This is a genomic window from Pseudorhodoferax sp. Leaf274 (assembly GCF_001422445.1).
Lineage (GTDB): Bacteria > Pseudomonadota > Gammaproteobacteria > Burkholderiales > Burkholderiaceae_C > Pseudorhodoferax.
On record NZ_LMNA01000001.1, the window covers coordinates 220,762 to 333,609 of the forward strand.

General features: G+C 70.2%; 100 protein-coding genes and 5 tRNA genes (2 of these 105 cut by a window edge). 46 read left to right on the forward strand and 59 right to left on the reverse strand.

What is annotated here, in order from left to right:
• The 9 genes from ASF44_RS01000 to ASF44_RS31440 form a co-directional block, all read right to left on the reverse strand.
• Positions 1–188, reverse strand: partial view of a DUF2164 domain-containing protein gene (locus tag ASF44_RS01000; protein WP_056897316.1) — the 5' portion only. It extends 88 nt beyond the left edge of the window; the window shows 188 of its 276 coding nt (coding positions 1–188); it begins with the start codon at positions 186–188; its stop codon lies off the left edge, out of view.
• A gap of 17 nt (positions 189–205) precedes the next feature.
• Positions 206–598 (reverse strand): VOC family protein, encoded by a 393-nt coding sequence (locus tag ASF44_RS01005; protein WP_056897317.1) that lies wholly within the window; start codon positions 596–598, stop codon positions 206–208.
• 72 nt (positions 599–670) lie between these two features.
• Complete coding sequence (locus ASF44_RS01010) at positions 671–1,333, reverse strand: hypothetical protein (RefSeq protein ID WP_056897318.1); 663 nt, start codon at positions 1,331–1,333, stop codon at positions 671–673.
• Positions 1,334–1,374: 41 nt separating this feature from the next.
• Positions 1,375–1,881, reverse strand: coding sequence for a GNAT family N-acetyltransferase (locus ASF44_RS01015; RefSeq protein ID WP_056897319.1), 507 nt, complete (start codon positions 1,879–1,881; stop codon positions 1,375–1,377).
• A 168-nt stretch (positions 1,882–2,049) separates the two neighbouring features.
• Positions 2,050–2,361 carry a YrhB domain-containing protein gene (locus tag ASF44_RS30765; RefSeq protein ID WP_082524442.1) on the reverse strand — a complete coding sequence of 104 codons (312 nt, stop codon included), beginning with the start codon at positions 2,359–2,361 and terminating at the stop codon, positions 2,050–2,052.
• 71 nt (positions 2,362–2,432) lie between these two features.
• Entirely contained in the window at positions 2,433–2,888 is a 456-nt protein-coding gene (locus tag ASF44_RS30770; protein ID WP_082524443.1) for a DUF4262 domain-containing protein, read from the reverse strand.
• Between the two features lie 71 nt (positions 2,889–2,959).
• A complete protein-coding gene (locus ASF44_RS32300) occupies positions 2,960–3,331 on the reverse strand; it encodes a hypothetical protein (RefSeq protein WP_162243769.1) in 372 nt (123 codons plus the stop codon).
• A gap of 112 nt (positions 3,332–3,443) precedes the next feature.
• On the reverse strand, positions 3,444–4,064 hold the full coding sequence (locus ASF44_RS31435) for a GIY-YIG nuclease family protein (RefSeq protein WP_156374307.1): 621 nt from the start codon (positions 4,062–4,064) through the stop codon (positions 3,444–3,446).
• Positions 4,065–4,202: 138 nt separating this feature from the next.
• On the reverse strand, positions 4,203–4,832 hold the full coding sequence (locus tag ASF44_RS31440) for a hypothetical protein (protein WP_156374308.1): 630 nt from the start codon (positions 4,830–4,832) through the stop codon (positions 4,203–4,205).
• A gap of 173 nt (positions 4,833–5,005) precedes the next feature.
• Here ASF44_RS31440 and ASF44_RS01025 point away from each other — a divergent pair, with 173 nt between their 5' ends.
• Entirely contained in the window at positions 5,006–5,965 is a 960-nt protein-coding gene (locus tag ASF44_RS01025; RefSeq protein ID WP_056897321.1) for an IS5 family transposase, read from the forward strand.
• A 278-nt stretch (positions 5,966–6,243) separates the two neighbouring features.
• On the opposite strand, the gene ASF44_RS31445 is transcribed toward ASF44_RS01025, so the two are convergent.
• The 4 genes from ASF44_RS31445 to ASF44_RS31455 form a co-directional block, all read right to left on the reverse strand.
• Positions 6,244–6,714, reverse strand: a complete 471-nt coding sequence (locus ASF44_RS31445) for a hypothetical protein (RefSeq protein ID WP_156374309.1) — start codon at positions 6,712–6,714, stop codon at positions 6,244–6,246.
• A 482-nt stretch (positions 6,715–7,196) separates the two neighbouring features.
• On the reverse strand, positions 7,197–7,610 hold the full coding sequence (locus tag ASF44_RS31450) for a hypothetical protein (protein ID WP_156374310.1): 414 nt from the start codon (positions 7,608–7,610) through the stop codon (positions 7,197–7,199).
• 61 nt (positions 7,611–7,671) lie between these two features.
• Complete coding sequence (locus ASF44_RS01030) at positions 7,672–7,911, reverse strand: hypothetical protein (protein ID WP_056897322.1); 240 nt, start codon at positions 7,909–7,911, stop codon at positions 7,672–7,674.
• A 771-nt stretch (positions 7,912–8,682) separates the two neighbouring features.
• On the reverse strand, positions 8,683–8,949 hold the full coding sequence (locus ASF44_RS31455) for a hypothetical protein (RefSeq protein ID WP_156374311.1): 267 nt from the start codon (positions 8,947–8,949) through the stop codon (positions 8,683–8,685).
• Positions 8,950–9,189: 240 nt separating this feature from the next.
• Between ASF44_RS31455 and ASF44_RS01035 the strand changes: the two genes are divergently transcribed.
• Positions 9,190–10,200 carry an integron integrase gene (locus ASF44_RS01035; protein ID WP_056897323.1) on the forward strand — a complete coding sequence of 337 codons (1,011 nt, stop codon included), beginning with the start codon at positions 9,190–9,192 and terminating at the stop codon, positions 10,198–10,200.
• Here the strand turns inward: ASF44_RS01035 and ASF44_RS01040 are convergent.
• The gene (locus ASF44_RS01040) at positions 10,191–11,159 is read right to left on the reverse strand and encodes a LysR family transcriptional regulator (RefSeq protein WP_056897324.1); all 969 of its coding nucleotides are present in this window, start codon (positions 11,157–11,159) and stop codon (positions 10,191–10,193) included. The genes ASF44_RS01035 and ASF44_RS01040 overlap by 10 nt on opposite strands.
• A gap of 104 nt (positions 11,160–11,263) precedes the next feature.
• On the opposite strand from ASF44_RS01040, the gene ASF44_RS01045 reads away from it, so the two are divergent.
• Positions 11,264–12,454, forward strand: a complete 1,191-nt coding sequence (locus ASF44_RS01045) for an MFS transporter (protein WP_369820897.1) — start codon at positions 11,264–11,266, stop codon at positions 12,452–12,454.
• Positions 12,455–12,458: 4 nt separating this feature from the next.
• Here ASF44_RS01045 and ASF44_RS01050 read toward each other — a convergent pair whose 3' ends face one another.
• Together ASF44_RS01050 and ASF44_RS01055 are read right to left on the reverse strand one after the other, a co-directional pair.
• Positions 12,459–14,150, reverse strand: coding sequence for an FAD-dependent oxidoreductase (locus tag ASF44_RS01050; protein ID WP_056897326.1), 1,692 nt, complete (start codon positions 14,148–14,150; stop codon positions 12,459–12,461).
• Entirely contained in the window at positions 14,147–14,962 is an 816-nt protein-coding gene (locus tag ASF44_RS01055; protein WP_056897327.1) for a sugar phosphate isomerase/epimerase, read from the reverse strand. The genes ASF44_RS01050 and ASF44_RS01055 overlap by 4 nt, the downstream gene beginning before the upstream one ends.
• Before the next feature lie 90 nt (positions 14,963–15,052).
• Between ASF44_RS01055 and ASF44_RS01060 the strand changes: the two genes are divergently transcribed.
• Together ASF44_RS01060 and ASF44_RS01065 are read left to right on the forward strand one after the other, a co-directional pair.
• Positions 15,053–15,994, forward strand: coding sequence for a LysR family transcriptional regulator (locus ASF44_RS01060; protein ID WP_369820885.1), 942 nt, complete (start codon positions 15,053–15,055; stop codon positions 15,992–15,994).
• Positions 15,995–16,048: 54 nt separating this feature from the next.
• The gene (locus ASF44_RS01065) at positions 16,049–16,828 is read left to right on the forward strand and encodes an SDR family NAD(P)-dependent oxidoreductase (RefSeq protein WP_056897329.1); all 780 of its coding nucleotides are present in this window, start codon (positions 16,049–16,051) and stop codon (positions 16,826–16,828) included.
• Positions 16,829–16,940: 112 nt separating this feature from the next.
• On the opposite strand, the gene ASF44_RS01070 is transcribed toward ASF44_RS01065, so the two are convergent.
• Positions 16,941–17,873, reverse strand: coding sequence for a LysR family transcriptional regulator (locus ASF44_RS01070; RefSeq protein ID WP_056897330.1), 933 nt, complete (start codon positions 17,871–17,873; stop codon positions 16,941–16,943).
• Between the two features lie 105 nt (positions 17,874–17,978).
• On the opposite strand from ASF44_RS01070, the gene hpaH reads away from it, so the two are divergent.
• From hpaH to ASF44_RS01090, 4 genes are read left to right on the forward strand one after another with little or no spacing between them, the layout of a single operon-like run.
• The gene (hpaH, locus tag ASF44_RS01075) at positions 17,979–18,794 is read left to right on the forward strand and encodes a 2-oxo-hept-4-ene-1,7-dioate hydratase (RefSeq protein ID WP_056897331.1); all 816 of its coding nucleotides are present in this window, start codon (positions 17,979–17,981) and stop codon (positions 18,792–18,794) included.
• A gap of 7 nt (positions 18,795–18,801) precedes the next feature.
• Positions 18,802–20,271, forward strand: coding sequence for an aldehyde dehydrogenase family protein (locus tag ASF44_RS01080; protein WP_056897332.1), 1,470 nt, complete (start codon positions 18,802–18,804; stop codon positions 20,269–20,271).
• A gap of 11 nt (positions 20,272–20,282) precedes the next feature.
• Entirely contained in the window at positions 20,283–21,164 is an 882-nt protein-coding gene (locus ASF44_RS01085; RefSeq protein WP_056897333.1) for an extradiol ring-cleavage dioxygenase, read from the forward strand.
• Positions 21,161–22,099: a fumarylacetoacetate hydrolase family protein gene (locus ASF44_RS01090; RefSeq protein WP_056897334.1), complete on the forward strand. Its 939-nt coding sequence runs from the start codon at positions 21,161–21,163 to the stop codon at positions 22,097–22,099. Before ASF44_RS01085 ends, ASF44_RS01090 begins: the two co-directional genes overlap by 4 nt.
• Before the next feature lie 94 nt (positions 22,100–22,193).
• Here the strand turns inward: ASF44_RS01090 and ASF44_RS01095 are convergent, their stop codons facing one another.
• The 3 genes from ASF44_RS01095 to ASF44_RS01105 all read right to left on the reverse strand — a co-directional run bounded on the left by ASF44_RS01095 (position 22,194) and on the right by ASF44_RS01105 (position 26,001).
• Complete coding sequence (locus ASF44_RS01095) at positions 22,194–22,538, reverse strand: hypothetical protein (protein WP_056897335.1); 345 nt, start codon at positions 22,536–22,538, stop codon at positions 22,194–22,196.
• A gap of 138 nt (positions 22,539–22,676) precedes the next feature.
• Positions 22,677–23,333 (reverse strand): glycine zipper 2TM domain-containing protein, encoded by a 657-nt coding sequence (locus tag ASF44_RS01100; protein WP_056897336.1) that lies wholly within the window; start codon positions 23,331–23,333, stop codon positions 22,677–22,679.
• A gap of 115 nt (positions 23,334–23,448) precedes the next feature.
• Positions 23,449–26,001 carry an ATP-binding protein gene (locus tag ASF44_RS01105; RefSeq protein ID WP_235579090.1) on the reverse strand — a complete coding sequence of 851 codons (2,553 nt, stop codon included), beginning with the start codon at positions 25,999–26,001 and terminating at the stop codon, positions 23,449–23,451.
• A gap of 2 nt (positions 26,002–26,003) precedes the next feature.
• Between ASF44_RS01105 and ASF44_RS01110 the strand changes: the two genes are divergently transcribed.
• Positions 26,004–26,750 carry a response regulator gene (locus tag ASF44_RS01110; protein WP_056897338.1) on the forward strand — a complete coding sequence of 249 codons (747 nt, stop codon included), beginning with the start codon at positions 26,004–26,006 and terminating at the stop codon, positions 26,748–26,750.
• A gap of 15 nt (positions 26,751–26,765) precedes the next feature.
• Here ASF44_RS01110 and ASF44_RS01115 read toward each other — a convergent pair whose 3' ends face one another.
• Complete coding sequence (locus tag ASF44_RS01115; protein WP_156374312.1) at positions 26,766–27,743, reverse strand: hypothetical protein; 978 nt, start codon at positions 27,741–27,743, stop codon at positions 26,766–26,768.
• A 249-nt stretch (positions 27,744–27,992) separates the two neighbouring features.
• On the opposite strand from ASF44_RS01115, the gene ASF44_RS01120 reads away from it, so the two are divergent.
• The 4 genes from ASF44_RS01120 to ASF44_RS01135 are packed head-to-tail and all read left to right on the forward strand — an operon-like array spanning position 27,993 to position 32,849.
• On the forward strand, positions 27,993–29,561 hold the full coding sequence (locus tag ASF44_RS01120; protein WP_200930536.1) for an AMP-binding protein: 1,569 nt from the start codon (positions 27,993–27,995) through the stop codon (positions 29,559–29,561).
• Positions 29,562–29,564: 3 nt separating this feature from the next.
• Complete coding sequence (locus ASF44_RS01125) at positions 29,565–30,764, forward strand: acyl-CoA dehydrogenase family protein (RefSeq protein WP_056897341.1); 1,200 nt, start codon at positions 29,565–29,567, stop codon at positions 30,762–30,764.
• 34 nt (positions 30,765–30,798) lie between these two features.
• Entirely contained in the window at positions 30,799–31,791 is a 993-nt protein-coding gene (locus ASF44_RS01130; RefSeq protein WP_056897342.1) for a tripartite tricarboxylate transporter substrate binding protein, read from the forward strand.
• A 41-nt stretch (positions 31,792–31,832) separates the two neighbouring features.
• Entirely contained in the window at positions 31,833–32,849 is a 1,017-nt protein-coding gene (locus ASF44_RS01135) for a LysR family transcriptional regulator (protein ID WP_056897343.1), read from the forward strand.
• On the opposite strand, the gene ASF44_RS01140 is transcribed toward ASF44_RS01135, so the two are convergent.
• The 4 genes from ASF44_RS01140 to ASF44_RS01155 all read right to left on the reverse strand — a co-directional run bounded on the left by ASF44_RS01140 (position 32,846) and on the right by ASF44_RS01155 (position 37,433).
• Positions 32,846–34,009 (reverse strand): ribosomal protein L7/L12, encoded by a 1,164-nt coding sequence (locus ASF44_RS01140; protein ID WP_056897344.1) that lies wholly within the window; start codon positions 34,007–34,009, stop codon positions 32,846–32,848. The two genes, ASF44_RS01135 and ASF44_RS01140, sit on opposite strands and share 4 nt — an antisense overlap.
• 413 nt (positions 34,010–34,422) lie before the next feature.
• A complete protein-coding gene (locus ASF44_RS01145) occupies positions 34,423–35,250 on the reverse strand; it encodes an SDR family oxidoreductase (RefSeq protein WP_056897345.1) in 828 nt (275 codons plus the stop codon).
• 92 nt (positions 35,251–35,342) lie between these two features.
• The gene (locus ASF44_RS01150; protein WP_235579091.1) at positions 35,343–36,191 is read right to left on the reverse strand and encodes an AraC family transcriptional regulator; all 849 of its coding nucleotides are present in this window, start codon (positions 36,189–36,191) and stop codon (positions 35,343–35,345) included.
• Positions 36,192–36,230: 39 nt separating this feature from the next.
• Positions 36,231–37,433, reverse strand: a complete 1,203-nt coding sequence (locus ASF44_RS01155; protein WP_082524448.1) for an acyl-CoA dehydrogenase family protein — start codon at positions 37,431–37,433, stop codon at positions 36,231–36,233.
• Positions 37,434–37,721: 288 nt separating this feature from the next.
• Between ASF44_RS01155 and ASF44_RS01160 the strand changes: the two genes are divergently transcribed.
• Both ASF44_RS01160 and ASF44_RS01165 read left to right on the forward strand, forming a co-directional pair.
• On the forward strand, positions 37,722–38,183 hold the full coding sequence (locus tag ASF44_RS01160; RefSeq protein ID WP_200930537.1) for a septal ring lytic transglycosylase RlpA family protein: 462 nt from the start codon (positions 37,722–37,724) through the stop codon (positions 38,181–38,183).
• A gap of 92 nt (positions 38,184–38,275) precedes the next feature.
• On the forward strand, positions 38,276–38,989 hold the full coding sequence (locus ASF44_RS01165; RefSeq protein WP_056897346.1) for a GntR family transcriptional regulator: 714 nt from the start codon (positions 38,276–38,278) through the stop codon (positions 38,987–38,989).
• A gap of 13 nt (positions 38,990–39,002) precedes the next feature.
• On the opposite strand, the gene ASF44_RS01170 is transcribed toward ASF44_RS01165, so the two are convergent.
• The 11 genes from ASF44_RS01170 to ASF44_RS01220 form a co-directional block, all read right to left on the reverse strand.
• Positions 39,003–40,073 carry a branched-chain amino acid ABC transporter permease gene (locus ASF44_RS01170; RefSeq protein WP_056897347.1) on the reverse strand — a complete coding sequence of 357 codons (1,071 nt, stop codon included), beginning with the start codon at positions 40,071–40,073 and terminating at the stop codon, positions 39,003–39,005.
• Positions 40,074–40,256: 183 nt separating this feature from the next.
• Complete coding sequence (locus ASF44_RS01175) at positions 40,257–41,288, reverse strand: branched-chain amino acid ABC transporter permease (RefSeq protein WP_056897348.1); 1,032 nt, start codon at positions 41,286–41,288, stop codon at positions 40,257–40,259.
• A gap of 35 nt (positions 41,289–41,323) precedes the next feature.
• Complete coding sequence (locus tag ASF44_RS01180; protein WP_056897349.1) at positions 41,324–42,061, reverse strand: ABC transporter ATP-binding protein; 738 nt, start codon at positions 42,059–42,061, stop codon at positions 41,324–41,326.
• Positions 42,054–42,836: an ABC transporter ATP-binding protein gene (locus ASF44_RS01185; RefSeq protein WP_056897350.1), complete on the reverse strand. Its 783-nt coding sequence runs from the start codon at positions 42,834–42,836 to the stop codon at positions 42,054–42,056. Before ASF44_RS01185 ends, ASF44_RS01180 begins: the two co-directional genes overlap by 8 nt.
• Before the next feature lie 4 nt (positions 42,837–42,840).
• Positions 42,841–44,040: a substrate-binding domain-containing protein gene (locus ASF44_RS01190; protein ID WP_156374314.1), complete on the reverse strand. Its 1,200-nt coding sequence runs from the start codon at positions 44,038–44,040 to the stop codon at positions 42,841–42,843.
• Positions 44,041–44,070: 30 nt separating this feature from the next.
• Positions 44,071–45,654, reverse strand: coding sequence for a long-chain-fatty-acid--CoA ligase (locus ASF44_RS01195; RefSeq protein WP_162243771.1), 1,584 nt, complete (start codon positions 45,652–45,654; stop codon positions 44,071–44,073).
• Between the two features lie 239 nt (positions 45,655–45,893).
• A complete protein-coding gene (locus ASF44_RS01200; RefSeq protein WP_056897352.1) occupies positions 45,894–46,706 on the reverse strand; it encodes an amidohydrolase family protein in 813 nt (270 codons plus the stop codon).
• A gap of 238 nt (positions 46,707–46,944) precedes the next feature.
• A complete protein-coding gene (locus ASF44_RS01205) occupies positions 46,945–47,955 on the reverse strand; it encodes an NAD(P)-dependent oxidoreductase (RefSeq protein ID WP_056897353.1) in 1,011 nt (336 codons plus the stop codon).
• Positions 47,956–47,968: 13 nt separating this feature from the next.
• Positions 47,969–49,000: a LacI family DNA-binding transcriptional regulator gene (locus ASF44_RS01210; protein WP_056897354.1), complete on the reverse strand. Its 1,032-nt coding sequence runs from the start codon at positions 48,998–49,000 to the stop codon at positions 47,969–47,971.
• A gap of 192 nt (positions 49,001–49,192) precedes the next feature.
• Positions 49,193–51,070: a TRAP transporter large permease subunit gene (locus tag ASF44_RS01215; protein ID WP_082524449.1), complete on the reverse strand. Its 1,878-nt coding sequence runs from the start codon at positions 51,068–51,070 to the stop codon at positions 49,193–49,195.
• Entirely contained in the window at positions 51,067–52,095 is a 1,029-nt protein-coding gene (locus ASF44_RS01220) for a TRAP transporter substrate-binding protein (RefSeq protein ID WP_056897355.1), read from the reverse strand. Before ASF44_RS01220 ends, ASF44_RS01215 begins: the two co-directional genes overlap by 4 nt.
• Before the next feature lie 208 nt (positions 52,096–52,303).
• On the opposite strand from ASF44_RS01220, the gene ASF44_RS33140 reads away from it, so the two are divergent.
• The 4 genes from ASF44_RS33140 to ASF44_RS01240 all read left to right on the forward strand — a co-directional run bounded on the left by ASF44_RS33140 (position 52,304) and on the right by ASF44_RS01240 (position 57,004).
• Entirely contained in the window at positions 52,304–53,959 is a 1,656-nt protein-coding gene (locus ASF44_RS33140) for a methyl-accepting chemotaxis protein (protein WP_304437988.1), read from the forward strand.
• Between the two features lie 67 nt (positions 53,960–54,026).
• Positions 54,027–55,013, forward strand: coding sequence for an alpha/beta fold hydrolase (locus ASF44_RS01230; RefSeq protein ID WP_056897356.1), 987 nt, complete (start codon positions 54,027–54,029; stop codon positions 55,011–55,013).
• 115 nt (positions 55,014–55,128) lie between these two features.
• Positions 55,129–56,148: a phosphotransferase enzyme family protein gene (locus tag ASF44_RS01235; RefSeq protein WP_056897357.1), complete on the forward strand. Its 1,020-nt coding sequence runs from the start codon at positions 55,129–55,131 to the stop codon at positions 56,146–56,148.
• A 181-nt stretch (positions 56,149–56,329) separates the two neighbouring features.
• A complete protein-coding gene (locus ASF44_RS01240; protein ID WP_082524450.1) occupies positions 56,330–57,004 on the forward strand; it encodes a DapH/DapD/GlmU-related protein in 675 nt (224 codons plus the stop codon).
• 150 nt (positions 57,005–57,154) lie between these two features.
• Here the strand turns inward: ASF44_RS01240 and ASF44_RS01245 are convergent, their stop codons facing one another.
• From ASF44_RS01245 to ASF44_RS01265, 5 genes are all read right to left on the reverse strand, one after another.
• A complete protein-coding gene (locus tag ASF44_RS01245; RefSeq protein WP_056897359.1) occupies positions 57,155–57,940 on the reverse strand; it encodes an enoyl-CoA hydratase/isomerase family protein in 786 nt (261 codons plus the stop codon).
• A gap of 19 nt (positions 57,941–57,959) precedes the next feature.
• Complete coding sequence (locus tag ASF44_RS01250) at positions 57,960–59,942, reverse strand: acetyl-CoA carboxylase biotin carboxylase subunit (RefSeq protein ID WP_056897360.1); 1,983 nt, start codon at positions 59,940–59,942, stop codon at positions 57,960–57,962.
• A gap of 354 nt (positions 59,943–60,296) precedes the next feature.
• On the reverse strand, positions 60,297–61,451 hold the full coding sequence (locus tag ASF44_RS01255; RefSeq protein WP_056897361.1) for an acyl-CoA dehydrogenase family protein: 1,155 nt from the start codon (positions 61,449–61,451) through the stop codon (positions 60,297–60,299).
• Positions 61,452–61,461: 10 nt separating this feature from the next.
• Positions 61,462–63,084, reverse strand: coding sequence for an acyl-CoA carboxylase subunit beta (locus ASF44_RS01260; RefSeq protein WP_056897362.1), 1,623 nt, complete (start codon positions 63,082–63,084; stop codon positions 61,462–61,464).
• A gap of 98 nt (positions 63,085–63,182) precedes the next feature.
• Positions 63,183–64,358: an acyl-CoA dehydrogenase family protein gene (locus ASF44_RS01265; RefSeq protein ID WP_056897363.1), complete on the reverse strand. Its 1,176-nt coding sequence runs from the start codon at positions 64,356–64,358 to the stop codon at positions 63,183–63,185.
• A 225-nt stretch (positions 64,359–64,583) separates the two neighbouring features.
• On the opposite strand from ASF44_RS01265, the gene ASF44_RS01270 reads away from it, so the two are divergent.
• On the forward strand, positions 64,584–66,395 hold the full coding sequence (locus tag ASF44_RS01270; RefSeq protein ID WP_056897364.1) for an acyclic terpene utilization AtuA family protein: 1,812 nt from the start codon (positions 64,584–64,586) through the stop codon (positions 66,393–66,395).
• 73 nt (positions 66,396–66,468) lie between these two features.
• Here the strand turns inward: ASF44_RS01270 and ASF44_RS01275 are convergent.
• From ASF44_RS01275 to ASF44_RS01320, 10 genes are all read right to left on the reverse strand, one after another.
• Positions 66,469–66,544, reverse strand: a tRNA-Gly gene (locus tag ASF44_RS01275).
• Positions 66,545–66,604: 60 nt separating this feature from the next.
• Positions 66,605–66,680: transfer RNA gene (locus ASF44_RS01280), tRNA-Gly, on the reverse strand.
• A gap of 60 nt (positions 66,681–66,740) precedes the next feature.
• Positions 66,741–66,816: transfer RNA gene (locus tag ASF44_RS01285), tRNA-Gly, on the reverse strand.
• Positions 66,817–66,878: 62 nt separating this feature from the next.
• Positions 66,879–69,302, reverse strand: a complete 2,424-nt coding sequence (gene lon / locus ASF44_RS01290) for an endopeptidase La (RefSeq protein ID WP_056897365.1) — start codon at positions 69,300–69,302, stop codon at positions 66,879–66,881.
• A gap of 122 nt (positions 69,303–69,424) precedes the next feature.
• Positions 69,425–70,690, reverse strand: a complete 1,266-nt coding sequence (gene clpX / locus ASF44_RS01295; protein ID WP_056897366.1) for an ATP-dependent Clp protease ATP-binding subunit ClpX — start codon at positions 70,688–70,690, stop codon at positions 69,425–69,427.
• Positions 70,691–70,803: 113 nt separating this feature from the next.
• Positions 70,804–71,424: an ATP-dependent Clp endopeptidase proteolytic subunit ClpP gene (gene clpP / locus ASF44_RS01300; protein ID WP_056897367.1), complete on the reverse strand. Its 621-nt coding sequence runs from the start codon at positions 71,422–71,424 to the stop codon at positions 70,804–70,806.
• A gap of 78 nt (positions 71,425–71,502) precedes the next feature.
• Positions 71,503–72,816 (reverse strand): trigger factor, encoded by a 1,314-nt coding sequence (tig, locus tag ASF44_RS01305; RefSeq protein WP_056897368.1) that lies wholly within the window; start codon positions 72,814–72,816, stop codon positions 71,503–71,505.
• Between the two features lie 27 nt (positions 72,817–72,843).
• Positions 72,844–72,930: transfer RNA gene (locus tag ASF44_RS01310), tRNA-Leu, on the reverse strand.
• Between the two features lie 65 nt (positions 72,931–72,995).
• Entirely contained in the window at positions 72,996–76,193 is a 3,198-nt protein-coding gene (locus ASF44_RS01315) for an efflux RND transporter permease subunit (protein WP_056897369.1), read from the reverse strand.
• Between the two features lie 7 nt (positions 76,194–76,200).
• Positions 76,201–77,364 carry an efflux RND transporter periplasmic adaptor subunit gene (locus ASF44_RS01320; protein ID WP_082524451.1) on the reverse strand — a complete coding sequence of 388 codons (1,164 nt, stop codon included), beginning with the start codon at positions 77,362–77,364 and terminating at the stop codon, positions 76,201–76,203.
• 157 nt (positions 77,365–77,521) lie between these two features.
• Between ASF44_RS01320 and hpnC the strand changes: the two genes are divergently transcribed.
• From hpnC to hpnE, 3 genes are all read left to right on the forward strand, one after another.
• Entirely contained in the window at positions 77,522–78,370 is an 849-nt protein-coding gene (hpnC, locus tag ASF44_RS01325) for a squalene synthase HpnC (RefSeq protein WP_056897370.1), read from the forward strand.
• A 114-nt stretch (positions 78,371–78,484) separates the two neighbouring features.
• Positions 78,485–79,330, forward strand: coding sequence for a presqualene diphosphate synthase HpnD (hpnD, locus tag ASF44_RS01330; protein ID WP_056897371.1), 846 nt, complete (start codon positions 78,485–78,487; stop codon positions 79,328–79,330).
• Between the two features lie 88 nt (positions 79,331–79,418).
• Positions 79,419–80,678, forward strand: a complete 1,260-nt coding sequence (hpnE, locus tag ASF44_RS01335; protein WP_056897372.1) for a hydroxysqualene dehydroxylase HpnE — start codon at positions 79,419–79,421, stop codon at positions 80,676–80,678.
• A 1-nt stretch (position 80,679) separates the two neighbouring features.
• On the opposite strand, the gene ASF44_RS01340 is transcribed toward hpnE, so the two are convergent.
• Positions 80,680–81,372 carry an HAD family hydrolase gene (locus tag ASF44_RS01340; protein WP_056897373.1) on the reverse strand — a complete coding sequence of 231 codons (693 nt, stop codon included), beginning with the start codon at positions 81,370–81,372 and terminating at the stop codon, positions 80,680–80,682.
• A 20-nt stretch (positions 81,373–81,392) separates the two neighbouring features.
• On the opposite strand from ASF44_RS01340, the gene hemH reads away from it, so the two are divergent.
• From hemH to ASF44_RS01370, 6 genes are all read left to right on the forward strand, one after another.
• Positions 81,393–82,445 carry a ferrochelatase gene (gene hemH / locus ASF44_RS01345; RefSeq protein WP_056897374.1) on the forward strand — a complete coding sequence of 351 codons (1,053 nt, stop codon included), beginning with the start codon at positions 81,393–81,395 and terminating at the stop codon, positions 82,443–82,445.
• 104 nt (positions 82,446–82,549) lie between these two features.
• Positions 82,550–82,996, forward strand: a complete 447-nt coding sequence (locus ASF44_RS01350) for a tripartite tricarboxylate transporter TctB family protein (RefSeq protein ID WP_056897375.1) — start codon at positions 82,550–82,552, stop codon at positions 82,994–82,996.
• A gap of 4 nt (positions 82,997–83,000) precedes the next feature.
• Complete coding sequence (locus ASF44_RS01355; protein ID WP_056897376.1) at positions 83,001–84,527, forward strand: tripartite tricarboxylate transporter permease; 1,527 nt, start codon at positions 83,001–83,003, stop codon at positions 84,525–84,527.
• Between the two features lie 25 nt (positions 84,528–84,552).
• Positions 84,553–85,242 (forward strand): response regulator transcription factor, encoded by a 690-nt coding sequence (locus ASF44_RS01360; RefSeq protein ID WP_056897377.1) that lies wholly within the window; start codon positions 84,553–84,555, stop codon positions 85,240–85,242.
• A gap of 2 nt (positions 85,243–85,244) precedes the next feature.
• Positions 85,245–86,660: a sensor histidine kinase gene (locus tag ASF44_RS01365; RefSeq protein ID WP_056897378.1), complete on the forward strand. Its 1,416-nt coding sequence runs from the start codon at positions 85,245–85,247 to the stop codon at positions 86,658–86,660.
• Positions 86,661–86,823: 163 nt separating this feature from the next.
• Positions 86,824–88,443 (forward strand): methyl-accepting chemotaxis protein, encoded by a 1,620-nt coding sequence (locus tag ASF44_RS01370; protein WP_056897379.1) that lies wholly within the window; start codon positions 86,824–86,826, stop codon positions 88,441–88,443.
• A gap of 6 nt (positions 88,444–88,449) precedes the next feature.
• Here the strand turns inward: ASF44_RS01370 and xerD are convergent, their stop codons facing one another.
• Together xerD and ASF44_RS01380 are read right to left on the reverse strand one after the other, a co-directional pair.
• Positions 88,450–89,376 (reverse strand): site-specific tyrosine recombinase XerD, encoded by a 927-nt coding sequence (xerD, locus tag ASF44_RS01375; RefSeq protein WP_369820886.1) that lies wholly within the window; start codon positions 89,374–89,376, stop codon positions 88,450–88,452.
• On the reverse strand, positions 89,373–90,335 hold the full coding sequence (locus ASF44_RS01380; RefSeq protein WP_056897381.1) for a tripartite tricarboxylate transporter substrate binding protein BugE: 963 nt from the start codon (positions 90,333–90,335) through the stop codon (positions 89,373–89,375). The genes xerD and ASF44_RS01380 overlap by 4 nt, the downstream gene beginning before the upstream one ends.
• Before the next feature lie 183 nt (positions 90,336–90,518).
• Between ASF44_RS01380 and ASF44_RS01385 the strand changes: the two genes are divergently transcribed.
• Positions 90,519–91,436, forward strand: a complete 918-nt coding sequence (locus ASF44_RS01385) for an AEC family transporter (RefSeq protein WP_056897382.1) — start codon at positions 90,519–90,521, stop codon at positions 91,434–91,436.
• A gap of 7 nt (positions 91,437–91,443) precedes the next feature.
• Here the strand turns inward: ASF44_RS01385 and ASF44_RS01390 are convergent, their stop codons facing one another.
• A complete protein-coding gene (locus ASF44_RS01390) occupies positions 91,444–92,625 on the reverse strand; it encodes an isovaleryl-CoA dehydrogenase (RefSeq protein ID WP_056897383.1) in 1,182 nt (393 codons plus the stop codon).
• Positions 92,626–92,737: 112 nt separating this feature from the next.
• On the opposite strand from ASF44_RS01390, the gene ASF44_RS01395 reads away from it, so the two are divergent.
• A complete protein-coding gene (locus ASF44_RS01395) occupies positions 92,738–93,775 on the forward strand; it encodes an AraC family transcriptional regulator (protein ID WP_056897384.1) in 1,038 nt (345 codons plus the stop codon).
• Here the strand turns inward: ASF44_RS01395 and queG are convergent.
• Positions 93,763–94,770 (reverse strand): tRNA epoxyqueuosine(34) reductase QueG, encoded by a 1,008-nt coding sequence (queG, locus tag ASF44_RS01400; protein WP_369820898.1) that lies wholly within the window; start codon positions 94,768–94,770, stop codon positions 93,763–93,765. The two genes, ASF44_RS01395 and queG, sit on opposite strands and share 13 nt — an antisense overlap.
• Before the next feature lie 69 nt (positions 94,771–94,839).
• Here queG and tsaE point away from each other — a divergent pair, with 69 nt between their 5' ends.
• The 3 genes from tsaE (at position 94,840) to ASF44_RS01415 (ending at position 97,232) form a co-directional block, all read left to right on the forward strand.
• Entirely contained in the window at positions 94,840–95,394 is a 555-nt protein-coding gene (gene tsaE / locus ASF44_RS31460) for a tRNA (adenosine(37)-N6)-threonylcarbamoyltransferase complex ATPase subunit type 1 TsaE (RefSeq protein ID WP_369820899.1), read from the forward strand.
• A gap of 70 nt (positions 95,395–95,464) precedes the next feature.
• On the forward strand, positions 95,465–96,892 hold the full coding sequence (locus ASF44_RS01410) for an N-acetylmuramoyl-L-alanine amidase (protein ID WP_056897385.1): 1,428 nt from the start codon (positions 95,465–95,467) through the stop codon (positions 96,890–96,892).
• 118 nt (positions 96,893–97,010) lie between these two features.
• Complete coding sequence (locus ASF44_RS01415) at positions 97,011–97,232, forward strand: glycine zipper 2TM domain-containing protein (protein WP_056897386.1); 222 nt, start codon at positions 97,011–97,013, stop codon at positions 97,230–97,232.
• A gap of 89 nt (positions 97,233–97,321) precedes the next feature.
• Here the strand turns inward: ASF44_RS01415 and ASF44_RS01420 are convergent, their stop codons facing one another.
• Together ASF44_RS01420 and ASF44_RS01425 are read right to left on the reverse strand one after the other, a co-directional pair.
• A complete protein-coding gene (locus tag ASF44_RS01420; protein WP_056897387.1) occupies positions 97,322–97,573 on the reverse strand; it encodes a hypothetical protein in 252 nt (83 codons plus the stop codon).
• 91 nt (positions 97,574–97,664) lie between these two features.
• The gene (locus tag ASF44_RS01425) at positions 97,665–98,333 is read right to left on the reverse strand and encodes a DedA family protein (RefSeq protein ID WP_056897388.1); all 669 of its coding nucleotides are present in this window, start codon (positions 98,331–98,333) and stop codon (positions 97,665–97,667) included.
• A gap of 164 nt (positions 98,334–98,497) precedes the next feature.
• On the opposite strand from ASF44_RS01425, the gene ASF44_RS01430 reads away from it, so the two are divergent.
• The 9 genes from ASF44_RS01430 to ASF44_RS01470 all read left to right on the forward strand — a co-directional run bounded on the left by ASF44_RS01430 (position 98,498) and on the right by ASF44_RS01470 (position 110,475).
• A complete protein-coding gene (locus tag ASF44_RS01430; protein WP_162243772.1) occupies positions 98,498–99,484 on the forward strand; it encodes a zinc ribbon domain-containing protein in 987 nt (328 codons plus the stop codon).
• A gap of 38 nt (positions 99,485–99,522) precedes the next feature.
• A complete protein-coding gene (locus tag ASF44_RS01435; RefSeq protein ID WP_056897390.1) occupies positions 99,523–100,608 on the forward strand; it encodes a zinc ribbon domain-containing protein in 1,086 nt (361 codons plus the stop codon).
• Between the two features lie 82 nt (positions 100,609–100,690).
• On the forward strand, positions 100,691–102,604 hold the full coding sequence (gene mutL / locus ASF44_RS01440) for a DNA mismatch repair endonuclease MutL (RefSeq protein ID WP_056897391.1): 1,914 nt from the start codon (positions 100,691–100,693) through the stop codon (positions 102,602–102,604).
• A gap of 80 nt (positions 102,605–102,684) precedes the next feature.
• Positions 102,685–103,575 (forward strand): alpha/beta hydrolase, encoded by an 891-nt coding sequence (locus ASF44_RS01445; protein ID WP_056897392.1) that lies wholly within the window; start codon positions 102,685–102,687, stop codon positions 103,573–103,575.
• A 198-nt stretch (positions 103,576–103,773) separates the two neighbouring features.
• Positions 103,774–105,555: a methyl-accepting chemotaxis protein gene (locus ASF44_RS01450; protein WP_056897393.1), complete on the forward strand. Its 1,782-nt coding sequence runs from the start codon at positions 103,774–103,776 to the stop codon at positions 105,553–105,555.
• A gap of 182 nt (positions 105,556–105,737) precedes the next feature.
• Positions 105,738–106,679: a tRNA (adenosine(37)-N6)-dimethylallyltransferase MiaA gene (gene miaA / locus ASF44_RS01455; protein ID WP_082524539.1), complete on the forward strand. Its 942-nt coding sequence runs from the start codon at positions 105,738–105,740 to the stop codon at positions 106,677–106,679.
• Between the two features lie 61 nt (positions 106,680–106,740).
• Positions 106,741–107,415, forward strand: a complete 675-nt coding sequence (locus ASF44_RS01460) for an ABC transporter ATP-binding protein (protein WP_056898143.1) — start codon at positions 106,741–106,743, stop codon at positions 107,413–107,415.
• Positions 107,402–109,972, forward strand: a complete 2,571-nt coding sequence (locus tag ASF44_RS01465; RefSeq protein WP_056897395.1) for an ABC transporter permease — start codon at positions 107,402–107,404, stop codon at positions 109,970–109,972. Before ASF44_RS01460 ends, ASF44_RS01465 begins: the two co-directional genes overlap by 14 nt.
• Positions 109,969–110,475, forward strand: a complete 507-nt coding sequence (locus tag ASF44_RS01470) for a TIGR02281 family clan AA aspartic protease (RefSeq protein ID WP_235579094.1) — start codon at positions 109,969–109,971, stop codon at positions 110,473–110,475. The genes ASF44_RS01465 and ASF44_RS01470 overlap by 4 nt, the downstream gene beginning before the upstream one ends.
• A gap of 109 nt (positions 110,476–110,584) precedes the next feature.
• On the opposite strand, the gene ASF44_RS01475 is transcribed toward ASF44_RS01470, so the two are convergent.
• Positions 110,585–110,659 (reverse strand) — tRNA-Glu (locus ASF44_RS01475).
• 234 nt (positions 110,660–110,893) lie between these two features.
• On the opposite strand from ASF44_RS01475, the gene ASF44_RS01480 reads away from it, so the two are divergent.
• On the forward strand, positions 110,894–111,406 hold the full coding sequence (locus tag ASF44_RS01480; protein WP_056897396.1) for a molybdopterin-dependent oxidoreductase: 513 nt from the start codon (positions 110,894–110,896) through the stop codon (positions 111,404–111,406).
• Between the two features lie 55 nt (positions 111,407–111,461).
• A protein-coding gene (locus tag ASF44_RS01485; protein WP_056897397.1) for a response regulator crosses the window boundary here: on the forward strand, positions 111,462–112,848 show its 5' end (the start). The gene runs 1,673 nt beyond the window's last position; only the first 1,387 of its 3,060 coding nucleotides appear in the window; its start codon is at positions 111,462–111,464; its stop codon lies beyond the right edge, outside the window.

Genomic DNA, 112,848 nt, shown 5'->3' on the forward strand with positions numbered 1-112,848 from the left:
GCCTGCAGCCGCTCTTGCACATCGGCCACCGCCTGGTTGTAGATGGCCGGGCCGATCTCTTCGAGGAAGAAGCCGAGCAGGCCGCCCGCGGCGATGTTGCCGATGGGCTCGTCCGTGTTCTCGCGGAAGTAACGCTCGATGGAGGCGATGGCCTCCGTGCGGACATCCTTGGGCAGCTCGATGGCCATGGCAGGCGGCGCGGCGGCTACTTGACCCGGTGGATGGCGCAGAGCTTGTGGCCGTCCGGATCGCGCACGTAGGCCAGGTGCATGGCGCCCATGCCGCCGGAGCGCAGGCCCGGCGGATCTTCGATGGAACGGCCGCCGTGCGCCACCGCCACGTCGTGGAACTGCTTCACCTGTTCGGGCGAAGCGCACTTGAAGCCGATGGTGCCGCCGTTGGAACAGGTGGCCTGCTCGCCGTCGATGGGCTGGCTCAGGCAGAAGGTGCTGCCGTCGTGGCGGTAGAACAGCCGGACATGGCCCGAGGCGGCGACGTTGCGGACGGGTTCACCGGCACCGAGCACGCCGAGGACGGCGTCGTAGAAGCGCTTGGAGCGCTCGATGTCATTGGATCCGAGCATCACGTGGTTCAGCATGGTGGGGTGCGGTAGTCGTGGGAGCCGGCGATGGTAAGGCGGCCAGCGCCAACAACGCGCTCGACCCCGGTCTCAGCGCGCACGCCGCAGGCAGGCCAGGGCGCTCTGCACGCCGAGCGCCGGACTCGAAAGAACCTCCATGCCCAGGTCGCCCAGCCATTGCACCGCCGGTGCCATGGACGCCTGGGCCAGGACCACCACGTCCGCTCCTGGAGCGGCCGCACGGACGGCTGCGGCCACCGTCTCGGCATACGCCGTGCGGTCGCCCTGCAGGAAGTGCGGCCAGGCCCCGTCAACGAGCAGCGTCTCGAGTGCGACCTGCACCCCCAAGGCAGTGGCCGACTCGCGAATGAGCGCCGCGGTGGGCGCCAAGGTGCTTTCGAGGGCAGCGACCAGCAAGACCCGTGGCCCGCGCGCGACGGCACGGTCTGCCATGGCCCGGTCGATCCGGGCCACCGCAAAGCCGGCGCCCGTGGGCGTTCGCTCGGCAGCGCCGCCGATGGTCGAGCACGTGCACACGACGAGCGCCGCCCCGCTGGACGCCGCGTGGGCCATCGCAAGCTGGACGCGCGCGACGAGCGCCGGATCGTCTGCTCCAACGCGCTGCGCCTGGGCCAGCAGGTCCTCGGCGACGACATGTTCGACGCGCAGCGTGGCGTCGGCCGCCTTGACGAGTTGCCCGAAGGTCTCGACGTGGACCGCAGACGTGTGCAGGAAGGCGATGTGCGGACGCATGGCGTGGGGCTGGTTTGGGGTGTGTCGGCGAGAGTTGCGGCTCAACGGGCGTCGCCAACGGTATCCGGGGGCGAAACGTCGGCCACCAAGCTCTTGCGCATGGGCTGGCATTCCAGGCCTGCCCAACGCTGGAGTGGACCGCAGGCCGAGAAACCGTTGCGGCTGTAAAACGGCAATGCCGTTCGCGTGCTGTCCAGCTGCAAGACCTCGACGCCGCGCGCGGACGCCCCGGCTTGCGCCGCCCGCAACAGCGCCTTGCCCACGCCCTGGTGCAGCGCGCGCGGGACCACATAGCACAGTGCCAGCGTATTGCCGGAGACCAAGGCCACGCCAAGCACGTCGTGCGCGCGCGATGCCACGACCGCTACCGAGTCGGAGGCCGCGATCCACTTCTCCACCTGGGCCACCGTCTTGTTGGCCAGCCAACGCGCCACGGTCTCGGGATCGTCGCGGTGGTCGGCCGTGCAGCAGAACGTGATCGACGCTCGCAGCACATCGCAGATGGCGGATGCATGCTGCAGGGTTGCGGGTTGGATTTCAAAGTGCATGCAGCGCGTTGGGGCGGGTGGGGGCAACAACGTGGAGCGGCTGCGATCTCAGGCCTTTTGCGGGTGGAAGCGACTAAGTTGCACAAGACTGTCTCGCATCGCCCAAACCCGCGTCATTCGAGTTGATGTCCGTCTGAACTGGAAACTGAACCGCCCCCCCGTGGCGGTTCACCATCTTGGAAGCTCCGGCTTCATCTGAAGGCTAGCCGGAGGAAGCTCCCGCTCCAACTCCTTGAGACGGTCGGTATATCGCAGCCCCAGGACGCGAAGCTCGCCATTGATTCGATCAACCAAAATTGGCACATTGCCCACCAGGGAAGCCTCAAGCTTGCGGGGATCGGCCAAGAATTCCTTCGAGTTGTAGAAAAACACCCAGCCGTACGGAAGCGCGATAGTCTTCTCACGATAGATCGCAGCCGTTCCATCGGTGGCCAGACTGACCCAGGATGCTGCGAGTTCCCGCGCGGTGCCGAAGTTCATTTAAGGCCTAACGTGAAGGCCAGCGGCCGCCGCAGGCGGTCCGATGGGCCGTAGTGTTAAAGGGAATAGCGCTAGCCCTTCTTGGCCAGTACAGGCTGCCACTGCAAGAATGACTCCGGCGCGTCGTTAGTCCAAGGCCACACCCCTTCGGTAGTGGGATAAATGACTTGCACGGCTTGAAAATCTCGACCGCCATAGAAATCAATGTCCTGACCCAAGTAGTCGTCATAGACCGACAAGGGTACTGCACCGATACAAATATCAAATCCTTCGAGAAAACCGCTGTAGTACTTCCCGACTTCGAATATTTCGCCGTCACGAACTCGGCTGTTGTACTCATTGATGACAGAGTGCGCCATCGGTCGTTTGAGGCCAACTACAACAACCTCAGGCGCTCCAGTCTCTCGCTGAATCCCAATGGAGTACGCAAATGGCGGAAGGTCACCTTCAGGGTCAAACACGTGCATGACACTGCAGCCGTACTTCGCAATGTCATCTTTCGTCCGTTGATCACCGTCGCGCTGCATTGGTGCCCTTTAACGTTGAAATTCAGCGAACGCCGAAGGCGTCCGCTGCAATGACCAGTTGGATGGAAATTTCACAACATAAGCGCCAATGCGAAAATGGCAATGGAAACTGTTAGTCCGCCGATGAATATTCCACGCGTTGGGCGACCCAATTGCTGAACGAATGAGGGGTAGTTGAGCTTTGCGAGCGCACGAGCCGAACTTGACTGCGCTTGAAAGCACGCGTCTGTAGTCGAATCGCCGACCTGAAGATCATTTAGAGAGCCCATTCCACCAAAATGACTCAGGAAACTTGCGCATCCCATGCGATCCCCAGCCCGGAGTTTCGCTAGATCGGCGTCAAGCTGCTCAGCCCATGCCAAGTTGCCTGATCGTAAGAGCATTTCCCGAAGTTGCTCAACTTGCAATGCGAGATCTTGAAGTGGCGTCGCGGGCGTGTTCATGGCAATCTAACGTTTGACATGAGAGGCGACCGAAAGCATGGCCCGGCAAGGCGGAAAATAGACGCGAGAGCCTTGCCGGGTCATGCTTTTGGGCGTCCTCTCGATGGAAGGGTTAGGCCACAACGCGCGCGCTCTGTATGGATGCGTGAATCGCTGCAACGGCGGTGACGTGCAGAAGAACTTCTTCGGTGAAGAACTCGCGTGCGCGGTTGATCCTAAACGGAGCAAAAAGGCGGTGCATCGCCTGTTCTAGTTCCGTGTAGTTTCGAGTTCGCCATGTATGGAGTTCCTCGAACTGGAAAGGCGTTCCTGTTGTGTACAGCTGGGCGATGCGTGATAACAGCGGTTGTGTAGTGTGCCCAATCTTGACAATCTTCATGCCTGAGCTAGTGAAGAGCCCGGTGCCAAGGACGTAAACCAAGCCTTGTTCGGATTCGTAGTTTTCCTCAGGAGCTTCGTCGGCCGCCTCCTCACTTGCAAGTGAGATGAGCATGGGCTTGACGGTTCGATCGACTAGAAAATCGGAGCTTCGGGTGACGAGTGCGTAGATGGGGTTCAGGAGCGCGTGGTCAAAGCTCTGGTAATTTCCCTTCTCGATACCAACTCGGTGCGCTTCGGTTTGGTAGAGATGGGGAAACAGGGTTTTGATTTGGTCTCGAATCTGCCCCGGCGAAAGGGGCTGCGTAGATCCGCTTAGTACGGTTCGAATGGCTTCGCTCAATGAGACGGGCAAGTGGTTCTCCTTGTGGCCTAACGATCTAGCTCAGCGGGCGGCGGAGCCGTCTGCTGGAGCAACCAGTTAGACGGCATTCTCCCCACCGGCACCTTGAAGCGCGACATCGTCTGTTCTCTCGCTTCAACTCGCCGCCGCCTACGGGACGACGTTCACCCGACTCAGAATTTGCGTGCCGAACTTGCTCCAGTTCGCATCCCATGTGTCAGCCGGACTTTCGAACGTGAAGATGTGCACGGTATCGGCCTTGTCATGCGCAAGGATGAACTTGTGCACGATGATGGGCTTGAGCCCAGGCGGCGCGTCGCGGTAACGGAAGAAGGTCTGCTCGAAGTCGCCACCAGGCTTCTGCTCCAGGAGCAAGATCTCGTCCTTACGGTGCGAGTCGAGGAACGGCTTGACGTACGCGAGCGCCATCCTGCGCGCCTCGAAGTTCAGCGTGCGCTTGGACCCCGTGATGATCTGCACCGTGAATCCTGTTTCGAACGGCTTGGCCTGGCTGAACACTTCGGGGCTAGTCGCATAAGTCGACATTGTGACCCGCGACGGCGGCGCGGCCAATTCGCGCTCTGTCCATCCTGCCGGCTTCGGGAACACTGCGTTTTTGTAAATCTGCCAGGCGAAGCCCTCCGGTGACGGCGGCAGTTGCGTCTTCATCGCCTCCAGAAGCTGTTCGGGCGTGAGTGACGGCTGCGAAACCTCATGTGCCCAGACCCCCGCGGACGCCAGCGTCGCAAGCGCTGCCAAGACCTGTCTTCGATTGTTCATGCTCATCCTCCTTATCTATCTCTCTTTAGCGGGCGGGTACTAGGCCATGCCGTCTAACGATATAGCTCCGCAGACGCTGCAGGCGGTCCGCTGAAGCGGATTGTTAGGGAAGGTCTGCACAAATCCGCTGCCGGCGTGTTTGGTGAGCCCGGTGCGCTAAGAAAATCTGAGCCATGAAACAAGCCGACCTGGGCCTGAACCTGACGACCAAGCGCACGCGCAAGCGTGAGTTCCTGGCGGAGATGGAGCGTGTGGTGCCGTGGGCAGCGCTCGTTGCCTTGATCACCCCGTACGCGCCGGAAGGCAGACGCGGTCGCCCGCCCTTTGCCGTGGAGACGATGGTGCGCATCCACTTCATGCAACAGTGGTTCATGTTGAGCGATCCGGCGATTGAAGAGGCATTGCACGACGTGCCGCTGTTCCGCGAATTCGCTGGCTTGAACTGGAACACGCCGCTGCCCGACGAGACGACGATCCTGCGCTTTCGTCGGCTGCTGGAAGAACACAAGCTGGCCCCGCAGATCCTGACGCTGGTCAATGAACTGCTGGGTGCCAAAGGTCTGCTGCTGCGAGCCGGCACTGTGGTGGACGCCACACTGATCGCCGCGCCCAGTTCGACCAAGAACGCCACGGGCGAGCGCGACCCTGAGATGAAGCAGAGCCAAAAGGGTCAGCAATGGTTCTTTGGCATGAAGGCCCACATTGGCGTGGACGCCGACTCGGGCCTGGTGCACACGGTGCGGGGAACCGCCGGCAGCGTGGGCGACGTGGTCGAGGCCAACACGCTGCTGCATGGCGAGGAAACCCAAGCCTGGGGCGACGCCGGCTACCAGGGAGCTGGCAAGCGACCGGATGCCAAGGAAGGCGTGCGCTGGAACATCGCCATGCGCCCGGGCAAGCGCAAGCTGCTGGACAAGACCGACTTGGTCGACGAGTTGACCGACCAGCTCGAACGCATCAAGGCCAGCATCCGGGCCAAGGTCGAGCACCCGTTCCGGGTGATCAAGCGCCAGTTCGGCCACGTCAAGGTGCGCTACCGCGGGCTGGCGAAGAACACCGCGCAGCTGCACACGCTGTTCGCGCTGTCCAACCTGTGGATGGTTCGGCGCACTTTGATGGGTGCGCAGGCATGAGTGCGCCTGCAAAGGGCCAAACTGCCGGAAAGCAGGCCCGAAGGAGCCGAAAAGCCGCCGTGCAAGGGGCCGAAGCGGCGAATTGGCTGGGTGGGGCTGCATCAGCACATCTCAAAGCGTATTGCGCAGAGCTTCCTTAGACCCGGTCCAGGGCGGCCTGGCGTGCGTGCTCCCTGGCCTGCGGCGTCGGCGCCGCGCGTTCGGNCGAAGGAGCCGAAAAGCCGCCGTGCAAGGGGCCGAAGCGGCGAATTGGCTGGGTGGGGCTGCATCAGCACATCTCAAAGCGTATTGCGCAGAGCTTCCTTAGACCGACGACCAAAACTTCCACCTTGGCTTGTCCTTCCAATTCGTGTAGCGCAGATCGACAACGTCCGCCATTTTCCTGAAGTTCTCCCAAGTGTCTGCAACCAAGTATTCGGACTGAAGACCAGCGGCAAGTGTCTTTTGGTAGTCCTTGAAATATGCCCGGGGATAATATTTCTGAGCGAAGATTCCCCCCCGGTCTTGAGCATTTCTGACAGAAACTTACCACCGTATTCTTGGAGAATAAAATTTCTGCCACTGGTAACTTCGTTGCGCACTTGTTGCACGGCATCTGACCAGTCAGTGCCTGGCAACCTTCCCCACAGACCATTCTTTATTGCCCAAGCGACAAAGAATCCAATGTGAGTCGCTGCGCTTTCCTCAGGCAAGTCCTCGGGAAAATTATCAGCCCCCGAATGCCATGATGCGTCGTCCAACTTCGGCATGGCGGTATAACGTTTGAGCTCAGCGGACGCCGAAGGTGGTCCGATGGAGCGAGTTGTTAAGCATCTTTTGCCGCAACATGCTTAGGTGCCTTTCGCGAAAACCGCACAGAACAGGAACAGAATTTGAAGATAGCCGCAAATTGCAGCAACCTTATACAGAACTCCACGTGAACCGCCTAGTGAAAACATACTGGACGGAGTCACAAGCGGCCAAAGCCTATCAGCGGAGGCGACGCTTCCAGCTAAGTATGCGCACCAAGCAATGCCAAATAGGATCCACAAAATAACAGCCGCTACGCTCTTTCCCGCCACAAAAACGTACACCGCAATTGCCAGTAGAGGAATCACCACAACCGCCAGAATGCCAATTAAGGCACCTCGGACCACGCTAGAAGAGATCATGGCGCTTGATGCTTAACGATTTAGCTCAGCGGGCGGCGAAGCCGTCCGCTGCAGCGAATTGTTAGCAGGTAGACTGCGCTTCATTTAGTGTTAGCTCCAGCTTGCTCTTTAGCCTTCATGCGCCCAAATGCTTCAGTGATTTTCTGCGCATGGGCGCGCGGTAGTTCCACGCACTCGGGCTGAGCATCATTGAGTAACGCGACAGCATCTGCGGCGGAGCGGTTTCCTATATCTTTCCCGATAATTTCGAGTTCGGAAGATACGAATTCCGAATTCGTGAGCGCCAACGCCATTCCACGGTAAGTCATGCCCTGAGACAGGAATGGCATGGAATCTCTTCCTTTCTTATTTTGCTCACCTCGGATATCTGAGATGGCAAGATAGAGAACGGAGCAGCGAAGCAGCTTGGCCGCGATCTCTGGCTCTGGAACAAGCTGAGCTTGTGCAGTCGCAATCCATCCCAACAAGATAAGTATGATGATAACCCGCTTCATTGGGTGTCCTGCTAACGCCGAATTTCAGCGGACGCCGAAGGCGGTCCGATGGAAAGACCTGTTAACCATTGAAGAATGGACCGAGGTCCGCCCGAGCGTGCTGGACAGCGTACTCGACCACTGCCAGTGGAACGGCCTCAACGTGTTGAAGAAATGACCACTCCTTCCTCCCATCAAACCGAACAATCTCGAAGACCAGCTTTTCATCGTTGCCGTCAACAAGGTAGCACTCCCACTGCATCGCGTCCCGACCTGCATCCGTCGCAATCACCACTCTGTACTCGCGTCCTTCGATGAGCATGATGGTTAACGTCTGATTTCAGCGGACGCCGAAGGCGGTCCGATGGAAAGAAAGGTTAAGGCTCTGCCACCCAATAGATTGCAACTGACACGACAAGCACAGCATAGAAAATTATCCCTACGAACAACAACCCATTAGAAGTCACCACGACGCGGCCTTCTCGTCGAAACCACAACGAACCAGCGCCACTGTAAATACGCCCCTCGTTGCTAATTATCTTTTCTCCGCGCCACCGGCCGAAACTGGCGACTGCGACGACGACCTTGCCCGTCCCCACAACCAGCAATTCAAGAAGGCCTGCGAGTAGCCAGCCGATGCTCTCTTCCACGCCAAGCCTTAACGTCGAAGCTCAGCGGGCGGCGAAGCCGTCCGCTGGAGCGAAATGTTATGCGGCGCCCAACTCACCGCGTGCATTCTCATCACTCAAGGTCTCCCAAAACGGTAGGCGCCTGCGCCTTGATCAAGCGCCCCCTGAATCGGACATGCCAATCGGGATCGAACTCACGACAAGCGTGAATTTGCAAACCGCCCTCAACCTCTTCGATAGTCAGTGGAAGCAGGTCAACAGTGGGTCTCGCAACTAGCTCGACCGAATGCCCTGGCGAAAGAACTACCTCCTCCGGGATCATCTCAAGGTAAAGACTCATCTGGCGCGATGTGTCGTTCGTGAAGACGCCGACAACAGGATATTCCGCGGGACTCATGCAGTAGCCGTATAACGCCAAGGTGAACGGACGCCGCAGGCGGTCCGCTCGACTGACCTGTTAAGCATCATGCGCCGTCTGCCAGCATGCGCATTGCACTAAAAGCAATGTACTCATCGGAAAATGTTGGGCCATATGAATCCGCTCCAGCCAGCCAGATATCCAACTCATCGTCAAACTTCCGAATTGCCGTGCAAAGCTGATCAATTTCGGCTTCTTGAGCCTGTTGACGAGCCAGCCTGCGTCCATCGAAATCGGCGATCCCGAATCGCTCCGCTAGCGGCACCAGCGAATGAAGAGTCGCCGGAATGTTCGAGAGGTCCAGAGGCTTCATTTGTGATGCTTAACTTGTTGTATCACGCACAAAAACGCGAGGTATCACAACTCTTGCCGTGCGATCCGGTCGCGGGATGCATTGATTTTCATCACTTTTCACCCAGTTTACTGGATCTTCATCCAGTGATAAATTGGCCGCCAAACCTCGCGGCTGTTACAAACTTGCTTGACGGTCGCTGGATGTTGACACGAGGAGCCGCGCATGTCGCCTTCTGCCATTGCATTCCGTCAGCGTGATATGCATACAAACAACGCTGCCGCTTTGCCGCCGCTGCATGCACCACGGCTGCTCCACCGCCTTCGCGAACGCATCCGCCTCATGCACTACAGCTTGCAGACCGAGCGGGCCTATGTCCATTGGTGCCGCGCATTCATCCGGTTCCATGGCTTGCGGCACCCGTCCGACATGGGCAAGGAAGAGGTCGAGGCATTCCTCACGCATCTGGCTGCCGAGCGGGATGTGGCGCCCTCCACGCACCGGCAGGCGCTCTCGGCCTTGCTGTTCCTTTACGGCAAGGTGCTGCAGGTGCAACTGCCATGGATGGCAGAGATCGGCCGGCCGGTGCCCAAGCGGCGGCTGCCAGTGGTGCTTTCGGCAGACGAGGTGTCGGCAGTGCTGGGCCGCATGACCGGCGAGCACGCGCTGATGGCGAGGCTGCTGTACGGCACCGGCCTGCGCATCCACGACGGCCTGCGCCTGCGCGTGAAGGATCTCGATTTTTCGCAGCGCGCGGTGTTCGTGCGCGAAGGCAAGGGCGGCAAGGACCGCATCGTCATGCTGCCCGACAGCCTGGTGGCCGACCTGCGCGCGCAGTTGGCCCGCAGCCGCCTGGTCTGGAGCGCCGACGTGGCGGCCGGCCAGGCCGGTGTCGAACTACCCCATGCGCTGGAGCGCAAGTACCCGCGTGCCGGCAGCAGTTGGACGTGGTTCTGGGTGTTTCCACAAGACAAGCTGTCGACCGACCCGCGCAGCGGCGCCATCCGGCGCCACCATCTCTACGCAGAGACCTTCCAGCGCGCCTTCAAGCGCGCCGTGCAGCAAGCCGCCATCGCCAAACCGGCCACGCCGCACACGTTGCGCCACTGCTTTGCCACCCACCTGCTGCAGGCCGGCAGCGACATCCGCACCGTGCAGGAGCTGCTGGGCCACGCCGACGTGGCCACCACGATGGTCTACACGCACGTGATGCGCATGGGCGGCATGGCGGTGCGCAGCCCGCTCGACCGGCTGGCCGCGGCTCACGCCTGACTGCCCCCGCCGTCCGCGCCCGGGCCCTCCTGCGCCCCCGTCAACCCCGGCACCGCCTTGCGCATTGCCGCCACGAAGCGCAGCAGCCGCGACGGGTAGTAGCGCGCCTGCGGATAGACGATGTACACGGGCAACGGCGCGGCCTCCCACTGCGGCGCCAGGTGCAGCAGCCGGCCCTGGGCGATGTCCTCCTCCAGCAGCCAGGCCGAGCCGGCGCACACGCCCAGGCCTTGCAGTGCGGCGCTGCGCAGCGCGTAGAGGCTGTCGGTGCTCACGCGCGGCTGCAGCGCGATGCGTGCCAGCCGGCCGCTGCCGCGGTGGCGCAGCGCGATCTCGTGGCGGTAGAAGGTCTGCAGCGCCAGCCAGGGCAGTGTGGCCAGGTCCTGTGCGTCCTGCGGTGGCGCTGTGCCGTCCAGCAGCTGCGGCGCGCCGACCACGATGCGCGGCACCTCCGACAGGCGCACGGCCACCACCGAGGGGTCGGCCGGCTCGCCGACCTGCACGGCGCAGTCGATGCCGGCGGCGATGAAGTCGCGCACGTCGTCGCGCAGCAGCCATTCCACCGACACGCGCGGATGCGCGCGCAGGAAACCGGCCAGCGGGGCGACGAAGCGCTCCTGGCCGAACGCATGCGGCATGGCCACGCGCAACGTGCCCTCTGGCTCCTGCTGCGCGCCGCGCAGGTCGGCCTCGAACGCGGCCCAGTTGGCGAGCAGCTCCTTGGCGCGGGCGAAGCAGCGCTCGCCATCCACCGTGAGCCGCATCGCATGCGTGGAGCGCTGCAGCAGCCGCACGCCCAGCGAGCGTTCGAGCAGTTGCAGCCGCCGGCTCACCGTGGGCTGGGTGGCCTGGAGCTGCGCCGCCGCGGCCGACAGGCTGCCCGCCTCGACGATGCGCACGAAGGTCTCCATGAGCAGCAGCCGGTCGCCCGCCGCGGGGGGTGTGGTCGCGTCATTCATGCGCCAAGCGTATAGCAATTGTGCAGGTGGCGGCCCTTCCAAGAGTGGGACGACGCCACGACACTCTCCGGCATCGAGTCTGGAAAGAATGCATCATGCAAGCGATGAATATGAACGCCAACGCACCCGCTGCCCAGCCGGCCGCCCTCCCGCCGCACCTGCTGGGCCTGCTGGCCACCGGCGCCGGCATGGGCGTGGCCGCGCTGTACTACAGCCAGCCCATGCTGGGCCGCATGGCGGCCGACCTGCACGCCACGCCGGGTGCGGCCGGCGCGGTGCCCACGCTCACGCAGCTGGGCTATGCGGCGGGCATCGCGCTGCTGGCGCCGCTGGGCGACCGGTTCGACCGGCGCGCCATCATCCTCGTCAAGGCCGCGGTGCTGGCGGCCATGCTGCTGGCCACGGCCGCCGCGCCCTCGCTGCACCTGCTGCTGGCCACCAGCCTGGCGATCGGCCTGGCCGCCACGCTGGCACAGGACATCGTGCCGGCCGCTGCCACGCTGGCGCCGGCGGCCGAGCGCGGCAAGGCCGTGGGCACGGTCATGACGGGGCTGCTGCTGGGCATCCTGCTCTCGCGCGTGGTCAGCGGCTTCGTGGCCGAGCACTGGAACTGGCGCGTGGTCTACGCGGGCGCCGCCGTCGGCGTGGCGGCCGTGGGACTGGCCGCCTGGCGCATGCTGCCGCGCTTTGCCGCCACCACGCAGCTGGGCTATGGCGCGCTGCTGGCCTCGCTGGCGCAGCTGTGGCGAGAGCACCCCGGGCTGCGCCGCGCCACGGCCGCGCAGGCGCTGCTGTCGGTGGGCTTCAGCGCGTTCTGGTCGACGCTGGCCGTCATGCTGCAGGCCGCGCCCTTCCACATCGGCGCCAGCGTGGCGGGCGCCTTCGGCCTGGCCGGCGCCGCGGGCGCACTGGCCGCGCCGCTGGCAGGCAAGCTGGCCGACCGCAGCGGCCCGGGCCGCGTGGCGCGGCTGGGCGCGGGCCTGGCGGCCTTGAGTTTCGTGGCCATGGGCCTGGGCTCCGCCCTGCCGGTGCCCGTGCAGCTGGTGCTGCTGGCCCTGGGCGCCGTGGCGTTCGACCTGGGCGTGCAGGCCACGCTGGTGGCGCACCAGAGCATCGTCTACGGCATCGATGCCAACGCACGCAGCCGGCTCAACGCGGTGTTGCTCACGGGCATGTTCGTCGGCATGGCCGCGGGATCGGCCCTGGCCGCCATCCTGCTGGCGCAGGCCGGCTGGGCCGCCGTGATGGCATTGGCAGCCGCCGCGTCAGGGCTGGCCTGGTGGCTGCGGCGGTAGGCCGCTACGCACCGGCCGCGTGGCGCCCCGCGATGTAGCCGAAGGTCATCGCCGGGCCCAGGTTGATGCCGCCGGAGGGGTAGCAGCCGCCCAGCACGCTGGCCATGTCGGTGCCCACCGCATACAGGCCGCCGATGGGCGCGCCACCGACCCCCAGCACGCGCGCCTGCGCGTCGGTGCGCAGGCCGGCGAAGGTGCCGAAGCTGCCCGGCAACACCTTCACGGCGTAGAACGGGCCTTGCGCAATGGGCGCCACGCAAGGGTTGGGGCCGGTGTGCAGCGCATCGCCCATCTTGCGGTTGTAGGGCGTGGAGCCGCGGCCGAACTCGGGGTCTTCGCCAAGGCGCGCATGCCGGTTGAAGTTCTGCACCGTCTCGGCCAGCGCGGCCGGCGCGATGCCGCAGGCCCGGGCCAGCGCCTCGATGGTGGCGCCGCGCTGCAGGTAGCCGCTGCGCACGGCCGGGCCCACGGGCAGCGGAAAGGGCCGCGCATGGCCCAGCCCATACAGGCGCTGGAAGCGGTGGTCGCAGACGAGCCAGGAGCACACCTCTTCGCCCGCAGGCGCCTGCGCCACCATGGCCGCGGTGTAGTCGTGGTAGCCACCGGCCTCGTTGACGAAGCGCCGGCCGTTGGACAGCACGCCGATCACCCCCGGCTTGCCGCGGTCGATGATGTGCGGAAAGTGGCCGACCGAACCGTCCGCATGCGGCACGCGCGAGACCGGCGCCCAGGCCACGGGCGATGCCAGGCCGGTGGCCAGCATGCCGCCGGCCGCCTCGCCCAGGCGGATGCCGTCGCCCGAACAGCTCTCTGGCGGCAGCGCCAGGTGCTCGTGGCCCGTGGGCGTGCGCGGAAACAGCGCCTGCCGGCGTGCGATGTCGTTCGGAAAGCCGCCGGCCGCCAGCACCACGCCGCGGCTGGCGCGGATCTCGGTCTCGCCACCGGCCGTGGCGACGACGGCGCCGCGCACCACGCCCCCTTCCACCAGCAGCCGCTGCGCCGGGGCCGAGGCGATCAGCTGCACGTTCAGGTCCTGCGCCGACTTGGCCAGCCGGCCGACCAGCGCCACGCCGTTGACGAGGTGCATGGCGCGGCCGTGCAGCGCCAGGTCGCGCAGGTGCCGCACGAAGCGGCCCGCCACGTGCAGGAAGGACTTGGCCGAGCGTGTCATGCCGAGGAAAGCGCCCAGGTCGGCGCCGGCCATGATGGGCATGCCCAGGAAAGAGGTCTCGCGCATGGTCGGGCGCAGCTGCTTGTTCAGCGCGCCGATCTCGCGTGCGTCGTAAGGCGCGGCGATGAGCTGGTGGCCGCCCGTAGCCGCGCCGGGCACCTGGCCGTGGATGTCGGGGATGCCGTTGCCGTCCACGAACTGCAGGGCCGTGTGCTGCTCGAAGAACGTCACCATGGCCGGCGCGTTGTCGAGGAACGCATCCACGCGCGCGGCGTCGTAGTGCGGGCCGAGTTCGTTCTGGAGGTAGGTGCGCGGCTGCTGCGGGTCTTCGTGGATGCCAGCGCGCTTCGCCAATGGATTGCCCGGCGCCCACATCCAGCCGCCCGACCAGGCCGTGGCGCCGCCGAACACCGGGGCCTTCTCGACCACCACGACCTTCAGGCCGTGCCAAGCCGCGGTGACGGCAGCAGACAACCCGGAAGCCCCTGAGCCGACGACCAGCAGGTCGCAGTCGATGCGCTTCATTCGCCCACCTGCGCCAGCACGCGCCGCGTGGCGGCCAGCGCCCGGCGCGCGCGCTCCGTGGCGTCCACGGTGCGCGCCAGCGCCTGCGTCGGCACCTCGATGCTGAGCGGGATGCCGGCCGGCACGGCGCGCAGCAGCGCCACGAGGTCCAGCGCGCCCTCGCCCGGGAACAGCCGCTCGGCCCGCGCCTGGGCCAGGATCGCATCCATGCTCGGCGGAATGGCGGCCGGCACGTCGCAGAACTGCAGGTAGCGCAGCTGTGTGTGCGGCACGCGCGCGATGTCCTCCAGCCGGCTCCGCGAGCGGCTGAAGTGGAAGGGGTCGATCAGCACGCCCGCGTTGGCGCAGCCACTGCGCGCCACGATGCGCGCGGCGGCGGCCAGGTCCTTCGCATCCGTCCAGGGCATGAACTCCAGCACGGCGCCCAGGCCGTAGCTGTCGGCCAGCTCGCAGAACGCGGCGAAGGCGGCGATCTGGCGCGCGTCGTCGGGGTCGTTGCCGGCCACCAGCAACTCGCTCGCGCCCAGCCGCGCCGCGGTGGCGATGGCCGCCTCATAGTCGGCCGCGCGCTTGCCGGGCTGGATGCGGAAGATCTCGGCGTCGAGCACCTTCACGCCGGTGTCGGCCAGGGCGGCCTCGACCTCGCGCAGGAGCGGCGTGTCGCCCACGATGTCGTACTGTGGCTCGGTGGCGGTCGCAGGGATCAGGCGCATGCCGATGTGGCTGTAGCCGGCGTCTGCAGCGCAGCGCACCATGGCGGGCGGGGCCAGCTCCAGCACCGTGAGGGCGGCCAGCGAAATCGGGCGGTTCATGCGTGTGGTGTCTCCGGTGGGAATGCGGCACTCTACTGACGACACTTCGCGCGAACAAGCAGCCACATGTGGTTCTATGATTCACGAACCGTGAACCTCAACTTCCAGCTCGACGACCTGCGTGTGTTCTGCCTCGCAGCGCGCAAGGCCAGCTTCGCCGCCACCGCGACCGAGCTGGGCACCTCGCCCGCTTATGTCAGCAAGCGCATCGCCCTGCTGGAGAAGGCGCTGGGCGTCACGCTGTTCCACCGCGCCGCACGGCGCGTGACGGTGACAGAGGACGGCGAGCGCGTCTACGCCTCGGCCCAGCAGATCTTCCAGGGCGTGGACCACCTGGGCGAGACCGTGGCCGGCGGGCGGCTCGACCCGCGCGGCACGCTGCGCGTGACCACCAGCTTCCGCCTGGGCAGGCGCCACATCGGCCCCCTGCTCTCGCAGCTCGCGCAGCGCCACCCGGCGCTGGACATCACGCTGGACGCGGTGGACCGCCGTGTCGACCTGATCGCCGAGAACGTGGACCTGGACGTGCGCGTGGGCGCCGTCGACGAGCCGCACCTCGTGGCGCACCAGCTCGCGGCCGGCGCGCGCCTGCTCTGCGCCGCGCCCAGCTACCTCGCACGGCGCGGCGCACCGGCCAGCGTGGCCGAGCTGAGCCGGCACGACTGCCTGGTGCTGCGCGACCGCAACCAGGCCTTCGGCGTCTGGCGCCTGGCCGGCCCCAGCGGCGAGGAGAAGGTCAAGGTCACGGGCCGGCTCGCGTCCAACAACGCCGAGATCGTGCGCGGCTGGGGGCTGGACGGCCACGGCATCGTGCTGCAGGCCGACTGGGACCTGCACGACGACCTGGCCGCCGGCCGGCTCGTGCCCGTGCTGCCGGGCACCACGCAGCCGGCCGACATCTGGGCTGCCAGCACGGTGCGGCTGAGCCACTCGGCCAAGGTGCGCGCCTGCGTGCAGTTCCTGCGCGAGGAACTGGCCGGCGACGGGCCCTTCGCGCTGCGGCGCTCGCATGCCATCCACGGCCGTGGGTGACACGCCGGCCCACGATCGCCCCCGATACTGGCCGGCCACCGAACAAGGACCACCATGGGCACTCCACCAACCGCACGCAAGGTGTGCGTCGTCACCGGCTCTTCCTCCGGCATCGGCGCGGCCACCGCCCGCCTGTACGCCTCCCACGGCTGGGACGTGGCCGTCAACTACTCGCGCGATCCGGCGCCGGCCGACGAGGTGGCCGGGCAGTGCCGCGCCCTGGGCGCCGAAGTGCTGGTCGTCAAGGCCGATGTCTCCAGCGATGCCGACTGCAGGCGGCTGGCCGCCGAGGTGCAGGCGCGCTGGGGCCGGGCCGACGTGCTGGTCAACAACGCTGGCACCACGCGCTTCGTGCCGCTGAAGAACCTCGACGCCCTGGAGGCCGACGACTTCCAGCGCATCTACGCCGTCAACGTGGTCGGCGCCTACCAGATGACGCGCGCCTTCGTGCCGCTGCTGGAGCGGCACCCCGTCACCGCGGTCGTCAACGTCTCGTCCATCGCCTCGTTCATGGGCACGGGCTCGTCCATCGCGTACATGGCGTCCAAGGGCGCGCTCAACGCGATGACCATCGGCCTGGCGCGCGCGCTGGGGCCGAAGATCCGCGTCAACGCCATCGCGCCGGGCCTGGTCGACTCGCCCTGGCTCAAGAACGGGCTGGGCGAGGTGGCCTACGCCGCGGCCGTGGAGAGCTACAAGCAGCGCGCCGCACTGGAAGAAGTCATCCAGCCCGAAGACGTGGCACAGGCCGCCTGGTGGCTCGGCGTCGGCGCGGCGAAGACCACGGGCGAGGTCTTGCTGATCGACGGCGGCCTGCGCTTGACGCGCGCCTGACATGCCGGGCGCGCTGCAGCGCGCCTTTCAAGCCTTCTTTAACGCACCCTTTCCGCGCCCCTTCCGCGCGGCGTGCGTGCACCCCGGCCAGCTTGCCTGCGCAATCCCCTGCTCACCGATCCGAGGCCGCCTCCAGCCCCGCATGCCATTGCGGCAGCCACGCCTGCAGGTGCTCGGCAAAGCCCAGCGCCGCGGGCGAGGCCTGGCGTCCCAGCGCCTGGTACAGCCCGACCGAGCGCACCGTCTCCGGCCCGAGCACACGACGCATCACCAGGCCGAAGTGCCGTGCCAGCACCTGCACGTAGGCCGGCGCCAGCGTCGCGGCCTGGCCCTGCGCCGCGATGCCCAGCGCGGTGCTGATGTGCTCGACCACCTGCACGGGGACGATGCGTGCGTCCTCGGGCGCGCCCAGCCGCATCATCGCCACGCTGCGCTCGTGGTCGCGGCCGGCGGCCACGAGCGCAGCGTCGCGCAGGTCGTGCCAATGCAGGCGCGCGCGCCGGGCCAGCGGATGGTCGCCCGCGCACCACAGCACCCACGGGCTGTCGAACAGCGGCAGCCGCTGCACCTGGTCGCCGACGGGGCGGTCCGGGCCCACGGCCAGGTCCACGTCGCCGCTGGCCACGGCCTCGACCAGGCCCTCCACGGGCAGGTCGTGGATGCGCACCACCACCTTGGGCCGCCCGGCCACGTAGGCGCGCACGGCCTCGGGCAAGGCACTGGCGGCCAGCACCATGGGCGCACCCACACGCACCACGCCGGCCGCACGGTGGCGCACGTCGGCCGCCGTGCTCTCGGCCGCGCGCACGTGGCGCAGCACGGTCTCGGCCGAGGCCAGGTAGTCGCGCCCGGCGCTGGACAGCGCCACGCGCCGCGTCGTGCGGTCGAACAGCCGAAAGCCGAGCACGGCCTCCAGCTCTGCCACCAGCTGGCTCACGGCCTGCGCCGTCAGGCCCAGGCGCTCGGCCGCGGCGTGGAAGTTCAGCAGCTCGGCCACGGCGGCATAGGCCTCCAGCTGGCGCAGCGTGATGCGGGTCAAGGGCATGCGGCCATTATCAAGACATGCTTGATGACTGGGCGTATTCCATTGCTTGTGCGGATGATCGCGGCGCCGCACACTGCGCCGCATCCACCAAAGGAGACACACCGAATGAGCACCCCCGCCCTGCCCGCGGCGCTGCATGCCGAGCTGGCGCGCGAGCTGCACGCGGCCGAACGCGAGCGCCGGCCCGCCACGCAGTTCTCGCGCCGCCATCCGCAGATGACCATGGCCGACAGCTACGCCATCCAGCGCGCGTGGATGGACATCAAGCGCGCCGAGGGCCGCCACGCCATCGGCCACAAGATCGGCCTGACCTCGCGCGCCATGCAGCAGGCCTCGCAGATCACCGAGCCCGACTACGGCCTGCTGCTGGACGACATGGTGGTGGCCTGCGGCAGCGAGCTGCCCGCCGACCGCTTCCTGGTGCCCCGGCTGGAGGTGGAGTTCGCCTTCGTGCTGGCGCGCCCGCTCAAGGGCCCGCGCGTGACGCTCGTCGACGTGCTCAATGCCACCGACTATGTGGTGCCGGCGCTGGAACTCATCGACGCGCGCATCGAGCAGTTCGACCGCGACACCAAGGCCCCACGCAAGGTGCTGGACACCATCGCCGACAACGCGGCCAACGCCGCCATCGTGCTGGGCGGCCGGCCGATGCGGGTGGACGCGGTGGACTGGCGCTGGGCCGGCGCGCTGCTGTTCAAGAACGGCGTGGTCGAGGAATCGGGCCTGGGCGCGGCCGTGCTCAACCACCCCGGCAACGGCGTGGCCTGGCTGGCCAACAAGCTGGCGGCCTTCGACGAGGGCCTGGCGGCCGGCGAAACCGTGCTCGGCGGCTCGTTCACGCGGCCCGTGGCCTGCGCGGCAGGCGACGTGTTCCATGCGGACTACGGCCCGCTGGGCGCCATCAGCCTGCGCTTCGTCTGAAAGGCCCATGACCATGCTCGACATCGACGGCATCGCCGTTTCCCCCGACCACTACATCGATGGCCGCCGCGTGCCGTCCACCGAGAGCTTCGAACTCTTCAGCCCCATCGACCAGCGCCCGCTGGGCCGCATCGCCGAAGGGCTGGCCGTGCACACCGACGCCGCCATCGCCGCCGCGGAGCAGGCCTTCCCGGCCTGGAGCGCGCTGGGCGCGGCCGAGCGCAAGCCCCTGCTCGACCGCTTCGCCGAAGAGATCGGCCGCCGTGCCGACGCCTTCTGCCGGCTCGAGAGCGTGGACGCCGGCGTGCTGCTCTCGCGCATGCGCCATGGCGTGGTGCCGCGCGCCATGCTCAACATCGGCTGGTTCGCGCAGCATGCGCTCAGCCTGCAGGAGCGCCCCATCGAAACCGAGCAGGCGCACCACATCGTCCGGCACGACCCGGCCGGCGTGGTGGTCATCATCACGCCCTGGAACGCGCCGCTGATGCTGTCGACCTGGAAGCTCGGCCCGGCCCTGGCGGCCGGCAACTGCTGCATCCTGAAGCCGCCGGAATGGGCGCCGCTGACCTGCTCGCTGCTGGCCGACGCGGCGCACGCCGCGGGCCTGCCGCCCGGCGTGTTCAACGTGGTGCAGGGCACGGGCGCCCGCACCGGCGCGCGGCTGGTGGCCGACCCGCGCGTGGCGCGCATCTCGTTCACGGGCAGCGTGCCCACGGCCAAGCTGATTGCCCAGGCGGCGGGCGCCAACCTCGTGCCCTGCAGCCTGGAGCTGGGCGGCAAGAGCCCGTTCATCGTGCTGGAGGATGCCGACCTCGACGGTGCGGCCGCCACCGGCGCGCTGATGTACCGCAACGCGGGCCAGGTCTGCCTGGCCGGCACGCGCTTTCTCGTGCACGAGAAGGTGGCCGACGCCTTCACCGCCGCGATGCGCGGCTACGTGGAGAAGCTGACCGTCGGCGACCCGCGCGAGGAATCCACCGAGGTCGGACCCATCATCCACCCGCGCCAGGTCGAGCGCGTACAGGGCTTCGTGCAGCGCGCCGTGGCGGGCGGCGCCCAGCTGCTGTGGGGCGGCGCGCCGCACGACTTCGGCGCACAGTACTTCCAGCCCACCATGCTCACGCGCCTGCAGCAGACGGACGAGATCGTGCAGAACGAGGTGTTCGGCCCGGTGCTGACGCTGCAGACCTTCAGCGACGATGACGAAGCCATCGCGCTGGCCAACGGCACCGACTACGGCCTGGGCGGCGTGTGCTACGGCGCCACCGCGCACGCCACGGCCGTGGCCGAGCGTGTGCGCACGGGCTTCATCTGGGTCAACAGCTTCGGCATCCGCGACCTGGCCGCGCCGTTCGGCGGCATCAAGCGCAGCGGCATCGGCCGCGAGGGCGGCGACTGGAGCTTCGAGTTCTTCTGCGACATCAAGGACGTGGTGGTGCCGAAGAAGCCGTTCAAGGCCAGCTTTTCCCACCGCTGAGGAGACACGACATGGGACAGATCGTCGGCGCGGCCCTGGTATCGCACCATCCCGGCCTCATGCAATGCGAGGAGTTCCGCCGCCTGCAGGGCGCCGGCGAGGACTCCGACCTCATCGCGGGCTACGCACGGCTGCGGCAGAAGATCGCGCAGGTGCAGCCCGATGTGGTGATGGTGTTCGACACGCACTGGTTCACCACCGGCTACCACCTCGTCGATGCGGGCGCGCACTACCGCGGCCTGTACACCTCGGACGAGATGCCGTGGTACCTGCACGGCGTGCCCTACGACTACACCGGCCTGCCCGCGCTGGCCTACGCCATCGAGGAACTCTCGCGCGAGATGCGCGGCTACCACCGCGCCATCGGCCACCCCGACCTGGGCCGCCAGTACCCGACCATCAACCTCGTCAAGCAGTTGCGCCTGGAACTGGCGGGCTTGCCCGTGGTCAGCGTGAGCAGTTGCCAGAACTGCGAGTGGCGCCAGTTCCTCGATTCCGGTGAGGTCATCGGCGAGGCCATCCGCCGCAGCCCCTACCGCGTGCTGCTGCTGGCCTCGGGCGCGCTCTCGCACAAGTTCAACGGCATCGACTGGAAGCCGAACCACCCACGCATCTTCCACGAGAGCAACGTGGCGCGGCCCGAGAACATCGCCAGCGACAAGCAGGCCATCGCGCTGATGGCCGAGGGCCGGCACGACCTCGTCCTGGAGCGCTGGGACGGCGACTACCGCAGCAAGCCCTGGGAGGCCTTCGGCGCGCACTACCTGCAGATGCTGGGTGCGCTGGGCGGTGCGGCCTGCCGCGCCAAGGGAGAGCAGTTGTCCGCCTACGAGAACGCGCGCGGCACGGGCAACGTCCACATCTGGTTCGGCATGCAGGAAGCGACCCCATGAACTTCGAATTTCCCTTCGCCGAGCTGCCCGCCGTGCTGCGCGGCCCGCGCACCGAGCGCCGCCGCGTGCTGGTCCAAGGCTCCGCCTTTTGGGGCACGCTGCAGGACGATGGCCAGCTGCGGCTGGACGACGGCCGGCTGCTGGATGCCGAGGCGCAGAGCTACCTGCCGCCCGTCGATCCCAGCAAGATCATCGCCGTGCACATCAGCTACCGCTCGCGCAGCCTGGAGACGCGCAACAAGGACAAGCCGACCGACACGCCCACCTACTTCACCAAGCCGCCCACTGCGCTGAACGGCCACAGGGGCCAGATCCTGAAGCCGGCGGACTGCACCTACCTGAACTACGAGGGCGAGTACGCCGTGGTGATCGGCCGCACCTGCCGCAACGTCACGCCCGACGAGGCCTGGGACCACATCGAGGGCTTCTGCCCCGCGCTGGACATGGGCCTGCAGGACTTCCGCGACACCGACCAGGGCAGCATGCTGCGCGTGAAGGGGGCCGACACGCTGCTGCCCATCGGGCCCGGCATCGTGCGCGGCGTGGACATCTTCGCGCAGACGCTGCGCACGTTCGTCAATGGCCTGCTGGTGCAGGAGGCGCACATCGGCGAGGAGACCATCTGGGGCCCGCACTACGTGGTGGCCGACATCGCGCGGCACATCACGCTGCTGCCCGGCGACGTCATCCTGATGGGCACGCCCTGCCACTCGCGCAGCGTGGATGCGGGGCAGACGGTGGCCTGCGAGATCACGGGCATCGGCCGCATCGAAGGCACGGTGGTGGCCGTGGCCGCGCCGCGCGCATCCGCGCTGGGCGTGGGCCATGCGCCAACCGACAGCCCCGAGGTGCGCCGCGTGGCGCTGGGCTTCGACGAGCGGGTGCCGCAACTGCTCAAGGACAACCTGCGCAAGGCCCGGGGCGAGACCGCCTGACGCTCTGCCGCGCGACGCGGTGCGCGGGCCGCCCGCGCCGCGCAGCGCCGCGCCGCGCCGCGCCAGTCTCGGTCAGCTGTGCATCAACTGTGCATCAACTGTGCAGTTGGACCTTGGCCTCGTCGAGCAGGTCCACGGCCACGAGGCTCTCGTTGTGGCGCACATGCCAGGCGGCCTCGCTCAGCTTGGCCAGCTGGGGCTCCAGCGCCTTGTCGTCGCAGCTTTCGAGCAGCTGCATGGCGTGCCGGATGGCGACCAGGGCCTGGGCCCGGTGGTCGCAATACAGCTCGACCTGGGCCATCTGAACATCGTGCCGTGCCGCGCGCTCGGCGGCCTCGTGCGAGACGTGCTGCGCAGCGGATTCGAGGTGCGCGTCGTAGCCGCCGGCGCCGACGATGGCGCCCAGCAGGGCCGAATGGGAAGCGGTGTCGTTGTACATGGTGCTGTCCTTTCAGGTGGGTTGCCTTGCAATGTCTTCATGGTGCGCCGCGCGCATGTCCTGGCGGCTACGCCGCTGGCCGCCGAGGTTGCATCTGCAACCGGGCTGGCGTGCGGCAGGCGATGGCCGCTACGGCCCTCAGCGCCAGTGGCGGCCGCCCCAGCCGGTGTCGAACTCCAGGCCGACGGGCGGCGGGCCCCAGGGGCGCTGCACGATGAGCGGCGCGGGCGCCACCGCCACGGCCGGCAGCACCGTCGTGGTGCTGTAGGCCACCGGGGCCGGCTGCACCACCGTGTTGGCCGGCGTCACGCTGACGTTGAGCGGCACGTGGTCGCCCGGGTCGCTGGCCAGCCGCGTGCTGTAGCGCTGGCCGTTGTAGTCGTACACCACGTCGAAGCCGACCAGGCGGTTCTCCACGCGCTGCTCCTGGTGGCAGGTCTGCACGGGCGTCACCACGTTCGGCGCGCCGTTGGCCTCGACGTTGTTGCCGGTGATGGCACCGGCCAGCACGCCCACGCCGGTGGCGAGCGCCCGGCCGCCGCCGTGGCCGATCAGGTTGCCGGCGCCGCCGCCGACGAGGGCGCCGATCAGCGCGCCGGCACCGCTGGGCTGGGCCCGGCTGACCTGGTCCTGCTGCACGCACTGCTGCACCGGCACGGCCACCTGGCTGTACACGGCGGTCTTGGAGACCACGGTGCCGTATTCGGTGGCCATGGCGTTGCCGGCCAGCAGCGCGGCGGCTGCGGCGATGGCCTGGATGGCCTGGATGGCCCGGCGTTGCGAGATCCTGTTCATGGCGGATTCCCTTTCGTTTCCGTGACGGGCCGGGTGCGCCATGCGCCAGCGGCTCCGTTGGGATCGACTGTGCGCGCGCCCGGTTACGCCGCCATGCGGCCAGGCGCCGGGCCGGTTACGTTTGCAACCCGGCCTGCAAAGCCTGCGCCATGGCCCGCGCCAGTTCGGCCCGCGCCAGCGGCTTGGCCACCAGCACGCGCACACCGGCGGCGGCGGCGCGCTGCGCGAGCTCGGGCCCGCCGTAGCCGCTGGCCAGCACCACGGGCAGGTCGGGGCGCACGCAGCGCAGCGCCGCCACGAGCTCGGTGCCGGCCATCCCGGGCATGCGCTCGTCGGTCAGCACCAGGTCGAAACGGTCGGGCGCGGCCGTGAAGCGCGCCAGCGCCTCGGTGCTGGACACCAGCCCGAACGGCTCGTAGCCCAGGCCGGCCAGCATCTCCTCGGCCAGCGCCACGAGCGCGGGCTCGTCGTCCACCACCAGCACGGCCTCGCCCTGGCCGAGCGGCACGGCGCCGCCGCCCGCCGGGGCCGCGGCGTCCGCCGGCACATCCAGGCACGGGAAGTACAGCGTGAAGCAGGCCCCCTCCCCTGGCCGACTCTGCACGTCGATGGCGCCGCCGAGTTCGGCCACCACGCCGTGCACCACGGCCAAGCCCAGGCCCGTGCCCTTGCGCGGGCCCTTGGTGGTGTAGAAGGGTTCGAACAGGCGGTCCAGCGCCTGCGGCGCGATGCCGGTGCCGTTGTCCTGCACGCGCAGCCGCGCGTAGCGGCCGGGCTGCAGCTGTGCTTCGAACAGCGTGCGCGTGGTGTCCACCTGCTCCACGTCGAGCAGCACGTGGAGCGCGCCGCCGTCGGGCATGGCCTGCACGCCGTTCGTGCACAGGTTGAGCACGGCCTCGTAGACCAGCGTGGGGTCGCCCGCCAGCACGGTGCCGGGCGCATGGAGCTCGGGCGCCAGCGTCACGCCGGCCGGCAGCGAGGCCGCCATGAGTTGCAGCACCTCCTCGACCACGGGCTGCAGCACGAAGCGCTGCGCCACGTGGGGCGCGCCGCGGCTGAACGACAGCACGCGCTCGACCAGCGCCTTGCCGCGCTGGCCGGCCTGCAGCACCTGGTCGATCTGGCGCGCCTGGTCCGAGCCGTCGCCCGCGGCCGTGCGCGCCAGCTCGCCATAGCCGATCACGGAGGCCAGGATGTTGTTGAAGTCGTGCGCCACGCCGCCGGCCAGCGTGCCGATGGCCTCGAGCCGGCGCGCGCGCTGCAGCTGCTCCTCGAGCTGGCGCTCGCGCGCGCGGCCTTCGACCTCGTCGCTGACGTCGGTGGCCATGCCCGAGAACAGTTGCGCCGCGCCGGCCGCGCCGCGCCATGCGTTGCCGCGCAGGCGCACATGGCGCCAGCCGCCCTCCAGCCGGCGCATGCGCACGGTGGCGTCGAACAGCGGCACGCGCCCGCGCGCATGGGCCGCCAGCGCATGGCGCAGCACGCGCAGGTCGCGCGGGTGCGCCTGCGTGCGCAGCAGGGCCTGGGCCGCGCCTTCCACGGCCGCGTCGCGCGGCAGGCCCAGCAGCTCCTTCATGCGTGGCGACAGGTGCAGCCGGTCGCTGCGCGGGCTCCACTCCCAATTGCCTTCCTGGGCGGCCTGGAAGGCGCGCACGGCGCGCTGCTGCTCGGCCGCCAGGCTGGCCTGGGCGGCCAGCCGCAGCCGTTGCTCGCGCACGTTGCGCACCAGCAGGAACAGCGTGACGGTGAGCGCCGACGCCGCAAAGGCGACCACCAGCCAGGCCTGCTCGGTCCAGTCGGCCAGGGCCGGCTGCAGGTCGCGCGCGACCACCACCATGAGCGGATGGCCGCGCAGCTGCTGGGCCGCCACCAGGCGCTCGCGACCGTCGGGCAGGCGCACGCGGTGCGGCGCGGGCATGTCCCACAACGCGTCGGTCACGGCGGTGGGCAGCAGCTGGGCGCTGCCGTCGCCCGGGCCGTCGGACACCAGCACGCGGTCGCTGCGGTAGATCGCCAGGCTGGTGTCGACGGCCGGCGCGATGCGGCGGAAATCGCCGTCCAGGAACTCCGGGTTGGCCAGCAGCGCCACCGTGCCCTGGAAGCTGCCGTCGGCAGCGTGCCAGCCCATGGACACGCCGATCAGCAGCCGGCCATCGCGCCGGCTGCGGAACGGGCTGCCCACGAACAGGCTGGGCGCCGTGCTGCTTTGCGCCGCGTGGAAGAAGTCGCGGTCGGCGAGCAGGCCGGTGGGCAGCGGCCCGGGCGCCGAGCTGGCCACCACCCGGCCGGCCGCGTCGGCCACCGTCAGCGCGCGGAACTGGGGCAGCGCCGCCATGCGCGTGCGCAGCAGGGCCTGGGCGGCCGGCGTGCCGGTCTGCAGCAGGCCTTCCACGACCTCGGTGCCGGTGGCGCGCAGCGTGGCCTCGGCCACATCGAGCCCGGCATCGGCCTGCGTGGCCATGGCCGCCGCCAGCGAGCCGAGGCGGCGCAGCTCGCCGTCCAGCGACTGCTGGCGCAGCACCCACAGGCCGTAGGCCACGGCCGCGAGGATCAGCGCTTCGACCAGCAACACGGCCGCCACGCCGCGCAAATGGGCACGGCCGGAACGGGGCGGCAGGGCCGCTATAGTGGAATCGTCCATCGCATCGAGCACATCGGAAGTTCCCAAGTATGTCCGCCACGCCCCCGCCGGCCACGCCCGCAGGCCACATCCTCGTCGTCGACGACGATCCTGCCGTGCGCGAGCTGCTGCTGGAGTACCTGGCGGCCAACGAACTGCGCGTCTCGGCCGTGGCCAGCGGCGCGGCCATGCTGGAGCTGCTGGACCGCGAGGCCATCGACCTCGTGCTGCTGGACCTCAAGATGCCGGGCGAGGACGGCATGCAGCTGGCCCGCGCGCTGCGCGAACGCGCCGGCATCCCCATCGTGCTGCTGACCGGCAAGGCCGAGGAAGCCGACCGCGTGATGGGCCTGGAGCTGGGCGCCGACGACTACGTGACCAAGCCCTTCAGCCCGCGCGAGCTGCTGGCGCGCATCCGCGCCGTGCTGCGCCGCTACCACGTGCAGACCGAGCTGGCCGGCCGCGACGACAAGCGCCGCGCCTACCGCTTCGCGGGCTGGGAGTTCAACCTGCGCACGCGCAAGCTGGCCAGCGCCGACGGCCGCAAGCTGGACCTCAGCAACAACGAGTTCAGCCTGCTGGCCGCCTTCTGCAGCGCACCGCAGCGCGTGCTGAGCCGCGACCAGCTGCTGCAGCTTTCTCGCCTGCACAACGCCGAGGTCTACGACCGCACGGTGGACGTGCAGGTGCTGCGCCTGCGCCGCAAGATCGAGGCCGACCCGTTCGCGCCGCAGCTGATCCTGACCGAGCGCGGCGCGGGCTACCTGTTCAACGCGAGCGTCGAGACGCTCTACTGAAAGCCCGTCGGGCGCCTAGACGTCCCAGTTGCCGCCCAGGCCGCCGGCATCGGCTTCCGGGCCATCGTCCCAGCCACCGCCCGCATCGCGGATGCCGAAGTCCGGTTCGGGATCGGACCAGGCGTCCGCGGCCGGTGCGCCCATGGCCCCTGTCGCGCCCGTCGAGCCCTGCACCGGCGCGGCCGTGAACGGCACCGCCGCCGGCGCCGCAGCCGTCTCGTGGCCGAACAGGCGCCGGCCCAGTTCCTGGCCTGCCACCGCGGCTGCACCGGCCGCCAGGCCGCCGGCCACGCCGGCCGCCACCTGGGAACCCCATCCGGGCCTGGCCGGCGCCGGGGCTGCGGGCGCGCCGCCCCAGGGCACCACGCCATCGGGTTGTGCCGTGCTGCGCGGCCATGCCATGGCCGGGCCGGCGGCGCTGGCCATCGGCGTCATCGGAGTCATGGGTGCCATCGGCGCCATGGCCGGCCCCTGCGGCGCAGGCCGCGGGCGGTTGGCACGGGTCAGCAGCCAGCCCAGCAGCGCGCCGCAGGCCACCGCCAGCGCCAGTCCCCAGGCCAGGGGCCGGCCGCGTGTGCCGTCGGCGGCCTCGGCCGCGGGCATGGTCAAGGGCATGCGGTTCGTTGCCGCAGCGGCCGGCTGGCCGTCCAGCACGCGGCGCAGGTGCTGCAGCGACTGCTCCTGCACGAAGGGCAGGCCGGGCGCCAGCCGCTCTGCGGTGGCCAGTTCGGTGCGCGCCGGCCCCAGGCGTCCCTGCTGGGCCAGCAACTCGGCCTCCACATAGTGGGCCTTGCCGCTGTTGGGGTGGTCGCGCAGCACCGGGTCCATCATCTGCAGGGCCTGGTCGACATGGCCGCCATGGGCCGCCTGGTAGACCTGGTCCAGGCTGGCGTCGGCGGCCAGCGCGGGGCCTGCGAGGGTGGCGGCGCAGGCCAGTGCCAGCAGCAGGCGGGCGGCACCGTGGCGGCGTGGGGGGGTGGTGGGTTCGGGCATGCGCGTCTCCTGCAGCAGGGCCAAAGGCAGGGCGGGCCGCCCTGCCATGGCCGCACTGTGGCGCGCGCGCACTGCGGCGCCGTTGCAGCGGCCGCCGCTTCGATGACATTTGCAACGCAGCGTCCGGGCAGGCCATCAGCCGAATCGATGGCTCCGCATCAGCAATCCGTATTTCCGTGATGGCCGGCGTTCTGCAACAGTGCCTGCACCGCAGCGCAAAGCGCCGTGGCAACAGCAGGAGACCAGCCCTTGAACGCCCCAGCCCCCCGCCCCGTGACCAACGTGGGTGCCCTCGTCGCCCGCAGCGCGCAGCGCCATGCCGCACGCCCGGCCATCGTGACCCCGCAACGCAGCCTGAGCTACGCCGAGCTCGATGCGCGGTCCAACCGCCTAGCCCATGCGCTGCTGGGCCTGGGCCTGGCGCGCGGCGACCGCGTCGGCATCTACCTGCCCAACTGCGCCGAGATCGTCGAGACCGAGCTGGCCTGCTACAAGGCCGCCTTGGTCAAGGCCCCGTTCAACGCGCGGCTGTCGCCGGCCGAGGTCGGCGCCACGGTGGACAACAGCGAGGCCACCCTGGTCATCACCACGGCCGCGCGCGCCGAGGCCTTCCGCCCGCATGTGCGCGGCGCCATGCCGCGCCTGCTGCTGCTCGACGGCCCGGCCGCGACCGGCTACGAGGCCCTGCTCGCGCGCGCCAGCGACGTCTTCGAGGCCGTGCCCGTGCACGCCGACGAACTGGCCGTGCTGCACTACACCTCGGGCTCCTCGGGCGTGCTCAAGGCCGCGATGCAGACCTTCGGCAACCGGCTCGCGCAGCTGCGCAAGTTCCTAATGCGCACCGACACCACGCGGCCCGACCACATCCTGGGCCTGGTCGGCCCGATCACGCACGCATCGGGCATGCAGCTGGTGCCCGCGCTGTGCAGCGGCACCACCATCCGGCTGTTCAGCGGCTTCGAGCCGGGCCGCTTCCTGGCCGAGATGCGGGCCGAGCGCGTGACCCACACCTTCCTCGTGCCCACCATGGTCAACATGCTGCTGGGCGAGCTCGAAGGCCAGTACCGCCCGCTGCCCGACCTGCAGCGCCTGGGCTACGGCGCCGCGCCCATGGCACCGGCGCGCATCCTGCGCGCGATGGACGTGTTCGGCCCCGTGCTGTCGCAGGGCTACGGCGCGGGCGAGACCACCTCGGGCGTGTGCGGCCTCACGGTGGAAGACCATCTGCACGCCCGCGCCGCGCGGCCCGAGCGCCTGGCCTCCTGCGGCCGTCCGCTGCTCGAATGCGATGTGCAGGTCCTGGGCGACGACGGCAGGCCCGTGGCGCTAGGCGAGATCGGCGAGATCGTGGTCGGTGGCGAGGACGTGTTCGCCGGCTACTGGCGCGCGCCCGAACTCACGGCCGAGGTGCTCAAGGACGGCCGCTACCACACGGGCGACCTCGCGCGCGTGGACGAGGAAGGCTTCGTCTACATCGTCGACCGCAAGAAGGACATGGTCATCAGCGGCGGCTTCAATGTCTACCCGTCCGAGGTCGAGGCCGTGCTGTACCAGCATGCCGCCGTGGCCGAGGCCTGCGTGTTCGCCGTGCCCGACGACAAATGGGGCGAGTCCGTCGCCGCGCACGTGGTGCTGCGGCCCGGCCAGGCGGCCGACGCAGGCATGCTCGACGCGTTCTGCGCCGAACGGCTGGCCGGCTTCAAGCGGCCGCGCCACCTGGAGTTCGTCGCCGCGCTGGAGAAGAACAGCAACGGCAAGGTGGCCCGCAAGGCCATCCAGGCGCCGTACTGGGCCAACCACGCACGCAAGGTGAACTGAACCATGACGACCGCATCCAAACCCCTGTTCGACGGCCCCTTCGAAGGCAGCCCGCGCGCCGCCGAGATCATCGCGCGCGTGCAGGACTTCCTGCACGGCGAGCTGGCCGAACTGGCCCGCGCGCACGGCGTCGACCACGAGCACGGCGCCGACCGCGCGCTGCTGCAGCAGGTCTGGCGCCGCTCGCATGCGATGGGCTTCTACGGCATGACGCTGCCCGAGCAGATGGGCGGGCTCGGCCTGCCGGTGCTGGACCATGTGCTGGTCAAGGAGGCCATCTACGCCAGCGGCTCGCCGTTCGCGCCGCACGTGTTCGGCGAACTGAGCGGCCCGCCGCGCGTGGGTGCGCTGGCGCGCCAGGCCACGCCGCAGCAGATGGCGCAATTCATCGTGCCCGTGGCCCAGGCCGAGATGGCGATCTGCTTCGCGCTGACCGAGGCCGAGGCCGGCTCCGATGCCGGTGCCGTGCAGACCCGCGCCGTGCTGGACGGCGAGCACTACGTCGTCAACGGGCGCAAGCGCTTCATCTCGGGTTCGCCCTTCGCCGACGCGGCCGTGCTGCTGGCCTCCACCGCCGCCGAAGACGCGGACGAGCGCGAGGTGACAGCCTTCTTCGTCGACCTGCACGCCCCCGGCGTGCGCGTGGAAACGGGCTACAAGACCATGGCCGGCCAGAGCAGCACGGGCGACATCGTGCTCGAGGACTGCCGCGTGCCGCTGGCCAACCGCATCGGCGCGCCGGGCCGCGGCCTGGCGCTGGCACTGGGCCGCATCAGCGTGAACCGGCTGCTGCACTGCCCGGCCATGCTGGGCCTGGCGCAGCTGGCGCTGCGCGATGCGCGCGACTACGCGCTGCAGCGCCGCCAGTTCGGCCGCAGCATCGCGCAGTTCCAGGCGATCCAGCACATGCTGGCCGACATGGCGACCGAACTCGCCGCGGCGCGCGCGCTGATGCTGGGCACCGCCCGCGCGCTGGATGCCGGCGGCGCCGCGCGGGCCGAGACTTCGATGGCCAAGCTCTTCTGTTCGGAGACCGCCTTCCGCGTGGCCGACCGGGCCGTGCAGATCCACGGCGGCGAGGGCATCGTGCAGGGCCGGCGCGTGGAGTTCCTGTTTCGCATGCTGCGCATGTACCGCGTGCTGACGGGCACCAGCGAGATCCAGAAGAACACCATCGCCAAGGAACTGCTCGCGTCCGCCTGAGCAGCGCCTGCCGAGAAACACCGGAGACAGACAGATGACAACGCCATTCAACCCGCAACGCCGCGCCCTGCTGGGCGCCGGCCTGGCCGCGGCCCTCGCCCCCGCCGCGAAACGGGCCCATGCCACCGAGCCCTACCCCAGCCGCCCCGTCAAATGGCTGCTGCCCTACCTGGCCGGCACCGCGCCCGACAACACCGCCCGCATCCTGGCCGAGGCCGTGGGCCCGCTGCTGGGCCAGGCCGTGGTGATCGAGAACCGGGGTGGCGCGGCCGGCAACATCGGTGCGCGCATGGCGGCCAAGGCGCCGGCCGACGGCTACACCTGGGTCTACTCGGCCGCGCCCATGGCGGCCAACATGCGCATGTACCGGCAGCCGGGCTTCGACGCGCTCAAGGACTTCCGCCACGTGATGCGGCTGACCAGCGCGGACATCGTGCTGATCGTGCATGCCGATTCCGGCATCGACAGCGTGCAGGCCCTGGCCGCGAAGCTGCGCGCCGCGCCCGGCAAGCTCGAGTACGCTTCGGGCGGCGTGGGCACGCCCTCGCACCTGGGCGTGGAGCTGCTGCTCAGCGCGCTTGATGCGCGCGCTCTGCACGTGCCCTACAAGGGCGCTTCCGAACTCGTCAACGCCGTGCTGGGCCGGCAGGTGGTGTTCGGCACGCCCATCCTGTCCGTGCCCTACCAGCAGATCAAGGCCGGGCAGCTGCGCGCGCTGGCCGTCGCCGGCACGCGCCGCAATCCCATGCTGCCGCAGGTGCCCACGCTGGCCGAGGCCGGCGTGCCCGGTGTCGAGCTCGCGTCCTGGGGCGGCATCTCGGTGCCGGCCGGCACGCCGGACGCCGTGGTCGAGCGCATCCGCACGGCGTTCCGGGCCGCGCTGCAGCAGCCGCGCGTGGTCGAGGGACTGCTGGCCCAGGGCGGCAGCGTGGACATGCAGGACGGCGAGGACTACGTGCGCGGCTTCACGCGGGAGATCGCGTTCACCGAGGCGATGATGAAGCGCGTGGGCCTGGAACCCATGTGAGCCCAGGGGGCGCAGGCCGCCCGGCCTTACAGTCGGCCACCGTGGAACTGCGGACCCTGCGCTACTTCATCGCCGTGCTCGAAGCGGGCAGCCTGTCGCGCGCGGCCGGCTCGCTGTATGTGGCCCAGCCCGCGCTGACGGCGCAGATCCGCAAGCTGGAGGAAGAACTCGGCGCGCAGCTGTTCGAGCGCTCGCACGCGGGCATGGCGCCCACGCCGGCCGGGCTGCAGCTGTACCAGGACGCGCGCCGGCTGCTGTCGGACGCTGCCGCCGTGCGCGAGCGCGTGCGCAGCCTGCCGCAGGGGCCCGAGGGCTCGGTGACCGTGGCATTGCCCTTCCTGATCGCCTCGCTGCTGATGGGGCCGGTGCTGGCCGGGCTGAAGGCCACGCACCCGCGCATCCGCGTGTTCGTGCTCGACGACCTGAGCCTCATGGTGCGCAAGGCCATGCTGGACCGGCGCGCCGACATCGGCATCCTGGTCGACCAGGCCCAGGTCGACGGCCTGCGTTGCCGCCCGTTCGCGCGCGAAGCCATGTACTTCTGCGGCCGCGACCTGCAAGGCACGGTGGCGCCGCTGCTGCAGCCGGCGCCGGCAGGCGAAGGCCATCCGCGCATCGCCTTCGCGGCGGCGGCGGCGCAGCCGCTGGTGCTGCAGTCGCGCCGCTTCTCGATCCGCCAGCGCGTGGAGGATGCCGCCAACGCGCAGGAGGTGCCGCTCAACATCGTCCACGAGCACGATTCGGCCCGCGTGATCCGCTCGCTCTACGCCTGCGGCGCGGGCTTCACGTTCACGCCGGCCTGCGCGCTGCCCGACGCCGGGCGCCAGGCCGCGCCCTGGCTGGTGGCGCGCGTGGTGCAGCCCGAGCTGCAGCGCAGCTACAGCCTGGCCACCGCCGCCGACCGGCCGCTGGACGCCGCGGCCAGGGTGGTGGTGCAGGCGATCGAGGCCCATGCGCGCACGCTGATCGCAGGCGGCCGCTGGGAGGCCGAGTGGCTGGGCGAGGCCGATGCCGTGCCCGCCGGGCACGGTCCGAAGCCCGGGCGCGCCGCCCGCTAGGCGCCGGCCGTGCCAGCGGCAGCGGCGCGCGCGCGGCCGGCGCCCGCACGCCGCAGCAGCCCGAGCGACGCCAGCGCCAGCAACGCCAGCGTCGGCGGCTCGGGCACCTCGGCCGGCGGCACGTCGTTGGCTGCCAGGTAGAGATCGGCCGCGCCCAGCGCGTCCGTGACCTCCAGGCCCAGCCGGAACTGCCCGCGCTGCCACGCGGCCAGCAGGTCGGAGAACATGGTGTCCAGGTCCAGCGCCAGCTGCAGCGTCGGCGCGGCGCCGGGATCCTCGTACGCGAACCGCAGCCCGAAGTCCGGGACGATGCCCGCGCTGCCGGGCGGCAGGGCCACCGGGCCGTTCCCCGCGGTGGCGCCGACCGGCTTCAACTCCACCGTGGCGCCGCTCTCCCGCAGGGCCTGCCGCAGCGCAGCCGCCTCGGCCGGGCTGGCGTTGGCCAGCAGCACGGATGGCGCGTCGTCCACCAGTTGCTTGGCCTGCGTGAGGCCCAGGCCCGTCAGGTCGCGGACCGCCTTGATGACGGCGATCTTGTTCGTCCCGGCGCTGGCCAGCACCACGTCGTAGCCCGTCGGCGCGGCGCCCGGCATGGTGACCCCCACGTTCGCGCCGGCCGGGACCGAAGGGTCCTGGCGGCTGGTCAGCGTCACGCGGGCACCCACGCTCTCCAATGCCTGCTTGAGCTGCGCGTCGCCATCGGGCGTGGACGCCGTGCGGATCACGGTGGGTGCGCGGTCCACCAGGTCCTTGGCCTCGCCGAGGCTGATGCCCAGGGCGTCGGTCAGGGCCTTGATCACCGCGATCTTGCTGGCGCCGGGGCTCTCCAGCACCACCTCGTGCAGCCGGGTCTCGGACAGCCGCACCAGCGGCCCGCCCGACAGGCTGTCGCGCGCGACCGCGCCGGTGGTGTCCTGCACGTACAGGCCCGTGATCCTGGCGCCCGGGTCGGCAGTGGTGAACAGCTGCAGCACGGCCTGGTTGCCGCTGCCGCCCTGGTTCAGCGCCGCGCTGAAGCGGCCCGCAGCTTCGCCCGCGCCGTTGTCCGACACCTTCTGGAACACGATCGGCGCAGCCTGCGCCGCCTGCCACGGCATGGCGGCCAAGAGCCCGCAGCACGCCGCCCAGGCCACCGCCCGGGCCACCCCGGCAGCACGCATGCACGTTCTTCTGACCATCGCAAGCCTCCGAGCTTCAGTAGGGAAGCTCCCATGCAGGCGCGCCCTGCGCCGCACGGGAGACTGGCCGGAGTATGGTGAGACGGTGCGCAGGCAACCATCCCGTGATTGCGGTAGCGGCGCGGCAGGCGACCTACCGCCTTCGCGCCGCTCGTTCGAAGCCGCTTGTGCTCAGAAGCTGTGAATGAACCGATCGCGCCCACGACGGGGTGCGGCGGGCCGCAGGCGTAGGCGCAGTCCGCCGCCCTGGCTGGTGCCAGGGCAAGGACTGCAACGCCCGCCTGCGGCCTGGCGCGCTCCGGCCCGAAGGGCGAGGCCCCGGACGCCAGGCTTGGCTTGCGAAAAGACGGTCATGGGGGGCCTCGCGTGGGTGTGAGCGGTTCGTTCACAGCTTCTCAGCCCGCCGCGCCCGGCCCGCGCCGCCCCGCGGCCTCCAGCGCCGGCTTGACGCTCTCCAGCGCACCGCCTCCGTCGCAGGGAATCAGCGCCCCCGAGATGTAGGCAGCGTAGGGCGAGCCCAGGAACAGCGCCAGGTTGGCGATGTCGTCCAGGCTGCCGAAGCGCTGCAGCGGCACCTGGCCCAGCGCGAACGCGCGGTCCTCGGCCGTCGGCGCCATGAGCTTGCGGAAGCCCTCGGTGCCGTCGATGGGGCCGGGCGAGATCGAGTTCACGCGGATGCCCTCGCCGCCCCACTCCAGCGCCAGCGTGCGCGTGAGCTGGTCCACGCCGGCCTTGGCCGCGCTCGCATGGGCCTGGTAGCGCATGGGCACGAACGATTGCGGGGCCGTGATCTGGATGACCGACGCGCCGGGCTTGCGCAGGTGCGCATGGGCCTGGCGCAGCACGTGGAAGCTGCCGACCAGGTCGATGTCCACCACCACCTTGAAGCCGTTGGACGACATGGCCTGCGCCGCGCACAGGAAGTTGCCGGCCGCGCCCGAGACCAGCACGTCGACCGGGCCGAAGCGCTGCACCGACTGCGCGAAGGCCGCGCCCACGGCGTCGAAATCGCGCACGTCGGCCACCACGCCGTGCACCTCCGCGCCGGCCTCGCGCACCGCGGCCAGCGCGGCCACGGCGGCGTCCACGTTCTCCTGCCGGCGGCTGGCCACGGTGACCCGCGCGCGCTGGCGCGCGAAGGCCTGGGCGATGCCGAAGTTGATGCCCGTGGTGCCGCCGAACACCACGACATGGCGGTCCGCGTAGTCGAGATCGATCTGCATGTCAGTGCCGCCCGGCCGCCCGAAGGGACTGACGCACCCCCTCGGGGGGCAGCGGACCACGCGAAGCGGGGAAACGTGGGGGTGGTTTCATCTCAGTGGTAGCTCGAGCGCGGCACCCCGGCGCCGCTGGCGTACAGCGCCAGCTTGCGGCTGCCTGCGAAGATGGACTTGGGCGTGAGCCCGTAGACCTGCCGGATCGAGTGGCTGAAGTGGGTGGAATCGGGGTAGCCCGCGTCCAGCGCGATGTCGGTGAGGTTGCTGCTCTGCGTCACGTAGTACAGCAGGCTGCGCGCGCGCTGCCAGGTGCGAAAGCTGCGAAACGGCGAACCGGTCTCGGCCTTGAACAGGTGCAGGAAGCGCGAGACCGACAGGTGCGCGGCCACCGCGCATTGCTGCGCCGAGACATGGCCGTTGGGGTCGGCCTTGATGCGGTCCAGCACGGCCTGCACGCGCGCATCCAGCGGCCGCGCGCGCAGCGGCGCGCCGAAGAAGGCTTCGTCGAACGCCGCCGTGCTGGCGTAGCGCCGGTTGTCGGCCAGGCGCAGGACGTCCAGCGCCGCGCGCATGCGCTGCAGCGCCGCCGGCGCGTCCACCGCGCCGCGGCCCGCGCGCAGGTGCAGCGGCAGCGTGGCCACGTCCACCGTCTCGGCCTCGACCAAGAGGTTGCAGATCATGCGTTCGCCAGAAACGATGCGGTGGCGCACATAGGGCGGCACGACCGAGACGGCGCTGTCCTGCCAGTCGCCGCCATCCACGCAGATGCGGTGCGTGCCCCGCAGCGAGAGGTAGACCGAGAAGCCGCCGAAGCAGCGCACCGTGGGCTCGCCGAGCAGGCCCAGGTAGAGCACGCGGTCGGCGTTGATCCACATCATGCGCTGCCAGTCGGCGTCGGGCGGTCGGCGCCCGGCCTGCAGGGCCGCGCCATGGAAATCGATCTGCATGCCTTGTCTCCTGTTGCTTGCGTCGTGCCTGCGGGCACGTCAGCGGTACTTTGCCAGTTCGAGCTTGCCGATCTGCGCGCAATGGACTTCGTCCGGGCCGTCGGCCAGCCGCAGCAGCCGGGCCGTGGCGTAGGCGGCCGCGATGCCCAGGTCGTTGTTGGTGCCGCCGCCGCCGTGCGCCTGGATCACCCAGTCGATGACCTGGCAGGCCATCTGCGGGGCGGCCACCTTGATCATCGCGATCTCGGCCTTGGCCGCCTTGTTGCCCACCGTGTCCATGCGGTGCGCCGCGTTCAGCGTGAGCAGCCGCGCCTGGTCGATCAGGATGCGCGACTGGGCGATGCGTTCCAGCGTCACGCCCTGCTGGGCCAGCGTCTTGCCGAAGGCCGTGCGCGTGAGGCTGCGCCGGCACATGCGTTCGAGCATGCGCTCGGCCAGGCCGATCAGCCGCATGCAGTGGTGGATGCGGCCCGGCCCCAGCCGGCCCTGCGCGATCTCGAAGCCGCGGCCCTCGCCCAGCAGCATGTTGGCCACCGGCACGCGCACGTTGTCGAACACCACCTCGGAGGCGCGGTCGGGCACGCCGTAGAAGCCGAACACGGGGATCGCGCGCTGCACCTTGACGCCTGGCGTGTCCATGGGCACGAGCACCATCGACTGCTGCCGGTGCCGGTCGGCGTTGTCGGGGTCGGACTTGCCCATGAAGATGCAGATCGCGCAGCGCGGGTCGGTCGCGTTGGTCGTGTACCACTTGTGGCCGTTGATGACGTAGTGGTCGCCATCGCGCACGATGGAGCTCTCGATGTTGGTCGCGTCGCTGGAGGCCACGGCCGGCTCGGTCATCGCAAAGCACGAGCGGATCTGGCCGGCCAGCAGCGGCTGCAGCCAGCGCTCCTGGTGCGCGGGCGTGCCGTAGCGCGCCAGCACCTCCATGTTGCCGGTGTCGGGCGCCGAGCAGTTGAAGACCTCGGGCGCCAGGTGCGAGCGGCCCATGATCTCGCACAGCGGCGCGTACTCGAAGTTCGTGAGCCCGGCACCGTGCGAGGAGACCGGCAGGAACAGGTTCCACAGGCCGGCGTCGCGCGCCAGCGGCTTGAGCTCGTCGAGCACGGGCGCCACCTTCCAGGGGCCGAGCTCCTCGGCCTCGCGGTAGTAGCGCGTCTCGTTGGGGTAGATGTGCGCCTCCATGAAGGCCGCCAGGCGTTGCTGCAGGTCCTGGACCTTGGGCGAGAACTCGTACACATCGTCCTTTCAGGGCGGCCCCGGAGCCGCATGGCGTGCGGCGCGCGGCGCCGTCTGGCGAGTGCGCGTTGCACCGTGAACAGGGCTTGCGCGCGCCGTCGCCGGCCGTTGCAAGGCGTCGAATGGTAGGCCTGGATTGTCAGACAATCATCAGGGTTTCTCCGGCGTCCGCGGCGATGGGCGCGCAGGCATTTCGGGCCCCGGGAGGCCGGCTGACGCGAGCGTATGCGGCGCGCTGGCGGCCGTCTTGCGCCCAGGCACTGCCGCCTGCGCCAAAATGCGGGCCGCATGAAGTTCCTACCGTTCGCCCGTTCCTGCATCGGCTCCTGCATGCGCGCGTGCACCTGCACCGCGCTGCTGCTGGCCTGCGCCGCGGCGGCCGGTGCGCAGCCGTCCGCCCCCGCGCCGTCCGGCCTGGTGGCCGAGACCATGCACGCACTGGAAGGCAGGCTGACCTACTACGCGCGCCGGCTCGCGGGCCGGCCGACGGCCAGCGGCGAACGCTTCGACCCCGACCAGATGACGATGGCGCACATGACGCTGCCCTTCGGCACGCTGGTGCGCGTGACCAATGTGCTGAACCAGCGCAGCGTGGTGGTGCGCGTCAACGACCGCGGCGCCTGGGGCGCCAGCCGCATCGGCGACGTGTCGACCGCCGCCGCGCGCGAACTGGGCATGCTGGGCCGCGGCATCGTGCGGGCGCAGCTGGAAGTGCTGCACGCCGACGACGGCGCGCCGGCCCTGCGCTGAGAAGCGGCGGACGGCGTGTGAGCCGGCCGCCCTGCCCAGCGGCTGCGGGCGGGCGCCGCCGCCTGCGCCACGATGGCCTGACAATCCACGGCATGCGCACCACGCCCCACGTCGACACCGGGCCTGCGGCGGCTGCCAAGCCCGCCGCCGCACGCCATCCGCGCAGCACGCCCGACCGCGTGGCCGACGCGATCAGCAAGGGCATCCTGTTGCGCCGCTTCTCGGTGGGCCAGCGTCTCGTGGAGGCCGACCTCATGCGCGAACTCGGCGTGAGCCGCAGCACGGTGCGCGAGGCGCTGCGCGTCCTGGCCGCCAGCGGCGTGGTGGAGCTCACGCCGCACCGCGGCGCGGTGATCCGCTCGCTCACGCGCGAGGACGCGGGCCACCTGCTGGACGTGCTGGAAGTGCTCTCGGGCCTGGCGGCGCGGCTGGCCGCCGCCCACATCGACCACGGCGACAACGCGCAGCGCTTCGCCGCAGCGGCCCGCCAGCTCGTGGCCGTGGACACGCCCGAGGCGCGGGGCCGCGTGCTCGATGCGCGCGCCAACTACTACCGGGTGATGTTCGAGATCGCCGGCAACCATGAACTCGACCGCGTGCTGCCGCAGTCGCGCGCGCACCTGTTCCGCGCCCAGTTCCATGACGCGCTCACGGGCGCCGACCTGCGCGCCATGGTGGCCGAGTACCGCGGCATCACGGATGCCATCCTGGCCGGCGACCCCGCCCTGGCCGAGAAGCGCATGCGCCGGCACCTGCAGAAGTCGGGCGAGCGCACGCTGCCGCGCATGGCGCGGCCGGCGCCCTGACCCCGGCCGTGCATCAGGCGGGCCTGGCGCGCAGGCCGCGCAGCTTGCCCACGATGCCCGCCGGGAAGAAATACACCGACAGCACGAACACCAGCCCGAACCACAGCATCCAGCGGTCGGGGTGGAACAGCTCGGGCAGCAGCGGCAGGCCCCGGGCGCCCGCGCTCACGCCGCCCAGCAGGGCCTGCAGGTAGTTCTCGGCCACCACGTACAGCGTGACGCCGACCACCGCGCCATAGACCGTGCCCAGGCCACCGATCACGGCCATGAGCAGGATGTTGAGCATGACGTTGAAACCCACCGTGGTCTGCGGCCCCACATAGCGCAGCCACAGCGCCATCAGCACGCCGGCGCAGGCCGCCATGGCCGCGGCCAGGCAGTTGATGGCGATGCGGTAGTGCAGCGTGCGGTAGCCGATGGCCTCGGCGCGGAAGTCGTTCTCGCGGATCGCTTCGAGCACGCGGCCGAAGCGCGAATTGACCACGCGCAGCATGCACAGGAACAGCGCCAGCGAGACCGCGAACACGAGGTAGTAGACGAAGACCTTGCCGGTGACCGTGACGCCCAGCACGTCGTCTTCGAACGGGCGGAAGGCCGGCATCAGCACCGCGGGCAGGCGGAAGCTGCGGCCGTCGTCGCCGCCCGTGAGGTCCGACAGGCGCAGCACGAGCGCGCCGAACGCGGCGCCGAAGGCAAGCGTCATCATGGTGTAGAAGATCGCGCGCACGCGCAGCGAGATCAGTGCGATCAGGAACGACAGCAGCACCGCCAGCGCGACCGCCGCCAGCGTGCCCAACGCCATCGCGCCCCAGGTGGGCCCCAGGCGGTGCATGGCGATGGCCACGCCGTAGGCGCCGATGCCGTAGAACATGGCGTGCGCGAACGAGACCACGCCGCAGTAGCCCAGCAGCAGATCGAACGAAGCCACCAGCACCACGAACACGCAGATGGTGGCCGCCACGTTCAGCGCGCGCGCACCGGGGAACAGGAACGGCGCGGTGGCCAGGTACAGCAGGATCAACAGCAGCACGCCCGTGAGCAGGCGGCTGCGCGGGAAATCGCCGGACAACAAGTGCGTCAACATTTCAGGCCCTTGTGTGGGGCATCGTCCGCAGACCACGGCCAGGGAATGCAAGCAGGTGCTCGGAAGGCCGCGGAGCAGGCCATGCCAGCGGACGCCGCGGAACGGGCTCTGCCCGGCCGCTGGCGGCGCCCCCTGGAGGGCGTTGGCGGAGCGCGCAGCGCGGAGACTCGGGATGTTTCCATGTCATTGGTTCACGGGATAGAGCCCTTGCGGGCGCCACAGCAGCACGGCCGTCATCACGAGGATGTTCGACACCAGTGCCAGGTCCGGCAGCAGGAAGCCCACGTAGTTGGTGGCCAGCGCGATCAGCATGGCGCCGGCGAAGCAGCCTGTGATGGAGCCCAGCCCGCCGATCACCACGATGATCAGCATCTGCACCAGCACCTCGGCGCCGATGGCCACCGTGAACTGTTCGCGGTAGAAGGCCCACATCACGCCGCCCAGCCCGGCCAGCGCCGAGCCGGCCACGAACACGCCGACGAAGATGCCGCGCACCCGGTAGCCCAGCGCCTCGACCATGGCACGGTTCTCCACGCCGGCGCGGATCAACAGGCCGATGCGCGTGCGTCCCAGCAGCAGCGTGAGGCCGGCGAACACCACCGCGCCCACGCCCACGGCGACGAGCCGGTAGCGCTCCACGCCCACGTCGCCGATGACGATGGAGCCGCGCACGGCCTCGGGCAGCGGCAGCATCATCTGGTTGACGCCGAACAGCACCAGCACCAGCTGCTCGATGATGATCATGGAGCCGATGGTCACGAGGATCTGCTTGAGGTGGTCGCCGTAGACCGGCTTGATGAACAGCCGCTCGTACACCCAGCCCAGCGCAGCCGTCACGAGCATGGCGGCAGCGATCACGGCCAGGATGGCCAGCAGGCTCGCCCCCACCGCCGGCGAGGCCAGCAGGCCCTTGAGCGGCGCCACCAGCAGCGTGGCCGTGTAGGCGCCCACGGCGACGAAGGCCGCGTGGCCCAGGTTCATCACGTCCATGAGGCCGAACACCAGCGTGAGCCCGCTGGCCATGATGAACAGCATCATGCCCATGGCCAGCGCGGCCACGGTCAGCGTGATCCAGGTCGGCACGCTGCCGACCAGGGGCAGCGCCAGCGCGATGAAGCCGGCGATCATGGCGGCCGGTACCCAGTCGCGCGTGCGGCCCGGCAAGGGCTCCGGCGCGGGCTCGGGCGCGGCCAGGGGTGGATCGAGGACGGCCATGGCTTCTCCGGGGGAAGGGGCGGCGGTGCGCACCGTCAATGCACCGCGCCGGCGTGCAGGCCGAGCAGGCGCGACTGCAGCGCCTCGTCGGCCGACAGGTCGGCCATGCGGCCCGTGTGCACGATGCGGCCATCGTCCATCACCGCCACGTGGTCGCCCAGGCTGCGCACGAAGTGGAAGTTCTGCTCCACCAGCAAGATGGTGGTGTCGCGCGCCTTGAGGTCGTCGAAGGCCTGCGCCAGGTTGTCGACGATGGCGGGCGCCAGGCCCTTGGTGGGCTCGTCGATCAGCAGCAGCTGGCGCGGCTCGACGATGGCGCGCGCGATCGCCAGCATCTGCTTCTGCCCGCCCGAGAGCAGGCCGCCGGGCCGCAGCCAGAAGCGCTTGAGCGCGGGGAACAGGCCGAAGATCCAGTCCAGCCGCGCGCTGTCGAAGCGACCCGCGATGGCGGCCAGGCGCAGATTCTCCTGCACCGTGAGGCCGGCGAAGATGCCCATGTCCTCCGGCACGAAGGCGATGCCGGCGCGCGCGATGTCGGGTGTCTTCGCAGCCGTGATGTCGCGGCCATCGAACGTGATGCGCCCGCGGCTGGCCTGCCACAGGCCCATGATGGTGCGCAGCGTGGTGCTCTTGCCGGCACCGTTGCTGCCCAGCAGCACGGTCAGCGCGCCGCGCGGCACCGTGAGGTCCACGCCCTGCAGGATGTGGTACTCGCCGATGTGGGTGTGCACGCCTTGCAGGCGCAGGAGCATGTCCTTCGCAGCCTCAGGCATGCGCCACCTCCTTGCGCGTGCGGCGCACGCCCAGGTAGGCCTCCTGCACGATGGGCGAGGCCATCACCTCGGCCGGCAAGCCGTCGGCCACGAGGCGGCCGTTGTGCAGCACCACGATGCGGTCGGCCAGTGAGTGGATCACGTCCATCTTGTGTTCCACGAGCAGGATGGTCTTGTCGCCGCGCGCCTTCAGGCGGCGGATCAGCTCGAGGATCACCGGCACCTCGTCCACGCCCATGCCGGCGGTGGGCTCGTCGAACATCACCACCTCGGGCTCCAGCGCCATCAGCATCGCCACCTCCAGCTTGCGCTTGTCGCCGTGCGGCAGCTTGGCGGCCTGGTCGTCGCGGCGCGCGGCCAAACCCACCTCTTCGAGGCAGGCATCGGCCTCTTCGATGAGGTCGGCACGCTGGCGCCACATCGCCAGCATGTTGAAGCCGGCGCGGTGCCGGCTCTGCACGGCCAGGCGCACGTTCTCGCCCACCGACAGGCGCGGGAACAGATTGGTCAGCTGGAACGCCCGGCCGATGCCGCGTGCCGTGCGCTGCGCGGCGCTCAGGCGCGTGATGTCCTCGCCCTGGTAGAGCACCTGGCCCGCGCTGGCCCGGAGCTGGCCCGACAGCAGGTTGAAGTAGGTGGTCTTGCCGGCACCGTTGGGGCCCACGATGGCCGTCAGCGTGCCGGCCGCGAAGGCGCAGCTCACACCGTCCACGGCCGCGTGGCCGCCGAAGCGGATGCCCAAGCCACGGCTGGCCAGAGCCGCGTTGCTTGTCATGGGATCAGTTCTTCACCGTGATCGGCACCGGCATCTCGCTGGCCGGAATCTCGCGCACGAGCTCGAACAGATCCCACTCGCTCTTGCCGTCCTTCTTCATGCGGAACTGGTATTGCACCTGCATGGCCTGGTGGTCTTCCTTGCGGAAGGTCATCTTGCCCTTGGGGGTGTCGAACTCCATGCCCTCCATGGCGGCGATGAGCTTGGGCGTGTCCACGCTGCCGGCCTTCTTGATGCCGGCCACGATGGCGGCCGCGGCCGTGAAGCCGCCCGCGGTGAACAGGTCCGGCGGCACGCTGTAGCGCTTCCTGTGCTCGGCCACGAGCCAGTCGTTCATGGGGTTCCTGGGGAAGTCGTAGTAGTAGAAGGTGCCGCCGCCGATGTCCAGCCCCTTCCAGGGCTTGGCGTTCTCCAGGTTGGCGCCGCCGATCGAGAGGAACTCGATGCCGTAGCGGCCCGGGTTCAGCTCGGAGATCTTGCGGATCGGGTTCGGCGCGCCCCAGATCACCACCAGGTACTTCTTGCCCTTCAGGTCTTTCATGCGGTCGAAGATGCGCTGCATGGGCGCCGTGAAGTCCGTGGTCGACAGCGGGATGTACTCCTCGTGCACGAGGTTGGCCTTGCGCCTGGTGGCGCCCAGCGCGTCCTTGAAGGCCTTGACGCCGTCCTTGCCGTAGACGTAGTCGGGCGCGAGGAAGGCCACGTTGTCGCCGTCGCCGAGCGCCGCGGCCGTGGCCAGCGCGTCCTGGAACGAGTTGCGGCTGGCGCGGAACAGGTACTTGTTCCAGGCCGAGCCGGTCAGCGAGTCGGCGATCGCGGGCTCCAGCATCAGGATCCTGCCGTACTCCTCGGCCACGGGCGCCATGGCCAGCGCGCCGCCCGACCAAGAGGTGCCGATGGCGATGTCGGCCTTGTCGTCGGCGAAGGCCTGGGTCAGCAGCGCCTTGGACTGCTCGGGCTTCATCTGGTCGTCCTTGACGATGAGCTCGATCTTGCGGTCCAGCAGCGTCATGGAGCCCTGGGTCAGGTAGTCCAGCGCCAGGCGCACGCCGCGCTCGGTGTCGCGCGCATATTGCTCCGACGGGCCGGTCTTGCTCGCGATCAGCGCGATCTTGATGGGCTTGCCGGCCTGGGCCAGCGCGGCCTGCGGCAGCGCGCAGAAGGCCAGGGCCGCGGTGGCGGCGAGGATCGTGTTCATCAGCATGGCGTGGTCTCCTTCGTTGTGTTCCCGCGGTCAGCCGACGGCACGCCGCTGGCCCTTCCAGTAGGGCTCGCGCAGCACGCGCTTGAGGATCTTTCCGCTCGGGTTGCGCGGCAGCGCGTCGACGATGTCCACGCTCTTGGGGCACTTGTAGTGCGCCAGGTGGTCGCGCATGAAGCCGATGATGGCGGCGGCGTCGGCCTGCATGCCCGGGCGCAGCACCACGCAGGCCTTGACGGCCTCGCCCCAGGTGGCGTCGGGCACGCCGATCACGGCACCATCGGCCACGGCGGGGTGGCGCATGAGCACGTTCTCGACCTCGGCCGGGTAGATGTTCTCGCCGCCCGAGACGATCATGTCCTTGATGCGGTCGTGGATGTAGAGGTAGCCGCCCTTGAGGTAGCCGCCGTCGCCCGAGCGGAACCAGCCGCCGTTGGCATTGCGGCCTTCCGGGTAGGCGGCGGCCGTGGCCTCGGGCTTGCGCCAGTACGCCAGCAGGTTGCGGTCGGACTCGATCCAGACCTCGCCGACCGCGCCCTCGCCCGCCACGTCCTGCTGCGTGATCGGGTCCACGATGCGCAGCCGCGCGCCGCCGATGGGCCGGCCGGCCGAACGCAGCAGCTCGGGATCGGCCGCGCGGTGGTCCTCGGGCCGCAGGAAGGTGGCCGGGCCCGAGACCTCGGTCAGGCCGTAGACCTGCAGGAAGTCGCAGCCGAAGACCTCGAAGGCCTGCTGCAGCACGGTCTCGCTGATCGGCGATCCGCCGTACGCCACCAGCTGCAGGGCGGGCTTGGGCATGTCCTTCGCGCCGGGCACCTGCAGCATGAACAGCAGCATGGCCGGCACCACGAAGGTGTGGGTGATGCCGTGCGCGGCGAAGGCCGCCAGGTAGGCCTTGGGGTCGAAGTCCGGGTACGAGGTGGTCTGCCCGCCCGTGTAGAGCGTCAGCAGCAGCATGGTCATGCCGGCCACATGGAACACCGGCAAGGGATTGCCCAGCACATGGCGCGCGTCGAACTTCCATTCGTGCGACACCACGCGCGAGGTCGACAGCAGGCCCGCGTGCGAGAGCACCACGCCCTTGGGCAGGCCGGTCGTGCCCGAGGAGTACAGCTGCAGCGCCGCGTCCTGCGGGTCCAGCGGCACCGGCGTGCAGTGCTCGCCGAAGCCGGCATACCAGTCGGCCAGGCCCGGCACGCCGCCGGCACCGCCCTGCGTGCAGACCACGGTCTTGACGCCCGGCAGGTCGGCCGCCTGCACGGTCGGCAGGAAGTCGGCATCGGCCATCAGGAAGCCGGCCTCGCCGTCGTTGACGATGTAGGCCACCTCGGCCCCGGTGAGCCGCCAGTTCACGGGCATGCAGACGGCGCCCAGCTTGCACGCGGCCAGGGTGACCAGCAGGCACTCGATGTGGTGCTTGGTCAGCACCGCCACGCGGCTGCCGCGGCCCACGCCGGTGGACGCCAGCGCGTTGGCAAGCCGGTTGGTCTCGCGCTCCAGGTCGGCGAACGTGAGGCGGCGCTCGCCGCAGCGGCAGGCCGTGGCCTGGGGCCGAGTGGCCAGCTGGCGGGCCAGGCCATCGACCAGCGTGCGGTCGTTCGTGGCGGGGTCTTGCATGCGCATGTCCTTGGTTGAAGGGCGGATCCGGCTGGCCACGCGGCCGGCTGCCTGCACCCGGCCCCGCACCCATCGTGGCGATGGCGGAAGGCTACCGGCGGGGTGGCGCCGGCTCTTGCGTCAACTCGCTGTGGCGCTGCGGGTCTGCCCGCACTGCCCACCGGCCCGCGCAGCGCCTGAGCGCAAGACAGGGCGCCCTGCGCGGCATGCCGGGGCGGCGCGCCGCCGCCCCAAGGACTTCAGAACCCGTACAGCGCGGCCGGGTTGTCCACGAGGATGCGCTGCGCCCGCTGCGCATCGCCGATGCAGTCGACTGCCCAGTCGCGCAGCGCGCGGTTGTCGGGCGTGGGCTGCACGTTGGGATGCGGCCAGTTGCTGGCCCAGAGGCAGCGCTCGGCGTGGTGCGCGGCCAGCGCACGCGCCAGCGGTGCCACGTCGGCATAGGCGGGCGGGCCGCTGCGCGAGGTCTCGTAGGGCGCGGCCAGCTTGATCCAGCAGCGCCCGGCGTCCAGCACGCGGCGTAGCGCGACGAAGGCGGCATCGTCCGGCGTGGTCGGGCCGAGGAACTTGCCGATGTGGTCGATCACGAGGCGGCCCGGCAGCCTGCGCAGCCGCTCCGCATGCAGTGGCATGTCGCGGCAGTCGAACTGCAGGTCGATGTGCCAGCCGAGCGGCTCCACGCGCGCGGCCAGGGTCTCCAGCGCGTCCCAGGGCAGCAGGCCGCCGGCCAGCATCATGAAGCGGATGCCGCGCGCACCGGCCGCGTGCAGGCGCTCGAGTTCGGCATCGGGCACGTCGGGCGGCACCACCACGACCGCGCGCGCGTCGGCACCCAGACCCGCCACGGCGGCCAGCGTGCAGGCGTTGTCGAAGCCATAGCCGGTGGGCTGCACGATCACTGCGCGGCGCAGGCCCAGCGCCTGCTGCACGGCACGGTAGGCCGACAGCGGCGCATCGGGCGGCGTGAAGGTGGCGGTGGGCGCCAGCGCGTGGCCGGGCTCGTAGATGTGCACGTGGCAATCGCACGCGCCGTCGAATGCAGCCGAGGTCATGGAAGCTCCGGGAAGTTCAGGACGTGTGAATGAACCGATCGCGCCCACGACGGGGTGAGGCGGGGCGCAGGCGAAAGCGCAGGCCGCCGCCCGGGCTGGTGCCCGGGCAAGGACTGCAAGGCGCGCATGCGGCCTGCTGCGCCCCGGCCCGCAGGGCGAGGCCCTGGGCGCGGCGACCATGATGGAAACAGGTGTTCTCGGGGCCTCGCGTGGGTGTGAGCGGTTCGTTCACACGTTCTCAGGCCGTGGCGGCGGCGAAGGCCGGCCAGCGCCGCACGCGCGTGGCATCGCCCGCGTTGACGGCACCGGGCGGCATCTCGCCACGCAGCAGCGCGCCGAGCTGGGCGACGGTCTCCAGCGCCTGGTGCTCGATGGCCGGCGGCGTGAGGCCGCCGATGTGCGGCGCGGCCACCACGCGCGGATGGCGGGCCAGCGCGGGGCTGGGCATCTGGTCGGGCGCCATGCCCACGTCGAGCGCGGCGCCGCCCAGGTGGCCTGCGTCCAGCGCAGCCAGCAGCGCAGCCTCGTCCACCAGTTCGCCACGCGCCGCATTCACGAAGAACGCACCGGGCCGCATGGCGGCGAAGGCGGCGGCATCGAACAGGTGCCACGTCTCGGGCTTGGCCGGCGCCAGGCAGACGACGAAGTCGCTCTCGGCCAGCAGCGCGGGCAGCGCCGCCTGGCGCAGCGCGCCCTGCGCCGGCACGGCCTCGGGCGCGGCCACGCGCACCTGCATGCCCAGCGCCAGCGCCAGCTCGCACAGGTAGCGCGCGATCTGCCCATAGCCCACCACGCCCAGCGTGCTGCCGCGCAGCTGCCGGCCCATGGCCGGCGCCGGCACCTGGCCCGCGTGGTAGGCCGCCGCATACCGGCTGGTGCCGCGGCCCAGGTCGACCATGGCCCCGACGATCCATTCGGACACCGACGCGATGAAGCCGGCGCTGGCCTGCGTGACCAGCACGCCGTGGCGGCTGGCGGCCGGCACGTCCACCGTGCGGATGTCGATGGCGCAACGCACGAAGGCGGCCAGCTGCGGCAGCGCCGCGAACAGCGCCTCGGGGCCGGCCGTGCCGCGGTAGGCGATCAGCGCGTCGCAGCCGTCGAGCGCGGCCACGAGTTCCGGCAGTGCGAGCTCGCGCGCCTCGGGGTTGCAGCGCACATCGGCCACGCTGCGCAGCTGCGCCAACGCGCGCTGCCCGAAGTAGTGGTCGAGCTTGTCCTGCGGGTGGCTCACGAAAACCGTCGTCATGTCTGCCCTGTTCTCATTGCGGTGGCGGCGCCACGGAAGCGCGCTCGACCAGCCGCACCTGGTGGAAGATCTGTTCGGGCGGCGGCGCACCCTCGCCCGCGATGGCCTCGACCATGGCCTGCGCCATCTCGCGGATGGGCAGTTGCACATGGGTCAGGCCGGGGTTGGACAGCGCCGCGAGGAACAGGCCGTCGATGCCCACGACCGAGACCTCGCCGGGCACATCCACCCCGCCCTCGCGCAGCCCGGCCATGAGGCCCAGCGCCATGAGGTCGTTCAGCGCGACCAGCCCGGTCGGCCGCCGCGGGTCGGCCGCGAGCTGCAGGCCCATGGCGCGGCCGACCTCGGCGATCACCGAGTCGCCGTATTCGTCCAGCGGCCCGCCATCGAGCACGCTGGCGCTGGCGGCCAGGCCCGCGGCCGCGGCGGCGGCATGGAAGCCCGCCATCTTGTCGCGCCGGCTCATGGTCATGCCGGCCACCGTGACGAAGGCCAGCCGGCGGTGGCCGTGCGCGACCAGGTGCGCCGCGGCCAGGCGGCCGGCCTCGAAGTTGTCGGGCGTCACATGGCCCACGGCCGAGGGCTGGCCCGGCGTGGCGCGCCGGTCGTAGCTCATCACGGCCATGCCGCGCTCCACGGCCGACTCCAGGTGCCGCTCCTCGGCCAGCGAGGAGATCACGATCACGCGGCGCACGCCGTGCGCCAGCATGTCCTCGAAGAAGGCGGCCTCCTTGGCCGCGTCGCGGTAGGTGCTGCCAATCAAGAGGCGCAGGCCGAAGCGCTCCTGCGCGCAGGTCTCCACCTCGCGCGCGATGAAGCCGTACATGGGGTTGGCCATCGAGGGCACGAGCAGGCCGAGCAGCGGCGTCTGCCCGGTCTTGAGCTGCTGGGCCAGCTTGCTCGGGCGGAACTGCAGGGCCTCGATGGCGGCCTGCACGCGCGCACGCGTCTCGGGCCGCATGCGGTCGCCCCGGCCGTTGAGCACGTTGGAGACCGTGCTGGCCGAGACCTCGGCATGGCGGGCGACATCCTGGATGGTGGTCACGTGGGAAGAAGCTGTTCAGTTGTTCAAAGGGCCAGCGCGCAGTCGCAGGGCACGAAACCGGCTCGCAAGCAGCGGTTCAGAAGGCCGCGGAGCAGGCCCCGCGGGGCCGGCTCTGCCGGACCGCTGGGTGCGCCCCTGGAGGGGGATGGGACTTCTACCCGCAGTGAGAAGTCCAAACGGGGTGGTTTCATTTCACAGGCCGAGCCGGTTCGGCAGCCACAGCGAGAAAGCGGGCACGAGCACCAGCACGATGAGCGTGGCCAGCAGCACTGCCAGGTACTTCATCATAGGCCGGGCCACATCGCGCACCGTGGTGCCCGTGATCGCACAGGTGGCGAACAGGCCGAGGCCGATCGGCGGCGCGAACAGGCCCAGGCCCATGGCGATGACCATCACGGTGCCGAAGTGCAGCAGGTCGATGCCCAGCTGCTGCGCGATGGGCGCCAGCAGCGGGCCGAAGATGATCAGCGCGGGCGCGCCTTCCAGCACGGCGCCGAACACGATCATGATGCCGACGGCCAGCAGCAGGAACATGGTGCTGCCATAGTCCTGCGCGAACGCGATCATCCAGCCCGAGACCATCTGCGGGATCTGCTCGATGGTCAGCGCGAACGACACGCTGGACGCCGCCGCCACGATGAACAGGATGCTGCCCGCCATCGACGCCGAGCGCACGAACAGCCGCGCCACCGAGGCCATGGTCAGCTCGCGGAAGGCCAGGCCGCCGACCACCAGCGCGTACACCACGGCGAAGGCCGAGACCTCGGTCGAGGTGGCCACGCCCGAGGTCACGCCCTTGCCGATCATGCCGACCATGAGCAGCGCCACGAGCGCGCCGCCGATCAGCGGCAGCAGCGCGGTGCGCTTGTCGAAGGCGTCGTCCGGGTTGATCTTCTTGCCCACGATGACGGCGATCACGGCCAGCGACAGCGCCAGCACCGCGGCCGGGATCAGCCCGGCCATGAACAGCCCCGCGATCGAGATGTTCGCGACGAAGCCCATGATGATCATGTTGATGCAGGGCGGGATGGTCTCGGCCATCACGGCCGTGCAGGCCAAGAGGCCCGCGGCCTCGTTCGGGTCCTGCTTGGTGCGGCGCACGGCCGGCATCACGATGCCGCCGACGGCCGCGATGTCGGCCAGCTTGGAGCCCGACACGCCCGAGAAGAAGGCTGTGGCCAGGATGGAGATGATGCCCAGCCCGCCGCGCACGCGGCCGAACATGCGCAGCAGCAGCTCGATGAGCCGCGCCGACATGCCGTTGGCCTCCATCAGCAGGCCGGCCAGCACGAAGAACGGGATCGCCAGCAGCACGAAGTGGTCGGCCCCGGCCATGACCTGCTGCGAATACACCAGCATCGGCAGGCTGGGGTCGGACAGGAAGTACAGCAGCGCCGCGAACGCCAGCGCAAAGCCGATCGGCACGCCCAGCACCAGGCCGCCGACGAAGCCCACGGCCAGCAGCAGGCCGTGCGGGATGGCATGGCCGGGCAGCACCAGGTTCCAGCCGTAGACCACGAGTGCGGCCACGACGCAGCCGATGAGCGTAGCGCGCACCAGGCGGCCCGGCCCGTTGCAGGCGTTGGCGATGCCGAACAGCGTCATGAACGCGCTGCCGAACACCACCGGGAACACGTAGAGCCACTGCGGCAGGCCGATGGAGGTGGTCTGCTCCCAGGTGTCCACCAGCAGCAGCACCGAGGACAGGCACAGGCTGGCCGACACGCCGGCGATGATCCAGTGCACGACCTGGATCATGGCGGGCCGCCAGCGCGTGGGCAGCATGTCGCGGAACAGGTCCACGCCCACGTGCTGGCTGCGCGCCAGCACCGTGGCCGCGCCGAAGAACACCAGCACGATCATGAGTGCCCGCGCGATCTCCTCGGCCCAGTCCACCGGGTCGTGCAGGAAGTAGCGGAACACCACCGACAGGAACACCACCACCACGTCGACCGCGAGCACGATGCCCGAGAGCGCCTCGGTCGCGCGCGTGAGGCGGCCGAGCCAGTTGCCGGCCGTGGTGTCGGACCGGAAACCCAGCGTGGGTGCTGCGGCTGCCTCTGCGCTCATGCCTGTCCCCGCGCTGCGTCGATGGCCTTGAACAGCGGCTCGGTCACCGGGTACTGCTTGGCGAAGCCCGACCACAGCGACTTCTGCATCTCGGCGCGCACGCTGGCGCGCTCGTTGGCCGCCATCGGGAAGAACGTCATGCCCTTGGCCTTGAGTTCCTCCACCGCCGCCGTGCTCTTCTGGCTGGCGATGGTGCGCTGCTGCGCGGTGGCATCGGCCACGGCCTTCATGAAGGCCGGCTTGAGGTCGGCCGGGATCTTGCCCATGCCGCGCTTGCCGATCACCACCACCATGGGGCTGAACAAATGCTCGGTCAGCCAGCAGGACCTGGTCACCTCGTTGAGCTTGCTGGCCAGCACGGTGGCGGCGTCGTGCTCGAAGCCGTCGACCACGCCGGTCTGCGCCGCCATGTAGAGCTCGCCGAAGGGGATGGGCGTGGGGATGGCGCCCATGGCCTTGAAGGTCTCGATGAAGGCCGGCGTGGGCAGCACGCGCAGCTTGACGCCCTTGATCTCGGCCAGCGACTTGACGGGCGCCTTGGTGTAGACGCTGCGCGCGCCGAAGTGCGAGGCCCAGGTCAGCACCGAGCAGCCCGAGCGCTTGTTGAGGATCTCGTCCAGCTGCTTGCCGACGCTGCCGTCCAGCGCCTTGCCGGCGTGGGCGTAGCTGTCGAACAGGTAGCCCAGGTCGAGCATGCCGATCTCGGGCGCCACGGTGGCGAAGATCGACGAGCCCGTGACCATCATGTCGATGGAGCCGACCTTGACCTGCTGCACCACGTCGGCCTCCTTGCCGAGCTGGTTGTTCGGGAAGTAGTCGATCTTGAAACGCTCGCCGGTGCTGGCCTTCAGCGCCGTTTCGAAGCTGCGGTACCAGACGAAGTGCGCGGCGTTGTCGTCGGCCAGCATGGACGAGGAAAAGCGCAGCGCGATGGGCGCCTGCGCGCGCGCCACCCAGGGCGCGGCGGCGCCGGCGGCCACGGACGACAGGGCGGCGGTCTGCAAGAAGCTTCGGCGGGATGGCATGGCGGTCTCCTGGAGTGTTTGTGTATCGGTTTACTGCATCGATTTACTATATCGATACACACAAGCCACGGTCCATCGGGTTTACCCGCAGCGCGCGCGGGCGCCGAGCGTGGCATCCGTCACACTTGCGCGACATTTGTGCGGCCCCCCGCTCCTACAGTCCGTCCGTCCCGGCATAGACCGGGCCCCACCACAACAGGACGATGACATGCTGAGCAACCTGAGTATTCGCACCCGGCTGGCCCTGGCCTTCGGCGGGCTGACCACCCTGGTGCTGGCCGTCGCCGGCCTGGCGCTGTTGGAGCTGGCCGCGGCCAACGACCGCTTCCTGCACTACACCGAGGGCATGAACGCCCGCGCCACCGTGGCCGCCCATGTGCGCGCCGCCGTGGACGACCGCGCCATCGCCGCGCGCAACCTCGTGCTCGTCACGCAGGCGTCCGATCTGGCCGCAGAGAAGGTGGCGGTCACCGCCGCCCACCAGCAGGTGCAGGAACAGCTGGCGCTGCTGGGCCGCATGCTGGCGGCCGACACCACGGTGTCCGAGCAGGCACGCAAGCTCGCGGCCGACATCGGCCAGGTCGAGCAGCGCTACGGCCCCGTGGCCCTGGCCATCGCCGACCTGGCGCTGAACGGGCAGCGCGAGCAGGCCGTGGCCCGGATGAACGCCGAATGCCGTCCGCTGCTGGCCGCCCTGGTGCGCGCCACCAACGCCTACGCCGAGTTCACCGAGCAGCGCACGCGGGACCTGCAGCTGCAGGCCGCCGTGGACTACGGCCGCCAGCGCGGCCAGATGATCGCGCTGTGCCTGCTGGCCATGGCCGCGGCCATCGTGGCGGGCTGGTGGATCACGCGCAGCATCACGCGGCCGCTGAACCGGGCCGTGCAGGCGGCCGACCGCATCGCCGCCGGCGACCTGGGCATGTCCATCGAAGCCACGGCACGCGACGAGACCGGCCACCTGCTGACCGCACTGCAGCGCATGCAGCAAGGCCTGGTCGACACCGTGCAGGCCGTGCGCGGCAATGCCGAAAGCGTGTCGGCCGCCAGCACGCAGATCGCCCAGGGCAACAACGACCTGAGCCAGCGCACCGAGGAGCAGGCCTCGGCGCTGCAGCAGACTTCTGCCGCCATGGAGCAGCTGGGCACCACGGTGCGCACCAACGCCGACAACGCACGCCAGGCCGGCGCGCTGGCCGGCGCCGCGTCCGAGGTCGCCGCGCGCGGCGGCGTGGTGGTGGGCGAAGTCGTCGCGACCATGGGCGGCATCCAGGACAGCGCGCAGCAGATCGGCGAGATCATCGGCACGATCGACGGCATCGCCTTCCAGACCAACATCCTGGCGCTGAACGCGGCCGTGGAAGCCGCCCGGGCCGGCGAGCAGGGCCGCGGCTTCGCCGTCGTGGCCGGCGAGGTGCGCAACCTGGCGCAGCGCAGCGCCGACGCCGCCAAGCAGATCCGCAAGCTCATCACCGCCAGCGTGGCGCGCGTCGAGCATGGCACGGTGCTGGTGGACCGCGCCGGCAGCACGATGCAGGAGATCGTGGCCTCGGTGCAGCGCGTGTCGGACCTCATGGCCGCCATCAGCACCGCCAGCCACGAGCAGAGCCTGGGCGTGGACCAGATCGGCCAGGCCGTTGCGCAGATGGACCTGACGACGCAGCAGAACGCCGCGCTGGTCGAGGAAAGCGCCGCCGCGGCCACCAGCCTGCAGAGCCAGGCCGGCGAGCTCGTGGATGCGGTGGCGGTGTTCCGCCTGCCGGCGACCGAGGCCGAGCGGCCCGCCACGCGCCGCCCGGAGCGCGGCGCGAGCATCCCGCGCCTGCGCGGCAACGCCCTGCCCGCGGGCTGGGCCGGCGCCTGAAACGCCCCGCCGAACACAGCCAGATCGCGCAAGACCGCGCACCGCGCCGCCGCGCTAGAGTGCGTGGATGAACCAGAGCACTCCCTCCCCCGCCCTGCCGGGCTGGCGCCGCCTGCAGAGCAACGGCATCACGATGGCCGCCAGCGTGGTCGCGCCGGCCACGGGCCAGCCCACCGTCGTGCTGCTGCACGGCTTTCCGGAACTGGCCTACTCCTGGCGCCACCAGGTTGCGGCCCTGGCCGCCGCTGGCTACGGCGTGGTGGCGCCCGACCTGCGCGGCTACGGCGAAACCGGCCCGCAGGGCCCGGTCGATGCCTACCGCATGCAGAACCTCGCATTGGATGTGACCGGCCTGCTCGACACGCTGGGCATCGCGCGCGCGGCCGTCGTCGGCCATGACTTCGGCGGCGCCCTGGCCTGGACGCTGGCACGCGACCATGCCGACCGCGTGCTGGGCGTGGTCTCGCTGAACACCCCCTACACGCGCCGCACCGAGACCGACCTGGTGGAGACCATGCGCCGCACGCGCGGGCCCACGCACTACATGGTGCAGTACCAGGAACCCGGCGTCGGCGAGGCGCTGCTGGGCAAGGATGTGGACGCCACGCTGCGCGGCCTCATGCGCCGGCCCGGCGTGACGCTGGCCCAGTTCGCACAGGCGCCGCAGGCATTGCAGGCGCTGCCGGCCGAGCTGTTCAAGGGCGACGAGCAGGTGATGGGCGCGCCGCTGCTCGGCGACGAAGAGCTGGCGGTCTTCGTGCAGGCCTTCGAGCGCACCGGCTTCACGGGCCCGCTGAACTGGTACCGCAACCTGCGCCGCAACTGGGAAGACACGGCGCACACGCCCGACCGCATCGACGTGCCGGCACTGATGGTCTGTGCGGAGCAGGACATCTTCCTGCCGCCATCGACCACGCGCGGCATGGAGCGCATCGTGCCCGACCTGGAGCGCCACACCGTGGCCGGCTGCGGGCACTGGACGCAGCAGGAAAAGCCCGAGGAGGTCAATGCACTGCTGCTGGAGTGGCTGAGGCGGCGTTTTCCAGCGGCCTGAATCTGCGTACCCCCCAGTTTCGCGCGCAGGCGCCGGTTCCTGAAGGTTTGCCCAAGGCCGCCTTGCGCTCTGGCCGCAGCTGCCTATCATCGCGCCCTTTTTGCCTGGGGCTTGCATGCAACTGGAGATCGCTCAATCCACCCCCACGGCGGCCAGCATCGCTCGGCTGGTCGAACTGCACTACGCGTTCGGCCACGTCGTGGCCAGCGAATTCCTGCGGCGCAGCTTCAACCAGGTGTACCGGCTGGACTTTGCCGACGGCCGGCGCACCATCGCGCGGCTGTGCGCTGACCGCCCGCGCGGCGCCCCCAACCTGGCGTTCGAGGCCGAGGCGCTGGCGCATTGGTCCGGCGCCGGTTGCGCGGTAGCGCGCTGCCTGCCCACGGCGCAGGGCGATGTGGCCATCTCCGTGCCCTTGCCCGAAGGCGCGCGGGCGCTGGCTTTGTTCGAGTACGTGGAGGGCGAGGCCACCAGCGACAAGACGCCAGACATACAGGCCTTCGCCCGCGGGCTCGCAGGGTTGCATGCGGCCGGCCATGGTTACCGCGGCGTGGCCAGCGCCTACACGCTGGACTGCGACTACCTGCTGCTGCGCCCGCTGCAAGGGCTGCTCCGAGCGTCCACCATGACGGCCGAACTCGGCCGCCAGTTCGAGGAACTGGGCGCGCGGCTGCACCAGCGCATCCTGGCGCTCGGCCCGCTGGGCCGGGTGCTGTGCCATGGCGACGCGCATGGCAGCAACAACTTCGTGCTGCCAGCCGACCCGACCGGCCAGATCGTCGACCAGCAGCGCACGGCCGTGTTCTTCGACTTCGACGAAGCGGGCCCCGGCTACCTGGCCTACGAGCTGGCGGTCTATCCCTGGAGCCTGTTCCCGCGCACGCCCGACGGCGTGCCCAGCGCCAAGGTGCTCGCGCAGTGGCAGCAGTTCATCCGCGCCTACTGCGCGGCCCGACCCATGGCCGAAGTCGACCTCGCCGCCATCGCCCCGTTCATGGCCGTGCGGCAGTTCTGGCTGCTGGGCGAGTACGCCGGCCGGGTGCCGGTCTGGGGCTCGCAGGCGATCCCGACCGATTACCTGCGCCGGCAGGTGGAAATGTTGCGGCGGTGGGAAACGCTGGAGTTGCCGCACTGAGCGCACGCGCGCGCGTACGCCTTGAAACCATTTCGCTTCAGTTCGAACTTGGATCGGAGAAGAATGGAACAACTCGCCTGGGTCTGCAGGGATCCTGTGAAGGGCTCATGACGACGCCGCAGCACCTTGAACGAGACCATGCTTTCGGCGACACGCGGAGCCGAACAAGGAGAAGACCAACGTGGGTGACGCCTCCGACAGCGCCCTGGTCCGTACGCCGAATTACTTCGGCCAGAAACTCAGGCGCATGGCCAGGGTCTCGTGGCTGCGGACATTTTTCGGCGTCCTTCAGCACCGGCAGGGTTTCCGGGTCTTGTTGAGCGGCAGTGCCCGGCTGGTCGTACGCGGGACGCTGGAGGTCGAGAAGGGGTCGGTGTTGCGGTTCAACGAGCCCTGGCCATTCGCCAACACCGAGCGCGCGTCCTTGATCATCGGGCGCGGCGCACGCCTGAGCGTGCACGGCGGTAACTTCGCCTTCAAGTCCGGCGCCTATGTGGAACTCTTCGACAATGCCCAGCTACGCGTTGGCGGGGGCGATGGCTACATCTCGCGCGGCGTCAGCATCGAGTGTCGGCGCGAGATCACCATCGGCGCTGGTGTCGCGATCAGCAACGACGTGATCATCCGAGACACCGACAGCCACGCGCTCACCGACAGCGCGCGCCCGATGACGCAGCCGGTCACGATTGGCGACCATGTCTGGATTGGCGCGCGTGCGACCATCCTCAAGGGCGTGAACATCGGCAACGGCGCGATCATTGCCGCCGGCGCGGTCGTCGCGCACGATGTGCCACCCGCCGCGCTGGCTGCCGGCGTTCCGGCCCGGGTGATCCGGACCGGCGTCGCCTGGACCTAGCGCAGCATCCGTCCGATTTCGCTGGTAACGCCTTGCAGGGGCGCGAGGTCGCGGCGGCGCGGTCGGCCGGGTTCGGCGATGCGCATCATGCCGTGCCGGCCGTCTGCTGGCGGACAGGCCGCGTGCACTTGGGTGGCGCCGGACCGGCGCTCAGCGCCCCGTCCACACCGGCTTCCTCTTCTCGTTGAACGCGGCCAGGCCTTCGCGCGCGTCCTCGGTCATGGCCAGCAGGGCGATCTGGCTCTCGGTGTAGGCGATGCCTTCGTCGAAGGACATGGCCGCCATGGCGCGCATCGCGTACTTGCCGCGCCGGATGGCGGTGGGCGACTTGCCGGCCAGGCGTTCGGCCAGCCAGTCGGTCTTGGCGTCCAGCCCGGCGCCGGGCACCACGTGGTTGACGAGGCCTGCCGCACGCGCCTCGTCGGCGCCGAAGGGCTCGCCCGTCAGGCACCACTCGCGCACCGTGCGGCGCGGGACGATGTCCTGCAGCAGGCTCAGCACCTGCATCGGGAACAGGCCGATCTTGACCTCGGGCAGGCCGAACTGCACATGGTCCGCGGCGATCGCCAGGTCGGTCATGCAGGCCAGGCCCACGCCGCCGGCCATGCACACGCCGTTGATGCGCGCGATGGAAGGCAGCGTGCTGTCCTGCACCTCGCGCAGCATGTCGGCGTAGTCCACGCTGGGCTGGGACATATCGAACGCGAAGCCGGCGCCGGGCTGCAGGTCGCCGCCGGCGCAGAAGGCCTTCTCGCCAGCGCCGGTCAGCACGATCACGCGCACACCGGGGTCGGCGTGCGCGGCGCGCCAGCCGGCGCGGATGCCGGCCACCACGTCCTTGTTGATGGCGTTGCGCTTGTCGGGGCGGTTGATCGTGATCCATAGCGCGTGCCCGCGCTTCTCGCACACGACGGCGTTCGGGTTGGTGTCTCCCATGCTTGTCTCCCGTGCTTGTTCAGGCCGGTGCAGCCGCCTCGGCCTCGATCTCGGCCACCACGCGCCTGGACGCGACCTGGTCGCCGGTCTTCACATGCAGCGCCACGAGCCGGCCGGCGCAGGGCGCGGCGTGGATGTGCTCCATCTTCATGGCCTCCAGCGTCACCACGGGCTGCCCGGCCTGCACCACATCGCCCACGGCCGCCAGCACGGCCACCACGCGGCCGTTCATGGAGGCGCGCAACTTGCCGTCGCCGCCCTGCTCGCCCCGGCGCTGCGCGACCGCGCGGGTCTGGTCCTGCACGCGCAGCGGCTGCCCACGCAGGTGCAGCAGCAGGCTGTCGCCGTCGCGGTGGAAGACCACGCGCTCGCCCAGGCCTGCACAGGTGAAGCGCGCCGTGTCGGCCTGCAGTGCGTCCAGCACCACGTCCAGCCGCGCGGCGCCGATCTCCACCTCGTAGCGGTGGCGGCTCGGCTGCGTCAGCCGCGCGGTGAGGGCCTCGCCGTCGAGTTCGAAGCGCAGGCCGATGGGCAGGCGGTGCGTCATGCGCTGGGCCGATGCCGGACGCCGCGCACCCGTGGTCTCGTCCAGCAGCACGGCGGCGATGGCGGCGGCGCGCACGCGCAGGGCCGCGTCCGGCGCCAGCAGTGCATCCAGGTGCTGCGCGATGAAGGCCGTGGTGGCGCCACCGGCCGCGAACACCGGGTGCGCCAGGCAGCGCTGCAGGAAGCCCTGGTTGGTGGTGACGCCCAGCGCCACGGCATCCTCCAGGCCCGAGAGCAGCTGGCGGCGCGCAGACTCGCGCGTGTCGCCGTGCGCGATGAGCTTGGCGATCATGGAGTCGTAGTACGGCGGGATCTCGGCGCCGGGCTCCAGCGCATGCTCCACGCGCAGCGCGGCGGGCATCTGCCACAGCGCCATGGTGCCGCTCTGGGGCATGAAGCCCTGGTCGGCGTCTTCCGCGCACAGGCGCACCTCGATGGCATGGCCCGAGAAGCGCACCTGCTCCTGCGTGAGCGGCAGCGGCTCGCCGGCGGCCACGCGCAGCTGCAGCGCCACCAGGTCGAGCCCGGTGATGGCCTCGGTGACGGGATGCTCCACCTGCAGCCGCGTGTTCATCTCCATGAAGTAGAAACGGCCCTCGCGGTCGAGCAGGAACTCCAGCGTGCCCGCACCTTCGTAGCGGATGGCCTGCACGGCCTTCACGGCGACGGCGCCCATGCGCGCGCGCAGTTCGGCGTCGACAGCCGGCGATGGCGCCTCTTCCACGAGCTTCTGGTGGCGGCGCTGCACGGAGCAGTCGCGCTCGCCCAGGTGGATGGCGTTGCCGTGGCGGTCGGCAAAGACCTGGATCTCGATGTGGCGCGGCTCCACGATGGCGCGCTCGAGGATCACCTCGGGGTCGCCGAAGGCGCTCTGTGCCTCCGAGCGCGCGCTGCGCAGCAATTCGGGAAACTCCTTGGCGGACGGTGCCAGCCGCATGCCACGGCCGCCGCCGCCTGCCGTGGCCTTGACCATCACGGGAAAGCCGATGCGCGCGGCCTCCTGCGCCATGCGTTCCTCGCCCTGGTCTTCGCCCTGGTAGCCGGGGATGCAGGGCACGCCCGCCTCGATCATCAAGGCCTTGGCGCCGGCCTTGTGGCCCATGGAGCGGATGGCCTCGGCCGACGGGCCGATGAAGACCAGCCCGGCATCCTTGCAGGCCTGGGCGAAGTCCTCGTTCTCGGCCAGGAAACCGTAGCCGGGGTGCACGGCATCGGCACCGGCGATGCGGGCGGCCTCCACGAGGGCGGCAATGCGCAGGTACGACTGCGCGGGCAATGGCTCGCCGATGCAGACGGCCTGGTCGGCTTCGCGCACGTGGCGCGCGCCGGCATCGGCTGTCGAGTACACGGCCACCGTGCGGTAGCCCAGCGCGCGTGCCGTGCGGATGATGCGCAGCGCGATCTCGCCGCGGTTGGCGATCAGGATCTTGCGGAACGGGGTGGTGGGGGTGGTCATGTTGCTTGTTCGTAACGCAGGGCTGCTGGGGTCGCGTGCGTAGGTAGTGCGTGGGCCGAGGCCACCGGGTGGCCTCTTTCGCTCATGTCCCCCGCCAGGGCCGCAGGCGGCCCAGGCTCCTCCTTGACTTCGCTGCAGAGGCCACCCGATACCCTCGACCTTGGACACGTCGTGTCGTGCGGACCATACAAGCGCTGCGCCCATAGACCACGTCGATGGCGTGCTCTGCGCAGCGAAATAAAGGAGGAGCCCCGGGCCGCCCGCGGCCCGGGGCGGGGGACATTCGCGGAACAGAGCACGCCGTCGGCGGGGTCCCGCGCCGCCGCGCGCATGGATGCATCGCAATGCACCACCTCAATGCCCCGAAGGAAACGTGCCCATGAACTTCGAGAGGATCTGCAGCATCACCTCGTCAGCGCCGCCGCCGATGGACGTCAGCCGCCCGTCGCGGAAGATGCGCGAGATCGGTGTCTCGTCCATGTAGCCCATGCCACCCCAGAACTGCAGGCAGCCATCGGCCACCTCGCGGATCAGGCGGCCGGCCTTGAGCTTGGCCATGGTGGCGGTGCGCGTGGCGTCTGCACCTGCCACGACCTCCTGCACGCCTTGCCACGACAGCGCCCGCAGCGCCGCCACCTCGGTCTGCAACTCCGCCAGCTTGAAGTGCACCCACTGGTTGTCCAGGATGGAGCGGCCGAAGGCCCGGCGCTCGCGCGTGTAGGCGATGGTGGTGTCGATGGCGCGCTGCGCCATCGCGCCGCAGTTGAGCGCGCCCCAGAGCCGCTCGATCTGGAACTGCTCCATCTGGTAGATGAAACCCATGCCCTCTTCGCCGATCCGGTGGCGCTGCGGCACGCGCACGCCGTCGAAATGGATCTGCGCCGTGTCGGACGCGTGCATGCCCATCTTGACGAGCTTGCGCGCCACGCTGACGCCGCGCGTCTTCATGGGCACCACGATCAGCGACTTGTTCTTGTGGCTGGAGCCTTCCGAGGTGTTGGCCAGCACCACGCAGAAGTCTGCCTGCGTGCCGTTGGTGGTCCACATCTTTCCGCCGTCGACGATGTAGTCGGCGCCATCCTTGCGCGCGGTGGTCTTGACCGAGGCGACGTCCGAGCCGCTGCCGACCTCGGAGACGCCCAGGCAGGCCACATATTCGCCCGAGATGGCAGGCGCCAGGAACTCGGCGCGCAGCTCGGCGCTGCCGCGGTGCGCCAATGCTGGCGTTGCCATGTCCGTCTGCACGCCGATGGCCATGGGGATGCCCCCGCAGTGCATGTGGGCCAGCGCCTCGGCCATGACGGCACCGTAGGAGTAGTCGAGCCCGGCGCCGCCGTTCTGCGCAGGCTTGGTCAGGCCCAGCATGCCGAGCTCGCCCAGGCGGCGGAAGACCTGGTGGGCCGGGAAGATCTGGGCGCGCTCCCATTCGTCGACGAACGGATTCACCTCCTTGTCGATGAAGCGGTGCAGCGTGTCGCGCACGCTCTCGTGTTCGGGGGTCAGTTGCATGGCGTGTTCCTCAAGGACGTGCGACGGAGAACTGCATGGCCTGCGGCTGGCGCAGCTCGGCATCGCGGCAGATCGACAGCACGCGGGCCAGCACCTCGCGGGTGTCGCGCGGGTCGATCACGGCGTCGTCCAGCATGCGCGCGCTGGTGGTGAACACGCTCATCTGGCTGTCGAAGCGGTCGATGATGCGGCGCTCCATCTCGGCCAGCTTGGCGCGGTCGACCTCGCCGCCCTTGCGGCGCATGGCGGCCTCGGTCACGTTGACCATGGTCTGCGCGGCCTGCTCGCCGCCCATCACGGCGGTCTTGGCGTTGGGCCAGGAGAAGCAGAAGCGCGGGTGGAAGCCGCGCCCGCACATGCCGTAGTTGCCGGCGCCGAACGACGCGCCGCAGTAGATGGTGATCTGCGGCACCGTGGCGTTGGTGACGGCCTGGATCATCTTGGAGCCGTGCTTGATGATGCCGGCCTCCTCATACGCCTTGCCGACCATGAAGCCGGTCGTGTTGTTGAGGTACAGGATGGGCGTACGGCTCTGGCAGCAGGCCTGGATGAAGTGCGTGGCCTTGCTCGCGCCGGCCGGGTCGATCGGGCCGTTGTTGGTGACGATGCCCAGCGGCATGCCCTCGACCTTAATGTGGCCGACCACGGTGGCGCTGCCGTAGTTCTCCCCGAACTCCAGGAAATCGGAGTCGTCGGCGATGCGCGCGATCACCTGCTTCATGTCGACCGGGCGCTTGTGGTCCATGGGCATGATGCCCAGCAGCTCCCCGGCCTCGTAGCGCGGCGGCTTGAAGCTGCGCACGGGCTCGGCAGGCATGCCGCGCTGCCAGTCGATGTTGGCCAGGATCTCGCGCGCCAGGCGGATGGCGTCGCGGTCGTCCTCGGCCAGGTAGTCGCCCAGGCCCGAGACGGTGGTGTGCATCTCGGCGCCGCCCAGCTCCTCCTCGGTCGCGATCTCGCCGGTGGCGGCCTTCAGCAGCGGCGGGCCGGCGAGGAAGGCGCGCGAGCGGCCGCGCACCATCACGATGTAGTCCGACAGGCCGGTCTGGTAGGCGCCGCCCGCCGTGGACGATCCGTGCGTGACGGTCACCACCGGCAGCCCCGCGGCCGAGATGCGCGCCAGGTTGCGGAACAGGTTGCCGCCGGTCACGAACTCCTCGACCTGGTAGGTCATGAGGTTGGCGCCGGCGCTCTCGACCAGTTGCACGTAAGGCAGCTTGTTCTCGAGCGCGAGTTCCTGCAGGCGCAGCTGCTTGGGGATGCCCATGGGCTGCAGCGCGCCGGCGTCGATGCCCGAGTCGGAGGCATTGACCATCACGCGCACGCCCGACACCCAGCCGATGCCGCCGATCACGCCGCCGCCGGGCACGCTCTTGTCCAGGTCAGGGTTGTCCAGGCCCAGCCCGGCCAGGGCGCCGATCTCCAGGAAAGGCGTGCCGGGGTCCAGCAGCAGGGCCAGGCGCTCGCGCGGCAGCAACTGGCCGCGCTTGTCGAAGCGCTCGCGCGACTTGCCCGAGGTGGCGACGCTGCGCTGCGTGTAGCCCTGCACGCGCTCGAGCAGGGCCAGCATGCCGGCGCGGTTGGCGTCGAAGGCTTCGCTGCCGGGAGAGATGGTCGACTCGATGGTGCTCATGGCGTGGTCGGAGGTGCTGTTGGCCTGGGTCTGGCCACGAGCTTAGGCAACGGTGCGCCGGGGGTCTTGCGCCAACTGGCTGCACGCCGGGCCGCGCCCTACAGCCCCAGTTGCCGTGCCGCGAGGTCCTTCATGACCTCCTCCGACCCACCGCCGATCATCATGACCTTGACCTCGCGGTAGATGCGCTCGCTGGCGGTGCCACGCATGAAGCCCATGCCGCCGAGCAGTTGCACCGCCTGGTCGGCGCAGAACTGCATGGCCTGCGTGGCCTGCACCTTGGCCAGGCAGACGCGGGCCACGAGCTGGGCGGGCCGCGCGTGCTGGTGCTCGATGCGCCAGGCGAGCTCATACACCAGCGTGCGCGCGGCGTCGATGCGCATGGTCATGTCCATGAGCTTGTGGCGCACCACCTGGCGTTCGGCCAGCGGGCTGCCCGCGATCTGGCGCTGGCGCGCCCAGCCCACCGCCTCGCGCAGGCAGACCTCGGCGAAGCCGCAGGCCAGCGCGGCCATGAACAGGCGCTCGCTGTTGAAGTTGTGCATGAACACCTTGAAGCCGCGGTGCTCCTCGCCCACCAGGTTGGCCACCGGCACGCGGCAGTTGTCGAAGCGCAGGTGTGCCGTGTCCGAACTCCACCAGCCCATCTTTTGGAGCGCGGTGCGCGTGAGTCCGGGCGTGTCGCCGTCGATGACCAGCACAGAGATGCCGCCCGCGCCCTTGACCGTGGGATCGGTGCGCACGGCGGTGGTGATGAAGTCGGCCCGCATGCCCGAGGTGATGAATGTCTTCTCGCCATTGACGACGTAGTGGTCGCCGTCGCGGAAGGCGGTGGTGCGCAGGTGCGCCACGTCGGAGCCGCCGCTGGATTCGGTCACGGCCAGGGCCGCGATCTTCTCGCCGCGCAGCACGGGCGGGATCACGCGGCGCTGGATCGCGGCGCTGCCGGCTTTCAGGATGGGCGGCAGCGCGATGCTGTGCGAATTGAGCGATGCCTGTACGCCGCCGCAGCCGCAGCGCGCGAACTCCTCGGCCACGACGAGCTGGTAGAACAGATCGGCCGGCGTGCCGCCGAGTTCCTCGGGGTAGCCCAGGCCCTGCACGCCGAGTTCGGCCACGCGCGCGTAGAGCGCCCGCGGGAAGGTCTCGGCCTCGTCCCACTCGTTCACATGCGGCGTGATCTCGCGCGCGATGAAGGCGCGCAGGGTGGCGCGGAATTGCGCGTGCTCGGGCGTGAAGTAAAAGGGCAGCGCGGGCGCGTCGAGAAAGTCCATCGGGGCTCCAGGTGCGCGGACAAGCCTAGCGGCGCGGCGGCGCCGGGGTCTTGCGCGAACTGGCTGCGGTGGGGCGCGAACGGGCCGCGGAAGGGCTGCGGAAGGGCTGCGGAAGGGCTGCGGAAGGGCTGCGGGAGAACTGCAAGGGCGCGTGCCAGCCAGTCGGCGCAAGCCGGCCCCGGCCACGCGCGCTACGCTGGCCCGTTCCACAGGAGGCCCATTCCCATGACCAGCAGCAGCCCACCGCCCCGCAAGACCGTCCGCATCGGCGGCGCCTCAGGCTTCTGGGGCGACAGCATGGTGGCGGCGCCGCAACTCGTGCACGGTGGCCGGCTCGATTACCTGGTGTTCGACTACCTGGCCGAAACCACGATGGCCATCCTGGCCGCCGCGCGTGCCAGGAAGCCGGAGCTCGGCTACGCCACCGACTTCGTCGACATCGCCATGAAGCCGGTGCTGGCCGAGGTCAAGCGCCAGGGCATTCGTGTCATCAGCAACGCGGGCGGCATCCATCCGCAGGCCTGCGCCGCGGCACTGCAGTCGCTGGCCGAATCCCAGGGCATCGCGCTGCGCATCGCGGTTGTCGAAGGCGACGATGTGAGCGCGCAGATGCCGGCCCTGCGCGCGGCCGGCACGCGCGACATGTTCACGGGCGAGGCCCTGCCCGAGAAGGTGCTCAGCGCCAACGCCTACCTGGGTGCCACGCCCATCGCGGCCGCGCTCGCCGCCGGCGCCGACGTGGTCATCACGGGCCGCTGCGTGGACAGTGCGGTGACGCTGGGCGCGCTCATGCACGCCTTCGGCTGGTCGGCCGACGACCACGACCGGCTGGCCTCGGGCAGCCTGGCCGGCCACATCATCGAATGCGGCTGCCAGGCCACGGGTGGCCTGCACACGGATTGGGAAGACATCCCCGATTGGGCCCACATGGGTTACCCGGTCGTGGAATGCAGCGCCGACGGCAGCTTCGTCGTGACCAAGCCCGAAGGCACGGGCGGCCGCATCCTGCGCGCCAACGTGGCCGAGCAGTTGCTCTACGAGATCGGCGACCCGGGCGCCTACCTGCTGCCCGACGTGCGCTGCGACTTCCGCTTCGTGGAGATCACGCAGCAGGGCGAGGACCGCGTGCACGTGGGCCCGGCCCGCGGCAGCGCGCCGACGCCCCACTACAAGGTGTCGGCCACGCAGCTCGATGGCTTTCGCTGCGCGGGCAGCATGGTGTTCATCGGCATCGATGCGGCGAAGAAGGCGCGCCGCACGGGCGAGGCCATCCTCGAACGCACGGGCGAGATCCTGCGGGCGCAGGGGCAGCCGCCGTTCACCTCGACCCATCTGGAGGTGCTGGGCGCCGAGACGCTGTACGGGCCGCATGCGCGCACGGGCGCCGCGCGCGAGGTGATGCTGCGCATCGTGGCGAACCACCCGGACAAGAACGCGCTGGCCATGTTCGCGCGCGAGATCGCGCCGTCCGGCACGTCGTGGGCGCCCGGCACCACCAGCCCGGGCGGCGGCCGGCCGGCCGTGTCGCCGCTGGTCAAGCCCTTCGCCTTCCTGCTGGACAAGCGGGCTGTGCCGGTGGCCATGGCGCTCGATGGCCAGCGCCACAGGGTGGCTGTGGCTGCAGGCACCGAGAGCGGCCACACGGCGCCCGCGCCGCAGCCCGGCGCCAGGGACGAGCCTGCCGAGCCATCGGAGGACGTGCGCCTGGTCGACCTGGCCTGGGCCCGCAGCGGCGACAAGGGCGACATCTCCAACATCGGCATCGTCGCGCGCCGGCCCGAATGGCTGCCCCTGCTGTGGGACCGGCTCACGCCGCAGGTGGTGAAGGCCTACTTCGCGCACCTGGTGCACGGCCAGGTCGAACGCTTCTACCTGCCGGGCATCGCGGCCATGAACCTGCTGCTGCACGAGGCGCTGGACGGCGGCGGGCCTTCGTCGATGCGCATGGACCCGCTGGGCAAGGGCATGGCGCAGATGCTGCTGGACTTGCCGATCGCCGTGCCGGCCAGCGTCGCGCGCGCAGCCCGGCGCAAGTAACAACGTAGGGCCGGAGGATCAAAGCACGGGCAAAGAAAAAAGGCCTTGCGACGAATCGCAAGGCCTTTCGATCTGGAGCGGGAAAAGAGTCTCGAACTCTCGACCTCAACCTTGGCAAGGTTGCGCTCTACCAACTGAGCTATTCCCGCATCTTTCTTCGCTGCCGCAGAGCGATGCCTTCTCTGCGGCCCTGTACTTTCGTACGGATCTGGAGCGGGAAAAGAGTCTCGAACTCTCGACCTCAACCTTGGCAAGGTTGCGCTCTACCAACTGAGCTATTCCCGCATCTTTCTTTGTTGCCGCAGAGCGATGCCTTCTCTGCGGCCTTGTACTTTCGTACGGATCTGGAGCGGGAAAAGAGTCTCGAACTCTCGACCTCAACCTTGGCAAGGTTGCGCTCTACCAACTGAGCTATTCCCGCGAAGCCTCAGATTATAAGCTACAAAACCGCTGTTCGGCAAATCTCCTGCGAACTTTTCGCCCTCAGTGCTTGGTCGAGACGCGCGTGGCCTCGGCCGTCGCGGGCACGTCCAGGGGCGCAGCGGCGGCCTCGTCATCCGCCAGGGGCGTGGGCACGCGCTCCAGCGCCACTTCCAGCACCTGGTCGATCCACTTGACCGGCACGATCTCGAGGCCGTTCTTCACGTTCTCGGGGATCTCCTGCAGGTCCTTGGCGTTCTCTTCCGGGATCAACACCGTCTTGATGCCGCCGCGCAGCGCGGCCAGCAGCTTTTCCTTCAGGCCGCCGATGGCCGTCACCTCGCCGCGCAGCGTGATCTCACCGGTCATGGCGACATCGCTGCGCACGGGGATGCCGGTCAGCGCAGACACGAAGGCGGTGGTCATCGCCGCACCGGCGCTCGGACCGTCCTTGGGCGTGGCGCCGTCGGGAACGTGGATGTGGATGTCGCGCTTCTCGAACGCCTCGTCCTTGATGCCGAGGCGGCGCGAGCGGCTGCGCACCACCGTGCGTGCGGCCTCGACCGATTCCTTCATCACGTCGCCCAGCGAGCCGGTGCGCGTGATCACGCCCTTGCCGGGCATGGTCGCGGCTTCGATGGTCAGCAGGTCGCCACCGACCTCGGTCCAGGCCAGGCCCACGACCTGGCCGACCTGGTTCTGGTTCTCGGCGCGGCCATAGGTGTACTTACGCACGCCCAGGAAGTCGTTGAGGTTGTCGGCGTTGACGACCACCTGCGGCGCCATCTTCTTGAGCTGCAGCGCCTTCACCACCTTGCGGCAGATCTTGGACAGCTCGCGTTCGAGCGAACGCACGCCGGCTTCGCGCGTGTAGTAGCGCACCACGTCGCGCACGGCGTCCTCGGTGACCAGCAGTTCCTCGTCCTTCACGCCGTTGTTCTTGAGCTGCTTGGGCAGCAGGTACTTGAGCGCGATGTTGACCTTCTCGTCCTCGGTGTAACCCGACAGGCGGATCACTTCCATGCGGTCCAGCAGGGCCGGCGGGATGTTCATCGAGTTCGAGGTGGCGACGAACATCACGTCCGACAGGTCGAAATCGACCTCGACGTAGTGGTCGCCGAAGGTGTGGTTCTGCTCGGGGTCCAGCACTTCCAGCAAAGCGCTGGACGGATCGCCGCGGAAATCGGTGCCCAGCTTGTCGATCTCGTCGAGCAGGAACAGCGGGTTGCGCGTGCCGACCTTGGACAGGCTCTGCAGCACCTTGCCCGGCAACGCGCCGATGTAGGTGCGGCGGTGGCCTCGGATCTCGGCCTCGTCGCGCATGCCGCCGAGCGCCATGCGCACGTACTTGCGCCCAGTGGCCTTGGCCACCGACTGGCCGAGCGAGGTCTTGCCCACGCCCGGGGGGCCGACCAGGCACAGGATCGGCGCCTTGACCTTGTCCACGCGCTGCTGCACCGCGAGGTATTCGAGGATGCGGTCCTTGACCTTGTCCAGGCCGTAGTGGTCTTCGTTGAGCACGGCCTCGGCGTTGGCCAGGTCGTGCTTGATCTTCGTGCGCTTGCTCCAGGGCAGGTTGGTCAGCACGTCGATGTAGTTGCGCACCACGGTGGCTTCGGCCGACATGGGCGACATGAGCTTGAGCTTCTTGAGCTCGGCCTCGGCCTTCTTGAGCGCCTCCTTGGACATCTTGGCGAGGCGGATCTTCTTCTCGATCTCCTCGATGTCGGCACCCTCCTCGCCCTCGCCAAGTTCCTTCTGGATGGCCTTGACCTGCTCGTTGAGGTAGAAGTCGCGCTGGTTCTTCTCCATCTGCCGCTTCACGCGGCCGCGGATCTTCTTGTCGACGTTGAGGATGTCGACCTCGCGCTCGAGCTGCCCGTACAGGTTCTCCAGGCGCTCGCGCACGTCCGACAGGTCGAGCACGACCTGCTTGTTGTCCAGCTTGAGCGGCAGGTGCGCGGCGATGGTGTCGGCCAGGCGGCCGGCGTCGTCGATGCTGGAGATCGAGGTCAGGATCTCGGGCGGGATCTTCTTGTTCAGCTTGACGTACTGGTCGAACTGCTGCATCACCGCACGGCGCAGCGCCTCGACCTCGGTGTTCTTCAGCGTCGCGTCGGCAGGCTGGATCGGCGTGACATTGGCGCTGAAATGCGACTCGCCATCCTGGATGGCGTTGACGCTCGCGCGCTGCTGGCCCTCGACCAGCACCTTCACGGTGCCGTCGGGCAGTTTCAGCATCTGCAGGATGGTGGAGACGCAGCCGACATCGAACATGTCGGTGACCGCGGGTTCGTCCTTGGCGGCAGCCTTCTGCGCCACCAGCATGATGCGACGCTCTGCCTCCATCGCGGCCTCCAGCGCCTTGATGCTCTTGGGGCGGCCCACGAACAACGGGATCACCATGTGGGGGAACACCACCACATCGCGCAGCGGCAACAGCGGCAGGTCCAGCGGCTCGGCTGGCAGGGGGGTTTGACCGGACATCAGAATCCTTTGTGTGACCCAGCGAATATGGTCGCGTGTGTCACATTTTCAACCCGTGCCGCGTGCGGCACAGGAGGGGTTGAAGAAAGCCGGCACCGCCCTTGCGGGAACCGGCAGCACGGTCAGGCTTTCTTGGCCGCTTCGCGGTAGACCAGCAGCGGCGCCTTGTTTTCTTCGATGGTGGACTCGTCGACGACCACCTTGTCGACGTTGGCCGTGTTCGGCAGCTCGAACATGGTGTCGATCAACGACAGCTCGAGGATGGAACGCAGGCCGCGCGCGCCGGTCTTGCGCGCCAGCGCCTTGCGGGCGATCGCCTTGAGCGCCGCGGGGCGGATCTCCAGGTCCACGTCTTCCATGGCCAGCAGCTTGGCGTATTGCTTGACGAGCGCGTTCTTGGGCTCGGTCAGAATCTGCACCAGCGCGTCTTCGCTGAGCTCGGCCAGCGTGGCCACCACCGGCATGCGGCCGACCAGTTCGGGGATCAGGCCGAACTTGATCAGGTCCTCCGGCTCGACCTCACGGAACACCTCGGTCAGCGCGCGCTCGGCCTTGCTCTTCACCGCGGCGCCGAAGCCGATGCCCGAGGACTCCTGCCGGCTGCCGATGACCTTCTCCAGGCCAGCGAACGCACCGCCGCAGATGAACAGGATGTTGGTCGTGTCGATCTGCAGGAAGTCCTGGTTCGGGTGCTTGCGGCCACCCTGCGGCGGCACGCTGGCCATGGTGCCTTCGATGAGCTTGAGCAGCGCCTGCTGCACGCCCTCGCCCGACACATCGCGCGTGATCGAGGGGTTGTCCGATTTGCGCGAGATCTTGTCGATCTCGTCGATGTAGACGATGCCGCGCTGGGCCCGCTCCACATCGTAGTTGCAGCTCTGCAGCAGCTTGGCCACGATGTTCTCGACGTCCTCGCCAACGTAGCCGGCCTCGGTCAGCGTGGTGGCGTCGGCCATCACGAAGGGCACGTCCAGCATGCGCGCGAGTGTCTGCGCCAGCAGCGTCTTGCCCGAACCGGTGGGGCCGATCAAGAGGATGTTGCTCTTGGCGAGCTCGACCTCGTCCTTCTTGGCCTTGTCCTTGTAGCGCAGGCGCTTGTAGTGGTTGTAGACCGCAACGGACAACGTGCGCTTGGCGACCTCCTGGCCGACCACGTAGTTGTCCAGGTTGTTCTTGATCTCCAGCGGCGTGGGCAGGTCGCCGCGGCCCTCGCGCGCCTCGCCGGCCGCAGGCACTTCGTCGCGGATGATCTCGTTGCACAGGTCGATGCACTCGTCGCAGATGAACACGGACGGTCCTGCGATGAGTTTCTTCACCTCGTGCTGGCTCTTCCCGCAGAACGAGCAGTACAGGGTCTTTTCGCTGGAGGAGCCTTTTTTCTCGGCCATGGAGGAATGCCTTTAAAAAGACGTTGGGCAATGATAACCAAACGAAAAACGGCGCCTTTCACCAAAAAGGCGCCGTTTTCCGCGCAGTCCACGCGGCTGCCGCGTGGTCCGGATCAGGGCCGGCGCGCGATCACCTGGTCGATGAGACCGTATTCCTTGGCCTCGTTGGCTTCCAGGAAGTAATCACGCTCGGTGTCGTGCTTGACCTTCTCCAGCGGCTGGCCGGTGCGCTCGGCCAGGATGCGGTTCATCTGGTCCTTGGTGCGCAGGATGTCGCGCGCATGGATCTCGATGTCGGTCGCCTGGCCACGCGCGCCACCCAGCACCTGGTGGATCATGATCTTCGAGTTAGGCAGCGAAAAGCGCTTGCCCTTGGCACCGGCCGCCAGCAGGAAGGCACCCATGCTGGCCGCGAAGCCCACGCACAGCGTGGACACGTCCGGCTTGATGAACTGCATGGTGTCGTAGATGGCCATGCCGGCCGTCACGCTGCCGCCGGGCGAGTTGATGTAGAACGAGATGTCCTTGTCGGGGTTCTCGCTCTCCAGGAACAGCAGCTGCGCCACCACCAGGTTGGCGGTCTGGTCGTTGACCTCGCCCACCAGGAAGATCACCCGCTCTTTCAGCAGGCGCGAGTAGATGTCGTAGGAACGCTCGCCGCGGCCCGACTGCTCGATGACCATGGGAACCATGCCCAGGTTCTGGGTCTCGAGCGAACTGTTGTGGATGGCCATGTTTTCTCCGGAATTAGGTTGGCAAGCGTCAGATGGGGGCCTCGCGCCCGAAGGCAAGGGGCCAGGCCCGGCCGGGCATCAGCCCTGCTGCGCCATCAGTTCGTCGAAGCCGATCGCCTTGTCGGTGACCTTGGCCTGGGCCAGCACGTAGTCGGTCACGTTGTTCTCGATCACGGCGGCTTCCACGTCCGCCAGGCGTTGGCGGTCGCCGTAGTACCAGCGCACCACGTCTTCGGGCTTCTCGTAGCTGGCCGCCAGGTCGTCGATGTGGGCCTTGATCTGCTCGGGCTTGGCCAGCAGCTCGTTCTTGCGCACGAGTTCGGCCACCACCAGGCCCAGGCGCACGCGGCGCTCGGCCTGGGGACGCACGATCTCCTCAGGGATCGGCGCGCTGTCGGCATCCTTCAGGCCGCGCTGCTTGAGGTCGGCGCGGGTGCTCTCGATCATGCGGCCGATCTCGGCCTGCACGCTGGCGTTGGGCAGGTCCAGCTCGGCCTTGGTCAGCAGCGCGTCCATGACGGCCTGCTTGTTGCGGGCCAGCAGGCGGAACTTGACTTCGCGCTCCAGGTTCTTGCGGATGTCGGCGCGCAGGCCGGCCACCGTGCCGTCGGCGATGCCCAACGACTTGGCCAGGGTGTCGTCGATCTCGGGCATGTGGCTGGACTCGATCTTCTTGACCGTGACGAGGAAATCGGCCTGCTTGCCGGCCACGTCCTTGCCGTGGTAATCGGCCGGGAAGGCCAGCGGGAAGGTGCGGCTCTCGCCGGACTTCATGCCACGCACGGCGTCTTCGAACTCCTTGAGCATCTGGCCTTCGCCGACCACGTACTGGAAGTCCTCGGCCTTGCCGCCCTGGAAGGGCTCGCCGTCGATCTTGCCTTCGAAATCGACCGTCACGCGGTCGCCGTCGGCGGCAGCGGCGTCCTGGGCGCGCTGGGCGAAGCTGCGGCGCTGCTTGCGCAGGATGTCCAGCGTCTTGTCGATGGCTTCGTCGGTCACCTCGGCGGACAGGCGCTCGACCTCGGCCGTGGCCAGGTCGTTGATGACCACATCGGGGAACACCTCGAACACCGCGTCGAAGGCCAGCTGGCCCTCGGGCGCGCCTTCCTTCTCGCTGATGCGCGGCTGACCGGCCACGCGCAGCTGGGCTTCGTTGGCGGCGGCCGAGAACGCCTCGCCCACCTTGTCGTTCATGACTTCGTAGTGCACCGAGTAGCCATAGCGCTGCGCCACGACGTTCATCGGCACCTTGCCGGGACGGAAGCCGTCCATGCGCACGGTGCGCGCCAGCTTCTTGAGGCGGTTGTTGACCTCGTTCTGGATCACATCCACCGGCAGCGACAGGGTGATCTTGCGCTCCAGCTTCTCGAGGTTTTCAACGGTAACGGCCATGGTGGTCTCGGGTAAATGAAAGAGGGGTGGTGCGCGGGGGGGGACTCGAACCCCCACACCATTGCTGGCGTCAGGACCTAAACCTGGTGCGTCTACCAATTTCGCCACCCGCGCAGTTTCGGTCAACCGGGCATTTTAGCCGGTCGCGCAAACCGCTTCGCGCGGGTGGCGGGTGCGGATCAGGCGCCCAGTGCGGCCGCGTGGGCGCGCTCCTCGTCGGTGGGCTTCTTCACCCGGAACCAGGCTGCATACATCGCGGGGAGCGACAGCAGGGTGAGCACCGTGGCCACGATCAGCCCGCCCATGATGGCGACGGCCATCGGCCCCCAGAACACGGAGCGCGACAGCGGGATCATGGCCAGAACGGCCGCCAACGCCGTCAGCACGATGGGGCGCAGGCGCCGCACGGCCGATTCGACGATGGCATCCCAGGCCGGCACGCCACGTGCGCGGTCCTGCTCGATCTGGTCGATCAGGATCACCGAGTTGCGCTGGATCATGCCCATCAGCGCGATCACGCCCAGGAGCGCGACGAAGCCGAACGGCCGGTTCAGCACCAGCAGCGCGCCGGCCACGCCGGCGATGCCCAGCGGGCCGGTCAGGAACACCAGCACCGAGCGGCTGAAGCTCTGCAGCTGCAGCATCAGCAGCGTAAAGGTCAGGAACAGCATGATCGGCACGCCGGCGGCGATGGACGACGAGCCGCGGCTGCTCTCCTCCACCGCACCGGAGACCTGCACGGCATAGCCGCCCGGGCCCTGCTGCTTCCATCCGGCTTCCAGCGCGCGCAGCTTCGGCAGCAGCTCGTCCGTCACGGTCGCGCCCTGCAGGCCTTCCACCACGTCGCTCTGCACGGTGATCGCGTAGTCGCGGTTCTCGCGCCACATGACGCCCGGCTCCCAGCTGAACACCGGCGTGGCGATCTGCGTGAGCGGAATCGAGCGGCCCGAGGCGGTGGGCACGTAGGCGTTGACGATGTCGGTGATCAGCGCGCGCTCGCTGGCCGGCTGGCGCAGCACGATGTCGATCAGCTTGTCGTATTCGCGGAACTGCCCGACCGTCGTGCCGGTCAGCGCGCTGTTGGCGGCCTGGGCGATGGACTGGCTGGTCACGCCCAGCGCGCGCGCCTTGGTCTGGTCGATCTCCAGCCGCACCGTCTTGACCGATTCGTTCCAGTTGTCGTTGACGCCGCGCGTGTTGGGGCTCTCGCGCATCGCCGCCTTGACCTCGTCGGCGCGTTGGCGCAGCAGTTGCGGATCGGAGCCGATCACGCGGAACTGCACCGGATACGGCACCGGCGGCCCGTTGGGCAGCAGCTTCACGCGGCCGCGCACCTCGGGAAACTCCTCGGCCAGCAGCCTGGGCAGCGCCACGCGCAGGCGCTCGCGCACCGGCACGGACTCGGTCAACAAGATGAACTGCGACACGTTGGTCTGCGGGAACACCTGGTCCAGCGGCAGGTAGAAGCGCGGCACGCCCGAGCCGATCCACAGCGTGACCGAGCGCACACCCGTCTCCTGGCGCAGCCGCTGCTCCACGCGCCGGGCGATCTGCTCGTTGGCGGCGAACGACGAGCCCTCGGGCAGCCACAGGTCCACCAGGATCTCGGGCCGGCTCGAATCCGGGAAGAACTGCTGCTGCACCTTGCCCATGCCCACGATGCCCAGCGCGAACACGCCCACCGTGGCCAGGATGGTCAGCCAGCGGTGCGCCACGCACCAGTTCACAGATTTGCGGAAGGCGTTGTAGAAGCCCGAATCGAACATCTCGTGCGGCTGGCCGTGGGCCGCGCCCTCGCCATGGTGCGGCTGGGCCTTGAGCAGCAGCGTGCCCAGGTAGGGCACGAAGTACACCGAGACGAACCAGCTCAACACCAGCGCGATCACGGTGACGGCGAAGATCGCGAAGGTGTATTCGCCGGTCACCGACTTGGCGATGCCGATGGGCAGGAAGCCCACCGCCGTGATCAGCGTGCCCGTCAGCATGGGCATGGCGGTGATCTCGTAGGCGAAGGTGGCGGCGCGCACCTTGTCGTAGCCCTCCTCCATCTTGCGCACCATCATCTCCACCGCAATGATGGCGTCGTCCACCAGCAGGCCCAGCGCGATGATCAGCGAGCCCAGCGAGATCTTGTGCAGGCCGATGCCCCAGTACCACATGGCCAGGAAGGTCACGGCCAGCACCAGCGGGATGGTGATGCCCACCACCAGGCCGGGCCGCACGTCGATGTAGTAGCGGCGCAGCAGGCTGTGGTTGCCGGGCCGGCGATGGAAACCCAGCGCGATGAAGCTCACGGCCAGCACGATGACCACGGCCTCGATCAGCACCTTCACGAACTCGTTGACCGAGTTGGAGACGGCGCTGGGCTGGTCCTGCACCTGGGCCAGCTGCACGCCGGCCGGCAGGCCCTTCTCGATGTCGGCGAACGCCGTCCTGAGCGCCTTGCCGAGCCGGATGATGTCGCCGCCCTTGGTCATGGACACGCCCAGCGCGATGACCTCGCGCCCGTCGTGGCGCACCTTCACGCCCGGCGGGTCGACGTAGCCGCGCCGCACCTCGGCGATGTCGCCCAGGCGCAGCTGCGCGCCCGAAGGCCCGCGGATCGGCATGTCGCGCAGCTGCTCGACGGCGCCGAACTGGCCCGTCACGCGCACCTGCAGCACGTCCAGCGGGGTCTGGATGGCCCCGGCGCTGGCCACGGCGTTCTGCTGGCCCAGCTGGTCCAGCACCTGCGAGAAGTCCAGCCCCAGCTGCGCCAGCCGGCGCTGCGAGACCTCGATGTAGACCTTCTCGTCCTGCACCCCGAACAGCTCGACCTTGGCCACGTCGGGCACGCGCAGCAGCGTCTGGCGCGCGTCGTCGGCAAAGGTCTTGAGCTCGGCGTAGCTGAAGCCGTCGGCCGACAGCGCGTAGATCACGCCATAGACATCGCCGAAGTCGTCGTTGAAGAACGGCCCCTGCACGCTCTGCGGCAGCGTGTAGCGCATGTCGCCGATCTTCTTGCGCACCACGTACCAGAGGTTGGCCACGTCCTTGGGCGGCGAGTTGTCCTTGAGCTCGAAGATGATCTGCGACTCGCCCGGCTTGGAGTAGCTGCGGATCCGGAAGGCATAGGGCACCTCCTGCAGCGTGCGCTCCAGCTTATCGGTCACCTGCTCGGCCACCTGCTGCGCCGTGGCGCCAGGCCAGTAGGTGCGCATGACCATGGCCCGGAACGTGAACGGCGGGTCCTCGTCCTGCCCCAGCTGGAAGTAGGTGGCAAAGCCCAGCAGCATCAGCACCACCATCAGGTAGCGCGTCAGCGCCGGGTGGTCGAGCGCCCAGCGCGAAAGATTGAAGCCAGCCTTGGGCTGGTCCAGGGTGTTCGGTTCGCTCATCGTCGGCTCAGCGCGGTGAGGAAGCGGTGGCGGCCGCTGGCGGGGCCACGGCCTTGTCGCCGCCCACGCGCGGCTGGTAGACAGAGACCTTCTGGCCCGGCGTCAGCACATGCACGCCCGCCGCCACCACCCGCTGGCCCGGCTGCAGGCCGCTGCTGATCACGGCGTCGTTGCCGTCCGCGGTCGCGATGGTCACGGGCTGCTGGCGCACCGTCATGCTGGCGTCGTCGAGCACCAGCACCGAGGTCTGGCCGCTGGCGGCGTCCTGCTTCAGCGCGCTGGTGGGCAGCTTGATCACCGGGGCGCCGCCACTGCTCAGCGCCTTGGGCACCACGCTGACCGTGGTGCCCAGCGGCGGCGGCGTCTTGCTGTCCAACGCCACCTTGACCTGGAAGGTGCGCGTGGCCGCATCGGCACTGGCCGCCACCTCGCGCACGCGGCCGGGCAGCGTGTCGTCCGAATTCCACAGCCGCACCTCCACCGGCGAGCCCACGGCCACGGCGGCGACACGGTCCTCGGGCACCGAGAACACCACGTCGCGCACGCCGCTCTGCGCCACGCGCACCACCGGCGTTCCCGCCGCCACCACCTGGCCCGGCTCCGCCTCGATGCCGGTCACCACGCCGGCCACGTCGGCCACCAGCCGCGCGTAGCCGGTCTGGTTGCCCTGCGCCGACAGCTGGGCCTTGGCCTGGTCCAACTGGGCCTGGGCCGCCTGGTAGGCCGATTCACGCCGCTCGAGTTCAGCGCCGCTGATGAAGTTCTGGCTGCGCAATTCCTTGTAGCGCTTCTGGTCGGCCAGGGCCAGGTCGCGGTTGGTCTGGGCCGCCGCCACCTGGGCACGCGCGGCATCGGCCGCCAGGCGCAGGTCCTGCGCATCGAGCTCGGCCAGCAGTTGGCCCACGCGCACCGCCTGCCCCAGCTCCACGTTGCGGCGCACGATCTTGCCGGCCACGCGGAACCCCAGCCGGGATTCCACGCGCGGGCGCACCTCGCCGGCGAATTCCATGCTGAAGGTCGATGCCGCAGGCGCCACCGTCACCAGCTTGACGGCGCGCACCGGCTCAGGCTCGGCCGGCGGCTTGCTGCACCCCGCCAGCCCGGCCGCCACGACCAGGAACGCCGCGCACGGCCAGGGAAAACGGCGCACGCGCCTCGGCTGGTTTGACATTGGGAAGCCCCGAACAAGCGCCCCGGAAGTCCGCGAATCGACGCGCCCCAGGCCCACTACTGACTGATGGGTTAGTAATCTAGGAGAATTGCTTGCGCATTGTCAATCAAGTCAACCGCCGGATTGGCGCGGAAAACACAGCGAAAATCGGGCGCACATGCGTGCCACGCCCCAAAGCGCGCCGGCTGTTGCGCCGGACGTCACACACTACGAGAACTTCCCTGTCGCGTCCTGGCTTTGTCCACCGGCGCTGCGCCCTGCCGTGGCTGCGATCTACTGGTTTGCACGCACCGGCGACGACATGGCCGACGAGGGCCAGGACAGCGCCGACGCGCGCCTGTCCACCCTGGCCCGGTACCGCGCCGACCTGGCGGCGCTGTACGCAGGCGAGCCACTGTCGGGCCTCTGGCCTGGCGTGTTCGGCCCCCTGGCGCAGGCCAGGGCCCGGCACGCGCTGCCCTTGCAGCCGCTGGACGACCTGCTGGACGCCTTCATGCAGGACGTGCGCAAGACCGCCGCCGGCGCCGGCTACGCCGACCGCGCCGAGCTGCTGGACTACTGCAGCCGCTCGGCCGCCCCGGTGGGCCGGCTGGTGCTGCACCTGTACGGCATCGACGCGCCCGAGGCCCTGCGCCAGAGCGACGCGATCTGCAGCGCCCTGCAGCTCATCAACTTCTGGCAGGACCTGAGCGTGGATTTGCCGCGCGGGCGCTACTACCTGCCGCAGGACGGCTGCGCCGCCCACGGCACGACCCAGGCGGCCCCGGTGCGGGCGCTGGTGGCCGAGCAGGTGCAATGGGCGCGCGCGCTGATGCTGCAGGGCGCGCCGCTGGTGCACCGCGTGCCGGGCCGCATGGGCTGGGAGCTGCGCCTGGTGGTGCAGGGTGGCCTGGCCATCCTGGACAAGATCGCCGCACTGGACCACGCCAGCTGGCGCGAGCGTCCCCGCCTGCACAAGACCGATGGGCCTCGCCTGCTGTGGCGCGCGTGGCGCATGCATGGATGAACGACCCGTTGAAGCACACACCGCCGACGCCCAGCAGACCCGAACCCGACGCTTTCCCCATGGCAACGCCGCTGCCGCATCCTTGCGCGCGCCGGTCCTAGACAATCCCGCCCCATGACAACGACACCGGAACAGTACGTGCAGCAGAAGGCCGCGGCCTCGGGCAGCAGCTTCTACTACGCCTTCCTGTTTCTGCCCAAGCCGCGCCGCGCGGCCATCACCGCCTTCTACGCCTTCTGCCGCGAGGTCGACGACGTGGTCGACGAGGTCAGCGACCCGGCCGTCGCACGCACCAAGCTGGCCTGGTGGCAGACCGAGGTCGCCAAGGCCTATGCCGGCCAGCCCAGCCACCCCGTGATGCAGGCGCTGATGCCGCTGGCGCCACAGTTCGGCATCGAGCAGCGCCACCTGCAGGCCGTCGTCGAGGGCTGCCAGATGGACCTGGAACAGACGCGCTACCTCGATTTCCCGGGCCTGAAGCGCTATTGCCACCTCGTGGCCGGCATCGTCGGCGAGGTCTCCGCGCGCATCTTCGGCCAGACCCAGGACGCCACCACGCAGTACGCCCACACCCTGGGGCTGGCCTTCCAGCTGACCAACATCATCCGCGACGTGGGCGAGGATGCCATGCGCGGGCGCATCTACCTGCCCATCGACGAGCTGCAGCGCTTCGACGTCAAGGCCCACGAGCTGCTGAACCGGGTCCATTCCGAGCGCTTCGTCGCGCTCATGCGGTTCCAGGCCGAACGTGCCCATGCCCTGTACGACGAGGCGCTGGCGCTGCTGCCGGCCGCCGACTGGCGCGCGCAGAAGCCCGGGCTCATGATGGCCAGCATCTACCGCACGCTGCTGCGCGAGATCGAGCGCGACAACTTCGCCGTGCTGGACCAGCGCATCAGCCTCACGCCGCTGCGCAAGTTCTGGCTGGCGTGGAAGGTGCAGGCATTGGGCCGCCTATGAGCCCCCCCGCTTTTCACGCCCTTCGGTCGCGCGCCTCCACCGCCCACGGGGCAGGCGCGCCCGGCTCGGTGCGGCCCGGCGCCCGGCCGTGAAGCTGGCCATCGTCGGCGCCGGCTGGGCCGGCCTGGCCGCTGCCGTGCGCGCCACCGAGGCCGGCCACCAGGTCACCGTCTTCGAATCGGCCCGCCATGCCGGCGGGCGCGCGCGCAGCGTGGTGCACGACCATGCCGGCCGCGCGCTCACGCTGGACAACGGCCAACACATCCTGATCGGCGCCTACACCGAGACCCTGGCGCTGATGCGCAGCGTGGGCGTGGACCCCGACCAGGCCCTGCTGCGCCTGCCGCTGGACCTGCGCCTGGCCGACGGCAGCGGCATCGCACTGCCCGACCGCGCACCGCCGTGGGACGCACTGGCCGGCATCCTGGGCGCGCGCGGCTGGGGCTGGCGCGACAAGGCCACGCTGCTGGCCGCCACCACGCGCTGGCAGCTGGCCGGCTTTCGCTGCGCGCCACAGGCCAGCGTGGCGCAACTGTGCACCGGCCTCACGGCACGCGTGCAGCAGCAGTTCGTCGAGCCGCTGTGCCTGTCCGCCCTCAACACGTGCGCCGACGAGGCCAGCGCCAGCGTGTTCCTGCGCGTGCTGCGCGATTCCCTGCTGGGCGGGCGCGGCGGGTCCAACCTGCTCGTCCCGCGCCGGCCGCTGGGCGCCCTGTTCCCCGCGCCGGCCATGGCCTGGCTCCAGGCGCGTGGCCAGCCCGTGCAGCTGGGCACGCGCGTGGCCGCGCTGCAGCAGGACGGCCGCGCCTGGCGCGTCGACGGCCAGGCCTTCGACCGTGTGCTGCTGGCTTGCCCGTCATGGGAGGCCGCGCGCCTGGTCCGTACGGCCGACAGGGCCACCACTTCCGCGGCCCGGTCCTGGCTGGCCTGTGCCGATGCGCTGCGGTTCGAGCCCATCACCACGGTCTACGCCACCAGCGCCACGCGCCTGCCGCGGCCCATGACGGCGCTGGCGGGCGGCCCGGCCCAGTTCGTGTTCGACCGCCGCCACCTGGGCGAAGACGGCCTGCTGGCCTTCGTCGTGAGCGTGAGCCGCGGCACACGCGAGGAACTGCAGCAGCAGGTGATCGCCCAGGGCCGCGCGCAGTTGGCCCGGTTCGGCCTGGGCGACCTGCAGCCCGTCGTCACCATCGTGGAAAAGCGCGCCACCTTTGCCTGCACGCCCGGCCTGCAGCGGCCCGGCCTGCAGGTCGCGCCAGGCCTGTCGGCCTGCGGCGAGTACGTGGCCGGCCCCTACCCCGGCACCATCGAGGGCGCGGTGCGCAGCGCGCTACAGGCGCTGGCCTGAATCAGCGGAACAGCGCGCAGAGCTCGCGCAGGTCCGCCAGGCTCGCATGCGGCTGCACCGACTGCGTCCACGGGTGCTCGCCGCGGTTGATCCAGGCCGTCTGCATGCCCACCGCATGCGCACCCAGCACGTCGAGCAGCGCGTCGTCGCCCACGTGCAGCACGGCCTCGGCCGGCACGCCGGCGGCCTCGGCCGCGGCCAGGAAGATGCGCGCATCGGGCTTGCCCACGCCGAAGCCCGTGGCGCTGAACGCCGCGCGGAAATGCTGCTGTAGCCCCACGCGCGCGAGGTCGGCGTTGCCGTTGGACACGGCCACCAGCGGGAAGCGCGCGGCCAGGAATTCCAGCGCCTCCAGCGCATCCTCGTAGAGCTCGACCTCGTGGCGCACGGCGATGAAGACGTCGAACGCGGCAGCGGCCAGCGCCTCGTCGTCGCCGGCCTGCACCAGCGCGCGCCGGATCGACTCGCGCCGCAGAAAGCCCATGTCGTGCGCCAGGTGCGCATGCTCCTGCACGACCTGCTCGCGCAGCAGGCGGCGCTGCTCGGCATCGCCCCAGAAGCGGCCTGTCGCCGGCGCGTGGTCGGAAAACCAGGCGCCCAGCGCCTTCTCGGCCTTGGCGATGGTGGGCCAGATCGGCCAGAGGGTGTCGTCCAGGTCGAGCGTGATGGCCCGGACTTTGGTGGTCTGCAGCATGGGTCGCCGAGAATAGCGCAATGCCCCTTCCCCCCGCGCCCGCTGCCACCGACATCCCCGGCAGCACTGCCGTCCTGTACTGCAACCTCGGCACGCCCGACGCCCCGACCGCCCCCGCCGTGCGGCGCTACCTGGCCGAGTTCCTGTCCGACCCGCGCGTGGTGGAGATTCCCAGGCTGGCCTGGTGGCCCATCCTGCACGGCATCATCCTGCGCGTGCGGCCGGCCAAGTCGGCTGCCAAGTACGCCAGCATCTGGACGGACCAGGGCTCGGCCCTGAAGGTCTGGACCGCGGCGCAGACCCTGGGCCTGCGCGGCGCGCTGGCCGGGCGCGGCCACCGCGTTGGCGTGCACTACGCCATGCGTTACGGCCAGCCCGCCATCGCGGCGCAGCTGGACGCCCTGGCCGCCCAAGGGGTCACGCGCATCCTCGTGCTGCAGGCCTACCCGCAGTACTCGGGCACCACCACGGCCAGCGTGCTGGACGCGGTGGGCGACTGGAGCCGGCGCCAGCGCCGCGTGCCCGACTTCCGGTTCGTGGGCGACTACCACGGCGACGCGGGCTACATCGCCGCACTGGCCGACAGCGTCGAACGCCACTGGGCCCAACACGGCCGCGGCGAACTGCTGCTCATGAGCTTCCACGGCATTCCCGCGCGCAACATCGCGCTGGGCGACCCCTACCACGCGCAGTGCCAGGCCACGGCGCGCCTGCTGGCGCAGCGGCTGGGCCTGGGCAGCGCGCAATACCGCGTGACCTTCCAGTCGCGCTTCGGCCGCGCCAAGTGGCTGGAGCCCTACACCGAACCCACGCTGCGCGCCCTCGCGCAACAAGGCACCAGGCGCATCGACGTGATGTGCCCCGGCTTTCCGAGCGACTGCCTGGAGACGCTGGAGGAAATCAACATGGAAGCGCGCGAGGCCTTCCTCGAATCGGGCGGCGAGGCCTTCAGCTACATCCCCTGCCTGAACGACAGCCCGGCCTGGGCCGCGGCCCTGGCCGACCTGGCCGAACGCCACCTGACCGGCTGGAATACCCGGACGGGCGAGGCGGATCAGCCAGCGGTCAGTTAACGCTTTTTACGCTCGCTGCACAGCCGCGCCCTCCGCGTGGCTGCGTCGGTGCGCGTCCGCGTGCCGGCCCGTTCCACTTCGGGGCCGCGTGCCCCCCTGCCTCCATGAAAACCACCCGAGACATCCACGACCTCGTCGGCGGACTGCTGATGACCGCCGCCGGCATCTTCTTTGCGCTGTACGGCCAGCGCTACACCTTTGGCGAAGCCGCCCGCATGGGCCCGGGCTACTTTCCCGTCGTGCTGGGCTGGGCCCTGGCCGTGCTCGGCGTGCTGGTGGCCCTGCCCGCCTGGTGGCGGCGCGGCACCGGCATCACCGTGCAGTGGAACAACCTGCTGTGGTGCATCGCCGCGCTGCTGGCCTTCGCCTTCACGCTGCACCCGCTGGGCGTGGTGCTGGCCTCGTTCTTCGCCGCGCTGCTCTCGCTCGTGCCCTCGGCCATGGCACTGCGCACGCGGCTCACGGTCTGCGCCGTGGTCGCGGTGCTGACCACGCTGATCTTCCCGATCGGCCTGCAGATGATCCTGCCGCTGTGGCCCTGGAGCAGCTGACGCCATGGACCTTCTCTCCAACCTCTGGCTCGGCCTGCAAGTCGCCTCCGAGCCCATCACCTTGCTCTACTGCTTCGGCGGCGTGCTGCTGGGCACCGTGGTCGGCGTGCTGCCCGGCATCGGCGCGCTGGCCGCCATCTCGCTGCTGCTGCCGCTGACCTACCACATGCCGCCCACGGCGGCCATCATCATGCTGGCCGGCGTGTACTACGGCGCGCAGTACGGCGGCTCCACCGCCTCCATCCTGCTGAACCTGCCGGGCACGCCATCGTCGGCCGTGACCTGCCTGGACGGCTACCCCATGGCCAAGAACGGCAAGGCCGGCGTGGCGCTGTTCGTGACCACCATCGCCTCGCTCGCGGGCGCGATGTCGGGGCTCGTGCTGCTGGTGCTGTTCTCGCCCGCGATCTCGGAGATCGGCCTGAAGTTCGGCCCGGCCGAGTTCTTCTCGATGATGGTGCTGGGCCTGGTGGCAGCCTCGTCGATGAGCACGGGCTCGGCCGCCAAGGGCCTGGCCATGGTGGTGTTCGGCCTGCTGCTGGGCATGGTCGGCACCGACGTGAACTCGGGCGTGGCGCGCTTCTCGTTCGATGTGCCCGAACTCATGGACGGCATCAACCTGATCGCGCTGGCCATGGGCCTGTTCGGCGTGGCAGAGGTGGTGCGCTGCATCAACTCGGCCGACACCAGCCGCCGGCCCGACAAGGTCACGCTGCGCTCCATGGTGCCGAGCCGGGAAGACTTCAAGGCCACGCTCAAGCCGATGGCGCGCGGCTCGGCGCTGGGCTCGGCGCTCGGCGCGCTGCCGGGCGTGGGCCCGTCCATCGCGGCCTTCATGTCCTACGCCATCGAGAAGAAAGTGGCCAAGGACCCGAGCCGCTTCGGCCACGGCGCCATCGAGGGCATCACGGCGCCCGAGTCGGCCAACAACGCCGCCGCGCAGACCGCCTTCGTGCCCTCGCTGTCGCTCGGCATCCCGGGCGACGCGGTGATGGCCGTGATGCTGGGTGCGCTGATCATCCACGGCATCCAGCCCGGCCCCATGCTCATCACCGAGCAGCCGCAGCTGTTCTGGGGTCTGGTGGTCAGCTTCGCCATCGGCAACATCATGCTGGTGGTGCTGAACCTGCCGACCATCGGCCTGTGGGTCGCGCTGCTGCGCATCCCGTTCGCGTGGATGTACCCGGCCATCCTGGTGTTCGTGGCGCTGGGCGTGTACAGCGTGAACAACAACACCTTCGACATCTTCTCGGTCGCGGCGCTGGGCATCATGGGCTATGCGCTGATGGTGCTGCGCTTCGAGCCGGCGCCGCTGCTGCTGGGCTACATCCTGGGGCCGATGCTGGAAGAGAACCTGCGCCGCGCGCTGCTGCTCTCGCGCGGCGACGCGATGGTCTTCATCGAGCGGCCCATCAGCGCAGGCCTGCTGGCCGTCACGCTGCTGCTGCTGCTGTGGGCGATCTGGTCCACCGTGCGCGCCACGCTGCGCTCCAAGCGCCAGCTGGAAATGGCGCAGCAGGTGCCGGGGTGAACCCCTTCTGCTAGCCTCGCACCCCATGCGAATCCTGCTGGTTGAAGACGATACCGTGCTGCGCGAGGTCATGACGCGCAGCCTGGAGCACGCGGGCCACCGCGTCGACCCGGCCGAGAGCGTCGAGGACGCCGCCCACCTGTGGCGCGTGCAGCCCTTCGACGCGGTGCTGCTCGACCTGAACCTGCCGCAGCACGCACGCCCCGGCAGCACCATGGGCTCGGGCCTGGCGGTGCTGCGCGAGGCGCGTGCGCGCGGCGACCGCACGCCGGTGCTGGTGCTCACGGCACGCAACCGCACCGAAGAGCGCATCGCCGGCCTGGACGCCGGCGCCGACGACTACCTCGGCAAGCCCTTCGACCTGGCCGAGGTCGAGGCCCGGCTGCGCGCGCTGGTGCGCCGCGCCATCGGCACCGACGACGTGGCCACGCTCGGGCAGCTGCAGCTGGACCGGCGCGCGCGCCGCTTCAGCGTGGCCGGCGAGCCGCTGGACCTGCCCGCGCGCGAGTTCGAGGTGCTGTGGGAGCTCATGAGCCCGCCCGGCCACGCGGTGAACAAGCGCACGCTGTCGGACAAGCTCTCGGGCTTCGACGACGCGTTGGGCGACAACGCGCTGGAAGCCTTCATCTCGCGCCTGCGCAAGAAGCTCGCGGGCAGCGGCGCGGCCATCCGCACGCTGCGCGGCATCGGCTACCTGCTGGAGCCCGAGGCTTGAGCATGCCGGCTGCGGGTGTGGCTGCGCCTTCGCTGCGCATCCGCATGCTGCAGCACGTGATGCTGCCGCTGGTGCTGACCTGGCTGATCGGCACCATCGCCACGCTGGGCGTGGCCAGCTACTTCACCGAGCAGGCGTTCGACCGCGCGCTGCTCGACGACGCCTACTCCATCGCCTCGCAGGTCGGCCCGCTGCCCGACGGCCAGGTGGTGCTGCGCCTGACGACCAGCGAGCTCACGGCGGCGCTGTTCGACCAGGCCGAGGCCGTCTACTTCAGCGTGCTGCGGCCCGACGGCTCGCGCCTGGCCGGCGAGCCGCTGCCGGAGATGCCGCTGCCCTCCCAACCCGAGGGCCACCTCTACGGCAACACCTTCTACCAGGGCCATCCCGTGCGCGCCGTGGTGCTGCGCCACAGCGTGGACGGCGCCGACTACCACGTCGTGATGGCCCACACCACGCGCATCCGCGGCGCGCTCGTGCAGCGCCTGCTGGTGTTCGGCGCGTTGCCGCTGCTGCTCTTGCTGGGCCTGCTGGCCATCTGGCTGTGGCGCGGCATCCAGCGCGATCTGGCCCCGCTGAGCCAGCTGCAGGCCGCGCTCGCGCACCGCGACGCCAACGACCTCTCGCCGGTGCCGCTGGCCCCCTCCACGCAGGAGATCGACGAGGTCGGCCACGCCGTCAACGCCTTGTTCGAGCGCCTGGGCCGCAACGTGCGTGCCCAGCGCGAGTTCGCCGGCAACGTGGCGCACGAGCTGCGCACGCCGCTGGCTGGCATCCGCGCGCTGGCCGACTACGGCCTGGCGCATCCGGGCACGGCGGTCTCGCGCCAGCAGCTGCAGCAGATCGCCACCAGCGCCGAGCGCGCGGGCCGGCTCGTGAACCAGCTGCTGGACCTGGCCCTGGCCGACGAGGGCGAACTCGTGCTCAAGCGCGAACGCCTGCCGCTGGGCCCGTTGGTCGGCCAGACCATCGTGCGCCACCTGGACAAGGCCGATGCGCGCGGCGTGGACCTGGGCGCGCGCGGCCTGGACGAGGCCGGCGACGACGACTTCACGGTCTGGGCCGATGCCGCGCTCGTCGAAGGCATCCTGGACAACCTGGTCGACAACGCGTTGCGCTATGGCGGCCGCACGCTGACCATCGCCTTGCAGGACACCCCCGCGCGCGACGCCTGCGTGCTGGCCGTGGTGGACGACGGCCCGGGCATCCCCGCCTCGGCCCGCCAGGACCTCATGCAGCGTTGGGCCCAGGGCCGCGACGGCGAGAAGCTGGGCCAGGGCGCGGGCCTGGGCCTGTCCATCGTGGCGCGCTACGCGCAACTGCTGGGCTCCGAGCTGCGGCTGGACACCGGCGAGGATGGCCGCGGCCTGCGCGCCAGCGTGACGCTGCCGCGCGCCGTGCAATCGCCCCACCCGTAGGACATTTCGCGACGGCCGGGCACGGTCGCCCGCCGAATGGCGCCGTGCGCGCCCGGCCGTCCATCGGCCAGCCTCTACATTCGGCCGCGCACTGCCACGCGCTCACGCGCGTGCCCATCCTCCAACGACGAACGAAAGTGGACCGAACCATGACGGAGACTGCATGAACGCCCTGAAGAACCTCAGACTGGGCACGCGACTGACACTGGGCTTCGGCCTGGTGGTGGTGCTGCTGGTGGGCGTTTCCATCCTTGGCCTGGTCTCCATGGCCCAGATCCAGAACCGCCTGGACGACATCGTGTCGGTGAACAACAAGGAAGCCAACCTGGCCGGTGCCATGCGCAGCGCCGTGAGCCAGGTGGCGCAGCGCAGCCGCGACATCGTGCTGTACGACGGCGTGCGCAAGCGTGTCGCCATCGACGGCATCACGCAGGCCCGCCAGAAGTACGAGGCGGCCGAGAAGGAGCTCGCGACGATGTTCGAGCTGCCGGACACGACCGCCAACGAGAAGGAGCTCTTCGCCAAGATCGCCAAGCTCAAGACCGCGGCCATCCCGCTGGTCAGCAAGGTGGTCGAGCTGGGCCGCAGCGACATGGCCGACGAGGCTTCCCGCTTCCTCGGCACCCAGGTGGACGGGCCGATGCAGGCCTGGTACGACGCGCTGGGCGAGTTGTCGGACGCCGAGGAAAAGGCCAACGACGAAGCCGCGCAGGACGCGCAGACGGCCTACGAACGCGCGCGCCTGCTGATGCTGGCCATGTGCGCCACCGGTGTGGCGCTCGGCCTGCTGGCCGCCTGGTCGATCACACGCAGCATCACCGTGCCCATCGGCGAGGCCGTGCGCATCGCACGCACGGTTTCCGCTGGCGATCTCACCTCGCGCATCGAGGTGCGCAGCCGGGACGAGGCCGGCCAGTTGCTGGCCGCATTGCGCGACATGAACGCGAACCTGATCCGCGTCGTCTCCACCGTACGCCACAGCAGCGACTCCATCGCCACGGGCGCCGGCGAGATCGCGGCCGGCAACCAGGACCTGAGCCAGCGCACCGAAGAGCAGGCCAGCAACCTGCAGCAGACGGCCGCCTCGATGGAGCAGATCGGCTCCACCGTGCAGTCCAACGCCGAGACCGCGCGCCAGGCCGCGCAGCTGGCCACCGCGGCCGCGCTGGCCGCGGAGCAAGGCGGCGCCGTCGTCGGCCAGGTGGTCGGCACGATGGACGCCATCTCGGGCGGCTCGCGCAAGGTCAGCGAGATCATCGGCCTGATCGACGGCATCGCCTTCCAGACCAACATCCTGGCGCTGAACGCGGCCGTGGAAGCGGCGCGCGCGGGCGACCAGGGCCGCGGCTTCGCCGTCGTGGCCACCGAGGTGCGCAGCCTGGCGGGCCGATCGGCCCAGGCCGCCAAGGAGATCAAGACGCTGATCGGCGAGAGCGTGAAGATGGCCGAGGTCGGCACCACGCAGGCCGATGCGGCCGGCGTGGCCATGGGCGACATCGTCAAGCAGGTCAAGCGCGTGGCCGACCTGATCGCCGAGATCAGCGCGGCCAGCGGCGAGCAGACCACCGGCATCGGCCAGGTCAGCGGCGCTGTCAACCAGCTCGACCAGGTGACGCAGCAGAACGCCGCGCTGGTGGAGCAGTCCGCCGCCGCCGCCGACAGCCTCAATGCCCAGGTCGGGCGCATGGTGGACGCCGTGGGTGTGTTCCGGCTGCCGCAGGAGGCCGGCGCCGCCGTGCCCGGGCCGGCGCTGCCGAGCCCGCAGCGCGCACTCGCCGCCTGAAGCGGCTCAGCCGCGCGGGTGGTGCCGCGCGTGCAGCGCGTGCAGCCGCTCGCGCGCCACGTGGGTGTAGATCGTGGTGGTGGAGATGTCGGCGTGGCCCAGCAGCATCTGCACCGCGCGCAGGTCGGCGCCGTGGTTCAGCAGATGCGTGGCGAAGGCGTGGCGCAGCGTGTGCGGCGATGGCGCCACGGCGATGCCCGCGGCCAGCGCATAGCGCCTGACCAGGCCCCAGAACATCATGCGCGACATGGCGCTGCCCGCCTGGGCGCCACGCGTGGTCACGAACAGGTCTTCGCTCTGGCGCCCGTCCAGCAGTTCGGGCCGGGCCTCCTGCAAATACTGCTCCAGCCACTCCTGCGCCAGCTCGCCGAACGGCACCAGCCGCTCCTTGTTGCCCTTGCCGGTCACGCGCAGCACGCCGTCGTTCAGGGCGATCTGGAAGGTGCGCAGGCCGACGAGCTCGCTCACGCGCAGCCCGCTGGCGTAGAGCAGCTCCAGCATGGCGCGGTCGCGCACGCCCAGCGGCGTCTGCACGTCGGGCGCAGCCAGCAGGGCCTCGACCTGGGCCTCGGTCATGGTCTTGGGCACGCGCAGCGGCTGGCGCGCCGACTGCAGCTTGAGCGTGGGGTCCGCCGCGATGGCCCGCTCGCGCAGCGCCCAGCGGAAGTAGCGCTTGAACACCGTGAGCCGGCGGTTGGCCGTGGTGGCCTTGGTGCCGGCATGGCGGGCCGCGAAGTAGGCCTGCAGGTCGGCCTCGCGCGTGGCGTCGAGCGCGCTGCCGCGTTCGGCCAGCCAGTGCGCGTACAGGGCCAGATCCTGCCGGTAGGCGGCCAGCGTGTTGCGCGCCAGGCCCTGCTCCAGCCAGAGCGCATCGACGAAGGCGTCGATACGGCCCTGGCTTTCGGTCAGCACCGCCGGTGGCGGCGCACTCACTCCAGCGTCAGCTTGGAGGTTTCCACGACCTTCTTGTAGACGTCGAACTCGGCCTTGATCTGCGCCGCGAATTCCTCGGGCGAGTTGCCGATGATGAGCGAGCCCGTGTCTTCGATGCGCTTGCGCACGGCCGGGTCTTCGAGCGCCTTGCGCACGCCGGCGTTGATCTTGTCGACGATGTCCTTGGGCAGGCCCTTGGGACCGACGATGCCGTAGTAGGCCATGCGGTTCACGGGCTCCAGGCCGACTTCCTTGAAGGTCGGCACGTTCGGCAGCGAGGCCACGCGCTGCGGCGCCGCCACGACGATGGGCACCAGACGGTTGCTCTGTACGAAAGGCAGCGTGGACGGCAGGTTGTCGAAGATCATGGGCACCTGCCCGGCGACCGTGTCGTTGAGCGCCGGGCCCGCGCCGCGGTAGGGGATGTGGGTGACGAACACGCCCGCCATGTTCTTGTACAGCTCCATCTGCAGGTGGCCGATGCCGCCCGTGCCGGAGGACGAATACGAGTACTTGCCCGGCGACTTCTTGAGTTCGGCGACGAAGCTCTTGTAATCCTTGGCGCCGAACCCCGGGTTCACCGCGATGATGTTGGGCGTCGCCGCGATGTTGACGATGGGCGTGAAGTCGGTCAGCGGGTTGTAGGGCGTCTTGGGGTTAATGGCGGGGTTGGCCGCCGTGGTCGACACCGTGGCCACGCCGAGCGAGTAGCCGTCGGGCGCCGAGCGCGCCGTCTCGGACGCGCCGATGATGCCGCCGCCGCCGCTCTTGTTGTCCACCACCACGGGCTGGCCCAGGGCCCGGCCCAGCGGCTCGGCGATGACGCGCGCGATGATGTCCGTGGTGCCGCCCGGCGCGAATGGCACGACCAGCTTGACCGGCTTGTTCGGATAGGACTGCGCGAAGGCAGAGCCGGCAGCGGCCAGCAGGGCCAGGGTGAAGACGGAACGGCGTTGCATCGGGGGAGTTCTCCGCTGAGGGTGGATCGGTCTGAGGGTGGATCGGTGCCAGGCAGCAGGCTCGTGGCCACTCCTGGCGAAAAAATTATAGGAGTCGCCCCGCCGGCCTCGCCCTCGGGCATGCCCTTGTCTGCCGCTGGTATTCTCGGGCGCCGCCCTGCGCGCACCGCGCCTTTTCGCCCCGTGAACTACGCGCAACTGCTGCTGCCCGACTTCTCGCTGATCCTGATCGGCTTCCTGCTGTGCCGCTACACACCCATGAACCGCGAGGTCTGGGGACAGGTCGAGAAGCTCGTCTACTACGTGCTGTTCCCGGTGCTGCTGTTCCAGTCGGTGCTGCGCTCGCGCATCGACCTGGCGGCCACCTCCGACCTGATCCTGGCCGGCCTGGCGCTGGCGGCCTGCGGCATTGCACTTTCCTACAGTCTGCCGTACTGGCCGGGCCTGGGCCGGCATGTGGAGCGGCGCGAGCATGCGGGCGCCGCGCAGGTCGCGTTCCGCTTCAACTCCTTCATCGCGCTGCCGCTGGCCGAACGGCTGGCCGGCGCACCGGGCGCGCTGGCCATGGCCGTGCTGATCGCCGTCTGCGTGCCGCTGTTCAACATCGCGGCGGTGTGGCCCATGGCGCGCGGCGCCAGCGCGAACTTCGGGCGCGAACTGCTGCGCAACCCGCTGATCGTGGCCACGGCCACCGGCCTGGCCGCCAACCTGGCCGGCCTGCGCATTCCCGAATGGATCGAGCCAACCGCCACGCGCATCGGTTCGTCCTCGGTGGCCATGGGGCTGATGGCGGCCGGTGCGGGCATGCAGTTCGGCCCGCTTGCGCGCGCCAAGGCGCTGGGCCTGGGCCTGCTGGCCATCCGCCACCTGCTGCTACCGCTGGCCGCGCTGGGCCTGGTGCTGCTGCTGAAGCTGCCGACGGTGCAGGCCACGGTGCTGCTGATCTTCTCGGCGCTGCCCACGGCATCGAGTTGCTATGTGCTGGCCGCGCGCATGGGCTACAACGGACCCTACGTGGCCGGGCTGGTCACGCTGTCCACGCTGGCTGGCATGATGAGCCTGCCGTATGCGCTGGGCATCCTGCGGCCGATGGCGCCCTGACAGCGCATCACGCCGTCTCGGCGAACAGCTCGCGGCCGATCAGCATGCGGCGGATCTCGCTGGTGCCCGCGCCGATCTCGTAGAGCTTGGCATCGCGCCACAGCCGCTCGACCGGAAAGTCCTTGGTGTAGCCCACGCCGCCCAGCGCCTGGATCGCCTCGCCGGCCATCCAGGTGGCCTTCTCGGCCGAGTACAGGATGGCGCCGGCGGCGTCCTTGCGGAAGCTGCGCGCGTGGTCGTTGCGGTCGCAGGCCTTGCCAACGGCATAGACATAGGCGCGCGTGGCCTGCCAGGTGCTGTACATGTCGGCGATCTTGCCCTGCATGAGCTGGAACTCGCCGATGCTCTGACCGAACTGCTTGCGCTCGTGCACGTAGGGGATCACGGCGTCCATGCAGGCGGCCATGATGCCCAGCGGGCCGCCCGACAGCACGGCGCGCTCGTAGTCCAGCCCGCTCATGAGCACCTTGGCGCCCATGCCCTCGCCGCCCAGCACGTTGGCCTCGGGCACCTCGCAGTTGTCGAAGAACAGCGGGAAGGTGTTGGAGCCGCGCATGCCCAGCTTGTCGAGCTTGGTGCCGGCCGAGAAGCCCTTGAAGCCCTTCTCGACGATGAAGGCCGTCATGCCGCGCGCGCCCATCTCGGGCTCGGTCTTGGCGTAGATGACCAGCGTGTCGGCATCGCCGCCGTTGGTGATCCACATCTTGCCGCCGTTGAGCACGTAGTAGCCGTCCTTCCTGTCGGCCTTGAGCTTCATGCTGACCACGTCGGAGCCGGCGTTCGGCTCGCTCATGGCCAGCGCACCCACGTGCTCGCCGCTGACGAGCTTGGGCAGGTACCTGGCCTTCTGCGCAGCGCTGCCGTTGCGGTGGATCTGGTTCACGCACAGGTTGGAGTGCGCGCCGTAGGACAGGCCCACGGATGCGGACGCGCGCGAGACCTCCTCCATCGCCACGATGTGGGCCAGGTAGCCCAGCTCGGTGCCGCCGTACTCCTCCTTCACCGTCATGCCGTGCAGGCCCAGGCTGCCCAGCTTGGCCCACAGGTCCTTGGGAAACTGGTTCTCGCTGTCGATGGCGGCTGCGCGCGGCGCGATCTCGGCGGCGCAGAAGTCGGCGATGGCATCGCGCAGCGCATCGATGGTCTCGCCCAGGTCGAAATCGAGGCCGGGCAGGGGTGTGGCGGGCATGGGGCAAGTCTCCTGGAGGGGGTTGGGTCGCAGCGCGACAGCTTACGCCGGCCGGCCGGCCATTTGACGCCACAATGGTTGCAGATCGCGCCACGCTCTTCGTTCCTTCGCCATGCCATCCCCGCTCGCCCCGCCACCCACGCGCGCCGCCACGCCGATGGCCTTCGTCCAAGCCATCGTGCAGGCCTATGCGCGCCATGGAATGGACCCGGCCGCGGCCCTGCGTGCGGCACAGATCGCGCCGCACGAGCTGGACCGGCCCGGCGCCCGCGTGACGGCCGCGCAGTTCGAGGCGCTCAATGCGCACGCCATGCAGGAACTCGACGACGAGGCCCTGGGCTGGTTCGGCCGGCGCCTGCCCTGGGGCAGCTACGGCATGCTGTGCCGCGCCTCCCTGACCTCGCCCGACCTGGGCGTGGCGCTGGCGCGCTGGTGCCGGCACCACCGGTTGCTGGTGGACGACGTGCTGCTGCACCTGCACGTGGAAGGCGGCGTGGCGCGGCTGTGGATCGAGGAGCGGCGCGACCTGGGCGCGCTGCGCGAGTTCTGCCTGGTCTCGTGCCTGCGCTTCGTGCACGGCTATGCGAGCTGGGCCATCGATTCGCGCGTGTCGCTGCAGGAGGCCGGCTTCCCGTATCCGGCGCCCGCGCACGCCGACGCCTACCCGTTGATGTTCGGCGGCACCATCCGCTTCGGCGCGCGCGAGGCCGGCTACAGCTTCGACGCCGCCTACCTCGCGCTGCCGCTGGTGCGCGACGAGCGCGCGCTGCGCACCATGCTGCGCCGCGCGCTGCCGCTCACGGTGCTGCAGTACCGGCGCGACCGGCTGCTGGGCCAGCGCGTGCGCGAGCTGCTGCGCACGCGCAGCGAGGCGGGCACGGCGGATGCGTTGGCCGGCCTGCTGAACGTGTCCACGCGCACGCTGCACCGCCAGCTGCAGGCCGAGGGCCTGTCGCTGCAGGGCCTGAAGGACCAGGTGCGCCACGAGCAGGCCGTGGAGCTGTTGCGCCGCACCACGCGCTCGGTCAAGCAGATCGCGCTCAGCGTGGGGTTCCGCAACGAGAAGAGTTTTGCGCGCGCGTTCCGGCAATGGACCGGCATGGCGCCGGGCGCGTTCCGCCAGGCGCAGGCGCCCGCTCAACCCTGTTGAGCCAGGGCCCAGTCCACGTGCTCGCGCACGAGCGCGCTGGCGTGTCCGGCGCGCGCCTGCAATGCGGCGCGCAATGGCGCCTGCTCGCCAGCAGGCAACTGCCGCAGCGCGTTGCCCAGCGCCACCGCGATGTTGCGCAGCCAGCGCTCGTGGCCGATGCGGCGGATCGGGCTGCCTTCGGTGCGGCGCAGGAACTCGTCCTCGCTCCAGCCGAAAAGCGTGGCGAGCGCGCTGCCGGCCAGGCCCTCGCGCGCATCGAAGTCGGGCAACGCGGAACGTCCCGCGAACTTGTTCCAGGGGCAGGCCAGCTGGCAGTCGTCGCAGCCGTAGATGCGGTTGGCCAGCAAGTGGCGCAGCGGCAACGGAATCGGGCCCGCGTGCTCGATGGTCAGGTAAGAGATGCAACGCCGCGCATCGAGCCGCTGCGGCCCGACGATGGCACCCGTGGGGCAGATGTCGATGCAGGCCTGGCACTGGCCGCAATGGGCCGTCACGGCATCGCTGGCCGGCAGCGCGATGTCCAGATAGATCTCGCCCAGGAAGAACATGGAGCCGCCTTCGCGGTTCAGCACCAGCGTGTGCTTGCCGCGCCAGCCCTGGCCGCTGCGCGCGGCCAGTTCCGCCTCCAGCACGGGCGCCGAATCGGTGAACACGCGAAAGCCCAGCGGCCCGACCTCCTGGGCGATGCGCTCGGCCAGCTTCTGCAGCCGCGCGCGCAGCACCTTGTGGTAATCGCGGCCCCGGGCATAGACCGAGACGATGGCTTCCGTGGGCCGCTCCAGCCGCGCGAACTCGCGGGCCTGCCAGTCGGCCGGCGTGTCCTGCGGCAGGTAGTCCATGCGCGCGGTCAGCACGCTCAGCGTGCCCTGCACCAGTTCGGCCGGACGCGCGCGCTTCATGCCGTGCGCGGCCATGTAGGCCATCTCGCCGTGGAAGCCGGCCGCGAGCCAGGCAGCAAAACCCGGTTCGGCCGACGACAAATCCACAGGGGCGATGCCGATTTGGGAGAATCCGAGCGCGCTGGCCCAGTCCCTGATGTGGGACACCAGCCGGAGAGCATCGATCTGAACCACAGCAGCCGTCACCCGCCGATTGTAGAAACCGCACCATCCGCTGCGGATGGCGCGCAAGAGGCGCCCCTCCCCGCTGCCCTGGTGCTGCACTGGCCCGACGAGGCCGCCACGGCCGCCTTTGCCGCGCGCCTGGCCGCGCAGCCGACGGTGGTGGACGCCTTCATCACGCTGCACGGCGACCTGGGAGCGGGCAAGACCACGCTGGTGCGCCACCTGCTGCGCGCGCTGGGCGTGCAGGGCCGCATCAAGAGCCCGACCTATGCCGTGGTGGAGCCGCACGCGGTCGACGGCTGCGTGCCGCCACTGTCGATCTGGCACTTCGACTTCTACCGCTTCGACGATCCGCGCGAGTGGGAGGACGCGGGCTTTCGCGACATCTTCGCCAGCGGCGGACTGAAGCTGGCCGAATGGCCCGAGAAGGCCGGCGCGCTGCTGCCGCCGGCGGACCTGGCGGTCACGATCACGGCGCAGGCCGATGAAGGCCGCGCGGTGCGGATCGCGGCCCACACGCCACGCGGGCGTGCGCTACTGGAGAACCTGAGATGAACACCCCCACGCCCATCGCCGCCCCGTTGCAGGGCGCATCGGCGCCTTCGGGCAGCCGGGCGCTGCCGACATGAAACGCCGCCGCCTGCTCGGCCATGGCGCGCTGGTGCTGCTGCTGGGCGTGACCCATGCGGCGCGCGGCGCCGGCATCGTGGCCGTGCGCGTCTGGCCCGCGCCGGACTATTCGCGCGTGACCATCGAATCCGATGTGCCGCTGACCACCAAGCAGATCTTCGTGTCCGATCCGCCGCGGCTGGCCGTCGACATCGAGGGCATCGACCTGGATGCAGCGCTGCGCGAACTGGTGGGCCGGGTGCGCCCGGACGACCCCAACATCGAGCGCATCCGCGTCGGCCAGAACCAGCCCGGCGTGGTGCGGCTCGTGATCGACCTCAAGCGCCGGGCCGTGCCCCAGGTGTTCACGCTCAAGCCGGTCGCGGCCTACCAGAACCGCCTGGTGCTCGACCTGTACCCGGCCGAGGCGGAAGACCCGCTGCAGGCCCTCATCACCGAGCGGCTGCGCGATGTGGACGCCGGCAAGGCACCCGCCGCCGACCCGCTGGACGACCTGATCGCACGCCACACCGGCCCCGGCAGCACCAGCGGCCCGGAGCTGCGCGAATCGCCGCCGCCCGGGCGGGTGTTGCCCCTGCCCGGCCCGGACAGCACGGCGCGCCCGGCATCGCCCGAACTGCCGCACGGCACGCTGGCCGCCGCGCCCGACAAGGCCCCGCCGCGCCCGGCCAAGGCGCCCGCGCCACCGCCCAGCCGCACCGACCGCCTCATCATCGTGGCGCTGGACCCGGGACACGGCGGCGAGGACCCCGGCGCCATCGGCCCCAAGGGCACGCGCGAGAAGGACATCGTGCTGCGCGTGGCGCACAAGCTGCGCGAGCGCATCAACGTGGCCAGCGTCAACGGCAACCCGATGCGCGCCTTTCTCACGCGCGACGCCGATTTCTTCGTGCCGCTGCAGACGCGCGTGCAGAAGGCCCGCAACGTGCAGGCCGACCTGTTCATCAGCATCCATGCCGACGCGTTCACCACGCCGGCCGCGCGCGGCGCCAGCGTGTTCGCGCTGAGCCAACGCGGCGCCACCAGCACGGCCGCGCGCTGGCTGGCCGACAAGGAGAACCAGGCCGACCTGATCGGCGGCGTCAACGTGCAGGCCAAGGACCAGCACGTGCAGCGCATGCTGCTGGACATGAGCACCACCGCGCAGATCAACGACAGCCTGAAGCTGGGCAGCGCGGTGCTGGGCGAGATCGGCGGCATGGCCCGTCTGCACAAGCCGCGCGTGGAGCAGGCGGGCTTTGCGGTGCTGAAGGCGCCCGACATCCCCAGCGTGCTGGTGGAGACGGCCTTCATCAGCAACCCCGAGGAAGAGGCCCGCCTGCGCAGCGATGCCTACCAGGACGACCTGGCCGAAGCCATCATGCGCGGCATCCGCGCTTACTTCGCCAAGAACCCGCCGCTGGCGCGCAACCGCACGGTCTGAGCGGCCCTACGCCCGACGCCGGCCGCGGCCTACAGGTGTGCCGCAGGCCCGTGCCTACAGTCATGCCACGGGCCCGCGGACAACGGGCCTGCCACCACAACAGCACGACGAGGTACACATGATCAAGACCATCCTGGCCACCACGGCCGCTGCCGTCATCGGCCTGACGGGCTGCGCATCCAACCCCAGCGGCGCCCAGGTCGGCACCGGTGTCGGCGCCGTGGCGGGCGGCGTCGTCGGCAACGCTGTGTTCGGCAGCACGCTGGGCACGGTTGGCGGCGCGGCAGCCGGCGCGCTGGTCGGCAACGAAGTCGGCAAGCGGCGCGACCAGGGCCGCTGAGCCACCGGGCCGGGTTCCGCCGTGGACCCCCCACCGACAAGGGCCCTGCGGGGCCCTTCGTCATTCACGGTGCCGTTGCGCCGCGTCGTTCAGGAACCTTCCTGCGGCAGCTTGGCGGACTGGCACTGGATGGCACCGGCCGCCATGTGGCAGGCGATCGCCCGCCCGGTGGCGGGATCGTGGAACCAGGCCGTGCTGCCACTGCCACTGGACGACACGCCCACCGGCTGGAAACTGGGGTTGGCGCGGATCTGCGACTGGGCACTGGGCACCATGGTGACCCCCAGTGCGAGGACGGACACCACGGCCAAAGCGATGGCGGGAATGCGGAAACGGGACATGCAGAGCTCCTTCGGGCCAAAAGCCGCATCATCCCGCAGCGCCGGCGCGCCGGGCGTGACGAGCCGTGTCCGCCGCGTGGTCAGGGCCCGGTCAAGGCGTGGCGGCGCCCGCTGCATCGCGCTCGGCCTGGCGCTTGGCCTTCCAGGCGCCATAGATCGCGATCAGGCCGGGGATGAAGATCATGGCCCAGATGATCTTGTCCAGGTTGGCCTTGACCCACGGCAGGCCGCCCAGGAAGTAGCCGGCCGTGCAGATGCCCAGCACCCAGATCAGCGCGCCGGCCACGTTGTAGGCCGTGAACTTGGTGCGGCTCATCTCGGCCACGCCGGCCACGAAGGGCGCGAAGGTGCGGATGAACGGCATGAAGCGCGCCAGGATGATGGTCACGCCGCCGTAGCGCTCGTAGAACGCATGGGCCTGGTTGAACGCCTTCTTGTTGAAGAAGCGCGAATCCTCCCACTGGAACACCTTGGGCCCGAAATAGCGGCCGATGCTGTAGTTGCACTGGTCGCCCAGGATGGCCGCCGCGATCAGCACGGCCATGGCGATCGGCAGGCTCATGAGGCCCAGCCCGCACAGCGCGCCGACCACGAACAGCAGCGAATCGCCGGGCAGGAACGGCATGACCACCACGCCGGTCTCGACGAACACGATCAGGAACAGCAACGCATAGACCCAGGTGCCGTAGTTGCGCACGAAGGCCTCCAGGTGGCTGTCCACGTGCAGGATGAAGTCGATCAGAAAGCTCACCAGTTCCATGGCGCGGCATTATGGCGGCCCACCCTGGCCCGGCACATGACAGGCCGCCGCGCCAGGGGATTTGCGCGGCAACGCATTTGCTAGCATCGGCCCGCCCTGGCGCACGCCGGCCGCGGCCAGCGCCGCCGGCGCACCGCGGCGCCCCTCCATCCCGCTGTTTCCATTTGTCCAAGACCTGCCCCGCATGCGGCACCGGCAACCGGCCCATCGCCAGGTTCTGCAGGAAGTGCGCAACGCCGCTGGAGCCGACCGCCCCCGCGGCCGGTGCCGCCGTGCGCGCTGCGCCCCTCGCCCCGCAGCCGGCCGCCCGCACCGCCTGCGCGGCGTGCGGCAAGCCCAACCGGGCCGGCGCGCGCTTTTGCCGCAGCTGCGGCAAGGCCATCGGTGCGGCAGCCCAGGCGGCCACCGTGCCTGCCGTGTCCACGGAGTCCGTGGCCCGCCACGCGCCCGTGGCGCCCAGGCTGGTCCAGGCCGACCGGCAGCGCGACATCCCGGCGCCGCGCCCGGACGCGACGCCCGACGGACAACCGGACCGCACGCCAGCCGCGGCCGCACCGCCGCGGCATCGCCCCGTCACCCCGTGGCTGCTGCTGGTGCTGGTGCTCGTGGCGGCGTTCCTGTGGTGGCAGCGCGACCCTGCGCCAGCACCCGCGCCCGCCGCGCCGCCCGCGGCCGAGCCGGTGGAAGAGTTCCTGACCGAGCCGCGCCCCCTGCCACCCGAGACCCCAACCGAGATCCCGCCCGCCCAGCCCGAAGCGCCAGCGGCCGAGCCACCGGCAACGCCCGCGGCCTCCGGGCCGGCCCCGGCGCCCGCCCCCACGCCCGAACGCGCCCGGCCGCAGCCCGCGCCTGCCCTGCCGGCGGCCAGCGCCGCCCAGGCCGCCCCCACGCCGCCGGCCGCGCCCGCCGCCGTCTACACTGCGCCCCCGCCCGCCAGCCCGCAGCCGCCGCCACAGCCGCCGCGCAAGGCCGCTGCCGCGCCCAGCCCGGAGACCGTCTGCGCCGACAGCACCGGGCTCGGCCGCTCGCTGTGCATCGGCGTGCAGTGCTTCAAATCCGAATTCCGCCGGCACCCGACCTGCGTGCGGCTGGAAAATGAGGCCCGCGAGCGCCGCCAGCGCGAAATAGACCAGGGCCTGGTCGGCGGCTAGCCGGCCGCGCCGCAGCAACCACCAGGAGAATCCACCCCGTGCTTTCCCAACAAGTCAAGGACAGCAGCAGCCTCGTCGACAGCATCGACGCCATGCGCAACTGGCGCGCCCTCGTGCTGCTGCTGGTGACCCTGGTCGCTGGCGCCGTGGTCATGGGCCTGGGCACGCTGCTGGCCGGGGTCAGCTATGTGTTCGTCGCGCTGTTCGCCGTGGCCGCCTACACCGTGCTGTTCTATGGCTTCAACGCCGCCGGCGTGATGCTGATGGACGAGGCCCATGGCCAGCGCTCGCGCTCCATCGTCGACGCGGTCGTGCATTCGCTGACCCATTCGCACCGCCTGCTGCTGGTCTACCTGTGGATCGCCGGCCTGTACCTGGCGGGCGTGCTGCTGCTGGTGGTGGTGCTGTTCGTGTGCAAGCTGCCGCTGCTGGGGCCGTTGCTGTATGCCTTCGTCTTCCCGGTGGCCGTGGTGCTGACCGGCGTAGCGCTGTTCGCCTTGCCGATGGTGGTGTTCCCGCTGTCGGCCCCGTCGGTCTGGAACGGGGCGACGGCGATGGAATGCATGAGCCAGCTGATCGCCATCGCGCGCCGCCGGCTCGGCATGGTGCTGCTGCTGATGCTGGTGGTGTCCTTCATCGCCGGCCTCATCGGGCTGCTGATCGGCACCATCCTGTTCGGCGGCGTGGCCATCACGGCCGGGCTGTCGGCGCCCATCGTGGGCAACATGGACATGGGCAGCTTCGGCATGGGCAGCGGCGGCGCGCACGCGGCTGCGGCAGGCTTCGGCAGCGGCGTGCTGTTCGCCGCCGCCTTCACGCTGCCGGGCCTGGTCTACCTGCGCGGCGTGAGCGCCGTCTACCTGCGCGCGCTGGACGGGCTGGACCTGGCCGCCGAGCAGGCCCATGTGGATGCCCACCTGGCCTATGCCGTCGACAAGGCGCGCGGCATGCAGGAGCAGGCCCAGGCGCGCGCCCAGCGCGTGGCCGAGCGCGCCCGCGCCGCGGCCGCCAGTGCCGCGCAGCCCGCCGAGCCGCCGCGCCCGCCAGCCACATGCCCCAACTGCGGCACCAACGTGCGTGCCAGCGACACCCAGTGCGCCGCCTGCGGCCATCCGCTGAAATGACGCCCCCCACGCTCATCACTTCGTGTATCGCTGCCCCCCGAGGGGGCGCTTCAGCGCCTTCGGGCGGCCGGGCGGCGCTGAAATGAGCACCGAACGCCGCCAGATCCGCGAACTGCCCGACGAGCTGATCAGCCAGATCGCCGCGGGCGAGGTGGTCGAGCGCCCGGCCTCGGTGGTGCGCGAGCTGGTCGACAACGCGCTGGACGCCGGCGCGCGCCAAGTGGTGCTGCGCCTGCTCGCCGGCGGCGTGCGCCTGATCGCCGTGGAGGACGACGGCACCGGCATTCCCATGGCCGACCTGCCGCTCGCACTCAAGCGCCATGCCACGAGCAAGATCGGCAACCTGCAGGAACTCGAGAGCGTGGCCACCATGGGCTTTCGCGGCGAGGCGCTGGCGGCGATCAATTCGGTGTCCGACATGGCGATCGCCTCGCGCACCGCGGAGCAGCCGCACGCCATGCTGCTGGACGGGCGCACCGGCGAGATGAAGCCGGTGGCGCGCGCCGTCGGCACCACGGTGGAGGTCAAGGAACTGTTCTTCAGCACGCCGGCGCGGCGCAAGTTCCTCAAGACCGACGCGACCGAGCTGGCCCACTGCATCGAGGCCGTGCGCCGCCACGCGCTGGCGCGGCCCGACGTGGGCTTTGCCATCTGGCACGAGGGCAAGCTCGTCGAGCAGTGGCGCGCCGCGCCCGACAGCGACGACGCCGGCATGGACCAGCGCCTGGCCGACGTGCTGGGCGAGGACTTCTGCGAGCGCTCGGTGCTGGTGGACTACCGCAGCAGCGCGCAGTCCGAAGCCGGCGGCCCGCTGATCCGCGTGCGTGGCCGTGCCGGCATCCCGGACGCGGCACGCGCGCGCGGCGACCACCAGTTCGCCTACGTCAACGGCCGCTTCGTGCGCGACAAGGTGCTCGCGCACGGCGCGCGCAGCGCCTACGAGGACGTGCTGCACGGCCAGCGCCAGCCGGTCTACGCGCTCTACGTGGACATGGACCCCACCCGGGTGGACGTGAACGTGCACCCGACCAAGATCGAGGTGCGCTTTCGCGACAGCCGCGAGGTGCACCAGGCCGTGCGCCGCGCCATCGACCAGGCGCTGGCAACGCCGCGCGCCGCGCTGGCCCAGACCGCGCCGCAGCTGCCCCTGCCGGTGCCGGCCACGGTGGTGCCGCCGTGGCAGCAGCCGTCGATGGCCTTTGCCGAGCGCGCACCGGCCGCCGATTTCACGCCCTGGAGCCCGGCCCCCGCCTCCCGCGTGGCCGAGCCGGCCCCGCGCTGGGCACCCGATTTCGCTGCAGATACCGGAGCCGAAGCCGAAGCCACCACCGTCCTGGCCGAGCGCACCACCGACGGCGTCCGTGCCCCGCCCGCGCCGGTGGCGGTGCAGCCCGCGCCGGCAGACATGCCGGCCTGGCCGCTGGGCCGCGCACTGGCGCAGCTGCAGGGCATCTACATCCTGGCCGAGAACCAGCAGGGCCTGGTGGTTGTGGACATGCATGCCGCGCACGAACGCATCGTGTACGAACGGCTCAAGGCCCAGGCGGATGACGCCGCCATGGCGAGCCAGCCACTGCTGATCCCCGCCACCTTCGCCGCCACGCCGACCGAGCTGGCCACCGCCGAGGCCCATGCCGAGACACTGTCCACGCTGGGCCTGGACGTCGCGCCGTTCTCGGCCCGCACGCTGGCCGTGCGCGCCGTGCCGGCCAGCCTGGCCCAGGGCGACGCCGTGGCCCTGGCCCGCAGCGTGCTGGCCGAGCTGGCCCAGCACGACGCCAGCGGCGTGGTCGAGCGCGCCCGCAACGAATTGCTGGCGACCATGGCCTGCCACGGCGCAGTGCGCGCCAACCGCCGGCTGACGCTGGAGGAGATGAACGGCCTCTTGCGCCAGATGGAGGCCACCGAGCGCTCCGACCAGTGCAACCACGGCCGGCCGACCTGGCGCCAGATCAGCGTGCGGGAACTCGACCAGCTGTTCCTGCGGGGGAGATGAACGGCGCTGCGCTCTGGCCCTGATCGTGCTTGCGCTGCGTAGGATTGAACTTACGCCGCCCACCGAAGTCAGTGCCTGCCATGCGCCGCCTTTCCCTGATCGCCCTGCTGAGCTCCGTGCTGGCCCTGGCCACGGTATCGGGCTGCAGCCTTCTCGACGAACGCCAGCGTGACTGGATCTTCCAGCCCGGTGACCGAGCCTGGGGCGGCAGCGCCGCCAGCGCCGAGGGCATGGAGGAGGTGTGGATCCCGTTCGACTCGCGGGTCTCCAACGAGCCGGTGCGCCTGCACGGCCTGTGGCTGGAGAGCGAACCGGCGCTGCACACCGGCGCCTCGCAGGCGCCCATCCTGCTCTACCTGCACGGCGCGCGCTGGAACGTGCAGGGCTCGGCGCCGCGCATGCGCGCCATGCAGGAGCTGGGCTTCTCGGTGCTGGCCATCGACTACCGCGGCTTCGGCAAGAGCACGGCCGAACTGCCCTCGGAAGACCGCGCGTTCGAGGACGCCCGTGCGGCCTGGGACTGGCTGGCGGCGCGCTACCCCGACCGCCCGCGTTACATCTTCGGCCATTCGCTGGGCGGCGCCATCGCGATCGACCTGGCATCCAAGGTCGACGACGAGCGCGGTGTGCTGGTCGAGGGCACCTTCACCTCCATTCCCGAGGTCGCGGCCAGCATGAAGTGGGGCTGGCTGCCGATCGGCTGGCTCATCACCCAGCGCATGGAGTCGATCCGCAAGGTGCCGCACATCGGCGCACCGCTGCTGGTGGTGCACGGCTCGGACGACAGCCTGATCAAGCCTGACCTGGGCCGGCGCCTGTACGAGGCCGCCCAGGAGCCCAAGGCCTTCGTCGTGGTCGAGGGCGGCACGCACCACAACACCATCATGCGCGGCCAGGCCCAATACCGCATGGCCCTGCGCAAGCTGTTCGGCTGGCCCACCGCCAGCACCATGGCCCAGGCTGGCGGATAGCGCCAGCCTGAGTGTTGTACTTTCGCTCAGCCCTGGGCGGCGGGGCCAGCGGATACATACACAGGGTGCGCCCATGCCCATAATCGGCGCACCATTGGCTACCCGAAGGCTTGTTGTGCACCACAAACAAACACACAGCTGCACCGCGCCCACCCTGCCGCACGGCAGTGGGCATGTCCGTGCCACCGGGAGGGCCGCATGAGTGCATTGCGTCAACTGCGCATCGGCGCACGCCTCACACTGGCATTCAGCATCCTGCTGCTGATCATTGCCATCAGCGCCGCCGTGGGCTACTGGCGCTTGCAGGAGACCGCCGCCGACGCCCAGCGCATGGGCACCGTGGACAGCGAGAAACTGCGGCTGGCCGAACGCTGGCGCCAGAACATCGAGATGAACTGGGTGCGCACCCAGGCAGCGCTGCAGGATTCCGATGCCAGCCGCATTCCGGCCTGGACGGCGCAGATGGACCGCACCTCCAAGCGCATCTCGGAAGTCAGCGAACGCATCGGCCAGCTGGCGGTGACGCCGGAAGAAAAGGCCTTGATCGCCGAGATCAACGCCCGGCGCGAGGCCTACCGCGGCCCGCGCGGCGAACTGACGAAGCGGCGCCAGGCCGGCGAGGACGTCTCGGCGCTGCTGGCCAGCCAGCTGCGCCCGCTGGCCGACCAGTACGACGCCGCGCTGCAGCGCTTCGAGGAAAGCCAGCAGCGCATCTACGACGACGCGCTGCGCGCCACCGCGGCCCATGCGGCGCTGGGCCAGTCCATCCTGGTCGGTTTCGCCGTCGTGGCGCTGCTGCTGGTGGCGCTGTTCGCCTACCTGCTCACGCGCAGCATCACGGGCCCGCTGGCGCAGGCCGGCAGCGCGGCACGCCGCGTGGCCGCTGGCGATTTGACGGAAGACATCCAGGTGCATGGCCGCGACGAAGCCACCGCCATGCTGGCCGCGCTCAAGGAGATGCAGCAGCAACTGGCCACAGTGGTCTCGGGCGTGCGGCGCAACGCGGAGGGCGTGTCCACGGCCAGCAGCGAGATCGCGGCGGGCAACAACGACCTGTCCAGCCGCACCGAGCAGCAGGCGTCGGCGCTGCAAGAGACGGCCGCCTCGATGGAGGAACTCAGCTCCACCGTGCGCCAGAACGCCGACAACGCGCGCCAGGCCAACGCGCTGGCCACCAACGCCTCGTCCGTCGCGACCAAGGGCGGCGAGGTCGTCTCGCGCGTGGTGGCGACCATGAAGGGCATCCACGAAAGCTCGGACCGCATCTCCGACATCATCGGCGTGATCGACTCCATCGCCTTCCAGACCAACATCCTCGCGCTCAACGCGGCCGTGGAAGCCGCGCGCGCCGGCGAGCAGGGCCGCGGCTTCGCCGTGGTGGCCACCGAGGTGCGCAGCCTGGCGGGCCGCTCGGCCGAGGCTGCGCGCGAGATCAAGACGCTGATCGGCGCCAGCGTGGAGCGCGTGCAGCAGGGCACGACGCTGGTGGACCAGGCCGGCAGCACGATGGACGAGGTGGTCGCCGCGATCCGCCGCGTGACCGACATCGTGGGCGAGATCAGCGCCGCCAGCAGCGAGCAGAGCTCGGGCGTCGAACAGGTCGGCCAGGCCATCACCGAGATGGACCAGACCACGCAGAAGAACGCCGCGCTGGTCGAGCAGTCCGCCGCCGCAGCCGACAGCCTGCGCCACCAGGCCGAGCAGCTGGTGCAGGCCATGGCGGTGTTCCAGCTGCGCGATGGCGCCGCGGTGGCGCCGCGCGCGGCCCCCGCCCTGGCGCCGGCCGCACCGGCCCGCCCCGCCGCACCGGCCCGCCCGGCCGCCCGGCCCGCACCGCGCGTGACGGCGCAGGCCGCGCCTGCGCGTGCCGGCGCACGGCCCGCACCGCCGGTGGCCGCGCCGAAGAAGGCCTTGCCGCCCGCGCGGCCCACGGCCAAGGCCGCCACCACGGCCGACGAAGGCGACTGGGAAAGCTTCTGACGCCGCCGCCGGCGCCACGTGCGGGAATGGGCGGCACGCAGCGCGGGTTTGCCACAATCGCGGGCCCGGCGCGCTGCGAGCGCCGTTCCGCCCCGACACCATGCGCCTGCCCCGCCTTCTCCTGACCGCCACCCCGCCCCACCGGCAGCCCGCCGGTGCGCGGCGCTGAGGCGCGCGCCACCGTGGCAATTGACTGGATCGGCCTGGCCGGCCCCACGGCTTGCGGCAAGACCGCAGCCGCGCTGGCCATCGCGGCGCGGCGGCCGGTGGAGATCGTCAGCGTCGACTCGGCCCTGGTCTACCGTGGCATGGACATCGGCACCGCCAAGCCGCTGCCGGCCGAGCGCGCCACCGCGCCGCACCACCTGATCGACATCCTCGACCCCACCGAGGCCTACAGCGCGGCACGCTTCGTGGCCGACGCCACGCGCCTGGTGGCCGAGATCCGCGCGCGCGGCGCGCTGGCGCTGCTCGTGGGCGGCACCATGCTGTACTTCAAGGCGCTCATCGACGGGCTGGACGCGATGCCGCCGGCCGATGCCGCGCTGCGCGCGACCCTGGAGGCCGAGGCCGCCGGGCGCGGCTGGCCCGCCATGCATGCCGAGCTGGCCCGGCACGACCCGGTGACTGCGGCACGGCTGGCGCCAAACGACGCCCAGCGCATCCAGCGTGCACTGGAGGTCTGGCGGCTGACGGGCCGGCCGCTGTCGTCGCTGCACAGCGGGCGCAGCGAGAAGGCCGAGGCACGCCACCGCCTCGTCGCGCTGGAGCCCCGCGAGCGCGGCTGGCTGCATGCGCGCATCGCCCAGCGCTTCGATGCCATGCTGGCCGGCGGCTTCATCGATGAGGTGCGCGCCCTGCGCGCGCGCGGCGACCTGCATGCCGACCTGCCGTCCATGCGCTGCGTGGGCTACCGCCAGGCCTGGCAGACGCTCGATGCCCTGCCTGCACCCGACGCCCCGCTGACGCCGGCCGCGCTGGCTGCGCTGCGCGAACAGGGCATCGCCGCCACGCGCCAGCTCGCCAAGCGCCAGATCACCTGGCTGCGCTCCATGCCGGCGCGCGAGGTCGTGCCATGCGACGCACCGGACGCGCTGGCCCAGGTGCTGGAGCGCATCGCGTGAGCGGCGCCCGCCCCCCCTTGAGCCGCACGCGTCCCCCGTGCGCGGCACGGAGCCTGGCTCCATGACGCCGGCACTTGCTGTCGACGGGCTGGCCAAGCGCTACGGCGATGCCACGGTGTTCGCCGACGTCACGCTGCGCGTGGCACCCGGCGAGTTCGTCGCCATCGTGGGCGAATCGGGCGTGGGCAAGTCCACGCTGCTCAACTGCATGGCCGGGCTGGACCAGTGGGACGCCGGCCGCGTGCTGCTGGCCGGCCAGGACCTGTCGGCGCTGGACGACGATGCCCGCGCGCTGCTGCGCCGGCAGGCGCTGGGCTTCGTGTTCCAGGCCTTCCACGTGCTGCCGCACCTGGACGTGGCGCAGAACGTGGCCCTGCCGCTGATGCTGCTGGGCCGGCATGGCGCCGGCGCGACGGATGCCGCCGTGGCCGCCATGCTGGACGCCGTGGGCCTGCAGGGCCTGGCCGCGCGGCTGCCGCAGCAGCTCAGCGGCGGCCAGCTGCAGCGCGTGGCCATCGCGCGCGCGCTGGTGCACCGCCCGGCCCTGCTGCTGGCCGACGAGCCCACGGGCAACCTGGACCCCGGCACGGCCGCGCGCGTGATGGACCTGCTGGTGGGCCAGGTGCGTGCGCACGGGGCCGCGCTGGTGCTGGTGACCCATTCCGCCGCCGCCGCCGCGCGCGCCGACCGCGTGCTGCACCTGACGGCGCAGGGCATCGCCGATGCGCAAGGCTGAGGCTTCCACCCGCGTGCTGCGCGCGCTGCTGGCCAGCTTCTCCTGGCAGGAGCTGCGCCAGCACCCCTGGCGCAACGCCGCTGCCGTCGTCGCCGTGATGCTGGGCGTGGCGCTGGCTTTCTCGGTGCACCTCATCAACGCCTCGGCGCTGGACGAGTTCGCCAGCGCCGTGCGCAGCGTCAACGGCCAGCCCGACCTGGAGCTGCGCGCCGCGCAGGGCGGCTTCGACGAGAACCTCTACGCCCGCGTGGCCACCCATCCGCAGGTGCGCCACGCCAGCCCGGTGCTGGAGCTGCAGACCCTGGCCAGCTCGACCCGCGCCGGCACCCAGCGCGTGCCGCTGCGCGTGTTGGGCCTGGACGCGCTGCGCGTGGCGGCCTTCGCGCCGCAGCTGCTGCCCGCCCCCACGCCCGGCATGGCCGGCGCGCGCGAGGCCTGGTTCGCGCCGGCCACGGTGTTCCTCAACCCCGCGGCCCAGCAGGCGCTGGGCATGGACGGCGTGCAGCTGCAGCACGGCCTGGCCTTGCTGCCGGTGCGCGTGGCCGGCACCGTCGCGGCCGGCGGCCCGCCACTGGCGGTGATGGACATCGGCGCCGCGCAGGACCTGTTCGAGCGCGTGGGCGAGATCTCGCGCATCGACGTTCAGCTCGCGCCCGGCAGTGCGCGCGAGGCCGTGCTGGCGGCGCTGGCGCTGCCCGCCAACGTGCGCGCCCAGACGCCCGGGCAGGACGCGCAGCGCGTCAGCAACCTCTCGCGCGCCTACCGCGTGAACCTCACGGTGCTGGCGCTGGTCGCGCTGTTCACGGGGGCCTTCCTGGTGTTCTCGGTGCTGTCGCTGTCGGTGGCCCGGCGCAGCCGGCAGTTCGCACTGCTGGGCGTGCTGGGCCTGACCGGCCGCGAACGCCAGCGGCTGGTGCTGGCCGAGTCCGCAGTGCTTGGGCTGGCCGGCAGCCTGGCCGGGCTGGCGCTGGGCACCGCGCTGGCGGCCGCGGCCTTGCGCCTGCTGGGCGGCGACCTGGGCGGGGGCTATTTCAACGAGGCGGCACCGCCACTGCAATGGAGCGCGGCAGCGGCCGCCGTATACGGCGCGCTGGGCATCGCCGCCACGCTGGCCGGCGGCTGGTGGCCGGCGCGGGCAGCGCAAAGCCTGCCACCGGCCCAGGCGCTCAAGGGCCTGGGCTACGCACCGGCCGGCCGGCGGCGGCATCTGTGGAGCCTGGCGCTGCTGGGGTTGGGTGTGCTGCTGGCGCTGGCTCCGCCGGTGGGCGGGCTGGCGCTCGGCGCCTATGTCTCGGTCGCCTTGCTGCTGGTCGGCGGCATCACCGCGCTGCCGCTGCTGATCCAGGTCCTGTACGACCGGCTGCAGCCGCACGTGGCCGGCCGGCTGCTGCCGCTGCTGGCCGTGGAGCGCGCGCGGCGCGTGCGCGAGAGCGCGGCCGTGGCCGTCAGCGGCGTGGTGGCGGCGCTCAGCCTGGCTGTGGCGCTGACGGTGATGGTGGCAAGCTTCCGCGAATCCATGATCGGCTGGCTCGACCAAGTGCTGCCGGCCGACCTGTACCTGCGGCCCGCCGTGTCGGCCGGCGACGCGCTGTTCTTCTCCCCCGAGACCGTGGCCGCGGTGGCCGCCAGCGACGGCGTGGCCCGCGTGGCCACCACGCGCCAGCGCGCGGTGCAGTTGAGCCCGGAGCGGCCGGCCGTGCAGCTGCTGGCCCGCGCCATCGGCGATCCGGCCAGCAGCCTGCCGTTGGTGGGTGCGCCGCTGCCGGTACCGGCCGGCATGCTGGGCGTGTATGTCAGCGAGCCCATGGTCGACCTGTACGGCGCCGCACCGGGCAGCCGGCTGGACACGCTGGCCGCCACGGCGTTCCCGCAGGCCACGCCGCCGCCCGCGCTGTTCGTGGCCGGCGTCTGGCGCGACTACGTGCGCCAGTTCGGCGCGGTGGCGCTGCCGCTGCAGGACTACCAGCGGCTCTCGGGCGACCGGCGCATCAACGACATCGCGCTGTGGCTGGCGCCCGGCACCGACGCCGGCGCCCTGCAGCAGCGGCTGCGCGCGCTGGTCGAGGCGCAGGCGCCGGGCGCGGGCGCGCTGCTCGAGTTCACCTCGGTTGGCGCACTGCGCGCCAATTCGCTGCGCATCTTCGACCGCAGCTTCGCCGTGACCTACTGGCTGCAGGCCGTGGCGATCGCCATCGGACTGTTCGGCGTGGCGGCCAGCTTCAGCGCGCAGGTGCTGGCGCGTCGCAAGGAGTTCGGGCTGCTCGCGCACCTGGGGCTGACGCGCCGGCAGATCCTGGCCGTGGTGGCCGGCGAAGGCGCGGCCTGGACCTCGATCGGCGCCATCGCCGGCCTGGCGCTGGGCCTCGCGGTGGCGGTGGTGCTGGTGCACGTGGTCAATCCGCAGAGCTTCCACTGGACCATGGACCTGCACGCCCCCTGGGGCCGGCTGCTCGCGCTGTGCGCGGCCGTCGTCGCCGCGGGCACGCTGACGGCGTGGCTGGCAGGCCGCGCGGCGGCGGGGCGCGATGCGGTGCTGGCCGTCAAGGAGGACTGGTGAAGCCGCAGCGCGGCATGGTGCTGCGCGGCGCGCTCGCCATGGTGGCGTTCTGGCTCGCCGTCATGGCGGCGTTGTACTGGGCGATGGACCGCTGGCAGCAGCCGCGCGCGGCGCGCGTCATGGCCACGGGCGAACTGCTGATCCCCCGGCATGCCGACGGGCACTTCCGCATCGCCGGATCCATCAACGGCGAGCCCGTGGTGTTCCTCGTCGACACCGGCGCCAGCGTGGTCAGCGTCAGCGAAGCGCTGGCCCGCCGCGCGGGCCTGGAAGGCGGCGAACGCGCGAGCTTTCGCACCGCCAACGGCGTGCGCGAAGGACGCATGGTGCGTGCCGGCAGGATCGAACTGCAAGGCGGTGCGGCCGTGACGGGACTGCGCGTGGGCGTGGGCCTGCAACTGGGCGCCGACGATGCGCAGGCGCTGCTGGGCCAGAACTTCCTGCAGCACTTCGAGGTCCGCATGGACCGCGACGACATGCGGCTGCGCCCACGCAGCGAGTGAGCCTGCTCAAGCGGCTTTTGCTGTGGGAAGGAAGGGCACCGTAGGATGGTGCGGGTGGCGCGCCCTGTGCTGTGGCACCTGTGCTGGTGCGGGCGGCTGGTGGAAATCCTGGAGGAGCTACGGGGAGTCGAACCCCGCTTCTCAGAATGAAAATCTGATGTCCTAACCGATAGACGATAGCTCCGGGAAGCGCGCATGTTAACCCAAAAATAAGGCGATTTCGTCCGGCGCCATGCGAAGTTGATCAGGCACCGTGTCGAACCGTCGCACCGCCGCAGCGTGACCCGCTGAACGGGTTCTGCCGCCGTGTCAAATGCGCATCTTGCGCACCAATCGAGCGCTGCATTCGTATAGTTGTGCGCAGTAACGCCTTGAAACATCGAGGCCTGCCGGACCACTTTCCTGCAAGAGGCTTTCCATGACCGTGCCCCTGGCCAAGCTGCTCCGACTTCTCGCACTCCTGGCGGCCTGCCTGGCACCAGGCTGGGCCGCGGCGCTGGACAAGCCCGCCGGCGACGTGGTGCTGACCGTCAGCGGCAAGGTCGGCCAGCCGAACGCCGGCCAGCGCGCGGTGTTCGACATGGCCATGCTGGAGAAGCTGCCTCAGCACAGCTTCACGACCAACACGCCCTGGCACACCGGCCCCACGCGCTTCACCGGCCCCTTGCTGCGCGACGTGCTGGCCGCCGCCGGCGCCATTGGCAGCAAGCTCGTGGCCGTGGCGCTGAACGACTACAAGACCGACATCCCGTTCAGCGATGCCAGCCGCTACGACGTGATCGTGGCCCGTCTGCTCAACGACAAGCCCATGCCGGTGCGCGAGAAGGGCCCGCTGTTCATCGTCTACCCCTTCGACAGCAAGGCCGAGCTCAAGGCCGAGACCTTCTACAACCGCTCGGCCTGGCAACTGAACCAGTTGCAGGTGCAGTGAACCCGCCCAACGCCACAGCGACGGCCGGGCGCCGCCCGGTCCCTCCCGATTCCGCATGCCGCGCAGCCAACGCCTCCTGCGCCTGCTGATCGCCAGCCTGGTGCTGGCCTACATCGCCATCGGCGTGCTGCAGTACCGGCAATACCGCGCGCTGGACGATGTCATGCGCCGGGGCGATATCAACGCGCTGTGGACCTTCGCCCAGCTCAATGTCGAGTATGAGCGGCTGGACCATGCCTTGAATGGCCACCTGCTGGACGCCGAGGCCATGCCGCGCAGCCAGCTGCAGCTGCGATACGACGTGTTCATCAGCCGCGTCGGCTCCATCGAGAGCGGCACCGCCTACCAGCTGATGCGCGGGGACGCGAGCTACGAGCAGGGCACCAAGGACCTGCGCAGCTTCATCGCCGCCGGCGACAAGGTGCTGGGCCCCGACGCCGCCGCGCACCAGCCCCGCGCGGCACTGCAGGCGCTGCGCGCGCAGTACCAGGCCATCCGCCCGTCGGTGCGCGACATGTCGCTGGCCGCCACCCAGTCCTCGGGCGAGCTGACCGACCAGCGCAACGGCGAGGTGCAGAGCCAGACCCTGCAGACCGGCGTCCTCACCGCGTTCCAGTGCGTGCTGACGCTGCTGCTGGCCGGCGCGATGGCGCGGCAGTTCGCGGCCCGCCAGCGCGCCAGCGCCGAGGCCCTGGCCGCACAGGGCGAACTGGTGGACTCGCTCAAGCGCAGCGAGGAGGCGCTGGAGATGCGCGTGCAGGAGCGCACGGCCGCGCTCGGCCAGGCCAACGACAGCCTGCGTGCGCAAGAGGCCGCGCTGCGCCAGGCCCAGGCGCGCGCCGAGCAAGCCTCGCAGATGAAGTCGGACTTTCTGGCCAACATGAGCCACGAGATCCGCACGCCGCTGAACGCCGTGATCGGCATGAGCCACCTGATGCTGCGCACCGAGCTCACGGCGCGCCAGCGCGACTACGTGCGCAAGACCCAGCGTTCGGGCCAGCACCTGCTGGACCTCATCAACGACATCCTGGACTTCAGCAAGATCGAGGCCGGCAAGCTGGAGGTGGAAAGCGTCGACTTCGACCTGCAGAGCGTGCTCGACGGCGTGGCCGACCTGGTCGGCGAGAAGGCCACCGCCAAGGGCCTGGAGCTGGTGTTCGACACCGAGGGCGTGCTGCTGCCGCGCCGCCTGCGCGGCGACCCGCTGCGCCTGGGCCAGATCCTCATCAACTACGCCAGCAACGCCGTGAAGTTCACCGAACACGGCGAGATCGTGGTGCGGGTGCGCCACCAGCTGCTGGCCGACGGCGCCGTGCTGCTGCGCGCAGAGGTGCGGGACACCGGCATCGGCATGAGCGCCGAGCAGAGCGCGCGGCTGTTCCAGTCGTTCCACCAGGCCGACAGCTCCACCACGCGCAAGCACGGCGGCACCGGGCTGGGCC

What these genes read in the sequence shown, in the direction of transcription:
- ASF44_RS01005 (WP_056897317.1), bottom strand. Translation starts at nt 598, where the DNA reads ATGCTGAACCACGTGATGCTCGGATCCAATGACATCGAGCGCTCCAAG.
- ASF44_RS01010 (WP_056897318.1), bottom strand. Translation starts at nt 1,333, where the DNA reads ATGCGTCCGCACATCGCCTTCCTGCACACGTCTGCGGTCCACGTCGAG.
- ASF44_RS01015 (WP_056897319.1), bottom strand. Translation starts at nt 1,881, where the DNA reads ATGCACTTTGAAATCCAACCCGCAACCCTGCAGCATGCATCCGCCATC.
- ASF44_RS30765 (WP_082524442.1), bottom strand. Translation starts at nt 2,361, where the DNA reads ATGAACTTCGGCACCGCGCGGGAACTCGCAGCATCCTGGGTCAGTCTG.
- ASF44_RS30770 (WP_082524443.1), bottom strand. Translation starts at nt 2,888, where the DNA reads ATGCAGCGCGACGGTGATCAACGGACGAAAGATGACATTGCGAAGTAC.
- ASF44_RS32300 (WP_162243769.1), bottom strand. Translation starts at nt 3,331, where the DNA reads ATGAACACGCCCGCGACGCCACTTCAAGATCTCGCATTGCAAGTTGAG.
- ASF44_RS31440 (WP_156374308.1), bottom strand. Translation starts at nt 4,832, where the DNA reads ATGAACAATCGAAGACAGGTCTTGGCAGCGCTTGCGACGCTGGCGTCC.
- ASF44_RS01025 (WP_056897321.1), top strand. Translation starts at nt 5,006, where the DNA reads ATGAAACAAGCCGACCTGGGCCTGAACCTGACGACCAAGCGCACGCGC.
- ASF44_RS31445 (WP_156374309.1), bottom strand. Translation starts at nt 6,714, where the DNA reads ATGCCGAAGTTGGACGACGCATCATGGCATTCGGGGGCTGATAATTTT.
- ASF44_RS31450 (WP_156374310.1), bottom strand. Translation starts at nt 7,610, where the DNA reads ATGAAGCGGGTTATCATCATACTTATCTTGTTGGGATGGATTGCGACT.
- ASF44_RS01030 (WP_056897322.1), bottom strand. Translation starts at nt 7,911, where the DNA reads ATGCTCATCGAAGGACGCGAGTACAGAGTGGTGATTGCGACGGATGCA.
- ASF44_RS31455 (WP_156374311.1), bottom strand. Translation starts at nt 8,949, where the DNA reads ATGAAGCCTCTGGACCTCTCGAACATTCCGGCGACTCTTCATTCGCTG.
- ASF44_RS01035 (WP_056897323.1), top strand. Translation starts at nt 9,190, where the DNA reads ATGCATACAAACAACGCTGCCGCTTTGCCGCCGCTGCATGCACCACGG.
- ASF44_RS01040 (WP_056897324.1), bottom strand. Translation starts at nt 11,159, where the DNA reads ATGAATGACGCGACCACACCCCCCGCGGCGGGCGACCGGCTGCTGCTC.
- ASF44_RS01045 (WP_369820897.1), top strand. Translation starts at nt 11,264, where the DNA reads ATGAATATGAACGCCAACGCACCCGCTGCCCAGCCGGCCGCCCTCCCG.
- ASF44_RS01050 (WP_056897326.1), bottom strand. Translation starts at nt 14,150, where the DNA reads ATGAAGCGCATCGACTGCGACCTGCTGGTCGTCGGCTCAGGGGCTTCC.
- ASF44_RS01055 (WP_056897327.1), bottom strand. Translation starts at nt 14,962, where the DNA reads ATGAACCGCCCGATTTCGCTGGCCGCCCTCACGGTGCTGGAGCTGGCC.
- ASF44_RS01065 (WP_056897329.1), top strand. Translation starts at nt 16,049, where the DNA reads ATGGGCACTCCACCAACCGCACGCAAGGTGTGCGTCGTCACCGGCTCT.
- ASF44_RS01070 (WP_056897330.1), bottom strand. Translation starts at nt 17,873, where the DNA reads ATGCCCTTGACCCGCATCACGCTGCGCCAGCTGGAGGCCTATGCCGCC.
- hpaH (WP_056897331.1), top strand. Translation starts at nt 17,979, where the DNA reads ATGAGCACCCCCGCCCTGCCCGCGGCGCTGCATGCCGAGCTGGCGCGC.
- ASF44_RS01080 (WP_056897332.1), top strand. Translation starts at nt 18,802, where the DNA reads ATGACCATGCTCGACATCGACGGCATCGCCGTTTCCCCCGACCACTAC.
- ASF44_RS01085 (WP_056897333.1), top strand. Translation starts at nt 20,283, where the DNA reads ATGGGACAGATCGTCGGCGCGGCCCTGGTATCGCACCATCCCGGCCTC.
- ASF44_RS01090 (WP_056897334.1), top strand. Translation starts at nt 21,161, where the DNA reads ATGAACTTCGAATTTCCCTTCGCCGAGCTGCCCGCCGTGCTGCGCGGC.
- ASF44_RS01095 (WP_056897335.1), bottom strand. Translation starts at nt 22,538, where the DNA reads ATGTACAACGACACCGCTTCCCATTCGGCCCTGCTGGGCGCCATCGTC.
- ASF44_RS01100 (WP_056897336.1), bottom strand. Translation starts at nt 23,333, where the DNA reads ATGAACAGGATCTCGCAACGCCGGGCCATCCAGGCCATCCAGGCCATC.
- ASF44_RS01110 (WP_056897338.1), top strand. Translation starts at nt 26,004, where the DNA reads ATGTCCGCCACGCCCCCGCCGGCCACGCCCGCAGGCCACATCCTCGTC.
- ASF44_RS01115 (WP_156374312.1), bottom strand. Translation starts at nt 27,743, where the DNA reads ATGCCCGAACCCACCACCCCCCCACGCCGCCACGGTGCCGCCCGCCTG.
- ASF44_RS01125 (WP_056897341.1), top strand. Translation starts at nt 29,565, where the DNA reads ATGACGACCGCATCCAAACCCCTGTTCGACGGCCCCTTCGAAGGCAGC.
- ASF44_RS01130 (WP_056897342.1), top strand. Translation starts at nt 30,799, where the DNA reads ATGACAACGCCATTCAACCCGCAACGCCGCGCCCTGCTGGGCGCCGGC.
- ASF44_RS01140 (WP_056897344.1), bottom strand. Translation starts at nt 34,009, where the DNA reads ATGCGTGCTGCCGGGGTGGCCCGGGCGGTGGCCTGGGCGGCGTGCTGC.
- ASF44_RS01145 (WP_056897345.1), bottom strand. Translation starts at nt 35,250, where the DNA reads ATGCAGATCGATCTCGACTACGCGGACCGCCATGTCGTGGTGTTCGGC.
- ASF44_RS01150 (WP_235579091.1), bottom strand. Translation starts at nt 36,191, where the DNA reads ATGCAGATCGATTTCCATGGCGCGGCCCTGCAGGCCGGGCGCCGACCG.
- ASF44_RS01160 (WP_200930537.1), top strand. Translation starts at nt 37,722, where the DNA reads ATGAAGTTCCTACCGTTCGCCCGTTCCTGCATCGGCTCCTGCATGCGC.
- ASF44_RS01165 (WP_056897346.1), top strand. Translation starts at nt 38,276, where the DNA reads ATGCGCACCACGCCCCACGTCGACACCGGGCCTGCGGCGGCTGCCAAG.
- ASF44_RS01170 (WP_056897347.1), bottom strand. Translation starts at nt 40,073, where the DNA reads ATGTTGACGCACTTGTTGTCCGGCGATTTCCCGCGCAGCCGCCTGCTC.
- ASF44_RS01175 (WP_056897348.1), bottom strand. Translation starts at nt 41,288, where the DNA reads ATGGCCGTCCTCGATCCACCCCTGGCCGCGCCCGAGCCCGCGCCGGAG.
- ASF44_RS01180 (WP_056897349.1), bottom strand. Translation starts at nt 42,061, where the DNA reads ATGCCTGAGGCTGCGAAGGACATGCTCCTGCGCCTGCAAGGCGTGCAC.
- ASF44_RS01185 (WP_056897350.1), bottom strand. Translation starts at nt 42,836, where the DNA reads ATGACAAGCAACGCGGCTCTGGCCAGCCGTGGCTTGGGCATCCGCTTC.
- ASF44_RS01190 (WP_156374314.1), bottom strand. Translation starts at nt 44,040, where the DNA reads ATGCTGATGAACACGATCCTCGCCGCCACCGCGGCCCTGGCCTTCTGC.
- ASF44_RS01195 (WP_162243771.1), bottom strand. Translation starts at nt 45,654, where the DNA reads ATGCAAGACCCCGCCACGAACGACCGCACGCTGGTCGATGGCCTGGCC.
- ASF44_RS01200 (WP_056897352.1), bottom strand. Translation starts at nt 46,706, where the DNA reads ATGACCTCGGCTGCATTCGACGGCGCGTGCGATTGCCACGTGCACATC.
- ASF44_RS01205 (WP_056897353.1), bottom strand. Translation starts at nt 47,955, where the DNA reads ATGACGACGGTTTTCGTGAGCCACCCGCAGGACAAGCTCGACCACTAC.
- ASF44_RS01215 (WP_082524449.1), bottom strand. Translation starts at nt 51,070, where the DNA reads ATGAGCGCAGAGGCAGCCGCAGCACCCACGCTGGGTTTCCGGTCCGAC.
- ASF44_RS01220 (WP_056897355.1), bottom strand. Translation starts at nt 52,095, where the DNA reads ATGCCATCCCGCCGAAGCTTCTTGCAGACCGCCGCCCTGTCGTCCGTG.
- ASF44_RS33140 (WP_304437988.1), top strand. Translation starts at nt 52,304, where the DNA reads ATGCTGAGCAACCTGAGTATTCGCACCCGGCTGGCCCTGGCCTTCGGC.
- ASF44_RS01230 (WP_056897356.1), top strand. Translation starts at nt 54,027, where the DNA reads ATGAACCAGAGCACTCCCTCCCCCGCCCTGCCGGGCTGGCGCCGCCTG.
- ASF44_RS01235 (WP_056897357.1), top strand. Translation starts at nt 55,129, where the DNA reads ATGCAACTGGAGATCGCTCAATCCACCCCCACGGCGGCCAGCATCGCT.
- ASF44_RS01245 (WP_056897359.1), bottom strand. Translation starts at nt 57,940, where the DNA reads ATGGGAGACACCAACCCGAACGCCGTCGTGTGCGAGAAGCGCGGGCAC.
- ASF44_RS01250 (WP_056897360.1), bottom strand. Translation starts at nt 59,942, where the DNA reads ATGACCACCCCCACCACCCCGTTCCGCAAGATCCTGATCGCCAACCGC.
- ASF44_RS01255 (WP_056897361.1), bottom strand. Translation starts at nt 61,451, where the DNA reads ATGCAACTGACCCCCGAACACGAGAGCGTGCGCGACACGCTGCACCGC.
- ASF44_RS01260 (WP_056897362.1), bottom strand. Translation starts at nt 63,084, where the DNA reads ATGAGCACCATCGAGTCGACCATCTCTCCCGGCAGCGAAGCCTTCGAC.
- ASF44_RS01265 (WP_056897363.1), bottom strand. Translation starts at nt 64,358, where the DNA reads ATGGACTTTCTCGACGCGCCCGCGCTGCCCTTTTACTTCACGCCCGAG.
- ASF44_RS01270 (WP_056897364.1), top strand. Translation starts at nt 64,584, where the DNA reads ATGACCAGCAGCAGCCCACCGCCCCGCAAGACCGTCCGCATCGGCGGC.
- lon (WP_056897365.1), bottom strand. Translation starts at nt 69,302, where the DNA reads ATGTCCGGTCAAACCCCCCTGCCAGCCGAGCCGCTGGACCTGCCGCTG.
- clpX (WP_056897366.1), bottom strand. Translation starts at nt 70,690, where the DNA reads ATGGCCGAGAAAAAAGGCTCCTCCAGCGAAAAGACCCTGTACTGCTCG.
- clpP (WP_056897367.1), bottom strand. Translation starts at nt 71,424, where the DNA reads ATGGCCATCCACAACAGTTCGCTCGAGACCCAGAACCTGGGCATGGTT.
- tig (WP_056897368.1), bottom strand. Translation starts at nt 72,816, where the DNA reads ATGGCCGTTACCGTTGAAAACCTCGAGAAGCTGGAGCGCAAGATCACC.
- ASF44_RS01315 (WP_056897369.1), bottom strand. Translation starts at nt 76,193, where the DNA reads ATGAGCGAACCGAACACCCTGGACCAGCCCAAGGCTGGCTTCAATCTT.
- ASF44_RS01320 (WP_082524451.1), bottom strand. Translation starts at nt 77,364, where the DNA reads ATGTCAAACCAGCCGAGGCGCGTGCGCCGTTTTCCCTGGCCGTGCGCG.
- hpnC (WP_056897370.1), top strand. Translation starts at nt 77,522, where the DNA reads ATGCGTGCCACGCCCCAAAGCGCGCCGGCTGTTGCGCCGGACGTCACA.
- hpnD (WP_056897371.1), top strand. Translation starts at nt 78,485, where the DNA reads ATGACAACGACACCGGAACAGTACGTGCAGCAGAAGGCCGCGGCCTCG.
- ASF44_RS01340 (WP_056897373.1), bottom strand. Translation starts at nt 81,372, where the DNA reads ATGCTGCAGACCACCAAAGTCCGGGCCATCACGCTCGACCTGGACGAC.
- hemH (WP_056897374.1), top strand. Translation starts at nt 81,393, where the DNA reads ATGCCCCTTCCCCCCGCGCCCGCTGCCACCGACATCCCCGGCAGCACT.
- ASF44_RS01350 (WP_056897375.1), top strand. Translation starts at nt 82,550, where the DNA reads ATGAAAACCACCCGAGACATCCACGACCTCGTCGGCGGACTGCTGATG.
- ASF44_RS01355 (WP_056897376.1), top strand. Translation starts at nt 83,001, where the DNA reads ATGGACCTTCTCTCCAACCTCTGGCTCGGCCTGCAAGTCGCCTCCGAG.
- ASF44_RS01360 (WP_056897377.1), top strand. Translation starts at nt 84,553, where the DNA reads ATGCGAATCCTGCTGGTTGAAGACGATACCGTGCTGCGCGAGGTCATG.
- ASF44_RS01365 (WP_056897378.1), top strand. Translation starts at nt 85,245, where the DNA reads ATGCCGGCTGCGGGTGTGGCTGCGCCTTCGCTGCGCATCCGCATGCTG.
- ASF44_RS01370 (WP_056897379.1), top strand. Translation starts at nt 86,824, where the DNA reads ATGAACGCCCTGAAGAACCTCAGACTGGGCACGCGACTGACACTGGGC.
- ASF44_RS01380 (WP_056897381.1), bottom strand. Translation starts at nt 90,335, where the DNA reads ATGCAACGCCGTTCCGTCTTCACCCTGGCCCTGCTGGCCGCTGCCGGC.
- ASF44_RS01390 (WP_056897383.1), bottom strand. Translation starts at nt 92,625, where the DNA reads ATGCCCGCCACACCCCTGCCCGGCCTCGATTTCGACCTGGGCGAGACC.
- ASF44_RS01395 (WP_056897384.1), top strand. Translation starts at nt 92,738, where the DNA reads ATGCCATCCCCGCTCGCCCCGCCACCCACGCGCGCCGCCACGCCGATG.
- ASF44_RS01410 (WP_056897385.1), top strand. Translation starts at nt 95,465, where the DNA reads ATGAAACGCCGCCGCCTGCTCGGCCATGGCGCGCTGGTGCTGCTGCTG.
- ASF44_RS01415 (WP_056897386.1), top strand. Translation starts at nt 97,011, where the DNA reads ATGATCAAGACCATCCTGGCCACCACGGCCGCTGCCGTCATCGGCCTG.
- ASF44_RS01420 (WP_056897387.1), bottom strand. Translation starts at nt 97,573, where the DNA reads ATGTCCCGTTTCCGCATTCCCGCCATCGCTTTGGCCGTGGTGTCCGTC.
- ASF44_RS01425 (WP_056897388.1), bottom strand. Translation starts at nt 98,333, where the DNA reads ATGGAACTGGTGAGCTTTCTGATCGACTTCATCCTGCACGTGGACAGC.
- mutL (WP_056897391.1), top strand. Translation starts at nt 100,691, where the DNA reads ATGAGCACCGAACGCCGCCAGATCCGCGAACTGCCCGACGAGCTGATC.
- ASF44_RS01445 (WP_056897392.1), top strand. Translation starts at nt 102,685, where the DNA reads ATGCGCCGCCTTTCCCTGATCGCCCTGCTGAGCTCCGTGCTGGCCCTG.
- ASF44_RS01450 (WP_056897393.1), top strand. Translation starts at nt 103,774, where the DNA reads ATGAGTGCATTGCGTCAACTGCGCATCGGCGCACGCCTCACACTGGCA.
- ASF44_RS01460 (WP_056898143.1), top strand. Translation starts at nt 106,741, where the DNA reads ATGACGCCGGCACTTGCTGTCGACGGGCTGGCCAAGCGCTACGGCGAT.
- ASF44_RS01465 (WP_056897395.1), top strand. Translation starts at nt 107,402, where the DNA reads ATGCGCAAGGCTGAGGCTTCCACCCGCGTGCTGCGCGCGCTGCTGGCC.
- ASF44_RS01480 (WP_056897396.1), top strand. Translation starts at nt 110,894, where the DNA reads ATGACCGTGCCCCTGGCCAAGCTGCTCCGACTTCTCGCACTCCTGGCG.